Origin of the sequence: Streptococcus sp. SR4, from assembly GCF_000517725.1 — a bacterium.
GTDB lineage: Bacteria > Bacillota > Bacilli > Lactobacillales > Streptococcaceae > Streptococcus > Streptococcus salivarius_F.
On record NZ_AZYW01000068.1, the window covers coordinates 114,611 to 229,953 of the forward strand.

Here is a 115,343-nt window from a genome sequence, read left to right on the forward strand (position 1 = left end):
GAAAGAGAGCATAAGATTGGAAAACGGTGTGAACATCCCTTTTATTGATAGGAATATCATTGATACGTTTTCCATCCAAAAGGACGTCACCACTGGTCGCATCTAATAGACCTGCAATGATGTTCAAAATCGTTGATTTACCAGAACCAGAAGCCCCAAGTAGGGTATAAAACTTACCTTCTTCTAATTCAAAGTTGATGTCTTTTAAAACTTGTGTGCCACTGTCTTCAAACACTTTTGAGACGTTTCGAAAGGCAATAATCGGATTAGTCAATTGTCATAAATCCTCCATGGATAGCAAATATAGGGATAGGGTTTTATTAGTTTAATTTGTCGCCAATGATACGTACTTCAGGCTCTAGTGTAACACCTGAATTTTCCTTAACCTTGGCGATAACATCTGCAATAAGGTCTTCATAATCTTTAGCTGTTCCGTGATCAACATTGACCATGAAACCAGCATGCTTAGTTGACACCTCAACACCGCCGATACGATGTCCCTTGAGGTTAGCTTCCATAATCAGCTGACCTGCAAAGTGACCTGGTGGACGTTTAAAGACCGAACCACATGAAGGGTATTCAAGAGGTTGTTTAAGCTCTCGCAAGTGATTAAGACGGTTCATCTCATTCTTGATTTGCTCGTAGTCTCCTGGTTTGAGGTTGAATTTAGCTGAAATAACCACTTCTCCGGTTTCTTGGAGCACTGAACGACGATAACCAAAGCGCATATCTCTTGCGTCAATCGTACGAATATCACCGTCTTTTGTAAGAACCTGAGCAGAAACCAAGATATGGGCAATCTCGCCACCATAGGCACCAGCATTCATAAAGACGGCACCACCAACACTACCTGGAATCCCCGCTGCAAATTCAAAACCAGTCAAACTTTGGAAACGGGCTACCTTGGTTGTCGCAATCAAGTTAGCTCCCGCTTCAGCTTCAATTTGATAACCATTAACTGCGATACCATTGAGCCTGTCAAACATAATCACAAAACCTCTGATACCACCGTCACGGACAATCAAATTGCTGGCATTACCAAGCACCATCCAAGGAATGTCATGCTTATTAGCAAATTTGACAATACGAGAGAGTTCATAGCGGTTACGTGGAAAGGCCAAATAATCAGCTGGACCACCAACCTTGGTATATGTATAACGTTTTAAGGGTTCATCGAAACGAATATCAATCCCCACTAAATCTTCTTTAAGTTCATCTAACATGTTATTTTCCATACTTTTTCTATACATTGTTTTCTTTGTAGGTATCGTGATAGACTTCCCCATATTACTATCACTACCTAAAAATGAGTTAGTATTTTTCCCTAAAAATTAGAAGAAAAATACAGCAAAAAGCCAAGTTCAATTATAGCAAAAATTCCCCATCTTGACGACAAGGAATTTCACGCAAAGCTAGTCCATAAGCTCCAATTTACGGACATCACTAGTGTTTAATTGACTCAAATAATTTTTGTAGGCTTGGCCAGTTTTAGGATCAACCAAATCATCTGCTATTTCTACTAAGGGCACCAGAACAAAAGCTCTCTGACTCATATATGGGTGAGGCACTTTAAGGTGCTCAGTCTCCCAGATTTCCTGCCCATATAGAAGAATATCTATATCTACCGTCCGAGGCCCCCAATGTTCATGACGAACGCGATCAAGGTCTTTTTCAATTTGCTGACATGACCTTAGTAAGGTCTCTGCTGGCAACTTCGTCTCTAAAGCCAAGGCAAGATTCAAAAAATCAGCCTGATCTGTCAGTCCCCAAGCAGCCGTTTCATAATAAGAGGATACCGCTTTAACCTCCGTCTCAGGTAAGTCATTCAAGGCCTTCACAGCTTTTTGAAGATAGCCTTGACGGTCTCCCATATTAGATCCCAAACTCAAATAAACTCTTGTCATCGGCTACGCTCCAATTCGATACCAACACTCTTATAATGCCCATTAATTGGTGGATTTTCCTTGGTAATTCGAACTTTAATAGATTGAATTGGTGGAAATTGTGCAAATAAATCCTCACAAATCACACCAGCCAAACGCTCAATCAAAATATACTTTTTATCTTCCACTTGTTTTTGCACGGCTTCAAAAACCAAACCATAGTGAACCGTATCTTCTAGATTGTCACTTTGTGATGCCTTGGTCAAATCGACAGCCAATTCCAAATCTACCACAAAAATTTGCCCTAGGGTCTGTTCCTCAGCAAAAGCCCCGTGATAGCCATAAAAACGGCAACCATTTAAAATAATTTTATCCATAATTTCTCCTTCAGACGACTAGACTCCTCTTTATTCTAGCACAAAACAGTTGAAAAGTTGGACTCTTATTAGTATGATATTTTAGACAGATCTGAAGTTATTGTGTTTACGCTTATGCAATCGGTTGCGTAATTCTTCTGATTTGGTAAAATATAGGCACAGGAGTTTAAAAAACTCCTAATTATAAGCAAGACTATCTCAACTAATAAGGAAAAAAACTATGACAAATCAAACCGCAATGCAGTACTTTGAGTGGTATCTCCCAAGCGACGGTCAACACTGGAACAATTTGGCTGAAGATGCCCAACATTTGGCAGACCTAGGCATCAGCCACGTTTGGATGCCACCTGCTTTTAAGGCTACAAACAAAGATGACGTTGGTTACGGTGTCTACGACCTCTTTGACCTTGGGGAGTTCGACCAAAAAGGAACTGTTCGCACCAAATATGGCCTCAAAGAAGAGTATCTCAATGCTATCAGCCAACTCAAAGAAGTTGGTATCGTACCTATGGCCGACGTTGTGCTTAACCACAAGGCAGCAGCTGATAAACTCGAGACCTTCGAAGTGGTCGAAGTTGACCCAGAGGACCGTACCCAAGAGATCAGCGAACCATTTGAGATCGAAGGTTGGACACACTTCACCTTTGACGGACGCAATAAGGCCTACAACGATTTTGAATGGCACTGGTACCACTTTAACGGAACTGACTTCGATGCCAAACGTAATAAAAGTGGCATCTATCTTATCCAAGGTGACAACAAAGGTTGGGCAGACAACGACTTGGTTGACAATGAGAATGGTAACTTTGACTACCTTATGTATGCTAACCTAGACTATAAACACCCTGAAGTTATTGAAAACATTTACGAATGGGCAGATTGGTTCGTTGAAACAACAGGTGTTCAAGGATTCCGCATGGATGCAATCAAGCACATCGATTCATTCTTCATGCGTAACTTTATCCGTGATGTCAAAGAAAAACAAGGGCAGGATTTCTATGTCTTTGGTGAATTTTGGAATGGTAACGAAGAGGATAACAATACCTATCTTGAAAAGATTGAAAAACGTTTTGACCTCGTTGATGTTCCCCTTCACAACAATCTACACAACGCTAGCAAAGCTGGAGCTGATTATGATTTAACAACAATTTTCGATCATTCTTTGGTCAAAAATCATCCTGAACATGCCGTGACCTTCGTAGACAACCACGACACTCAACGCGGACAAGCTCTAGAATCTACTGTTGAAGAATGGTTTAAACCAGCTGCTTATGCTCTCATTCTTCTCCGTGAAGACGGTCTTCCTTGCCTATTTTATGGTGACTACTATGGCATTGAAGGTGAATTTGCCCAAGAAAATTTCCAAGAGATTCTAGATACCTTGCTCTACGCTCGTAAAGACCTAGCTTACGGAGAGCAAACAGACTACTTTGATGATCCAAACTGTATTGGATGGACACGCTCTGGCAACGAAGATGGCACTCCATTAGCTGTAACAATCTCTAATGATGCTGCTAACAGCAAGTCTATGGAAATTGGTAGTGATTGGGCTGGACAAACCTTCTATGACATTCTTGGAAACTGCTCTGATACTGTAACCATTGACGAAGACGGATGGGGAGACTTCCCAGTCTCTGAAAAATCTGTCAGCGTTTGGACAATTCAAGACTAAGAAAAAAAGCTCGATTGAGCTTTTTTTAGTATCATAAAATCCCTGAAATAGTCTTAACAATATCACGATTGGCATCAACATTATGCACACGGACAATCTGACAGCCCTTGCTAACAGCATAGCCAGATAGAGCAGCCGTTCCCTGATCACGGTCCTTAGCTTGGGTATTTCCACCTAGTAGGTAGTCCACAACACGCTTACGAGAAATCCCAAAAAGAACAGGATAGCCCAAGGCAACGACCTTGTCCAAACCTTTTAGCAGGTCAATATTGTGTTGGACATTTTTCGCAAAGCCAAAGCCTGGATCAATCCAGATATTGTCCTTGTCCACACCTGCTTCCAAGGCGGCCTGGGCACGTTGACTAAGGAATGTACAGACATCTTCTGTGACATCATTGTATACTTCTTCTTTTTGATTATGCATGAGGATAATCGGCACATTCTTTTCAGCTGCTAAAGCTAGCATCTGACCATCATAGAGTCCTGCCCAGACGTCATTTAGAATATCTGCCCCTGCTTCAAGAGCAGCTCTGGCAGTGGCTGTCTTATAGGTATCAATACTGATGAGCACATCATATTTTGCCTTGATAGCCTGAATAACTGGCACGATACGAGCAATCTCTTCTTCCTCAGTTACAAATTCTGCTCCTGGTCTTGTAGATTCGCCACCTACATCAATAATAGCAGCCCCCCGGGCAATCATACGCTCAACCTGAGCCAACGCATCCTCTACAGTGTCAAAATCGCCACCATCTGAGAAAGAATCAGGGGTGACATTCAAGATTCCCATAATACAGGCCTTACCTGCAATCTCATGTTTGCCAATAAACATCTTAACTCCTAAAAATCACGCATCAATGAAAGAATTTCCTTGCGTTCTTCACGGTCTTCTTTATAAAGGCCCTTAGCGACAGTTGTGATTGTCTTACTTCCTGGTTTCTTAATGCCTCGCATGGTCATGCACATGTGCTCTGCTTCAACCATGACAAAAACTCCTCGAGGATTCAGAGCTTCTTCAAGTGCTGTAGCAACTTGATCTGTAAGACGTTCTTGCAACTGCGGACGACGAGCAGCTACTTCAACCGCACGCGCTAATTTGGAAAGTCCTGTCACCTTGTCTCCACTTGGCAAATAAGCCACATGGGCCTTCCCATAAAATGGAACCAAATGGTGCTCACACATAGAGTAAAAAGGAATATCCTTGACAAGGACAACTTCGTCATGGACTTCTGAAAAGACAGCTGTAAATTGATCCTTAGGGTCTTCATTTAGACCTGAAAACATTTCAGCATACATCTTAGCCACACGTTTTGGTGTGTCCAAAAGTCCCTCACGCTCAGGATTTTCACCTAGAGCTTCCAATAGTTGATAGACTGCTTGTTCTACTTTTTCTTGATTTGCCATAATTTCCTCTTGCAACGTTATAATACTATCTATTATACCTTATTTTGCTGGATTTTTCTTGCAAAAAATAAGATTTCCTAGCTACCTAAATCTCAAAAAAAGCGAAGACCACCTTTCATATAGAGGTTATCTTCGCTTATATTTTTTAGTCTTTCAAGTGGTAAGAATAGGATGAAACCACAATATTCTCACGCCATTTGAGATAATATTTCAATCGTAAACTCATTTGGTTGTGAAGCATGGTTTGCCATGATTTTTTAGGTACAAACTGAGGAATCATGACTGTCAAAGTCGCATTATCCTTCTCAGCTTGAGTGGCGACCTCATCCACATACTGAATGGTCGACTGAGTGATTGAGCTGTACGGTGATTGGATATGAACAATCTCAATTTCAGGGAAATATTTTTTAAACTCTTGTTCAGTTTCCTTGTCCTTGTTCTCCGTATCCTTAGTAGATACATGCATGGCGATAACCTTGTCACCAATAGAACGTGCATAGGAAATAGCTCCGATATTAGCCTTGGTAACATTCCCAACGAGGATAAGAACAATATTTCCTTGATAATGGTGTTCTTCTACCGCCCCATCAATACGCAACTGTTGAGCAACACCATTATAGTGTTTTTTAATCTTAAGGAACATCCACATCAAGATTGCAATAATTGGGAAGAATGGCCAGATATCTCCTAAACGGAAAAGGAAGAGAATGAGAACAATAGCATAACAAATGAGGGCACCCAAGATATTAGCTAAAGAGTGTTTCCAGAATCCCTTACCATATTCACGAATCCAATGGATAACCATCCCCGTTTGAGAAAGAGCAAATGGAATGAATACACCGATGGTATAAAGTGGAATCAACCGTTCCGTATTTCCTCGGAAAATAAACAAAAGGGTAATGGCACCAATTGCAAGTGTCAAGATCCCATTAGAGTATCCCATACGTGCCCCTTTTTCAAGGTACATGTGAGGCATGTATTTATTTTTCGCCATATTAAAGGACAACATCGGAAAGGCTGAAAAACCTGTGTTAGCCGCTACTGCAAGAATCATGGCAGTAGAGAATTGGAAAACGTAAAATAGAATACTACCAATCCATGACTGACCGAGAATTTCTCTAGCCATTTGTGACAAGATGGTTACTCCTGCATGAGGTGTAATACCTGTCCACCAGTTGAGGAAGGTGATTCCCGCAAACATAGCCCCCAAAATGCTAGACATAATAAAGAGGGTTGAAGCTGCATTTTTGGCCTTAGGTTTCTTAAAGAAAGGCACCGCGTTAGAGATAGCTTCTACCCCTGTCAATGAGGCAGAACCTGAAGTAAAGGCCCTTAAAATAAGAATCAAAGACACACCTGTAATTGGTTGTCCTAAATGTGCTGTGGCTGCGTTAGGCATATGACCCGTTAGAATTTGAAAGAAACCAAATCCCAATAGGAAGAGCGTCGAAACAATGAAGAGATAAACTGGTATCATCAAAGATTTTGCCGATTCACGCATTCCCCTAAGGTTCATAACCATCAAAACAAGCACCAAAATCATTGATATTTCAAGATTGAAAGGATGCAGGAAGGGAAGGGCTGAAGTAATGGCATCTGCACCTGAGGCCACTGAAACAGCAACCGTCAACATGTAATCGACCAAAAGACTACCACCAGCTATCAAGCCAAACTTAGGAGACAGATTTTCCGTCGTTACCATATAGGCGCCACCACCTTGAGGATAGGCTTTGATAACCTGTCTATAAGAAATGGTAAGACTGGCCAAAAGGACGAGAACCAAAAGTCCAATAGGGATTGACCACCAAATAGCCGCACTAGATACAGCTGTCAGAACCAAGACGACCTGCTCTGGACCATAGGCGATAGATGAAAGTGCATCACTCGACAACATGGCCAAGGCCTGAATCTTGGACAATAAGTGTCCATCACCACTATCATCATGAGTTAAAGGTTCACCGATTAAAATGTTTTTCAGACGTTGAAACATTGTGATCTCCTTACTTTTAAAACATACGAGGGCTATTATACGCCCCTAAATGTCATCTTTCAAGTCTTAACCATCACTTGCCTGCTCTAAAACCCATTTTCTGACCTGAGAAATGAAGTATAGAGATCCCGTTACCACATAAAGTTTCTTATTGTCAGTCGTCACATGTTCTTTAATCCATGTTTTGAAGTCTGGTACCTGCTTATAAGCCTCTGGGTATTTATCTAATTTAACACTGTTTGGATAGTCAAAACTCGTTACAGTCAAGTCACCAACCGATTTTAGTTGGGCAAGCATACCGTCAATAGGCTTGGTATCAATCGCTGCAAAGAGAAGTTCAATCTCCTTATTGGCATACTCTGATTGCAACAAGTCAATCAAAACTTTAACACTCTCATTATTATGAGCACCATCAATCATGAGATTAGGTCTTAAAAATTCTGTTCGACCTCGCCAATGGGCATGAGCCAGGGCATTCTTTATGAGTTCAAGAGTTACTTTAGGATAATCTTTTTGAAGCAATAAAGAAGCCATGATAGCCAAGCTAGCATTTGCCACTTGGTGTTGACCGGCCATAGCCAAGGCTATATCATCTAACCTTTGCTCTCCATAGGTAAAATCAAAGGAATGGCTTGACCCTTCAGCTGTGAAATCTCTCCCCAGCTCATAGGTCTTAGAACCTTCTTCACGCGCCTTCTTCTCGAAAACATCTCGAACATCAGTACGGTCAGTCGCATAAATAAAGGGAGCCCCATTCTTCAAAACACCAGCTTTTTCTGCTGCAATTTCAGCATGGGTATTTCCCAAAATAGCCTGATGATCTAAACCAATCGATGGACACAGGACTGCCAAGGGCTTAAAGAGATTAGTCGAATCATGAAGACCACCCATTCCCGCTTCAATGAATGCGATATCCACAGGATGGATCTGACCAAAATAGAGGAACATCAAGACTGTGATAATTTCAAACTCTGTCGCATTTTCATGCTCTGTCTCTTTTGGTAGACGTTCAACCACAGGCTTCACACGATTAACCAGGTCAAGTAAGTCCTCTTCTGAAATCATCTGACCATTAAGAGAGATTCGTTCCTTGAAGTCAATAATATAGGGTGAAGTAAAGGTTCCAACTTCATAACCTGCTTGGGTGAAAATGGTTTGGAGGGCATTGACTGTAGACCCTTTGCCGTTTGTTCCCACGATATGCACAGCCTTGAGATTATCTTGTGGATCTCCCAACTCTTTAAGCATCCAAGCCATACGCTCCAACCCAGGCTTGATGCCAAATTTTAATTGTCCATGAATCCAATCCAACGCTTCCTGATAAGTCATAATTACTCCTTTTTTAGGCTAATGCTTCAACTTAGTCATTAAACCGACCTCTAAACTAGATTTCTAGTTTTTCCTGAGCTTAATGCTTTGACGCTCTTATTATACCAAAGACTCCTAGGTATAACCAAAATATGCAAAAAAGGCAACCCTAGGGTCACCTCTTAAGCTTTCTCTTTTTCGTCAATAACAAGACGAACTTTTTTACCTTGAGTAGGTACCGAATAGACAATCGCTCTTATCGCCGTAATAGTACGTCCTTTTTTCCCGATAACACGCCCAATATCGGCTGGGGCAAGATCAAGATGGTACTCCAAAAACTCAGGACCGTCAATAATTTTGATGGTCAACTGATCTGGTGAAGCAATTAAAGGTTTAACGATAGCGATAATAAGATTTTCAATGGTATCCATAGGCTAAAAAATTATTTTGAGAATTTTGATTCGTGGAATTTCTTCATAACGCCTTCTTTTGAAAGGATGTTACGAACTGTATCTGAAGGTTGTGCACCTTTAGACAACCACTCAAGAACACGTTCTTCTTTAAGTGTTACTTGGTTTTCTTCAACGAGTGGGTTGTAAGTACCAACTGTTTCGATGAAACGTCCATCACGTGGAGCACGTGAATCTGCAACGTTAATACGGTAGAAAGGTTTTTTCTTAGAACCCATACGAGTCAAACGGATTTTTACTGCCATTTTTAATATCTCTTTTCTTTAGTTTTTTATTATGGTGGGGGCACTTATCGCCCCTCGACCTTAACTAGTATACCATATCATTTTTATGTGTCAAGAAAAAAACTTGACAGACTTAAAATTTCTACAAAAAAAGTTAGAGTCAAACTCTAACTTCCTTTTCGACTATTTCTTAGTTGTAGTCTTGTGATTTTTTTCATAAGCTACCTTTGCTTCAGCATATTCAGCTTCTAAACCCTTAGCAGCTGCCTTCGACACTTTCTCGTAAGTATCACGACTGGTCAACTTGCCATCCTCGTTGTAGGTAGAAACAACCAAGGTATCTTTATTTACAGTATAAGACTTGGTGCGTTTCCCTTTACGGTAGAGTCGATAGTTATCTACATTATCCGAAATATAGTAATCTACTAGATTCTTATCTGCATTTGGATAAAGTTGCGAGACAACTTTAGTCAACTCACGCTTAAATTCTGAAACTTCTTTAGTATAGGTAATCGATTTATTCCACTGATCAACAACTTGATATTCCTTCAAATAATCTGAAGCTGTAAAAGTAGGCTGATCCTCCTCACCTTTTTTATAAAAGTAAGAATGTGTTTGTAAATTATTAGACTGATCAACTTTAAGGAAAGAGACGTAAATTTCATCTTTATCTTCATGTTCTTTCAGAGCATTGGTTAACTTTCCAGAATTTTCGTCCAATACCTTAGACGATTTTAATTCCCAAGTCCCCTCAATGTTCCCCGAAGCATTACGCCAAAAACCGTATACACCACCAACAAGCAACATCAAAACAACAGCAACAAGACTAGAAATCAAGGCTCCTTTGCCCCAATTTTTGGCCTTTTGCGATTTTTGATTAGCGTTTTGAATCGTTTCTAGAAGACGAACCTGACTTTCCAATCTCTTTTCTAGTCTGGCAACTGTCTGTTCTTCCTTAGATTTAGCTTTAGCAGCTAATTTTTCAGCCTTTTTCTTATCACGAGTAGCTTGACGAGCAAGCTTCTTAGCTGCTTTTTCTTCCTTATGATCAAGTTTTGTCAAATCCTCAGACAATCCAAGATGCTGTGCTTGGTTACTGAAAACTGGAATAGATTGATTAGGCTCACTCGAGGTATTAACAGAATGATTTTCTGCATCTGGACGGGTTGGCGCATAACTTGCCAAACGCTCCTTAGCCTCTGCGACGCGTTTGCGTTGTTCCTCTTCTTTTTGAATATCCTCAGCCTGGCGGCCCGACTGAATGGTTCTTACTTGACCAACAGTCTCTTGAGATAGGGCCTTTCTCTTTTCTTGAGCCACATTTGCCATAGCCTCTTGCGCGTTGTCACGCTCTTTCTGAGACTGGGCTAGTGCTCTGGCAGTTGCGGTTCCTTCTTCAAACTGTTGGTCAGCTGAAGACTCTCCTTGATCAGCTACTTGGTGAGCCTCTGCACCTTCAGAGAGAACAAACTCTCCTCGTTCCAAGGCTTCTTTAAAGTCGATTGGTCTTGGTTTTCGGCCATTCACGGCCTCAAAGTACTCTAACCATTCGTCTTTCAACATAATAAATCCCCCTGAATTAAAAAACACATGATTAACTTCCCTATTTTACCATACTTTTTAACATAAAAATAGGGATTAACAAGAATTCTAAAAATTCTTATTAAATCCCCATTAATCTTCTTTTGGTGTAATAGACAATAATTGGACAAAACGGTGTTGTGCTGATTCCGTTTCAAGCGTGACATTATCGTATCTAAAGAGAATCTCTTCGATATTTGCCAAGCCCAATCCTCGACCTGTTCCTTTTGTTGAAAATCCTCTTTGTTTCAAAGGAGCTACATCAATAGAAGCTTCCTTAGTTGAATTCTCAACAACAATAACGGATTGATTTTCCATCTTAAAGATAGCGATAGATAATTTTGGTTCATCTGCTAATACAGTAGCTTCTATAGCATTATCACAAAGAATGGATATGATTGTAATCAAGTCGAGTGGACGCATATCTGTGAAGAAGACGCCCTCTTCAACCTCAACATGACATTGAATACCTTTATCAAAAGCTTCGGCTACTTTAGATGACAACAGACTCTTAAGCGGCATGTTGGTCACACGAGTTAATTTTGCCAAATCAAACTTTTGCTGCTTCAAATCTGATGCCGAATCTTTCAAGACACTATCATAAATCATCTTGATTTGGTCGATGTCTTTCATCTGAATGGCTTCATTAAGCGAAATCATAACATTAGTATAGTCGTGACGGAAACTGCGTAACGTTTCGTAAAGACTTTCGACTTGTTCAGAATACTTCTCTAGGTCATCCAAGTGACGACGATTTTCTTTTCTTCGCTCATTTTCAAAGTACTCATCTGCGTATCTATTGACACTGTAAACAGCATAAAGAATCGCTATATAGCCAATCAAGGTTATAATATGGCCAGCATAGTACAAATCAAAGAAACGCGAAGCCACAACTACGGAATAGTTCATAATCACATAACTAATCAAAACAAAGTTAGTGAAAAACATTATCCGACCAAATTTGCGATCTCGCTCCAAAACCCTCAAATATTTAAAATCAATATTAAGAAGTTTGGAAAGAGCGACAAATGTTGGAATAATTAAAAGGTCAAAGAAAATGAAATAAAGATAACTTTTGTTAAGGAAATCCGATGTGATACCAAATCCCGGCATCAAAAAGTAGGCATAACCATTAAAAATCAAAAGATAAAGAACAAGAGGATAGAAAGCATAAAATGCCAACATATTGGTGGTTCTTTCCTTGCCATAGAAATAAGCATAGAAAAGAAGGTAGAACGGTGTCATAAAGGACAAACCGACATTATATGACATCCCCAGTATCCCCCCTATACATTCAACTAAGAACGCAATAGGAAGAATCATACGTGGTATCTTGACCAAGCTGGTCTTTTCGTAAATCCACTGTATGACGATGAAATGCAAAAGATATTCTAATGCAATTTGCAAATTGAGCATCATTTAATGGTTAGCCACCTCCTTCTAGTAATCTTAAATAAGCAGTAAAAAGCCACATTACTATTTTATCACACTTCCTGCTATTATATGAGATAAAATTAAATAATTATCTCGAATTTCAGAAAACTTTCAATAATGATTAGAGAAGAAGGGGAAAATCTGAGCCTTAACGATTTTTCAATCGTTCCAAAAGTTCCTTTTTACGTGTCCGCGAGAGGAGGCATGACTCGTCTCCCTCAAAGAAGACCATATTAGCCGTACGATCCACACTTGTCACATTACTCACATTGACAACAAAAGAGCGATGCGTTTGGAAGAAAATATCATCCAATTTCGCTACTTCTGCAATTTTTCCATAGAATTCTACTAGATTTGACTTGGTGTGAGCAATCAACTTATGTGGCACAGGGGCTGTTTCAATGTATAAAATGTCATCATAAGGAATATTAACATCATTTTTATCCGTTTTTACCGTCAGACTCTGTGCCTTGGTTTCTTGCTCAACCTGCGAATACGCAAAATCTAAAAGTTCTACCAAGGCTCTCTTAAGATCTGCATCTTCCATGGATTTATCAACAAAGTCCAGAGCTTGAATCTTATAACGGAAGGTCAAGGGCATAAACTCAGAGTAGGCTGTAACAAAAGCGATTTGTGCTTTCAAGTCTTCCTTACGGATTTCAAGCCCAATATCTAGTCCCTGCTTCGTTTGATTTTTAAGGTCAATATCCAAAAGATAAACCATGGATTTACCCGAACCTCTATCAGCATCTAACAATTCCTGACCTTGCTCATAAAAGGTAATCCCATCAACAACGGCCTTCGACTCCTCAACTGCTTCGTCCAATAAACGACTAACACGATGACGCTGCAAGGCATCATCTTCAAGGACGATAATAGAAAGCATCTTATTTCCCTCTTTCTTTCTAATATACTTTAATATACCTATTTAACATTTTATCATAATTAATCGGATAATATTCCTTTTTGTACAGCATAAAGTCTTTTTAACTTACCTCATTTCATTTATAAAACAATTGTTATCTCCCTGTCACTTTATCTTCATTTTTAGATGTTATCATGAGAACTGTTTTTGTTTTATATTAAAAAGGAGAAAGTTATGTTACGTTCTTTTAAAACGCAAGGGACTAAGACAAAGACCATCTTAACCCTTGCAACTGTTGGTATCATTAGTGCTTTTCTTGTGGGAAGTCCTCAGCATGCCTCTGCGGATCAAACCTATGTTTCAGATCCTAACCAGGCTATGACATTTTCTGAACTTGAAACAACTACAAATACCAATACCATCACTCAAACAGGTGTATCTAGTGAAACACCTACTACTGTGACTACTGTGTCACATACCTCTGTAGATGATCTTCATACACATGAAAATGACTATGAACAAACGCCCACAAATACTCCGACTTTTGAGGAATTGAAACAAGATAGTCAAACAGCTAGCAGTACTGTCGACAGCCAGACTGGTAGCAAAACCTATGGGACTAGAATTCCGACAAATACAGATAGCAATCATAAGGCTATAGAAAATCACTCTGAACCAAAGACCGAAACTGTCGCTCAAGCACAAACCTGGTCAAAAGATGGTGCTACATGGGTATCAACAGAAATTAATAATGGTAACGTTCATAAGATTCTATCTACTTATATTCCAAAACCATTAACACCTTCTACAAAGCCCACGACAACAGCTACAACAAAACCTAAACAATCAACTCCTGCTGTTAGTCAACCTAAAAAACCAGCCACAGTCGCTAACAAACCTACAACATCTACAACTCAACCTAAGAAACCAACAACTGTTGTAAACAAGCCAGCGCCTTCTACAACGACACAACCTAAGAAGCCAACAACGACTGTCACTAAACCTACAGCTCCTAAAGCTACTCCTATCCAACCTGCTAAACCAGTGGACCGAATTGCTCAAGTATGGCAAAAGAATAACGAACTGGTAAAAGAGAATTACGACACTCCTCACTGGTCAACTAAGGAAGCAACAGTCTTCATCAATGCTAAAAATCCTGAAATCGTGAATGCCTACAAACAAGCTATCACTTCTTGGAATAACACTGGTGCCTTTAATTTCTTGCTCACTAACGATAAACAAAAAGCTAACATCATTGCTGATGAACGTTATGAAGGTAATGTAGCAGCTCCTCTTGGGGTTACCTACTCTACTTACTACCTCCCAACTAAGCAATATAGTAATGCTACTGTTTACTTGAACACCTTCCATGTTCAAAACAATTATTATCAAAAGAATGGTGGAAAACTCCTTAACACTGCGCAACACGAATTAGGCCACTCAATTGGACTTGAGCACAACAGTGCTGTTGCCTCTGTAATGGAACCTAAAGGTGGTAAGACAAGTATCCAACCAGTTGATATTAACAATGTTAAGAAGCTCTATAGCAAGATTTAAGTTCTTACACCATCACTATAATTTATAAGCAGACCTATCAGGTTCTGTTTTTTTTATACAAGTGAGATGACCATTCAAGACCAGAAAATGACTGTTCATGATTTTTTCTTACATATTTTAAAAATATGTAAAGTTTTCTCCATTTTTTTTGGTAAAATAGAAAATGTAAAGAGAGACCGGATGAGTTAGAAAACTCAACTTTGTTAGTTTTTACTCATTATTCTCATAAACGGAATAAAAATAGTCTAGGAACCCTTCTTAACATTTATACCTATCTTCCCCAAACACTTTTCCCCCATTCCTAGATTTCCAGATCTCTCCTAATAAAGAACGTCTAGCAACAGCAGCTAGGCGTTTTTTATTGTATCTAAAGCACATAGGCCTTGATATTAACCTAGTAGATTAGTAATCGTTCAAAATAATTCTCACAAAATTACCATTCAAGATCAGAAAATGACTGTTCATGATTTTTTCTTACATATTTTAAAAATATGTAAATTTTCTCTGATTTTTTTTGGTACAATAGATAATGTAAAGAGAGACCTAATGAGTTATAGATAAATGCTTTATCACTTAAAACTTATTGTTCTCATAAACATTTTCTAAATAGTCTAGGAACCCTTCTTAACATTTATACCTATCTTCCCCAAACACTTTTCCCCATTCCTAGATTATCAGATCTCTCACAAGAAAAGCGTCTAGCTCACCTGGCTAGGCCTTTTTTCTTTTTCCATACTTTTGCTATAATAGAGCCATACCGTTTGAAAGGAACTCATAAAATGACTATAGATCAGCAACTTCTTTGCTACAAACGTTTACCAAACTGGACAGCTACAACACTTCCGGAAATGGTGACGCAAAAACACAATACTAAGGTGGGAACTTGGGCTAAATTGACCATTCTATCGGGATCTCTTCACTTCTACGAATTAGACGAAGAGGGAGAGGTTACTGCAGAGCATCTCTTTACCCCCGAGACAGAGATTCCTTTTGTTGAACCACAAGCTTGGCATCGCATCGCTGCTGCTTCAGATGATTTGGAATGCTATCTTTCTTTTTACTGTAAACCTGAAGACTACATGGCTAAAAAGTATGATACTAAGGCCCACTCCGAGGTTCTTGAAGCAGTCCAATCTGGCCATATCAAACCTGGTCGTACCCTTGACCTAGGCTGTGGTCACGGTCGTAACGCTCTTTATTTGGCATCTCTTGGGCATGATGTTACAGCCGTTGATGTTAATAACGAAGCTACACAACGCATCCAAATGATTGCAGATGAGGAAAATTACAATGTTAGAGCTGGCTACTACGATATCAATGCTGCTGCTCTTCCTGAATCTGAGACCTTTGATTTCATCCTCTCAACAGTAGTCTTCATGTTCCTTGATCCCGATCAAATTCCGGATATTATCAAGAATATACAAGAGCGTACTGTCGTAGGTGGTTACAATCTGATTGTTTGTGCCATGGATACTGAGGAACACCCTTGTACCATGCCTTTCCCATTTACGTTTGATGAGGGAGAGTTGAAAAATTATTATAGTGACTGGGAGTTAGTCAAGTATAATGAAAATCTTGGTCACCTTCACCGTTTGGATGAATATGGCAATCCCATCGCTCTTCAATTTGCAACCATGTTAGCTAAGAAGGTTAAATAAGAGCGAATAACTGTAGACGAGCTGAGCACAGCTTGACTTGTCTTCAAAGTAAAAACTAGGAACCCAGTCGGATTCCTAGTTTTTTAATTGTTTACAATGTCTGCATATCCTGATTTAAGGTCTGCATTTTCTGTTTCTTTGACATAATACACACCACCATTAGTAGTTGGTGAATAAAGAACAAAGGGAGTCCCATCTTTTTTAATGGTGAAGAAATAACGGTGAACAGATACATTTTCCCATCTCTCGTAAACGGAAACAATAGTATACTCAGAACTGCTATTACCATTTGCAGCATAAGTAGCATCCACAGTCTGGTTATGGTCCGACATCCAACGGATAGGCAAAGAGGAGGCCTCATTGGTGATTTCTTTGTATCCAGGCTGATTCATCTGATTGCCCCAAGAAACCATCAAACTAGCAAGTCGACTAGCTTTGTCATTGGTCCAACGTGGATTTTCAGTATAGGCTTCCTTAGCATGGTTAGCATCAGGTGTGTCAATACTTGCACTGCTAGATTCACTTGTCTTCGGATTTCCGGCCGATGAAGTACTTGATGAGGCACTAGCCTTCTCCGTCGATGAGAAGATTGAGCTAGCCACTGTGGCAGATGACTTGGTCTGTTTGACATTCTTCAGTGAACTAGAGACTAGAGTCAAGCCAATACCAACTACGATCGCTACTAGTGCCCCCAGAAGAATATAGATATAATTATAATTTTTCGAGATTCCGATAAGGCCAGACTGATAAGCTAATTGTAGTTCATCTGGTTTCGGTTTACGCCCCTGAACTTGCTCAAAACGACTTATCCATTCTGCTTCTGACAGCTTTCGCATAATTTTCCTCTTCTCTTTATCAATTATCTTCCATCCTATCATAGAACAGTGATGATGACAATAGTAGAGAGAACTTGAGGTCTACCTTCAACCAATTACCCTTTATTTTCAAAATAACGACGAACAATCGGCGCCACTTCTTCACCATAAAGTTTAATAGCCTTTAGAACATCTTCATGTGGCATAGAACCAATTGGGAGATGAAGCATGAAGCGATCTAGCTGTAAATCCTCAATAATACGAATGATTTTTTGAGCAACGTGAGCAGGGTCCCCAACGAACATGGCTCCGTTTGGTCCAACACTAGCATAGTACTGCTCTTTAGTCATTTCAGACCAGTGCGGGCGATCCTTAGCAATGTTATCCACTGTTTGTTTTGTTGGATAAAAATAATTCTCTATCGCTTGGAAATTATTTTCTTCAATCCAACCCCAAGAATGGGCAGCCACCTTAAGTTGTTCATCCGAATAACCATTTCGAGCACCGATTTCCTTATAAACCTCAACTAATTTTGCAAAGGCCTTTGGATTTCCTCCAATTGTAGCATAGGCAATTGGCAGACCTTTTTCCGCAATTTGAATGGTCGACTCAATGTGACCACCTGTCGCTACCCATAATGGAAAATCATCTTGGACTGCTCGCGGATACACAGGGCGATTGTCAACAGATTGAGTATGCTTACCTTGCCAAGTTAAATTCGTTTGCTTTTTCACTTCCAGAAGCATGTCTAGTTTTTCATTGAAAAGTTCATCATAGTCTGAAAGATCATAGCCAAAAAGTGGAAAACTCTCAACAAAAGAACCTCTACTCGCCATGATTTCTGCACGACCATTTGACAGAGCATCAATGGTTGCATACTGCTGATAGACACGAACCGGGTCAATAGACGACAAAATGGTTACTGCACTAGATAAACGAATCTTCTTGGTATTCACAGCACCTGCTGCAAGAACAATTTGCGGTGCCGATACCGCAAAGTCTTCACGGTGATGCTCTCCAATCGCATAAATGTCTAGTCCAACTTGATCCGCCAATTCAATTTCTTCAACGAGGTCTCTAATACGTTGGTCATGAGAGATAGCTTTTCCAGTTGATTCTAGGAGGGTTGTCTCTCCAAAAGTTGAAATGCCAAGTTCAATCGTCATAAATCTTTCCTCCAGTAATTCTTTTATTTGTTATGAGAATAACATTATCGCTAACTAGTGATAAATACAAATAAAAAAGCCTAAGACTCTATTTTCCAAGAAAGGCTAATAGGGTTAGGCAGAAAAGGAGAACTAAAACACCCATGACCACTAGGAGACTAAGCTTATAGCCTAGGGGATTTCTAGGATTTAAACTAGTTCCAAGACCACTCCTACGAAGGACAAATAAGGGTTCCGAGGGAGATTGCTTAAGGTTGTAGCCTAAGAGGTACCTTAAATAAAGCAGGAAGAAGAAACTCATCCCTGGAAAAATGGCAAGGGGAAGAATAAGTCCCTGTGACAGACTAGTCATGATGGTAAGAATAATTTGTATCAACAAGAGACCCCAAAACAAGTAATAAATGTACGATTGCTTTTTCATTATATGTACCTCTCAATCTAAGATTAGTATACTCCTCCTAGCTTCCCTTATCAAACCCATAACTCGCCTGACACCTTATTTTCTGCTACAATAGAAAGGAAAGATTCAAAAAAGGAAACTGTACACATGAAATTAATTTCTTGGAATATTGATTCCCTAAATGCCGCCCTTACTAGTGATTCTGCACGCGCTCAATTATCACGCGCTGTTATCGACACCTTGGTCGCTGAAAATGCAGACATCATTGCTATTCAAGAGACAAAACTGTCTGCTAAAGGTCCGACTAAAAAGCATTTGCAAATCTTGGAAGACTACTTCCCTGACTATGACAATACTTGGCGTTCATCTGTTGAACCTGCCCGTAAAGGTTATGCTGGAACCATGTTCTTGTATAAAAAAGAATTGACACCAGTCATTACCTATCCTGAAATTGGGGCACCTTCAACCATGGACTGTGAAGGGCGTATCATAACTCTCGAATTTGACAATTTCTTTGTAACACAGGTCTACACACCAAATGCTGGTGATGGCCTCAAACGTCTGCTTGAACGTCAAATATGGGATGAAAAATATGCGGATTACCTAGCTGAATTGGACGCTCAGAAACCCGTTCTTGCGACTGGTGACTATAATGTTGCCCACAAGGAAATCGACTTGGCCAACCCTTCAAGTAATCGTCGTTCACCTGGTTTTACAGATGAAGAACGTGCTGGCTTCACTAACCTCCTTGCCAAAGGATTCACAGATACCTACCGTCACCTCAATGGCGACGTTACAGGAGCCTACACTTGGTGGGCTCAACGTAGCAAAACATCTAAAATCAACAATACAGGCTGGAGAATCGACTACTGGTTGACTTCAAATCGTATTGCCGATAAGGTCACAAAATCAGACATGATTGACTCTGGTGATCGCCAAGACCACACACCTATCGTCTTAGAGATTGATTTATAAAATATCTCTAGACCTAAATCACAAAAAGAGTAGACCTGCTACTCTTTTACTATGCCTAATTAAGGAGAAATTATGAAAACCAAACTTAATACCACTCAAAAACTTGTTCTGTCAGCTATTATGATGGCTCTTTACATCGCTATCCTCTTTGTATCTCAAGCCATTTCCTTTGGTGCGGTTCAGATGCGTCTGGCCACTGCTTTATATGGATTAACCTACATCTTCCCATTTTTGGTATTCCCAATTAGTCTGGCTAATGCCATCGCAAACTCTTTTGGTGGATTGGGATTAATTGACGTGGTTGGTGGCTTCTTTGCTAGCTTTTTAACAACCGGTAGCATCTACCTCATCCGTAAAGCTAAGTTATCTAGCTGGTTTATCATTCTTCCAATCCTACTCATTCCTGCCTTAGTGGTACCAATCTGGCTTAGCGCCTTACTCAAACTTCCTTATTTTGCTCTCGTTATTAATCTCCTCTTAGGACAATTAGTACCTTCAATCTTGGGAGCTGTACTCGTACGAGAGTTAACTAAGCGAGGATACAAAGACTGACAGACAAAAGTATCCCTGCAATTTGCAGAGATACTTTTTTTAGTAATGATATGCTTTTTCGTAAGCTTCTTTTGGTGTCAGTTTGTCTCCAGAGATAAGTAAACGGTAGTCAACATTAGTAGGATCTTTTTGATAGTTATCAACCCACTCTTGAGTCATTTCAAGGTATAGATTATAGGTTCCCAACTCAGTCGTAACAGTACCTATCTTGTAAAAATCTTTATAACGCTTCTGATTATCCGTTTTTTTCAATTTTTCATATCGATAATAGGTTCTGGCAAAGTCAGTGAACTGGTATTCTTTCTTATCTTTTCCAGAGCCAGTTGTGACTTCAATGGTGCCCTTGTTATTTCTTAAATGCAAATCATAATCGTAATCATTGTGACTATTCACTTGGAAGACGCCTGAAGTAATATCACTGTCATCAGAGAATGTCTGAATGTCAGCAAACTTAGCAGCCTGCCAAGAAGCAGGGACTCCTTCATATTCACCATCACTCTGTAGACCTAGAAGTGACCAATAATGACCGAGATAGAAGGTATTAGACTTCTCACGATCTGTCACCAATTCACCTACCATCTTAAGGTTTTCAGCACCCAGACGGTATGGGTTAGAGAGATAACCAAAGACTGGGAAGAAATAAATGATGACTGTAAAGGTCAAGAGGGTCTTCATATTTATTTTATTGATAGCCCAGAAGAAATAAGCAGCTGAGAACAAGAGAGCGTAAGCTGCACCGTAGCTGAACTTATGCGCATGGGCAATCAAAAGCAAAATGAAGAAAATAGGTTGGATAGGACGGACCTTGTGATAGATGATAGAGAAAACATCCTCCTTGTCTTCCTCAGATTTGAAAATCAAGGACAAGACAATGGTCAAGAGTACAAAGAAGGCACCAAAGCCGAAGCCAACATCATTTGGACGGAAGAAATAAGCCAAGATGGACATATCCATCACCAAAAGCCAGACAGATGCAAATTTGATCATGTTGTTACCAAATTTTGCAGCCGTTTGACTAGGTGACTTTAAAGGTACCTCAAAGGCTTGTGCAAGTGCTCTTTCTTTGGCTTGGCGTTCAGCCTCTATTGCCGCTTTCATTTCCTTAGTACGGCGTTCCTTTTGGAACAAATGAGCAACCTTGGTCGGTTCATCTTCCCTTGACTTGGTAATACTCAAAAAGAGTAAATATTGCATGGCAAAGATGAGAGCTGTGTTCCCACCGTATTCTAGGAAGGAACCATTCCAAATACTAGAAACAACTGTAAAAACGATATAACCTCCAATTGAGATTAAAACCGTCAAGAGCAAATGAATCCAACGATAGCGGTAAGTGTATTTATCAGTTGTATCTCGCCTCAAAAACGTGTCACGTGGGTAAAGATACCAGATAACGAAGATAAGTTCAATGGCTTGAACTGCTGTTAGAAAACCAACGTAGTTGAAGCCAAAAACGGCTGCTACCACATTGATGAGATAGGAAATAATGGCCAAAACTCGCAGACTGGTGCGCTTAGACAAAAGTCCAATACTCATCAGGGTGATAGTTGAGAAGGCAGAAAAACCAGCGCCCATCTTATTATCAAAGATAAACACATTGACAAAAGCAAAAATCAAGATTCCTAAAAGACTTAAGACTTGTTTTTGCATTTCTTTTTTCTTTTCTTTCATATTTTCCCTCCTTATGGAAATGATAACGTTTCCGTACTCCTATTTTAACACAATTATACTATTTTTGTCAGATTTAAAAAGGCCTTCGGATAACCAAAGGCCTTTTTCATTAGTTATCTATTGCTTCAATCTTGAGGAAAACAAAATCCCCATCAAAGCGTTGAATATACTTTTGGAAACCTAGTAAACTAAAGGTTTCAATCTCATAACGAACCTGATCAACACCTTCACTAGTGCTTTCCTCTAGCAATTTCAGTTTTGGAATATCAGACTCCAAGACATCACGGTAGAGACCTTTATACTCGAAGGTAATTCGAGCCCATTCGTTACCAGAAAGCATTGAGAAAGCTTGGTAGCGCACCTGCTCATCTGTAATGAGACGGGCTTGTTGTTCTGGACTGAGCGTGAAAGCGACGTCATTTTCAGATTTATGAATGGTCTGGAAACGATCGACACGGAAATAACGAATTTCAGAGAACTTGTAATCACAAGTAAAGTTCTCATCCAATTTGTAAGAAATACAGTAGAAATAGTGGTTATCAAAAATGACTGAAATAGGAAAGACCTTATATTCCTCCACTTTTTCTCCTAGCTTACGGTAGCTAAATGACAATGGACGTTGGTCCACAATAGCATCGAAAATGGCTGAAATAGCTGGTAAGAGTGACTTATCTTGTTCCTGATAAATCTTTAGCTCTTGATAACTATCTAGTTCTAGCTCGGTCAATCGCTTGATACGTCTGCGTTCCTTATCATCTACCGCCCTCTCAACAAAAATGTTGATTATCTCTGCTACTTCATCCTTTCGAAGAGCACGGCTCTCTAAAAGAATCTTAGATAGGATAACTGCCTGATTGTATTTAAGGTTTCCATAACCTTGTTCATACTCGGCATGGTAGGAACCGTATTTTCTGGAATACTTAACTTTCATGTTAGGACGGAGCTCGGTCAAATTATACTTGAGCTCACTCACATCCTCTTTAAGGGTACGCTCACTTATGCCAAAGCGAGCAAGGTAGTCCGTTTTTGAAATCTCATTTCCCTTTTCCAATTCGGACATAAAATACAAGAGACGTTTGGTTTTTGATGCTGTCATTATAAAATCCCCCTTTATAATCAAACCTCTTATTACTAAAAAATTGCTGTCTAGTTATTAATTATCATAGATAGTCATCACCAGTGGCCACGATCCACAGAATTATAGCTCAAATAATAGTCCTTTTTCTTTTCGTTATACTCAAAAGAGAGTCTTAACAATTGTGCTTTCTCAATAGGACTATTCTGATCAGTGTAATCAAGATCAACTGACTTATGCATGATTCCTGATGAATGGACCTTTATACTTCTCCAGGCCCCTTTTGCCTGAGGATGTTCCCTCACTACCTCAGACAAGGATGTTGTTGGTCCAAAATAAGCTTGGTCTTTGGTACGTAAGCTATTTATCTGTTCTTCAGTCCAATTACTGCTATAGTTAGCAACTTCAGTGACGCCATCAAGTGGATAAGTCGCTGTTCCACCATCATAAACAAAGCGTCCCTTTTCGTCCTTCACAAAAGAGAGATCAATATACTCATTGCCATCTCCACGTTCGTATCTCACCTTCAGACCACTGGATTCCATCTCGACATAATTGCCCTTACCATGACTTTTAATAATCGAACGTAAGGTATCAACCTTGGGTTTCAGATTTTCAAAATCTTCTTCCGTCCAGTTATAAATCGCAGACTTATCTTCGTAGTCTTTTGGATCATCACTATCGGGTTTCTCCTCATCAAGTTCTGACTGGGATACTTGTTGGATCAGCCTGTATTTTTTCATAGCACCTCGATAGACAGAACCACCTAAAGTTGCAAAGAAGGATAATCCAATTAGGGCAAGCACGATTGCGGTAAAGAGAAATCTACCTCGCTTCTGTCCCATTCTAAAGAGAATGATAGAAAGGACAAAACAACTCACAATCACAGCCAAATACAGTATTATCGGCTTATACCTCCAAGATAAGAAGACCGAAATCCAACTCACACTTAAAAGTATCAGTGGCAAAACAAGAGTCAAAAAGAAATACTGCTTTTCAGCTTTTTCCTCCTGAAAAGCAGATCCAAACTCTGGCCCTTGATTACTAAAAGCCGACTCGAAAACCTGATCACCATTCTTTAGATGATCATCACTTAAATAACGTTCACTTTCTTTATTAAACATCTACTCCTCTAAATATTCTATATAACAATTTCCCAGTTTTTTCTATTGTAACAAATGAAAACGTCATTTTCTACAGATATACTTAAAAAGCAACCTGTCTTAGGTTGCTTAAAGGTTTTACATTAGTCATTCTCGATTTTTTCAGCTTCTGTACTGAATTTTTGTGCAATGGCTTCGAGGGCCAATTCATCTGTATCTGGAAGAGTGATGGCATCATCTGAAATCTCATCAATATTAGCATAGAATTCAATGTGATTTTTAAGGTTTTGAAGCTGGATAGGTGCATCACCACCGTATTCACCATCTAGGTTAATCATCATACGATCTTTCCCCTGAGGCTCAATATACAGCGAACTCGTTTTGATATAGGAAATTCTCTTGTCGTAGATGTGTTTACCACCTTGGAGAACCTGACGAATAAGGTCTACCAATTCAAAGAGGTTGGCTGTCTTAACCATGATTAGTGTAAATTTACCATCATCCAGTTTAGCATCTGGGGCAATCGTTTCAAAGCCACCAACTGAATTGGTCAAGGCAACGAAAATCATGGAAAGGCCACCTTCAAAGACACCCTCATCATGCGTAATGCGGACAGGAACCTTCTTAACTTGTGGCAGCAACTCCGCCCCCTTAACAAGGTAAGCCAAATAACCAAGCACTGTCTTTAAGCGGCTAGGCACACTATAAGTTAGTTCCGTAAAGGAACCCGCAGCTGCAATATTGATGAAGTATTTATCAGCATAGGCACGACCAATATCCATTTGAAGGGTTTGATTTTTAGCAATAACCTTGGCTGCTTCAACAGGATTTCCTCTTGGAATCTTTAAAGCGCGTGCAAAGTCATTTGTTGTCCCCGTTGGAATAACCGCCATTTGTGGGCGATTTTTGAGTGGGGCAATCCCAGAAACAACCTCATTGATTGTTCCATCGCCACCTGCAGCAATGACTAAGTCAAAGCCTGCTTTAGCCGCACGAGTGGCCTCATTTTTTGCTGAGTTCTCATCTGGTGTTGTTTGAAAGGCTGATGCTTCAAAGCCAGCGCCTTCCAGAATATCTAAGACCTCAGCAACATTTTTTTTCATAATTTCTTGTCCAGATGTTGGATTATAAATTAAGCGGGCACGTTTTTGTTTCATATTGAACTCCTATAAATCCAGCAACCAAGCCTCATCTTTTACGTCAATTCCTAGGCTTTGTGCTTTTTCCAACTTACTTCCGGCATCACTACCAGCAACTACTAAATCTGTTTTCTTAGAGACAGAACCTGTCACCTTAGCACCCAGAGCTTCTAGTTTTTCCTTTGCTTCACTACGTTTAAGATGCTCCATTTTTCCTGTCAAAACAACTGTCTTACCAGATAGGATGGCATCATCTGCTACCTTTTGCCCAAGATAGGCCAAATTAACCCCGTAGGTTTCCAGTTCTTTAAGAAGAACCTGAGCTTCTTCCTTGGCAAAATAGCGCTGGATGGACTTGGCAATAACCTCTCCTAAACCATCTACAGCAGCAATTGCCTCGACATCTGCACTTGCTAACTCTTGTATACTTCCAAATGCTTCTAGCAACTGCTTACTAACTTTGGCACCGACATGACGAATACCCAAACCATAGAGCAATTTCTCTGCAGAATTTTCTTTTGAGGCTTGAATGGCTGCATAAAGTTTTTCAGCAGACTTTTCCTTAAAACCTTCCAATTGGAGGAAATCTTGACTGTTCAAGCCATAAATATCAGCCACATCTTTAACCAACTCAGCTTTAAAGAGCTTTTCAACCACTGAAGGTCCCATACCTGCAATGTTCATGGCATCACGAGAGGCAAAATGGATGAGGCCTTCCTTAATCTGAGCAGGACAAGAAGGATTAATACAACGTAGGGCAACTTCATCTTCAAAATGTAAGAGGCCACTACCACAAGATGGACATTGCGTCGGTACTTCCATTGGTTCTTGCGTTGTACGCTTACTTTCTACTACTCGAAGTACTGCAGGGATAATATCACCAGCTTTGTAGACAATAACGGTATCCCCGATACGAATGTCTTTTTCAGCAATATAATCCACATTATGAAGGGTAGCACGACTAACCGTTGTCCCTGCTAATTGCACTGGAGTTAAATTAGCAGTCGGCGTTACTACACCCGTACGACCTACCTGCCAGTCCACTGAGAGAAGTTCTGCTTCCTTTTCCTCAGCAGGGAATTTATAAGCAATGGCCCAACGTGGTGCCTTAACTGTAAAACCTAGCTCTTCTTGCATAGCCAAACTATTGACTTTGATAACAACACCATCAATATCATAAGCCAAGTCATCGCGATCCTGTCCAACAGCTTGAATAAAGTCCCAAATCTCATCCATCGATGATGTGACAATACGTCGTGGATTAACAGAGAAACCTAGTTCTGCCACTTCATTCAGGACATCATTTTGTGTAAGACGCTCCGTTGGACTCGCTTCCTGATAAAGGAAAGTCGCCAAACGACGCTCGGCAACCACCTTGGTATCCAACTGACGAAGGGTTCCCGCTGCAGCATTACGTGGATTGGCAAATTCGGCTTCACCATTCTCCTGACGCTGGATATTGATGCGTTCAAACTCAGCCCGTGGCAGGTAACACTCTCCACGAACGGTAATATTAAGCGGTTGGTCCAACTTGAGAGGAATGTCAGAGATACGCTTGACATTTTCAGTGATATTTTCACCGACAGAACCATCACCACGTGTCGCACCTACCTGGAGAACACCATCCACATAGGTTAGCGAGATAGAGAGACCATCAATTTTGAGTTCAGCCATATAATCAGCATTAGGAAATTCAGCCTTCACTCTCTGATCAAAGGCATCTAGTTCTTCTCGTGAAAAAGCATCCTGCAAACTATAAAGCGGATACTCATGTTGATATTTTTCAAAACCATCAAGGACCAGACCTCCCACACGATGCGTAGGACTATCTGCTTGAACATATTCAGGGTACTCAGCCTCCAAAGCTACAAGCTCACGATAGAGCTTATCGTAGTCCGCGTCTGACACCGATGGATTATCTTCCGTATAATACTCTTTTGCATACTGGTTAAGTTTAGCAACCAGCTCTTTCATTCGTTTTTCCATAGGAACATTTTAACATAAAAGCAGAAAAAAACGCCTTTACAGACGTTAATTTAGGAAACAAAATCAATGACTTTGGCCAATTTCTTAATAAGAATTGCACCAACCAAGAGTGATGCCAATTCTCCCATAGCAACAGTGAACCAAGTTGCCCAAAATGGTGCTTGAGTAACTAGAGTCAACTCAGCCGCAATCGTCACCATGAAGAATGAAAAGTAAAAGGCAAAGAAAACATGAGCCTTGTCAAAAAGGCCACCCAAAATGTCTTGGTTTTTAAAACGGTCAAAGAAATAAACACCTGAACCGACAAAGACCAATGTTGATAGGCTTCCAACAACCACATCAATCATGTTAAAGCTAAAGAAATTAGCAATCACACAGCCCAAAGTAACGGCAATGATATACTTGCGATTATAAAATCCTAAAAGATTGAACATTTCTGCAATTCGGAACTGGTAGGGACCGTAGGAAATTAAGTTAAAAGGTGGCACAACAGTCAAGACTACATAAAGGGCCGCCACAATAGCAATATGTGTTAAATCACGAACAGTTTGTTTTTTCATTTTTCCTCCATAATCAATGTTTTTTATTAGCTACGAAAAATCAATAATCCCGTCAAAAGAGCCTGGATCTCACCAAGCTCTTTTTATCATCTAGGAATCATCCTCATCTTTTTTATGTTTTTTGCTGTCACTACCATCTCCAGAAAAGCTCTGAATAATAGTAATCACATCTCCTCTTCTACTTTTTAGTTCACCTTGTCTAAGTTCTTGATAGGTCGCATTAAAGACGGCACCCAAAATCAAAATCCTGGCCAAAAAGATGAACCAAAGCATGAAGACGAAAATCATAATGGATCCAAATAACTTGATGTCAACCAATCGACTCAAGGTACGAATCACGTAGGTTCCAAACAAGTTACTTAAATAGCCAATCACTAAAGTCGTAAATATTGTTCCTGGCATAACATAGCGGATTTTTCGAATCTTCACATTTGGAAGCACGAAATAAAGCACCATCATTCCCAGGAAGACAACTGCAATACTTAGAGGCTGAATACTATTTAAAATAAGCTGGGTCATCTTGGAACCAATAGGATAGGTCTGATTGATAACTCGAAGGACCGACTGAATAATTGTGGACAGCATTAGTGCAAAGGTGAGCAGGAATAAGATTACCAGACTCATGAAACCACCGATAATGTGACTAATAAAGACATCACGGTGTTCTGAAGCACCATATACCTTGTTAATCGCCTTTTGAAGTGAAGACAAGGACTTAATCATAGTCCAGAATCCCGTCAAAGAGGCAACTCCTAGCAACTGTCCAGAAGGTGTCGAGAAGATATCCTGAACAACGTTGGCTGCAGGTGCATAAAACTGCTTAGGAAGGTGCTCATTCATAAACTTCAAGAGATCTGTCGTATCAATATTCAAATAGGGAAAGACATTGGCCGCAATGACAATGAGCGGAAAAATCGTCAAAATGAGATAGTAAGCCACTGCGATAGTTGAAATGTCTATCTCTGCACTACGATAATGCCTAAGATAAACCTGCAAAGGGCGCCACTGGAGTTTATCCAAGAGACGGGCCATTAAGCCTTGTCGTTTCATATTAGTAAGTTCTTTCTTCGCCTTGAGAAGTCAAAATGACTGGACCATCCTTAGTAATAACAAATTGGTGTTCATATTGACAAGAAAGTCCACCGTCAAGAGTTTTGTGAGCCCAACCCGTTTCAAGGTCCGTATCAATTTCCCAAGTACCAGTGTTAATCATTGGCTCGATAGTCAAAACCATTCCTTCTTTGAGACGGAGACCTCGTCCAGCCACCCCATAGTTTGGCACCATTGGTTCTTCGTGCATTGTTGGCCCAACTCCGTGTCCAACCAAATCACGAACAACACCGTAACCACGACTTTCAGCGTATTCTTGGATAGCTGCCCCGATATCACCGATACGGTTACCGACAACCGCTTGTTCAATACCAAGGTACATAGCCTCACGTGTTACTTCCATAAGTTTTTTCACTTCGTCAGATGGCGTTCCAATCGCATAAGCCCAACATGAGTCAGCCAAACCGCCAGAATATGATTCCGTGTATTTTTTAACCTGAGCAACATTGTCAAAGTTCAATTTTGACACATCAAGGACTGACTTATCGATAGGTTCTGACAAGACCATATCAACTTTCAAGAGGTCACCATCTTTCAAAATATAGTGACGTGGAAAGGCATGTGCCACTTCGTCATTAAGGCCACAGCATGTTGCATAAGGGTAATCCATAATGCTTCCCTCAACTCCAATCTGAAGGGGAAGAACATTTTCTTCTTTACAACGACGACGCACATACTCTTCTACTTCCCACATATCCACTCCTGGTTTCAAGAGGTCACGTAGACCAATGTGAATGCTAGCAAGAAAATCCCCTGCCCTATCCATTGCTTCAATTTCACGTGCTGATTTTAATGTAATCATTATTTTCTCCGTTTTCTTTATATCTTTTATTTTTAGTTACTAAGTTTTCTTAACCACAACGACTGATTTGCAGACGGTATGATTTCCGTGAGTAACCATAAGGTCCAGATGGGCTCTACGTCTGGTTTCAGCAATAATACTTGGTGTAATCGTCACCTTGTCATCGATCTGAGCTGCCTGAAGAAAGTAAAACATCATCTCTTCAATCACAAGACCATTTTGTTCCTGCTTTTCCATGATACGATAGACAACCTCTTTAACCATCTCTGCAAGAACACCCTGAGTGAGGTTTCCAGAATTGTCAATCATAGTGGGCTCTACCTCAAAGCTGAAAGCATGCTTGTCCTGGTTTAGGTTAGCTATCATTTGATCACTAAAGGTGTGCAAGTTGCCACGATTATTGTCCTGAAGTTCTTCCAAAACCTGACGACGGGTGATAACACCTAGATAGTGTTTTTCTTCATCCACAACAGGAATGATATCAAAGTCTTCAAAAATCATCTTTTGGGCAACAGTTGCCAGACTAGTCTCAAGTCGTGTCACCGTCGGCTTGGTCATGATTGCCTTAAGCATGGTCGTTGGTTGCTGATTAGACACATCCCGCATGGTCACAATACCAATCACTTTTTCAGACTCAGATAGAATTGGAAAACGTACCAAGTTGGTCCGTTTAACCAAATTCTGAAAATCTCTGACCGTCATTTCTGGAGTCATGTAATTGTAGTCTTCTCGTCTGGTATAGACTTGAGCTACAGTCTTGATATCTGTTTTGATACGGACATTCGAAAGCGCCTGGTTAATCATGGTTGCCACGGTAAAGGTATCGTAAGTTGTTACCATAACTGGAAATTGCTTCAAACGAGAAAGCTCTTTTACCCTATCGGAAACCTGAAAGCCCCCCGTCACTAGAATAGCATTATTGTGTTCTAGGGCAAGCAATTGAATATCCTCACGGTCCCCAACAATAAGAAGATCTCCTTTGGTTAGATAACGGGTGATATTCTCAATAGTCATGGCTCCGATATAGAACTTACTGAAGACACGTTCCAGACCTTCGTGACCAGAGATAACTTCAGACTCTGTAATCTCCGCAATCTCCGCAAAGGTCAGCTTATCAAGGCGAACCTGGACTTTCTTTTCAATTCGAACTGTCCCACTCCGAGGACGTGTCTCAACCAACCCTCGATTTTCAGCTTCTTTAATTGCTCGATAGGCAGTTCCATCAGAAACCTGTAAGTGATTCGAAATACTACGCACACTAACACGCTTACCGATAGGTAAGGCCTCTAGATAATCTAGAATTTCTTGATGTTTACTCACAGTTCTCCTCCTTCTCAAAGCGGAGATAATCACGCATGGTACGGGTGTATCGGTCTGCTCCCTTAAAGCGAGACATAAGTTTAAAGCCAGACTTCTCCGCTACACGAATCGATGCCTTATTTTCCAAGTGGGCAATAAGAATAATACGATCCATTCCCATAGCTGTTAAAGCCAAATTTGACAGACAAGTAACTGCCTCTGTCATTAAGCCTCTACCCCAGTATGAGGCATTCAAAAAATAGCCAAGCTCTGCAGTCCGTTTCTGGACATCTATCTTTTCAAAACGAACGACGCCAATCATCTTTTCTAACTCTTTATCTACAATAGCCCATACACCTAGAGGCTCCTTCATGAAGTAATGAACCAAAAGGCAATCCGTTTCATGCTGTGTTTGAGTGGCAGGAAAGAAAAATTGTAGATTCTTAGGATTTGATACAATTTCGTGTAAATCAAAACGATCCAAAAAGATGAGTGGTCTAAAAGAAAGGCGCTCCGACTCAAAGAAGGCAAAAGCACCCAGACTAGTCCAAATATCCATGATAGTATTATAACACAGTTTTAGAAATGGAAAAAGGCTCAACCACTAGGGGTTGAACCTTAGACTTAATCTTCAATCAAACGAATATCTGCACCAAGGTCAGAAAGTTTCTCAATGATATTTGAATACCCACGAAGGATAAACTCAATATTGGTAATTTCAGTTTGACCTTCTGCCATAAGACCTGCCGTAACAAGTGCAGCACCTGCACGCAAATCACTAGCTTTTACTGGCGCACCTGAGAGTTGCGTTGGACCATTGTAAACAATTTGTCCACCGAGTACCTGAATATCAGCACCCATACGAGCCAATTCAGGAACGTGGTTCACACGCTTCTCATAAATCGTATCAATAATTTTTCCTCGACCACTTGCTTTCAGTAACAAAGGTGTCATCGGTTGTTGTAAATCCGTCGCAAAACCTGGATAAGGCGATGTCTTAATGTCAACAGGTTTTAAATCATCTTGCTCTTCAACAAAGATGGCATCTTCTTCAACTGTCATACGAACACCCATTGCTTCAAGTTTAGCGATAAAACTTTCAAGGTGTTCATAAAGAACATTTTTAACCTTAATTCCCTTACCGATAGCCGCGGCCATAGCAATGTAGGAACCCGCTTCAATACGGTCTGGAATAACCTGATGACGAGTGCCATGTAAGCTCTCTACACCTTCAATCGTGATGACTTCTGTACCAGCGCCACGAACACGTGCGCCCATATTGTTAAGAAGAGTTGCTACATCAATAATCTCAGGTTCACGCGCCGCATTCTCAATGACCGTACGACCGTCAGCCTTAGCCGCTGCCAACATGGTATTAATCGTCGCTCCAACACTGACCGTATCCATGTAGATATGAGCACCCTTAATGCGTTGACCAGCATCAGTCGCAATACGCATAGATTCGTCTTCATAGGAAATGCTAGCACCCATTGCTTCAAAAGCCTTAAGGTGAAGGTCAATAGGACGTGGTCCCAAATCACAACCACCTGGCAAACCTACTGTTGCTTGACCGTAACGTCCAAGCAAGCTACCGTAAAAATAGTAAGAAGCACGAAGACTGTTAATCTTACCAAATGGCATTGGCATATCCTTAACACCTCGTGGATCAATTTCGAGTGTTTCGCCATCACGCTTAACAGAACCACCCATCACTTCTATAATTTCAATTAGGTTATCGACGTCGCTGATTGCTGGTACCCCGTCAAGAGTAACCACTCCATCAGATAAAATGATGGCCGGAATCAATGCAACAACTGAATTTTTAGCCCCTGATACTGTAACTTCTCCCTGAAGTTCCTTACCACCATTGATGATAATTTTACGCATACTGTTCAATCTTTCTTATACTGGAATATTAGCTTTTACATTCTACCATAGATTGAGGTGCATGACAAATTAAGAACTCTAACAATTATCGGACTGTTTCACTTGACCATTTAAACCAGCCCTTAAAACGGATGGCTCCGTCTTTATCTGTTCGTAAAATTTTAATGTGACGTTGCTTAAAACGTTCTATTGTTTCATCATTTGGATGTTTATAACGATTGTTCTCACCAGCTGAAACAAGTGCAAGGGAGGGGTGCAGCTGGTCCAAAAAAGCTTCAGACGAAGAACCTTTTGAACCGTGGTGTCCAGCTTTGAGGACGCTTGCCCTTAAAGTTGGATAGCTGGCCATCAGTTCCTCCTCTCCTTCTTTTTCCAAATCACCGGTAAACAGAAAACTGCTTCCTAATAGCTTTCCGTAAAGAACTATCGAATCATTGTTACCACCATCACCAACTTTATTTGGATAAAGAACCTGTAGATTGCTTCCCATCATGGGTAATTTGTCGCCAGCCTTTAGAGTGTGAACTGGGCATTTTATAGTCCGAAGTCTTTTAACAAAGCTCGGCTTAGTCAAAGCCCCCTGACTGACACAGATTTCCTTAATCTTAAAACACTTGGCCACTTCTTCCAAATCACCAATATGGTCTGTGTCCGTATGCGTCAGGACCAGATAATCAATTTGAGACACTCCTCTAGCCTGTAGATAGGGAATCAAGGTTTTCTCCGCATTGCTCGTCTGGCTAGACTCTTGCCATTTTTCCTTAGTTCCAAACGTCACCTTGCCACCCACATCAATTAGGATGGTATCACCTTTCATACTCCTCAGAAAAATACTATCTCCCTGACCAACGTCAACCACAGTCACCTCATTGGTTAAAGGATGTTTGACCCAGACCATCAAAAGTCCAAAAATCATCAAAAGGCAAATCCTAAACTGAGGCTTTTTCCAAAAATCAAAGAGCATAACCAATACTGCTATCATCAAGCCAAACTGAAACAAACTAGGTTTCCCTAAAATCAAAGGTTGACCTATCCAGGATTGTATCCAAGTCAAAAAGGACTCCATCCATTCAAAAAGTGGATTGATTTGAGAAAAGATTACCAGTCCTGAAAGGGCAAAGAAGACCGTCAAGACAGGCAAAAGAAAGCTATCAAATACAATTGAAAAGATTGTAGTGAGAATCAAACTAACTGGTTGAAAAGTCCCATAATAGTAGGTTAAAAAGGGCAAAATCCCAAGACTCAATACCAAGCTCGTATAGATTGATTTCTTTAAAGATGACAAGTCATCAAAATCAAACAAACACAACAAGAAGGCATAGGAACAACTTAATACACCTCCCACTGTTAAAAGAAAATGAGGTAACAAGAGAAACAATAGAAGCAAGGTTATTCCCATATTGTCCAGTTTTTTAATACCAAACTCAGCCAGCAAACTTTGAACCAAGGAACGTAGGACTGAAGCTGTCCATCCTGTCATTAAGCCATAACATAAGGAAAAAGGCAGCAAGACGATAAATAGATAATCTTTAGGAAGACCTAAACGCAGGAGTCCGTAACGAAACCATCCCAGAAAAAAGCCGACTTGCATCCCCGAAAGTGCGAATAGATGAATAATCCCTAAACTCGTGTAAAGCTGACTTTGCTCATCAAACTCCTTATCCAAATACCCAAAGAGCAGGCCTGTCATATAGTGTCTCATAGGATTAGGAAAGTGCGTCTGGATATGAACCAATGCCCTCCTCCTCAGTTGATGGAAAAAAGCTAGGGGAGATAGAGATTTTTGAGGCACCACATGGTCCAAGCGTTCAATCTGAGCCATTCGATAAATGCCTTGACTGGCTAGATAAGACTGATAATTAAACCCTTGAAAATTACGTTGACCAATTGCTAGGGATAACTTTATTTTCCCTTTTAATACCAACGTTTGGCTAGTAGTCTTAAAAAAATGCTGCTCCTTCTCAGATTTGAGTCGGTAAAAGACCTGATAAGTTTGTCCCTTTGCCTTTCCAATAGCTGATAATTGCTCACCATTAACCGACAGCGTATCAGCAACCAGAGTCACCTGATTGATTTCAGTAGGAGCTTGTTTATCTTGTATGGTAGCTCTGTGGTGCAAGAATAAAAAGTAGACCAAAAAGAAACTACCTACAAGTCCCACCAACTTTAGGGCTACCTTATTCTTCCAATGATGCTTCAAAAAACATCCTAAAAGAAAAGACAAAACCCCAATAGCATAAACATTTGTGTTAAAAATCGTAAAATAAAGGGCAGCTATTAACAGAGCCAAGGAAAAAAGATTGATTGGAGCTTTTTTAAGCCACATAGAGGGACTCTCTGATTTTTTCTAAAGTTTTATCACCAATTCCTGAGACATTTTTCAAGTCATCTACGGATTGAAAACCTCCATGACTTTCACGATAGGCAATGATATCCTCAGCACGCTTAGCTCCAATCCCAGAAATAGTTTGCAACTCCTCTGAAGTCGCTGTGTTTAAGTTAATTTTGCCATCCTTAGCACTAGTTTGCCCTCCTTTGTCAGAAACCTGACCAGTTCCTGATTGACCAAGAACAGAAAGGTTTTCATCCTTAGTTGCCACATAGACAACCTCTTCGTCCGACAGGCTTGCAGCTAAGTTAACACTCTTAGCATCCGCATCCTCAGTCATTCCCCCAGCGGCTTTGATGGCATCAGTTACCCTAGCGCTTGCTTTTAAGGTATAAACACCCGGATTAGCCACAGCCCCCTTAACATCTACTGTTACTTTTGACTTATCCTTTTCACTTCCTTCAGTCTTTGACTGGGAAGACGCCTCAGAAAGAGACTGTGAGCTTTGTTTGGATGAGGAGGTTGACAAAGCTGTCACATCTGTATAAGACGTCTCCGCCTCCATACTGTTGCCCGCACCACAAGTCATCCATAGAAAGAAGCAAAAAATCACCATCAGTAAAGCGATGACACTCACAAACAGACGATTATCTTTGACATAGGCTATAATCTTTTCCTTCACGCTATTCTCCTTAATTGATATATTTTCTTTCTTATTCGTAAAAAATTTGAAAAATATATCAAAAAGTAAAAAAACTCCATCAGATTTATGTCTGACAGAGTTATTTGCTTATTTCTGCGTTTCTTTAGCACGGTGTTTTTCAGGGTTCCAAACAAAGCTAGCTACATATGAGAAAGCCATGGTAAAAAGCACTGCAATGATAGCTACAAGACCGAGAGGTACACGGTAAATATATGTCAATGGGTTTGGTTTTTTGCCTGTTTGATAGCTCAAAGCTTCTTCATCGAGACGATCAAATTCAGACTGGATACGACGAGCAACCTCTTGAATATTTTCATCATTCAAACGCTTCAAATCTGAAATATCAATAGGATTACCATAGTTCATATCCACACGTTCACCCGTCAAGAGCCCCTTGAGCTCACGAGGTCCTTGATAGACAACTGGCATAATCTTAACCTTGGCCATCTTAGCGATAACCGCAACCCCACCCTTAACATCAGAAGAATGACGACTACCACTTGGGAACATAATCAAACTACGATTACTCTTCTTAAGCATGTTAACAGGGTACTTGATAGCTTCTTGGCCAGGATTTTCACGGTCAATTGGGAAGGCGCCACACATGCGGATCCACCAACCAAAGATACGGCTCTTGAAGAGTTCTTTCTTAGCCATGAAAATAAACTGCTTAGGACGAGCTGAAAAAGCCATATAAACAGGGTCCCACCAAGTTCGGTGCGGAGCAACCAAGATATAATTTTCATCCTTATTCAATAATTTATCACGATTGTGGTAATGGGCATTACCATTGATAATCCAAAGAAGGAAGACAACAAGCCCACGTAAATAAGCGTAAAACACGTTTTTACCTCTTTTTCTACAAGTTTTTTACTATTATACCAAAAAAGGAGCTCTTTTTTCACCGAATTTCTTTGTAAAAGTCTTGAAAATGGTGTGGCACTTTCTAATAGTTTGAGCTATAATGTAACTATGAAAAAAAGTATTGAGATTATAGGGAAAAATCGAAAGGCACTTAATCTTTGCCTCATTATTGCAAACTTGGTTGTTCTGGCTATCCTAGGCTTTGTCCTATTCCAACGCCATAACACGAAATCTGAACAAGTAGCCAAGGCTGAAAAGACTGAACAAGTCGCTAATAGCACAAGCTCATCTTCAGAAAAAGCTAAAGAAGATGATGAAACACAACTCAAGAAAGGTAGTAACCACAGCATTGCAGCTTCTGACTATGCTTACGATGTTACTGCTGTGAATAACACTATTCGAGGCCAGTCTCAGGATATCGACGACAAGGTAGTCTTTTTAACATTTGACGATGGGATTGATCCAACACTGACCCCACAAGTTATGAGTATTTTGAAAGAATACGGTGTTCACGCCACATTCTTCCACATTGGTTACACCATTACACAAGAAAATGCGGACATCCTCAAACGCCAAATTACAGAAGGACATGCGATTGCCAACCATAGCCTCAGCCATAACTTTAATCTCCTTTATCCAGGACGTGTTCCTAATCAAAGTCAGATTGTTTCTGAGGTTAACCAAACCATGGCTAATTTCCAAGCCATCCTAGGTAAAGACTTCAAGACAAGAATCTTCCGTTATCCTGGTGGTCATATGTCATGGCAAGGTCTAGAAAGTACTGACCAAGCTCTCGCCAAGGAAGGTGTCCAGTGGATTGACTGGAATATGCTTTGTGGTGATGCAGAACCAGCCTCTGTTCGCCCAACAACATCTGAAACCATGATGGCCTACTTGGATGGTTCACAAAAATATTTCCCTGAGAGTCATGTTAAGGTTGTCCTTATGCACGACACTGCTGGTAAGGAGCTCACAGTTCAGACCCTTCCACAAATCATCGAATACTTCAAAGACCAAGGCTACACCTTTGGTGTCCTAGAGTAATCACTCACAACAGTTCCTTTGGGAGCTGTTTTTTGTTACAATAAAAGCTATGACAAATCCAATTTTAAAAGATGGAGAACGCATTGACCAACTCTTCTCCACAGATGTAAAAATCATACAAAATAAGGAGGTCTTCAGCTATTCTATCGACAGTGTCCTCCTCTCTCGATTTCCAAAAATTCCCAAGAAGGGGTTAATCGTCGACCTCTGTTCGGGAAATGGTGCCGTTGGCCTCTTTGCTAGTACACGCACCGAGGCACCAATTACCTTGGTTGAGCTACAAGAACGTCTGGCTGACATGGCAAAGCGTTCCGTCACTCTCAACCAGCTAGAGGACCAGGTGACCGTTGTCAATGACGACCTAAAAAATTTGCTTGACCATGCCCCACGATCTCAAGTGGACCTTATTCTCTGTAACCCTCCCTACTTTAAGGCGACAGAAACATCCAAGAAGAATTTGTCAGAGCACTACCTCTTGGCCCGTCACGAAATCACGACTAATCTAGAGGAAATTTGCCAGGTCGCTCGTCATGCCCTCAAATCTAACGGACGTATTGCCATGGTGCATCGTCCCGACCGCTTTTTGGATATCATCGACACCATGCGCCAGTATAATCTAGCGCCTAAACGCATCCAGTTTATTTATCCTAAGATGGGACGTGAGGCAAATATGCTCCTGATTGAAGCCATTAAAGACGGCTCAACAGATGGCTTGAAAATCCTTCCGCCTCTCTTTGTGCATAAGGAAAATGGCGACTATACCGACGAAATCTTTGAGATTTACTTTGGAAAAAAGACTGAGGGTAAGTCCTAGACGATGATAGAAAAGGATAGCAAGGCCTACATGTATGTGGTTGAGTGTGCCGATGGCACCCTCTATACAGGCTATACCACAGACGTCGAACGCCGCCTCAAAACCCATAACGCAGGCAAAGGCGCCAAGTATACCAGAGCCCGCCTACCAGTTAAACTCCTCTACTCAGAAGCCTTCGCCAGTAAACCAGAGGCCATGAGCGCCGAAGCACTCTTTAAGAGAAAAAGCCGAGAGAAAAAACTAGCCTATATCAAAGAACACACGGAAAAATAACCGTGTGCTTTTTGATATAGGAAAACGCTCTATTTTCATAGAGCGTTTTTATTGTTTATTTATCACCCTTGTTACGGATAACAAAGCCGTTTTTCTTTTCACTTGAGGTACGGTGTGGGCGTTTGTTGCCACGGTTTTCGAAGTCACGGCTATTCTTCTTAGACTTGCGTTTGAAGTCACGACGGCCACCGTCTCGGTCATCGCGGTTACGGTCGCCACGGTATCCACCACGACGGTTGTTATCGCGACCACGGTTGCCACGGCCACCTTTGCCGCCTTTACCACCAAAGCCACCACCTGATGGTTTGAATGGCAATGGTTTTTCACGTGCAATTTCCACTTCTGGCATTGTCTCTGGGTCTTGAACGGTCAAGCTCAAGATGTAAAGTGCCAATTCTTCAGGAGTGAATTCTTGAGCCAATTTAACCGCATCACCCTTGAACTTGTCAAAGTTAGAACGGATAGCTTCATCCGCAAAGTCGCGTTCGATCTTCTTAAGGGCAACTTTCTTCTTAGCTTGGAAGGCTTCTTGAGCTGTTGGTGGCTTAAGGCCTTTCATGCGTTTCTTGGTCAAGTTTTCGATGATTCCCAAGTAACCCATTTCGTTTGGAGCTACGAAAGTAATAGATTGACCTGATTGGCCTGCACGTCCTGTACGTCCAATACGGTGAACGTAGCTTTCTGGATCTTGTGGAATATCATAGTTGTAGACGTGAGTGACACCTGAAATATCAAGACCACGCGCCGCAACGTCTGTCGCAACCAAGATATCGATTTGGTCATTCTTGAAGTCACGGATAACACGAAGACGCTTATTTTGATCAAGGTCACCGTGGATACCCTCTGCACGGAAACCACGAAGTTTCAAACCACGTGTCAACTCATCCACACGACGTTTGGTACGTCCAAAGACGATTGACAATTCTGGTTGGTCAACGTCCATAAGGCGAGTCATGGTATCAAACTTCTCTTGTTCCTTCACTCGGATAAAGTATTGGTCAACGTTAACATTGGTCAATTCTTTAGCCTTGATTTTCACATGCTCAGGATCTTTCATGAACTGCACACCAATACGTTTGATGGCATCAGGCATAGTTGCTGAGAAAAGAAGGGTTTGACGTTCTTCTGGTACTCGGCTAATGATAGCTTCAATGTCTTCAAGGAAGCCCATGTTAAGCATTTCATCCGCTTCATCCAAAATCAAAGTCTCGATGTTATTGAGTTTAAGAGCCTTACGTTTGATAAGGTCAAGGAGACGACCTGGTGTCCCTACAACGATGTGGGCACCTGAACGGAGGGCCTTGATTTGTTTTTCAATGCTAGAACCACCGTAGACTGAGCGAACTTTAACGCCTTTGTCACGACCAAAACGGAAAAGCTCTTCTTGAGATTGCACTGCCAACTCACGTGTTGGGGCAATAACAAGAGCTTGGATTGTATTTTCTTCTGTACGAATTTTATCTAGGGTCGGCAAACCAAAGGCAGCTGTTTTACCAGTACCAGTTTGGGCCTGACCGATAACATCCTTACCTTCAAGAGCGAGTGGAATTGTCAACTCTTGGATAGGTGATGGTTTTTCAAAACCGGCAGCTACAACAGCTGATTGGATGTCTTCTGATAGGTTTAAATCTGTAAATTTCAAAGTATTCTTCTTTCTATTTGAAGGCGGTGCGAAGCCACCTTATGAGACTTGGTTGTGTAGTAGATTAACTACCTGTATTTAATAGTCGTTTATTTTAACAACTCATCTAGTCTATCATATTTAGAAATAAAAAGACAGAAAATAACGTTTTAAAACCGCCTTCAATTTGAGAAGACGGTTTCACTCACTAATTATTATTTATGGACCAACCAACGCAGGTAGCGGGCCAAGACCAAACAAAGAATTACACTACCGATAATGATGAAAATCCAGGCTGGACTGACAGTCATAAACGGTAAAGGAACATTCATCCCAAAGAAACCGGTAATGACAGCGAGCACTCCCAAGAGTACCTCAATAATAGTCAAATTACTCAAGTTGTTGTTCAGGTTGTTGTTTAGGATATTATTATAAGAACCTGATAAATGCTGTAAGACCTTAGAAATGAGGTCCGTCATGGCTACTAACTGTCTAGCTTCAATCATGGCATCATCAAACTGTTCTTTTTCAACCTCGTTGAGACGACGATAAATGGCGTGCCCCTTGATGTGCTCCAAAAGGAGGCGGTTTTGTGTAGCGGCAGCCACCAAATAGACCATGCCTGTTTCCAAATCTGAAAGGTCGTAAAGATTCTTACTTGTCGTAGTCTGCCTTAGACGTCGACTAACCTCATCTTTTTGCTGATCCAAACGTTCAATGACGGGATAGTAGGCATTTGAAATCATCTCAAGGCCTGCAAAGAGCAATTTATAAATGGACAAATCCTCATGGTTATCCACATAGTCTTGCATTTTGCTGATCACATAAGCATTATCCTCGTTACTAATGGTCACCAAACGCGTATCTTGTACAATAAAGGTCAGAGGAATGGTTTCATAGTATTCCTTGTCCTTCTCAAGAGCCAGAACATTATAAATAAAGGTAATTGTTCCATTCTCACGGTTGTAGTCCATGTGAGCTCGTTCATTTTTATCCAAGGCATACTCTATGGTTTCCTGGTCAATATCATACTTGGTATAAAGGTAGGATTGCTCAGAAATAATATCTGAGTCAATATTAATCCAGTGACGCTTATAACCCAGTTCTTTTTCAATAAACATTTTTCTTCCTCATTACTTTAGCACTGCTGCTGCCAAAGCTTGTTGAATTTCAAAGACGTTATTATCACTCTTAAATTGAAGGACCTCTGCGGGCTCCAATGCTGATGAAATCCAAATCTTAAGTTCAGCATCTAGGTCAAAGTGCCCTGAACTTTCTACAGTAAAACGAGAAATCGAGTGATAAGGGATAGACTTGTAGGAAGTCTTCTTCCCTGTAACACCTTGCTTATCGACTAAAATCAAGCGCTTCTCTGTAAAGACAATCAAGTCACGAACAAGGACATAGGCTAACTCCACCTGTTCACCTGGAATTAAGATGCCCTCCAATTGGCGCTCAACCTTATCATTATCTTTTTTAGATGCGTTGCCAAGCAGTCCTGAAAAAAGTCCCATAGTTGTTTCTCCTTTTTTATTGTAAAGATAATCCTTGCTTTAACTATACCACAATTTTAGGATTTCAGACACTTGCAGAAATGGGTTTCTAGTAGTACAATTAAAGAGTCACAAGAGGAGCAATTGCTGAGAATGGCTAGCTTGATTTTTTCTTCAAGACCTGCCTAAACTCTTACCACCTGATCAGGTTAGGACCTGCGTAGGGATGTGTCTCAAAATAGATTGAAATAGAGGAACTTCTATGACGTCGTTTTGATGTGGCAAAAAACAGCCAATCAAGACGATTGGTATAGGAGGTTTTTTTATGTCGAAAACAAATATTCGACCAATGATTGAGGTTGCCCTTTTTGCAACCATTGCTTATATTCTGGACTTAGTTACTCAGCCCATGTCACTAGGCCCTTGGATTTCCCTTTCCTTTAAGATGGTACCTATCTTTCTCCTCAGTTTTCGCTGGGGCTTAAAAGCTGGTGCTATGGGCGGTCTTATCTGGGGGCTACTTCAAGTGGTGACAGGACAGGCAGCCGGTGGTTGGCTGACCTTGACACAAGGGTTTCTGGAGTACTTTGTCGCCTTTAGTCTGATTGGTATCAGTGGTGTGGTCAAACCAGCCCTTGATAAAGCCATTAAACAAGGCAATAAAGTCAAGTCTCTGATGGTGATTACTGAGGGGATTCTTCTTGGTAGCTTCGCTCGTTACCTCATTCACTTTATAGCCGGTGTCATCTTTTGGGGAAGCTATGCCCCTAAAGGACAAAGCCCTTATCTCTATTCATTTATTGTCAATAGCTCATCCTTCCTTGGAGAAACATTGGCCAGCCTCATCGTTTTCTTCGCCCTACAACGATTCCTAGGCAGGTTACTAAATACGGAAAAATAAAAGAAACCATAGGACAGTCTTAATTGACAGTCCTATGGTTTTTCTTGTTTTCATAACATATTACGACACGAAATCAGACGAATCGATATTATTCGGCTGACGTAGTTAGTGAGACGGCTAGCTAGCCACAAGATAGTGGCTAGCGTCAAAAGATGAACGATTTAAAATCGTCATCTTTTGTGCCGTATTACATCTTCTCTTCCAATGTTACATCTGGATATTTATCCGCAAACCAACGGAGGGCAAAGTCATTTTCAAAGAGAAATACTGGTTGGTCAAAGCGGTCTTTAGCCAAGATATTTCGGCTTGATGACATGCGTTCATCAAGGTCCTCAGGTTGGATCCAACGCACAGTCTTTTTACCCATTGGTGTCATAACAACTTCAGCATTGTATTCATTTTCCATACGATGTTTGAAGACTTCAAACTGAAGTTGACCAACGGCACCAAGCATATATTCGCCTGTTTGGTAGTTGGTGTAGAGCTGGATAGCTCCTTCTTGCACCAATTGTTCAATTCCTTTGTGGAAGGACTTCTGTTTCATGACGTTTTTAGCAGAAACTTTCATGAACAACTCTGGCGTAAAGGTTGGTAGTGGCTCAAATTCAAATTTGTTTTTACCTACAGTAAGGGTATCACCAACCTGGTAAGTTCCTGTATCGTAAACCCCGATAATATCTCCAGCCACGGCATTTTCGACATTTTCACGAGATTCGGCCATGAACTGAGTGACGTTAGAGAGCTTAGCTCCTTTACCAGTACGGGTTAGGTTAACACTCATACCACGCTCGAATTCACCAGACACGATACGAACAAAGGCAATACGGTCACGGTGACGTGGGTCCATGTTGGCTTGGATTTTGAAAACAAAACCAGAGAAATCCTTGTTAAGAGGATCAATCTCATCACCATCAACTGTCTTGTGGCCATGTGGTTCTGGCGCAAATTTAAGGAAGGTATCGAGGAAGGTTTGAACCCCAAAGTTAGTAAGGGCAGAACCGAAGAAGACCGGTGTCAGTTCACCAGCTAAAATCGCTTCCTCAGAGAATTCATTACCCGCTTCTGTCAAGAGTTCAATATCTTCTTTAGCTTGCTCATAGAATGGGTTGTTGGCAAAAAGAGTATCACCATCTTCAATCTTGGCAAAGCGCTCGTCACCTTTATAGAGCTCCAAGCGTTCATTATAGAGGTCATAAAGTCCTTCGAAGGCTTTACCCATACCGATAGGCCAGTTCATTGGGTAGCTAGCAATACCAAGCACTTCTTCCAACTCTTCCAAGAGGTCAAGTGGCTCACGTCCATCACGGTCCAATTTATTCATGAAGGTGAAGACAGGAATCCCACGGTGTTTGACAACTTCGAAAAGTTTTTTGGTTTGGGCCTCAATACCTTTGGCTGAGTCAACGACCATGACGGCAGCGTCAACCGCCATAAGGGTACGGTAGGTATCTTCTGAGAAGTCCTCGTGCCCTGGGGTATCTAGGATATTGACACGTTTGCCGGCATAGTCAAACTGCATCACAGATGAGGTTACTGAGATACCACGTTGTTTCTCAATATCCATCCAGTCTGATTTAGCAAAGTTTCCAGTTTTCTTACCTTTTACAGTACCAGCTTCACGGATTTCACCCCCAAAGTAAAGCAATTGTTCAGTGATTGTTGTTTTACCAGCATCGGGGTGAGAGATGATGGCAAAAGTACGGCGTTTTTTGATTTCGTCTTGGATACTCATAGTTTTCTTTCTTCTTTGAAAATAATCTTTTTGTTACTTTTCCTTAGTGGTATGGATGTCAGCAGCTTCTTTGTAAATCTCAGAAACTCCATGTCCCAGAGCTACTAATAGCAATAGGTTTTTTACCAGAACGAAAAGCAAGATCGTTGTAGCACTTCTTTCAGAAAATTTCTGTCTTTTGAAAGCTACATTTGTTGTCGAGGCTTGCGATAATTCTCGCAGGCACAGCTCCTTTATTATATCCAAATTACAGTGTGAAAGCAATTCTGAAAGCGTTTTGTGTTAGAATAAAACAAATAAATGAAAAAACACGCTATCAACTTTCTGATAGCGTGTTTCTTCATTTATTTAATATTTGTCTTCAAAATGCTCCAGACCTTTTTTCATGATTATCATGAGAATAATCAGAGCTCCTGAAACAGCAAGGTATTTGACAAATAAGGGAGTTCCCATAATAAATGGCGTGTGTTTAAGCATGCCATAGTTTCCACCGATAGTCTGATTAACGATTACCAAAGCTAAATTCAGTAATAAGGTGGCCACGACAATCAGCCGCTGGCTGATGGGATGAGTTTTATAACTATTAAAAATTACATTCAGGCTATTGACCAGTAGGGCATAGTGGCCAATTAGGAAAGAAAAGCCTGTGATATGAGGAAACTCATAGGGATCAAATACTGGATAAATCAATGCACAGTAGGTCCCAACAACTCCCATAATAGCGAAATAGCTCTTTATCCTGCTATTTTTCAAGAGGAGAACAGTAAACATGGCCATACGACAATGGTACAGGGGCAGACTAATATAAAGTGGGAAGCCCTGCCAGAGGTACCAAGTGTATAGGGCAAAGAGTTGAATGGCTTGGATAATGAGAAAGGTCCAACGCCATATCTTATTCTTATACCAACGCCAACTCAAGTAACTCAGAAGTACCATTGCCAAAAGCATAAGCAAATAATAGGGCAAAGGTATCTGGGGTGGATGAGTTTGGGTGGTTGTCAAAAATTCCTTCATTCTCTTCTCCTGCTGAAATTACTATGCCTGCTATTATATCAAATTTCAGGGTAAAGCAAAAACCTGCTTGGAGAGCAGGTTAGAGAACTTAATTCTTAGCTTGGAGTTCTTCTACAACCTTGGCTAGGTTCATAGAGTTAGAGCCTTTGAGCAAGATTTGATCGTGCTCGCCCAGGCTTTCTTTGATTTGCTTGACCATAGCGTCAAATTGGTCTTCGTTAGCTGTTTTCTTGAAATAATAAACATGACCAAGTGGGAACATTTGACTAGCAAGTTGTGACAATTCTGCAATGTCTTCACCGTAGAAAATCACCGTATCAATAGCATCTGGTGTCAGGCTGAGAATCATCTGTGTGTGAAGTTGAACAGACTGTTCACCGAGTTCTTTCATATCAGCTAGGACAGCGATCTTCTTGCCTCCTTCATTCTTAGGAATGGCTGAGAAGGTCTCCAAAATGAGCTTCATGGCTGTTGGATTGGCATTGTAAACGTCTGAAAGGATATCGGCACCGTTGGCTGCTTTTTTCCATTCGGTACGGTTTTTTGTAAGCTGCAAGTTGGCAAGAGCTGAGAGGATATTTTCCTCAGTTACACCCAAGTGTTTAGCCACATAGGCAGCAACCATGGCATTTGTGGCATTGTATTTTCCAGTGACTGGCAAGGTAACTTGTCCGTCTAGGAAGTTTGTTGAAAAGGTGAGATGGTCCTTGAATTCTGTCAACTCAGAGACTGTAAGCTCCGCACCATCCCCAAAGCGTACCACTTCAAGATTGCTTGGCAAGAAAGGATCTACGATAGGATCACTTGGCACAAGCAAGAGGCTACCATCAGGCATACCGTCTTGCATTTGCATTTTACCTTGGGCAATCTTGTCACGGCTACCGAAGAATTCCAAATGAGCCTCTCCGATTAAGGTAACAACGGCTGTTTTTGGCTTAGCCAGGGTTGACAAGAGGTGAATGTCTCCCATGTGGTCTTGCCCCATCTCAAGGACGATTTTCTCAGTATCATCAGGCATGTGGAGGGCTGTATAAGGAAGACCAATCTCATTGTTGTAATTGCCTTGGGTTTTGTAAGTACGATAGGTTGTTGCCAAGATATCATGAATCATGTCCTTGGTTGTTGTCTTACCATTAGAACCAGTCACAGCAATAACATCAACCTCAGTCTTTTCAAGATAGTAGGCAGCTAGTTTTTGAAAGGCTTCAAGAGCGTCATCAACTAGGATGTGGACTTGATCAGCTGGTAATTCTTTTTCTGTGAATGTCGCTAGGGCACCATTGTCAAAGGCTGTTTGGATAAAATCATGCCCATCACGCGCACCTTTTAGTGGTAAAAAGAGGTCACCCGCTGTAATCTTACGGCTATCAAACTCAATCTGGTTAATGGCAACATCTTCATAGGCTGTGACATCATTTTTAGCGCCAACAACCTTGGCAATTTCATGGAGTGTCAGTTTCATCTTAAAATCCTCTGTTTTATTTTTACAAGTCTGGCAAGAAATAAGATTTCCTTGTCTACAATCACTCCCAATTATATCACAAATCAGGCTAGCTTTTGCTTGGGAGATGAATTTGTTACAATGGTTGATGAAAGGATTAGGCATGACAAAGAAAAAATTAGTCAACCTCTCTAAGGGAGAGGAAACCATAAAAAGCGACTGTCAAAGTATCGAAGAACCTAAAGGATGGCGTTTTAATTGGAGAAAGTTCATCCTACTAGAGCCAACAGCTGAATTGATTATCTTAGTGCTACTGGCACTGCTGTATGGTGGTTTTTATTATTATGATCATTATACAGTCAATGAAGATAACATATATGGTCTCTGGCAGTCTGATCATCATAAGTTAGCGATTTCCTATAAGCATATTCGGAAACGAGGAAATATCGACTGGCAAGTCGTACAGGATGGTAAGTATATTATCTATGCTGCTAGAACTCGCCCGGTCAAACGGCTTAATGACGGAACTCTTCACATGGAGCTCTACACTGTGGAAGGCTACCTGACAGACCTACCCACCAAGGACGGCTTCAGCTATATGGATTTCTATCTTCGCAAAAACAATTATCTTACCTATGACGGTGAGTCCTACAAGCGTATCAATTCTGGAAACAAGTCCATCACTTGGAAAGATGGTTCCACCAGCCCTTATGGTGAACGGAAAACCAAGCTCTCTACAATTGTTCAAACTATCTATCGTGGAATTCTGGGACTGGGCTTCTTTATTGTTATTTTAGAGGCTCGGCAAAAGAGGAGAGAAAAACTAAGTGAGACACCAATCAAAAAGAAAATACGCTGACCGAAAGAAACTCAATCGAAAGTATCAGTCACAAAAAGCATATCGAAAAGAACAAAAACGCAAAACCGGATGGCGAGCACGCTTGGATAAATTTACAGACCGTCTAGTCAATGTGTTTATGATATGTTTCTTACTCACGATACCGATTTTCATCGTCTATATGATTTTCTTTGATCATAATGTTTATAAAGACAGTATCTATGGTCTGTGGAAATCTGAAAATCATCAGCTTGCCATATCCTACGAAAGAGGGCGCAAAGGAAGTAAGCGTGATTGGGATATTGTTCAAGATGGAAATGTCCTCATTAAAAATGCACGCAAATGCACGCATCGATGATATTAAACGCTTCGAGGATGGTACCCTCTACATTGAAGTTTACGCTGAGGAACGCCTGCTTTCAGACCTCCCCGCTAAAAACGGCCTTAACTATTTGAATATGTACGTTCGTAAAGACAATTACCTGACCTATAATGGTGAATCTTACAAACTGATTGATGATGAAAACAAGAGCATTACCTGGAAAGATGGTTCAAAATCCCCTTACGGTCAACGAATAACCTTGTTTGATCGTCTGGAACCTTATATCGTATTTGGAATGTTTGGAAGCTTGCTTTTATATGTCCTTTTCGTTGAATGGAAAATCAAAAGAAAATATAAAAAGGAAAAATAGGTTAAATGAGGCATCAAATAAAGAAAAAATATAGTGATCAACAGGAAATTGATAGAAAAGATCATTCACAAAATGAATATCGAAGAACACAAAAGTACAAAACTGGATGGCGAGCACGTTGGGGTAAATTCAAAGACCGTTTAGTCAAGATTTTGAGGATTTGTTTTCTATTCATGGTACCTATAGTCACCATCTATCTTAGATGCTTTTATGATGGTATCAGTGAAAATAGTATCTACGGGCTATGGCAGTCTGAAAATCACAAGCTTGCTATTTCCTATAACGAAGGAGGAAAAAGTCGTAAGTACGATTGGGAAATTATACAAGATGGAAAACTCCTTATCAAAAATGCTCGAACTCAGAAAATTAAAGGTCTTAAAGATGGAACCATCTACATTGAAGTTTACGCCAAGGAAAGTCTGTTCTCAGACCTTCCCACAAAGAACGGCCATAACTATTTGAATATGTATGTACGGAAGGATCATTATTTGACTTATAATGGTGAGTCCTACAAAAGGATTGATGATAGGGACAAAACCATTACTTGGAAAGATGGCTCTACCTCGGTCTATGGTGAACGCAAAACTTTTTTTGATTATATTGAACCATTTCTTTTTTGGGGAATGATGGGAGCCCTTTTCTTGTCATGTATTGTCATTTGTTGGAGAAACATAAAAAGCAAAAAGTGAGAAAAAAATCACCCTAAAACAAGAAAAACCATCCCTGCTTCTAGCTAAGCTAAATAGCCACGGGGTGGGTTTTTATTCTTATTAAGCAAGACTCGCCTCTTACGAAGGCTGTCAGTCTTATTTCACTTCGCCACCTTCAACCACGAGGTCATCAGCTTTAGCTGCATCACCGTAAGTTGGACGAAGTGTTTTTTCATAATCTTTGTGGAAGAAATTCTCTTTACCAAGTTTCTTAATGTCTTTATTGATAAAGTCAAGGAGTTCTTTGTTACCTTTTTGAACGGCTGGGGCAATGGTATCTGGGTTACCAAGTGATGTGATTCCTACTTCATAACCTTTATTTTCTAGAGCCCAAGCAAGAACTTCTGTATTATCAGTTGAGAAGGCATCGCCACGACCATCAAGGAGGGCTTGGTAAGCATCGCTATATTGGTCATACTTTTGCAATTTGATATTTGGGTAGTTCTTTTCAAAGTAAGTTTCAGCAGTTGTTCCCTTAGTAACAATCAAAGTCTTACCTTCAAGCTCTTTAACGTCCTTAATGACCTTGTCTTTAGGTGACACCACACCGATTGAGACTTTCATGTAAGGAAGGGCGAAGTCCACTTGTTTCTTACGTTCATCAGTTACTGTAAAGTTGGCAAGGGTAATATCTACCTTATTTGAAATCAAGAATTCTGCACGGTTGGCCGCATCTACTGAGACGTATTTAGGTTTAACACCCAAATCTTTGGCCAAACGGTTCCCAAGTTCAATATCGTAACCTTGGTAAGCACCCTTGTTATCTACATAACCGAAAGGTTTCTTGTCCGCAAAGACGGCGATACGGAGTTCACCACTCTTCTTAATTTCTTCGATGGTACGTGCTTTGGCTGTTGATTTACCAGAGCTACTGTTACTTGAGCAAGCAGTCACTGCCACCAAGGCAAAGACGAGGGCTAATAGGGCAAAAATTTTCTTTGTTAATTTCATAAATATCTCCTAAAATATTATATTTTCACTAAAAACAATGGGTTACAAATAGGCACCAAACTTACTGAAGTCAAAGACATTGAGGAACTCTTGAGCTCGCTGTGTCTTTGGATGATTGAAGAATTCTTCAGCAGTACCTTCCTCAGCGATGACTCCCTTATCCATAAAGATAATACGGTCAGCGATAGCACGCGCAAACTGAAGCTCATGGGTCACGATCAACATGGTCCGTCCTTCTTGAGCGAGGTCGTTAATCAATTCCAGAACCTCACGAACCATCTCAGGGTCAAGCGAAGCCGTCACCTCGTCAAAGAGGATAACTTCAGGATGCATGAGCAGGGAACGAACAATGGCCACACGCTGCTTTTGACCACCTGACAGTTGTCGTGCGAAGCTATGCTTCTTGTCCAGAAGTCCCACACGATTCAAAAGTTTCTCAGCCTCCGCAATGACTTCTTCCTTATTACGCCCTTGAGCTTTGACCGGCCCCAAAATCAGATTTTGCAGGATGTCCAAGTGTGGAAAGAGGTCATAACTTTGAAAGACCATTCCGATTTTCTGGCGAATCAAGTGGAAATCCTTCTTACTGCCAGTGATAGACTTGCCATCAAGGAGAATGTCGCCTCCTTGAATCGTCTCCAAGCCATTGATGCAACGTAGCAAGGTCGATTTCCCACAACCTGAGGAACCCAGGATAACAACGACTTCACCTTGTTTAACATCCAAGGAGATGCCTTTGAGAATCTCATTGTCCCCAAAGGACTTTTTCAAATCCTTGATTTGTAAAATGCTTTCTGTCATCTTAATTCCTCCAACGATTTTCAAGATAAGTAGACAGCTTAGATACTGGGTAACAAATGGCAAAATAAAGAATCAAAATCGTGCCATAAATCCAGAAAGAAGCTGTTGGAATAGTCAGGCGGTTACTGTCGATAATCTGCTGACCAACCTTGGTCACCTCAACCACGCCAATCAAAACCACCAAGGACGTCGTCTTAATCATCCGTGTCACCAGGTTAATAGCCTGAGGCAACAAGCGACGCAAGACTTGTGGAATAATCACATAGGTATAGAGTTGCCCATTGGTCAAGCCAAGGGCCCTTCCGCTCTCAAACTGGTGTCTAGGTAGCGACGTGATTGACCCACGCACCAAATCACCCATCTCAGCCGTTCCCCAAAGGGTAAAGACGATAATAGCCGATAGCTCGCCTGAGATATTGATGTTAAAGTTCCTAGCCAGACCAAAATAAACAATAAAGAGCAAGACCAACTGGGGCATGATACGAATAAATTCCAGATAAATACGTGACAAGAAACGAATAATCTTAGACTTCGAAGTCATGACAATCCCAAAAAGTGTTCCTAGTAAAAGGGACAGAAGAACCGAGACGATGGAAATTCCAATAGTTACGCCTAAACCTTGTAAGATACGTAGGAAATTATTCCCCTGAAGAAGAACCTGAAAGCCCGAATCCTGCATAGCGTAACCTCCTTTCAATCCAACTAAAGACTAGAGAAATCGGCAGCAACATCAAGAGATAAGCCACCACCAACATACCTAGAGCTACATCGGTTTCGTAGTAAAGACCAATCAAATCCTTGGCCACATACATCAAATCCGCCAAGGCTACCGCTGAGAATACTGACGTTTCCTTGATAAGGAAGATGACGTTAGCACTAAATGACGGAAGCGCCACAGCCACTGCCTGAGGAAGGACCACATAGCGAAAGACTTGGAATGGCGTCAAACCAATAGACAACCCCACTTCATGCTGGGTCTCACTAACAGCCTCTAGGCCACTTCGGAAGGACTCCGCCATATAGGAACCACCCAAGAAAATCAAACCTACCACAGCACAAGCCTCTGACGATAGAACCAAACCTATACGAGGCAAGCCAAAGTAGAGAAAGAAAAGCTGAATCAAGAGCGGCGTATTACGAGATAACTCAATATAAGCCGTCGAAAGCTGACTCAAAATCGGCACTCGGTAATGACGAATAACACTCACCACCAAGCCCAAAAGGAAGGAACCAAGAATCCCCAGAACGGCAATATGTAAAGTTAAAAAGAATGCCTTCTGATAAAAGGGCAAATACTGTTGAACAATGGACCAGTCCAAAACTTACCTCCTCATTTAAGATACAAAAGGCGTGTAAAATTCCGTAAAACAAATAGGAAACTGACGACGTGTGCTGGCACAATAGGAAGTCTATCTTTTGTTCTAGGAATTTAGCCTATGTTCAATTCTACAAGATACAAAGGGCGTGTAAAATTTCGTCAACACTTGCTGACTGCCATCTACTTCTAGCCCTTTGACCTTCACTCGCCTCTGATAATCATCGCGATACGCAAATCTTCATCAAACACGAACGAATTGCTTTATTTCATTTGAAACGTTAGATTTATTCTACCACCTGTTAGATTATTTGGATAATATGTATTTTTTATCGAGGTGATAAAGAAAAGATATAAATAAAATCTAGATTTCTGTAAAGAAAAAACACCTCAGTCTCAGAAATTTCTCCGAGACTAAGATGTCTGTGTTCTAAATCATATTTCTTAAATCAAATGGCTTTCACGTTTATCAAACATTTCTTGTCCCAAGGTTACCAATTCCTTGATAAGGTCTGAGTAAGAAAGTCCCATATTTTCCCAAAGAAGTGGATACATAGACCATTGAGTGAAACCTGGCATAGTGTTGAGCTCGTTAAGGTAGATGGCTCCATCCTCTGTCAGGAAGAAATCACAGCGGGCAAGACCACAACCACCGAGGGCACGGAAGGCCTTAGCCGCATAGGAACGCATTTGCGTCATGACTTCTGCAGGCACGTGAGCTGGGATGTCCATGGTAATCTTATTGTCAATGTACTTGGCTTGATAGTCATAGAAAGCCACATCTTTGACTACTTCACCTGGATCAGTCGTTTTGACATTTGTATTGCCAAGGATACCAACCTCGATTTCTCGGGCAACCACACCTTGCTCAATCAAGATACGACTATCATATTTGAGAGCCAGATCAATCGCTGCACGAAGCTCTGCTTCATTTTCAGCTTTAGAAATCCCAACAGATGACCCCATGTTAGCAGGTTTGACAAACACTGGGAAGGTTAATTTTTCAAGCGTCTCTGCTACTGCTGCTTCCAAATCTTCACCCTCGATGAAGACTGTGTAGGCAACCTGAGGCACACCAGCAACTTCAAGAATATGCTTGGTCATAATCTTGTCCATAGCCACACTTGATGAAAGAACATTGGTACCCACATATGGCAATTTGAGGGTTTCGAGGAAACCTTGGATAGAACCATCCTCACCCATAGGACCATGAAGAACTGGGAATATCACAGCGCCTTCTTCATAAATATCGCTTGGTTTGATAGCCTGACTAGCCACAACTGTGTCATTAGTCATGAGCTTCTCGTCATCACCTGGTGTTTCTGTAAATTCTTGTGTTTTGATAAAATCACCAGACTGAGTGATAAAGTAGGTTTTAACCTCAAATGCGCTGTAATCCACCGCACGCATAACACTCTCAGCTGAGAGCACAGACACTTCACGTTCTGCTGAACGTCCACCGTAGAGAAGGATAAGGGTTTGTTTAGACATAGGTATACCGTTTTCTTTTCTTGATTTTCTAGTCTCAATTTTGAGAACATAATTACTTTAATCATATCACAAAAGGAAGGGATTTTCAAAAAGATTATGGGTAGAAAAAAACAGCCTGATAGCTGTTTTTTCTTGTCTTAAATTTCGTCACCAAGTTCGAACTTAGTGCCTTTGAGGGCACGCTTGAGAGACCACTTCCATGGTTTACCTTCGATAGTGACTTGTTTGTTTTCGAGGTCAACTTTAACATTCTCAACGCCTTTGACAGCAGAGAGTTTTTCGGTAACGGTGTTGACACAACCTTGGCATTTCATTCCTGTAATATTATATGTTTTTGTCATTTTTCTTTCTTCCTTTTCTTTAATTGTTTTTTGATATACGTCTTAAGTGATGGGGGGCAAAAGCAATCGACACTTAGACTTTGCGACGTTTGAGGCGCAGAGCATTGAGGACAACTGAGACAGAGCTAAAGCTCATGGCCAGTCCTGCTATCATTGGGTCAAGCAGGGGACCTCCAAAGAGGTGGAGGACACCCATGGCCACTGGGATAGACAAGATATTGTAGATAAAGGCCCAAAAGAGGTTCTCTTTAATCGTTGTGATTGTCGCCTGACTAATTTTCAGAGCCTTAACGACATCCATGAGGCTTGGTTTCATAAGGACCATATCGGCACTTTCCATGGCAATATCTGTCCCTGAACCCATGGCAATACCGATATCAGCAGTCGCAAGGGCTGGGGCATCATTGATACCATCACCAACCATGATGACTGATTTTCCTTCTGCTTGAAGGTCGCTAATCACCCTAGATTTTTCTTGCGGAAGCACTTGACTGATAACACGCTTGATACCAACCTTTTGAGCGATGGCTTGGGCTGTTTGGTCATTATCACCAGTCAACATGATCACTTCCTTGCCCATTTGATGAAGGGCCGCCACCATATCGGCGCTATCCGCTTTAACCTGATCAGCTACACCAAAGAGTCCGATTAACTTACCATCTTCAGACAAGAAAATCGGTGTCTGACCATCAGCTGTCAAGTTTTGGAAATCAGCTTGTGCTGAAGTCAAGTCGACTTTTTCCTCTGCCATAAGGGTTTGATTCCCAGCTAGATAAGTTTTTCCTGCATAGCTAGCAGTTAGTCCTCGTCCAGTCAAACTTGAGAAATTATCCATTTCTAACAAGTCCAAGTTAGCATTCTCTGCCGCCACAAGGATAGCTTGACCCAAAGGGTGTTCAGACTTGGCTTCCAAGGATGCCAAAAGTTGCAAGGCTGCTCCGCTATTGCCATAAGTATAGCTAGAAACTAGCTGAGGTTTGCCCTGAGTAATGGTTCCTGTCTTGTCAAAGACGAGGACATCAGCCTTGTGAGCTAACTCGAGCACATCCCCACGCTTGTAGAGAATACCGTGTTCTGCACCAAGCCCTGTACCAACCATGATAGCCGTCGGTGTCGCAAGTCCCAATGCACATGGACAAGCAATAACCAAGACGCTAACTGCTACTGTCATAGCGAAGGTAAAGGTTTGTCCCATGACAAAGTACCAGAAGAGACCTGAAACAAGGGCGATAGCCATGACAACAGGAACAAAGACCGCTGACAACTGATCGGCAATCTTGGCAATCGGTGCCTTGGTTTGTTGGGCATCCTCAACCAATTTGATGATTTGGGAAAGCAAGGTGTCCTCACCAATCTTTTCCGCCTCATAAATCAGACTACCTTGACCATTAATAGAACCTGCAAAAACTGGTTTACCAGCTGATTTTTCAATAGGGAGTGACTCACCTGTAAGCATACTCTCATCAATAGCAGAGCTACCAGAAATCACTCGACCATCCACGGCTATCTTTTCCCCAGGTTTGACCACAATATGGTCACCAAGAACAACCTTATCCACAGGAAGCTTGACTTCCTTACCATCACGAAGGACAGTTGCTTCCTTGGCTGACAAGTGCATGAGTTTCTTAATAGCTTCTGAAGTTCGACCCTTAGAGAGGGTTTCAAAGTACTTACCAAGAGTAATCAGGGTCAAGATAACGGCCACTGACTCGAAATAAAGTTGGTGGGCGTGATGGACATGCCCCAATGAAATATGGTAAGTACCATAGAGACTATAAAGAAAGGCTGCCGATGTTGCCAAGGCTACCAAGGCATCCATGTTCGGGTGGCCCTTGGCCAAGGTACGAAAACCATTACTATAGAAGGAACGGCCCAACCACATGACGGGCACTGTCAAAACTAGCAGCACCAAGGCATAAGTCAAGGCTGCATGATGAGGAGACAAGAAGTTTGGCACAGGTAGACCGACCATTGGCCCCATAGCTAGATAAAAGAGAGGAATGGTGAAGACTGATGACCAAATGAGACGCTCACGCACCTTGTGAATCTTGTCTTCTTCACGTTCTTCCTGACTTTTAGCTGTCTCTGGATTGTAGACTTCGGCCTCATAACCAGCGTCAGCCACAGCTTTTTCAATAACTGCTGGACTAACCTTATCCCCAGCATAGTCCACAGACATTTTTTCGGTGGTTAGGTTAACCACAGCCTTGTCCACACCATCCAACTTATTAACAGCATTTTCAACGTTGGCTACACAGGATGCACAGGTCATCCCATTAACCACAAAGGTTTCTTTTGCCATTTCCTATATCACCTCCATATGATGCCCACAGGCACATTGGCCTGGCACACAGTCACAAACCACCTGATCCACAGGTTCTTTTGCTAAAAGCAAGGCCTGTAACTTGTCCACATCAGCTTGCGTCATGGGTGTCTTCTCGATAAGTTGCCCCAACAAATCGCTGTGTTTGGTCAAGCAAATCTTGTCAAAAACAGCCTCTAAAGCTTGAAAATTTGCTTCATCTTCACCCAAGCTAGCTTGATAGATAAACCCTCGTCCTTGACGCTGACTGGTTAGGTAACCCTTGTCCGCTAAACGTCCAAGCAAGGTCTTAACTGTCGAAGCCGACCAGTCTAGCTTCTTAGCTAGAATCGCTATAATCTCTGAAGAAGTCGCTTGCCCCTTAGCCCAGAGCACTCGCATGACTTCCCATTCTGCAGATGAAATTGTCAGCATGATAGCTCCTTTCTGAATCTTGTTATTCGTTTACGTTTGTAGATTTATTTTAACGCTATCTTAGAAACGTGTCAAGAGTTTTGTCTACATTTGTAGATTTATTTTTTAAAAAATTTCCAAGATCACTTCAAGGACCTTGGAAGACTTTCATTATCTTAGGCAAAAAATTATGCCTTTGGATTTTTCTGATACAGTTTAGTCATAAGCATTATTCCCAAAACGAGTATAATGACTGGAAGACTGTATCCTAAATAAATCGTAGTGACCTGCAGACCTCTCTTGATAAGCATACCACTAACAAATACAACAATCCCTGTCAAAACCTGATTCAAGACTTCGATTTTCAAATAAAGATTGTTGAGCTGTAGAGGATTCAACTTCTCCTGCAGGTAAACATTTTGCGAGATTCCAGATATCGTTTGGCCAACTGCTAAAAAGATATAGCTAAGCAAAACAGTCGGTAGATTAGGTACGAATGGAAAGACGACAACATAACCCAAATAGACAAGAGAGCCTAACAAGTAAACGGTCATAGGGGAGTATTTAGTGAGACTTTTGAAAGATAGAATTGAACTCGTTGCTAGAAAGGCAATGGCCAAGAAGGACAGAGAGAAAGAATAGGCCTGACTAGAAATACCGACATCTTTGGTCAGGAAGATAACTTCATAAGCATCATATAAGACACCCACTGACTGTAAGAGTATAGTCATCATAACCATCTTAAGGACGACACTCTGCCTTCCAAAAATAGAAATACCTTGACTGGAAGAAACCTCCTCTTCTGATTCATTCTCACGGTCAAAAATGATTGGTCCCAGTTTAAACAATAAGAGGGTTGCAAGTAGAGTTAGCACACTATAGACCAAAAATAAGCTTCCTAAATCAAGGCTACCCCAGAAACCAACTATCATAGGTGCTAAGAAATAGGAAGCTGACCCAATCATGGTATAGGTACTGTTAAATTTTTGTAAGTTGGCTTTTTTAACAAGCACAGGCACCGCTGAAGACAACAAACTGTTAAAGTAAGTCGTCAGCACTTCAGTCAAAACCACCAAAGCAAACACAAAAACACTCCCCATGGCAAGATAGATCAAAGCCAGACAGACTGCCTTAAGCAATTCAATACCAATCAAAACATATTTTTTATTTGTGATTTTTCCTACAAATTGATGTCCCACATTGGCAAGAATCCCTCCTAAGAATTTGGCAATCCATAGCCCTAAGACATAGTCCACCGAAATTTTAGAGAAGATAATACTCAGAGCTATCGCATAGCCGTACTCGATAATCAGCGACAAAAACCTATTAAGGAAAATAATTCTGGAATTGTTGGTAAACATTAACGATTTCTAAACCTTTTCTTTTTCATTGCCATTATTGTAACACTGAGCATACTAGCCTTCAATAGTTCAACGCATTAGAAAAACACCTCCTAAGAGGTGCTAAACTTTACTAAGATAAGATTGAGTTGACGAGGCTACGTCCAAAATCCCTGCCTTCACCATACAAAAATGTAAACATGCCAGGATAAATAACAGCCAAGCAAATTATCATAAAGAGTATTGCTAGAGCTTTTTTATTTGATACAAAGAATGAAAAAATATAATCAATCATCTTTAGTGATACCTTCTCTTCTTTTTTTAGCTATAAAATCAGTCTATAGCTTTCGAAAAGAAAAAAATAGTGACATTCATGTCACTAAAAAGGCTTATTCATTCGATACGAGATATACAAAAGTTGATTACGAGATTTAACCCTCAGCTCAAGCCCTTGTAGAGATAGAGGGCACCAACTAAAAGGAAAATCAGTGCATAGTGATTTTCTCCTCGATAGAAAAATAGTAAGGCTCCTATTAAGAAACAGATTCCTAGTATTACCCTCAATGATACTTTCATTTGTCTACCTTCTTTCTATAAGTAAGATGAAAATAAAAACAAGAGATAAATTTAATTCGCTACAATCCACCCATATTATAAGCTTGATAACTAGGAAAATCAAATGTCCCAAAGAATGATTTGATAAAAAATACTCCCCATTTCTGGAGAATATCATCTGCTATTTTTCAAAGTGTGAACCGAATGTAACAAATTCAGCGACTTCTTCTTCCTTACCGTCGTGGAGGTCACGGACAATTTTTGATCCCACGATAACACCGTCTGACACAACGTTAAAACGTTTGATGTCTTCCTCTGTTGACACACCGAAACCTGTGAGAACTGGAATGTCAGCATGCGCAGTCAAGTTAGCCAAGTGTTTATCAAGGTCATCACGGTAATTACCAGTCTTACCAGTAACGCCATTGATGGCAACGGCGTAGATAAAGCCTTCTGCACCATCAATCAACTGTTTCTGACGGTCAATACCTGTAGTCAAGCTTACCAAAGGCACGAGAGCAATATCACTGTCTTTCAAATATGGGGTAATAAAGTCAGCATGCTCGTCTGGCAAATCAGGAATAATGAGCCCCTTGACAGATGTCTCTGCAAGATCCTTAACAAAGGCTTCGATACCATATTGATAAACTGGGTTGATGTAGGTCATGATAACCAAGGGTACCTGTGTTTTTTGTTCTTGAAGCTTCTTGATAATAGCTGTCAAAGTCACATCTTTAGCCAAACTACGTTGTCCTGCTAGTTCAATAACGGGACCATCGGCCACAGGGTCTGACCATGGAATACCCACCTCAATAGCTGAGACACCACTATTTTCTAAGAGAGCGATAGTCTCAAAGAGCCCGTCTAGACCTTTAGCGTGGTCACCAGCCATGATATAAGGTACGAAAATACCGCGTTTACTGTCTTTGATAGCTTGTAGGTGTTTTGTTAGTGTTTTTGTCATGGTTTATTTCCCTTCTGCTTCAGCTTCGAAACGTTCTTTAACCTGCATAACGTCCTTGTCCCCACGACCTGAGAGGCAGACAATGAGGCTTTGGTCTGGCGACATCTTAGCTGCCACTTTTTGCGCAAGCGCAATGGCATGGCTAGACTCAAGGGCAGGGATAATACCTTCTAAACGTGACAGAAGTTTGAAGCCTTCGAGAGCTTCTTCATCTGTGATAGAGTCGTAAGTCGCACGTCCAATTTCGTTGAAATAAGAGTGCTCAGGACCAACCCCTGGGTAGTCCAGACCAGCTGAGATAGAGAAGGCTTCCATGATTTGACCATGAGCATCTTGGAGAACATCCATAAGCGCTCCGTGAAGAATACCTGGACGGCCTTTGGCAAAGGTTGCGGCATGTTTTTCAGTATCAAGCCCCAAACCAGAAGCCTCAGCACCATACATGGCTACTGATTTATCATTAACAAATGGGTAGAACATACCGATAGCATTTGAACCACCACCGATACAAGCCATTACAGCATCAGGCAATTTACCGCCAGAAATCTCTGCATATTGGCGCTTGGCCTCACGACCGATGACAGATTGGAAGTCACGAACAATTTCTGGGAATGGTGCAGGACCAAGGGCTGATCCCATGATGTAGTGCGTATCCTCGATACCTGCAACCCAAGCACGAAGAGCAGCATTTACAGCGTCCTTAAGCACGCGCGAACCATCTGTCACACTAAATACCTTGGCACCAAGCAATTCCATACGGAAAACGTTAAGCGCCTGACGTTTAACATCTTCCTCACCCATATAGATTGTACAATCCATGTCGAAAAGGGCTGCGGCTGTCGCTGTTGCAACACCGTGTTGACCTGCACCCGTTTCAGCGATGATTTTCTTCTTGCCCATACGTTTGGCAAGCAAAACTTGACCAAGGGCATTATTAATCTTGTGGGCACCTGTGTGGTTAAGGTCCTCACGTTTAAGATAAATTTGCGCTCCACCAATATAATCGGTCAAACGTTTGGCGTGGTAAAGAGGTGTTTCACGTCCCACATAGTTTTTGAGGAGGTCATCCAATTCCGCTTGGAAACTTGGATCTTCCTTGGCTTCACGATAGGCCTTGTCCAATTCAATAACGGCTGTCATCAGCGTTTCTGGAACGAACTGACCACCGAATTTTCCGTAAAATCCTTTTGCATCAGGTTGTTGATATGTCATGCTTTCACTCTTTCTATAAATGCTTTAATCTTGTCTAAATCTTTGTGACCATCTGTCTCGACACCTGAGGACACATCTAAGGCATAGGGGTGGAAAGTCTCCTTGGCCTCTGCCACATTGTCCACAGTTAAGCCACCAGCGATGAAATAATCCTGCTCAATCTGCTTATCAGCCAAAAGCTGCCAGTCAAAAGTCTGACCGCTACCAGCAATGGGAGCATCAAAGAGAAGATAATCCGCCTGGCTCTTGACTTGAGAATCACTATCTGAAATCTGAATAGCTCGAATAACTGGTACTGAAATCTTTGGAATCAGGTCTTCATCAAAAGTTCCATGAATCTGAACGATATCTAAGGGAACCTGACCAATTGCTTCTTCCAGTTCCTCAAGACTTGGTGAAACAAAGACACCAACGATTTTTGTCTGACCAGTCACCCCTTTAGCCAGCTCGCGAGCTTGTTCAAGACTCACTTGACGCTTGCTCTTGGCGAACACAAAGCCAATGTAGTCAGCACCTGCTTCAACTGCAGTTGCCACTGCTTCTGGTGTCGATAGTCCACAAATTTTAACCTTTGTCAATTTGCAACTCCTTGACCTTTTCAGCCACATTTTCAGCTGTCATAAGGGCAGTTCCTACTAGAATCCCATTAAAATATGGGGCAATTAAGGCAGCATCCTGACCTGTAAAAATAGCCGACTCAGAAATATAAACAGGCTTGTCCTTGAAATGCGTTGATAACTCAAGACTGGTGTTGATATCTGTCTCAAAAGTGACCAAATTACGGTTGTTAACGCCGATAATCTCAGCACCAATACGATGAGCAACTTCCAATTCTGGCAGATTATGCGTTTCAACCAAGACTTCCAAGCCAAGGCTTGTCGCAAAATCGTAGAGCTCCTTGAGGCGAGCCTCTGGCAAGGCGGCTACAATCAAGAGAATGACTGTCGCACCCGCATTACGACTACGCACAATCTGTTTCTCATCAATAATGAAGTCCTTAGCCAAGGTTGGAATAGCCACCTGTGACGAAATTTCTTTCAAATAGGAAATATCACCCTTGAAGAAAACCTCATCTGTCAAAACAGAAATCATGGCTGCACCATTTTCTTCATAGGTCTTGGCCTGAGCCACAATATCCACATCTAGGTTAATATCACCCATACTTGGACTAGCTTTTTTCACTTCAGAAATAATTTGCAGCTTGTTTTGATTTGACTTGAGAAAATCATAAAGACGATAGGTCTGACGTAAGGGCTGCAAGTCTTCCATGACCAACTGGGCCACTTCTTTTTCTTTTTGTTCTAAGATTGTTGGGAGAAAGGCTTTACTCATACTTGTACCTCTTGGAGTTGGCGAAGTTTCTCTAGGGCTGAGCCGTCCGCAATCAATTGACGAGCAAGCTCAACACCTTCCTTAATAGTCTCAACCTTACCATTGGCAAAGAAGCCTAGACCTGCATTAAGCACTGTTGTTTCAAGATAAGGACTAGCTTCATTTTTCAAGACACTAAGGAGAATCTCTGCATTTTCCTTGGCATCGCCACCTGTGATGTCAGACAACTCAACCTTTTCCATACCCAAATCTTCATAAGTGAAAGTGTGCTGGCTGATGTGACCATCTTCCAAAAGGGTGTAGGTGTTAGTGCCATAGAGGGCAGCTTCGTCCATATTGTCAGGACCTGTGATAATAACCGCACGTTTACGTCCCAACTGTTGAATAGCATTAGCAACAATCTCCTGCAATTCCACACGATAGAGCCCCATGAGTTGTGTCTCAAGGTCAAGTGGATTAGCCAGTGGCCCAACCAAGTTCATAATCGTTGGAATCCCAAGAGCTTGGCGAGCTGGACCGATAAAACGCATAGCTGGGTGCATGGTTTGGGCAAAGATAAAGGCCAAACCAACCTCGTCAAGTGCTTTAGATAGGGTTTCTGGTGATGCCGCAACGTTGATTCCAAGGGCTTCAAGGACGTCTGCCGAACCAGATTTAGAGGAAATCGAACGGTTACCAGCCTTGGCCATACGGATACCACCCGCTGCTAGGACAAAGCAAACAGTAGTCGAAATGTTAAAGCTATAAGACTGGTCCCCACCAGTTCCACAGTTACACATAGCATCTGTGAAGGTCTCAGGCAAGACAGTCGCATGTGATTTGAGGGCACGCACAATACCTGTGATTTCGTCTGCTGTTTCCCCCTTAGTCTTAAGCCCCATAAGGAAGGCAGCAATTTGGCTTTCTGAGACTTCATTTTTGAGAATGCGGTCAAAGACTGCTTGGACTTGGTCTTGAGACAAGTCTTGGCGGTTTGAGATTTGTAGAAATATTTCTTTCATATCTGTTTTCCTTTTAAAAACTGTTCAATATTTTCTGATGCACGATGAGAGTTTTTGAGCGTAGACAAATCTAGTCCAAAGACTGTCCAACTAGCCTGCAACGATTTTTACGAAATTTTCAACCATCTTAAGCCCATCTGGACTTCCAATGCTTTCTGGGTGATATTGCAAACCGTAAATAGGTAGCTCCTTATGTTGAATGGCCATGATTTCTTGATCATCAGTTGTGATAGCTGTCACATCAAAGCCCTCTGGCATTTGGTCAACAACGATGGAATGGTAACGCATGATTGGGACATCATTGTCGATATCCTTGAAAATAGGTGATGGCGTTTCAAAAGTGATGTTACTTTGTTTCCCATGCATGACATTCTTAGCCAAGCCGAGTTGACCACCAAAAGTTTCTGCAATAGCCTGATGCCCCAAGCAAATTCCCATCATCGGTTTTTTACCAGCGAAATCCTTAATCAAGGCTTCCATTTTACCCGCATCAGCTGGCCAACCCGGACCCGGTGAAAAGACAAGCCCGTCAGCTTTTTCCGCCTCTTCATAGAGGTTCTCATCATCGTTACGCAAGACCTTTACCTCTGTAAATGTCCCTAGGTATTGTGCCAAATTATAGGTAAAAGAGTCATAGTTATCAACTAATAAAATCATTGGGCATCTCCTATTCTTGTCATAGCTTTCGCCTTGTTAATCGTTTCGTAAAATTCATTTTCAGGAACACTGTCGTAAACAACACCTGCACCTGCTTGAACATAGGCTTTTTGATTTTTGAGAATCATGGTACGGATAGCAATGGCAAAGTCCATATCTCCTGTCGCAGACAGATAACCAATAGCTCCCGCATAAATACCACGTTTTTCCTGCTCAAGCTCATAGATACGACGCATGGCACGAATCTTAGGTGCTCCAGATACGGTTCCAGCTGGTAGAGTTGATTTAAGCGCATCAAGTGCTGTCAATTCCGGCAAGAGTTGCCCCTTAACCACACTGGTAAGGTGCATCACATAGCGGAAATACTCAACCTCCATATACTTGGTCACCTTGACCGTACCATTTTTAGCAATCTTACCAATATCATTACGTCCCAAGTCAACCAACATACGGTGTTCCGCAGTTTCTTTGACATCATGTGAGAGTTCATCTGCCAAAGCAGCATCTTCTGCATCATTGGCACCACGAGGGCGAGTTCCAGCAATCGGATTGGTTACCACCTCTCCATTTTTCACTGAAACCAAGCTCTCTGGGCTGGCACCAATTACCTGATAATCTCCAAAATCGTAGAAATAAAGATAGTTTGATGGGTTGGTCACACGCAAGTTACGGTAGTAATCCAAAGGATCTCCCTCAAAGTCCGCCGAAAAGCGTTGGCTAAGCACACATTGGAACATATCTCCCTCACGAATAAGTTTCTTGGCCTTAGCCACCATATCCATGAAGACTTCTTTTTCGATATGATTTGAAAATTGCAAGGCTTGCAAGGCCTGAGGTGTAAACTCGTTTGGCGCCTGAGTCTGGAGATTGGTTACCACCTGACCAAGAGCTTGACGCACCGCATCGTTGTCACGACCAGAGTAGATATTGTCCTCAACCACATAAACCTTTTCTTTTTTGTGGTCAAAAATCAAATAAGACTCATAAATGAAGAAATGCATATCAGGTGTCCCAATCGTATCTTCTGGAATTTCACCGATATTTTCATAGAGACCAATCATGTCATAGCCTGCAAACCCTATGGCACCACCTGCAAAAGGTAGGTCAGACTTGATGCCCTTGACTGTTACTTGGTCCAAGTATTCGAAAGGATCTTGATCAATAGCCTTACCATTTTCATAAAGAACACCATCCTTGAAGGTTACTTCAAAGACTGGATTGTAGGCAACAATAGAAAAACGTGCATTTTCCTTCTCACGAGGAATAGATTCAAGGATAACCTTGTGTTCCCCCTGAACACGCATATAAGCCAAGATTGGTGTTAAGGTATCGGCTGGTAAAATTTTTCTCATAATATTTCCTTTCAAACTGGTTTATCGAGAGTAAGAAGACTGATGCAAGGCCCCTTTTATAGGATGTATTGGCACCATATTATTCTTTGTTCACTTTCTCTTCCAAAGCAATAAATGCTTTAATCATGCTTCTCCAAACACTTTCAGCCACATCTGGTGATAAGCCAAGCTCTAGTGCCTCCTTACGACGGTTTGCTATCACTTGGGCAACACGATCACTAGCCTGGACAGCAACCTTGTCTCCCTTGGGCTTAAGTCGCCCTGCCTTTTCCACAAGTATTTGACGTTGGGCCAGTAGTCGAAGCAACTGTCTATCAATATTATCAATATCACTTCGAATATCGCTTAATGCATCCATAAATACCCAACCTTTCATTGAATAATGACATAACACTTCTTTAAAGATAAAAGTAAACAAAAAACCTCACAGAGAAAAACTCTGTGAGGGCATTAAATCTAGTTTAACACGGTACCACCTCAGTTAATGGTCTCCAAAAAAACGACCATCATCTCTATCTCCTCTAACAAGGAGTTGCACGGTAAGGGGTGCCAACCGAGAAGAATATGTATTACCTTCTCATTATCATCCAATCAGCCCAATGTTCGCTCATCTCGATTACCTACTCACAATCACCGCAGGCTCCCTGAAAATCTAAGACCAGTTACTTTCTGATTTACTAACTATTGTACTCCTTTTTAGAGAGATGTCAAGAATTTTCTGTTAATTTTGACAATTCCTCCCTTATAAGATTCGTCTATACCTAATTCAGAGAGTGAGATAGTCTTGCCATCACACTTTACAAAATAAAAAAGCCCCCAAAAGGGACTTCTCGGTATGATAAACAACGGCAGGGTGACAGTCCTGCATCTCTTTCAGACCCGAAGGTGCGGCGGCTGCCTCTTCCGCCCTCGTTGTTATTTCTTACTTATATTATATCACATTTTCTTAGCTCTACCAGCATTTAGATAATTTTTCAGCTTAGAATCTTTAATCACAAACATGGTACGGACATTAAGTTTATCACATAATCTGACCGCTACCAGAACATTGCCATCAATACGTTTTATATATTCCAAGGACTGGCCATTAGGATGGCGACCGATATAGTCCGGATGAGCAATAATCTCTGGAATACGTTCATAGGTGGCATCAAAATCACTGAATTCCTGGCGATGTTTTTCCATATGCTTCTTACGTTGTGCAGACAGCGTGATTTCTTCACCAGGCTTGTAGTCCAAATCAAAAGCTTTAATGACTTTTGGCGTCAAGTGCCCTACTGTTTTCATGCCTCTATTGTACCATACCTCATACACATCAAGGCCTTTCCTACTGTTGAGGTATCAAAAAACTCAAGCCTGTTACCAAGCTCGAGTTTTGACTTATGCTTTTTGGAAAGCTCCTTGTTTGTAGCTAATCCAGAAGAAAAGCGGTGTACAGATAGCCATTGCTACCAGATAGATTGGTAAGGTGTAGCTATTAAGTGTCGAAATTTCAATCACATCTCGAAGATAGTAAGAGCTGATTAAGAAACCAAAGACTGAGTAAATAATCAAGGCCACACGTCCCTTATTCAAGGGGATACAAGCACGAATAACGGCAAGGACACCCGTTGATCCCATCATATAGTAAGACAGCGTCAGCATGTCCGTATTGCTCATGCCAAGATAGACCTGAGATAGATGGAAAATAAGAACACTGATAACCAGCATCAAGGCATTAGGAATAGATAACTGGAGCGAACGTCTGAGGAAATGTTTCTCAACAGGTCGAATATTACGTTCGAAGGTCAAAATAAATGGTGGAAGACCCTCGATAAATTGCCCCGCTAAAGTCATCTGAACCTGAATGAATGGGAAGACCAAGAGGTACTCTGCCTTTCCAAAAACAATACTGGCAATACAGATAAGTCCCAAAAGGAAGGAATAAACCGTTTTGATGAGGAAAATAGGTGCAATGTGGGCAATATTATTAACCACACGACGTCCCTCAAATAGAATTTCAGGAATATCCTTAAACTCAGAATCCATAAGCACCAAGTTGGCAATCTGACGAGTAGCGGGATCCCCTTCAGCCATAACAATCGAACAGTCCGCTTCACGTAGTGCCAAGATATCGTTGACACCGTCACCAGTCATAGCTGTGGTATGCCCGTTGGCATTAAGCGTTTGGATTAACAACTTCTTCTGATGTGGAGATACGCGGCCAAAGATTGCCGTATCTTCAGCCAAAGCCTCCAACTCCTCATCACTGACCTTAGAACAGTCAATATAGCTTTGATAATCCGCAAAACCAGCCTGGTGTGCAATATGAGAAACCGTCACCGGATTGTCACCAGAAATAATCTTCAGCGACACATCTTCTGAACGTAGGTATTCCAGAGTTTCTGCAGCATCCTCACGAATCGGATCGGCAATTTCAAGTAAGGTCAAGCCTTCAACGTCATTCGGCAAACTCATAGTCTCTGTATCAACCGCTGACTGACTCCATGCCAAAATCAAAACACGAGAACCACGAGCCTGCGCCTGATCGACTGCTTTTGGATTTTCCTTAAGAAGCATCTCAGGTGCTCCCAAAAAGAGAGTTCCGATTCCATCAATGCTCATAGCACCCCATTTACGATCACTTGAAAATGGAATAATATCCCCTACCTGATAGTGATGCTCCAGACCTTCATAGGCATTTCGAATCGCCTGAGCCGTTGCATTGTTGTCCTTGCTATGCTGCATATAGGCCGCAAGCAAGCGCTCCAACTCCTCTTTAGTGAAACGCTCTGATAGTAGTTTCAGACCCTTGACGGTCATCTTTCCCTGCGTAATTGTACCTGTCTTATCTAAACAAAGCACATCGACACGCGCCAAGGTTTCGACAGAGTACATCTCCTGCACCAGGATATGTTTCATTCCAAGCTTAATAACGGCCGTTAAAAGAGAGGTGATTGTCAAAAGGGCGATCCCCTTAGGCAACATTCCCAGAAGGGCTGTCGAACTGGTAACTACCGACTCTTGAAGAGAGAGCTGTTTAATCAAGTAAGCCTCAAAAAAGAGCGCAAGCCCAAACGGTATCACAATCTTGCCCGTAAACTTAGCAATCTTATCCATATTATAGAGGATACGTGACACGATTGGCTTATGCGTCTTGGCCTCTAGCATGAGCTTATTGGCATAATTGTCCTCAGCTACGTTAATAACCTTAGCATAAACCTGACCACTCACAAGGTAAGAACCCGAAAGCAACTCCTTCCCATCCTTCTTGAGAATAAGGTCACTCTCACCCGTCAGCATAGCCTCATTGAGCTCAGCCATCCCATCAACAACCACGGCATCACTAGGCACCTGTTCACCCGCAGACAAGAGCATAATATCATCCAAGACAATATCCTGAGGATCAATAGAAGTCACCTCGCCATCACGCACCACACGGATCTGATCCTTATTCATGAGATTGAGCTTATCAATCATGCGACGGGCACGCAACTCTGTCATCATCCCCGTAAAGGCATTAAGCACAATGATTCCGAAGAAAAAGAGATTCGACCAAGCCTGAACAGCAATCAAGGCCACAAAAATAGCAAAATTGAGCATATTAAAGGAGTTAAAGACATTACGCCTAAAAATCTCCCAGTTGCTGGAGCCAGTTTTTGCTTTAAAATGATTTGTTTTACCGGCATCTATCCGCCGCTTGACCTCCACCTGCGTCAAGCCTTGTAACTGTTTTTTCATAACTTTCATAGTAGCATAAAAATGAGGTGTTTTCAAAGGTTAGCCGTCATGGATAGCCAGGAAATAGACCTATTATATCGAACCGCTCTCCCGACTATTTCACTCAACCTAAACTACTTTCAAATAGCAAAGGCAGGAGTCCCTACAAAACACTTCTATGCTATCCTTTTCTCTAGTTAAACCTACTTTGGTAAATTAAATTAAACAACCACTGAAGATTGATTAATGGTTTTGCTTGAGCATCAATCACTGGTTGGACGGTCTCTCTAATTTCTTTTAGGACTTTTCGTTGATTATATTTAATAGTATGATAACGTTTGTCAAAAGCATGTTGGATAGAAAAATGACGATTAAGAAGATACTTATCATCTGATTCCGAATGAAAAAATAGAACGCCATTTGTAAAACTTAATATAGATGTTTTCGTTCCTTTTTCTCTAGTTATTGCGTACGATCCGTCATCATCATAGCTAATACCATCTATTTCCGGTGTATAGGCCCAACCCATATTTTCCATCAGCATAATGATGTCCGGCTCTGTCCCCTCCTTATGAGGAATATGCTGAGCATAATAAACAGAGTTAAATTTTATATTAATAAAAGTAAATAGGCTCATTCCCAAGACTGTATACAGCCCTATAATTAGTCCCACAAAAATCGCTAAAATATTTCTTTTTTGCATCCTTATCTTCTCTTTCTTTTTTTCTCCAATCGAATTTTGATTGGATTAACAATAAACCATTGTACCGTATTTATCATAAGTCTTACAATTTAATGATTTGTAATTGCTCTAACATTTGTTATGAATAAGAAAAAATCAAGTCTTTATAAATTTCTCCAACGCCTCTCCCCACTTTGTCAATCAAGCTAAACATGATATAATAGTTAAGATTTTTATACTACTCATTTCTGGTCAGAAGTGGGCAGTAAAATTTAACAAACAAGGGCTAATCCCTTGATATGAAAGGAATCTAGAAAATATTATGATGAACATGCAGAACATGATGAAGCAAGCTCAAAAGCTTCAGAAACAAATGGAAAAAAGCCAAGCTGAGTTGGCTGCTACAACCTTCACTGGAAAATCAGCACAAGACTTGGTTGTTGCTGAATTAACTGGTGACAAAAAAGTGGTTAACATCACTTTCGCTGATGCTGTCGTGGATCCTGATGATGTGGAAACACTTCAAGATATGACTGTCCAAGCACTTAACGATGCTCTTGGACAAATTGATGAAGCGACTAAAAAATCAATGGGTGCCTTTGCCGGTAAATTGCCATTCTAAAAAAGGAAAAGGAATCTCGCGGTTCCTTTTTTCTATACACTCATTAAACAACTCAGTCATAACATACAAAAGACTTGGACAAGAAATCCAAGTCTTTTTGTGATAGTCATTTAAAAATTTTATTCTTCAACCAAAGCAAGACCTGACTGTGCGTCTTCTTCGTTGGCCAATTTATAGCGATTCTTTTGACCTAAGTAGATGCTCGCTGAATTTAATGAACTTTCTAAAGTAGGGTAATTCACATCTTCGTTCGCTGTTTGGGTAGGTACAGGTCCTGAAATTAATAGCTCATCATCATTCTTGACATAAATCTGGTATTCCCCAACTTCGCTAGTTTGAGCTAAAATCTCATTCAACAAGTCTGGGGCAAGCGTTTGAGCGACGCCATCAACCACTTGATTAGAGTCCTGCTTATGCTCCGACAAATCCACTACTTCAGTGATAACGATGTAATCAGGAGTTTCCTCATCTGAAGTCTTAGATTCTTCAGTTTCCTGTTTTTGTCCAGGTGTATCTTGTTTCTTCGTATCTTGAGCTTGCCCATCATGAGTCTTCAATTCCTCATCACTAACGGTTTGAACCTTAGTCTGATTGGCATCTAAATCAAGTTTTGGCGCTTCTTTAACGTCAGCTGAAGCTCCACTGGTACCCATGAATAGAGCTAGAGTCCCCAAAGTAGCAATCAAGCTGATTATTGCTTTGCCGATAAAACCATTATTTTTTTTCTTAATCATAAATCCCTCACTATTTGTTTGGTTAGCTCTAACTGGCTAACAACGAGTCCAATTTGCTGCTGTAGGAGGTAAAAGGTTGGTTGAGCTGTTTGACCAACCCTTCACCCAGATAACAATCTTAGCATGCAAAACCCTTGATTTCAAGCATTTCTTTAATTTTTAAGCATTTTAAATAAATGACAACTTCATGTCTTAAAATTGATGACAATCTATTATCAGATTAGCTTTTTTACGCTATGCAAATGGTAATTTCTTTAAGTAGTACTTAGGGAAACAATACTTGTTTTTTAGACAGATTCTTCAAAAACCACTTTTGCTGACTCATCTTCCCAAAAATTTTATCGGATAGCAAAATTCTGTCCAAACACTTTAAATGTAACTATAAAATAGAATTCTTGAGTAAGAATGTCGAACTCTCAATACCCTAAAATAAGATTAGAAACTAAAGTCCCTCGATTAGTTCAAAGAAAGTTACAACAAAAGGATTTATAAACAACTTTATAAACCACCTCCCAATAAACAACTCATTCTAAAAATGTACATCCCTCATTTAGATATCACATTTTAAGGTAATCGCAACTTCTTTAAAAATAACTAACACAAAAAAACGATTACCAAAAGGCCCCTATTTCCCAATGAATAAATTAACCCTTATAGAAAATGTATCCTCCAAATTCAAAAAAATGACGGTATTCTGGATAGATCCATGCTTGAAACTATGAAAAAATCTTTATCCATCATCAACTCTGACGCAAAAAGCAGATCCCCTATGACTACCCTATAATGAAACATTTACCGACCTAAACTCTCCGACAATGATGGAAATTTGGAAAAACAGTAAATCTACTCAGTAAAAGACTAAAAATAACCTAACTTTATAACTATTTCACCAAATTTTCACCTCACTCAAAGCTCATCTAGAATAGTTTTTTCTCATGTGTAAACGCTTCGCTCAAATTTCTGTCACATGTAAGAAAATCTTATCGTCTTTTAAACCTTTTTTTGCTTCAAAACCTAGATATTCCAAGGAAAATCCGTTACAATAGAGTACGGAAAGATAGGTAATTATCAGCATCATTATTTTCGTATGAAAGGGAAATTCATGGCTTATATTCAAATGAAGCATAGCTATAAACGCTATAAAACCGGTGATCTGGAAATTATCGCAAACAACGACGTAAGCTTTGATATTGAAAAAGGGGAGCTTGTCGTCATTCTCGGTGCCTCTGGTGCAGGGAAATCAACCGTTCTTAACATCTTGGGTGGTATGGACACCAATGACGAAGGCCGCGTCATTATTGATGGTAAGGATATCTCTGAATACACAGCTAAAGAACTGACAACATATCGTCGTGAGGACGTTGGCTTTGTGTTCCAATTTTACAACTTAGTTTCAAACCTTACGGCCAGGGAAAACGTCGAACTAGCATCCGAAATCGTTCCAAACGCTAAAGATGCTACTCAAACACTCGTCGAAGTCGGTTTGGGAGACCGTTTAGACAACTTCCCATCACAACTATCTGGTGGGGAGCAACAGCGTGTTGCCATTGCACGCGCCGTTGCCAAAAATCCAAAGATCCTTCTTTGTGATGAACCAACAGGGGCTCTGGATTATCAAACAGGGAAACAAATCCTGACCCTCCTTCAAGAAATGGCTCGCAAACAGGGAACAACTGTTATCATCGTGACCCATAATGCTTCTCTAGCTCCAATTGCCGATCGTGTCATTCGAATGCACGATGCCAAGATTAAGAGTGTGGAACTTAATCCTAATCCACAAAAAATCGAGGACTTGGAATACTAGAAAGGAGCACCGTCATGAAAAAAACAACTTATTGGAAAGATGTTTGGCGAACCTTTGTAGCTTCTAAAGGGCGTATGCTCTCTATTGCCTTGCTTATGGCACTGGGATCCTTTGCCTTGATTGGTCTTAAAGTAACTTCTCCTAATATGAAAAAAACTGGGGAGCACTTCTTCAAGACGCATCAAACAGCTGACTTGAGCTTAATCAGCACTTACAGTATCAACCAAACCGATCAGGACCTTCTCAATTCGATTAAGAAAAAGAATGTAGACATCGAGTATGGTTATTTCAAAGATGCTGTCATCAAGGGGAAGAATACGGCATTTCGTATTTTCTCTAAACCTAAGAAAATCTCTACTTACGACCTTATTGAGGGGAAACTTCCTACTAAGGACGGGGAAATCGCTCTTTCCTCAACCTATAAAGAAGAATATAGCGTCGGAGATAAGATTAACTTTTCTGAGCCAGTAGATAGCTCAGGGCAAAAACAATTAAAGGAACAAACATATACCATTACTGGTTTTGTTAATTCCTCTGAACTTCTCTCTAGGAACCGCCTTGGTAATGCCAGTGCTGGTACGGGGAAACTGGATGGCTATGCCATTGTTCCAGAGACGGACTTCACCTCTAATGATTACATGATTGCCCGCATCCGCTACAAGGATATAGAAAACGTTAGTCCTTTTAGTGTGGAATACGCAAATAAGATTTCTGAACGAAAGTCTGAACTCAAGGAACTCTTTAAAGACGAACCTGAGAAACGCCTCGCTGAAATCAAGTCACAGTCTAAAGCTCAAATTACTCAAGCTAAACAAGAACTTGAAACAGCACTCGCACAGACCCAGCAAATGGCTACAAGCAACCCAGCCGAAGCCGCTAGCGTCAAAGAAGCTACTACCAAAATTGAAGCCAAGCAAAAAGAACTCGAAGAAAGTCAAGCAATGGTTGATAATTTACCAGCGCCTAGCTATCAATTCTACTCTCGTCGAGAGATTCCGGGTTCTGAGGGATATGTTGCTTATGAAAGTAATATTAACATCATTCACGATGTGAGTAATATCTTCCCTGTCGCTCTCTACTTTATGGCAGCTTTGGTTACCTTTGTAACCATGGGACGCTTTGTTGAAGAGGAACGTGGTAAGGCTGGTATCTTCAACGCCCTAGGCTACAGTAATTCGCGAATTATCCATAAATTCGTCATTTATGGTTTAATAACGAGTATTACTGGTACAACCGCAGGTGTTATTACCGGTCATACACTACTACCGATTCTCATTCACAATACTTATAAGAGCGATTTGCAGCTTCCTGCTTTCGAATTGCACTTCTACCTAGGACTTACTCTTGTGGCCTTCCTTTTAGGTCTCTTGTCTGCTGTGCTACCTGCCTTTGCGGTTGCCAAGAAAGAGCTCTGGGAAAAACCTTCCCAACTCCTCCTTCCAAAACCACCTCGTGCAGGAGCTAAGATTGTCCTAGAGCGCATCACACCTCTTTGGAAACGTCTCAGCTTCACGGAAAAAGTTACCATGCGTAATATTTTCCGCTATAAGCAACGGATGTTTATGACCCTCTTTGGTGTCGCAGGTTCTATTGCACTGCTCTTCGCAGGTTTAGGAATTCGATCTTCTGTATCTAACCTTAACCAGCAACAGTTTGAAGATATCATTCACTATGATATGATTGTTGCCAAGCAACCAAATACGTCAAGTGCTTTGGATGAGGAACTCACTAAACTCCTCGATAGCAAAGACGTTAAAGAATACTTGAATGTCCATTTTGAAACCTTGCAAAAAATTGCCGGTAGCAACAAGGACACTCAAGAAATCTCAACCCTTGTCTTTAACGACCGTGACGATAAACTCGTTGATAGTTACGTTAGCTTGCATGACCGAGACCGTAATAAGACTCTCAAGCTATCTAATGACGGAGCTATTATCTCTGAAAAAATGGCAAAACTCCTAAACCTAAAGGTTGGAGATACCATTACTGTGCAAAACAGTCAGGATGAATCTGTCAAGATTAAGATAGCTGGTATCACTGAAATGTACATGGGGCATTTCCTCTTTATGAATGCTAGCTACTACCAAAAAGCTTTTGGGACACCTTCAGTGAATAATGCCAACCTTGTTACTCTCGCTGAACCAACAAAGCAAAATGTTGAAAATATGGCAGCCAAATTCATCAACTTACCAAATGTTTATGGTGTTGTTCAAAACAACAGCCTTAAACTGCAAATCAGCACTATGGTCAATTCCTTGACACAGGTTATTGGTATCTTGATTACGGTTTCCATTCTCCTTGCTGTGGTTGTTCTCCATAACCTCACTAACATCAACGTTTCAGAACGTATCCACGAACTTTCAACCGTTAAGGTTCTTGGTTTCTACAATAACGAAGTATCCCTCTACATCTATCGTGAAACCATTTACCTTTCAATCATCGGTATCTTCGTAGGGTTCGGTCTTGGACAGGCACTTCACCATTATATGGTAAGCATCATTCCGCCAGATCGTATCATGTTTGATCCATCTCTCGGATTGGCTACCTACCTTTTACCAGCTGTTCTTATCGGCATAATCCTTATTATCCTTGGCTTCGTCGTCAACAAACGTCTTGCCAAACTTAATATGCTTGAAGCCCTAAGCTCAGTTGAATAAGCTAAAAATGCCTGAGAAGTAATTCTCAAGCGTTTTTTGTGTTCGATAACTTATTTTGTTTTAGTCTTAGCCAACTCTAGACAGTAGGACTTCACATGACAATGAGGACAAGTCAGCTTACGAGTCCTAGGTGTATGACCTGCAAGAGCAAACTCTTTAGAACTAGGATCAAAGGTCCTATGACAATTAGGACAGAGATAGTCGAACTGCTTTCTATAGTGAAACACCACTAAATTCATTACTAAAATATAAGCAGGACAGACAATAAAGATACCTCTGGGATCCTTAAAATAATAAATGACAACCAGTAGGCTCATCAGATAAAGAAGGGAGATTAGAATGACACTCCCATATATTCTCAACTGCAAATGACGCCATGATTTTTGATTTTCCATAAGACGTGAAATGTCTGACAAATCTTCCAGCGAAAGTTGACGCCACTTAGCAGTTGCTTTTTGCAAGTGACGGGCACGTTTTAGTTTGACCTCTATTTCCTTCGAAGACTTTTCCAAGCTCTCGATTTGGTCTGTCAATAAAAGCTCTAAAACCTGCTCCCTATTCTCTTCTTGCAAGAGTTTTTGGATTTGTTTGATTGAGAAATCCAAATCTCTTAAGAAACAAATGACTTGTAGGCGTTCCAAGTCTGATTCGTGATAGATTCTCCGACCACCCTCTGTGACTTCAGATGGCGTCAAGATACCTCTTTGATCATAGTACTGGACAGTCCTAACAGACACTTCTGCTGCTTTAGCCAACTCTCCTGTTGAAAACTGCGACATCTCAGTCACCTCCTTTTAAGATTTTCTATCAAAGAAGGTCTTTCACCACCTTTGATACCTAGATTCTACCTTATAACGCAAGGTAATAAGCAAGCTATAACCCTAGAGGATTTTCTTTTCTTACAGAAAAAGTTAGCTATCATTCTTTACAACCTTTACAGCTCTTGTAAAGCTTTAGTCAAAAAGGCCACCCAAACCTAAAGCAGCAAAAGGATTGTTACTGACTTCTTCCTGTTGCTCCAAAAGTTTGGCATTCTCATCTAATTCGAGAAACTTCTCGTAAATCTGCGCGGTCATACGAGCATCCTCCAAGCTGTTGTGACCATGTCCTTTAATTCCAAAGAATTCTGCCACACTAGTCAACTTGAGGTTGACAATACCATTCAAATCAGAAGCACGTCGGTCAAAGGCTTCATCGAAAATATCTAAGGCATATTGATCTTCCAAGTCTAAACCATTTTCCGACAAAATAGGCAAGTCTGACTTAAGGGCATTGTAGCCGATAAGGGGTGTATCGCCAACAAAAGACTTGAAATCTGCTAGAACGGACTCTAACTTTGGTGCCTTGGCAATCTTATCCGCTGTAATTCCCGTCAAACCATTAATAAAGGACTGCAAAGGAACATCCGAATAGACAAAAGAATCAAACTGATCCACCTCCTCATGCTGCTCCATCTTAACGGCCGATACTTGGATAATATGGCTAAACCCATCCACTGTGTTGAACTCCAAATCAAAGGCAATATAAGTTTCTAAATTTTCCATTTTATCTCCTATAATAGTTAAAGCTGAGACTGAGTCCCAGCTTCTTTTTTATTTTCCAAATAGACGTCCAAAGAAACCTTTTTTAGAAGCTTCTTCTTGTTTGGTCTGGATTTCTTCCACTTGAGCCTTGGCTTCGTCAACCTCAACCTTAGCCTCATCGAGTTCTAGTTTAAGCTCTTCCTTGTCCTTCATAGCAGTCAAGGTCAATTGTTGCTGTTGATCGATTTGCTTGTCCTTTTCAGCGATTTGAACGTCTTTGACACGCAATTGATCATCCATGTTAGACAACTGCTCATCCTTAGCCTTCAACTGAGCATAAAGACGGGCAATCTCAGAGTTTTTCTCGTCTACAAGAATCTCTAACAACTCACGTTGCTTTGTTTCTTCATCGATTGGCTCATCGTCAAAGATGGTTTTCTTGTAGATTTCCTCCAACTTAATCAAGCCACTGCGTTTAACGACAGTAACCCCTTTAGCATTTTTTTCTAGATCTTCTTCTGGAAGTTGTTTGACACGATTATTGACTGCTTGACGACTAACGCCAAGGATTTCAGCAATCTCGCTGACTGTCTTTTCAATACTCATAATAGCCTCATTTTCTCTTGAAATGTCTTACTATGAGAATATCACAATCACTCCTTTCTGTCAATTTGACAAGTCATTTAGCCCCTCCTAAAGACCTCCTTCCTCGTCCATTTTTCCTTTCACTCTTCAAACAATTTACTTGATAGGAAGCAGAGCTTTTGGTAAACTATGAGTGGGTATAAATGTATATAGAAGGAAAGTCTTAGACTTAAACAATCAGTACTTCCAAATTGGATTTGGATGGTACCGGATCTGTCATCTTTAGGAATGGTGGGAACAATTCCACAAGGTTTGGGATTTTCATTCTTGCTCCAATTATTGATAACATTTGAGCAACTTTCATTGCTTAACTGCTTGATATTGAAGCATAAATCACATTATCTTCAACGGTTTAACTGTTGGAGTTTTTTTATTGTCAATCCACTCGCTCACTAAAGCCTCATATTGCCATCTGAGATTGAAAAAAGCCCTAAATTATGCCATAATAAACAAAAGCAAAATAGAAAGAATGAGTCCTATGAAAAACTTCCGTGATGATATTAAGGTCAATGATTTGGCCCAGCCCTTCTTAGAGGCAATCGTTGAACAAATGACCACTGTATTCGACCCTGAGATTGAGCTAGATATTTACAACCTTGGTTTGATTTATGAAATCACTGTCGATGAAAATGGCCACTGCTACTTCCTTATGACCTTTACTGATACTGGTTGTGGCTGTGAAGAGACAATGCCTTATGAAATCGCTGAAAAGCTAAAAGCCATCGACGGCATTAACTCTGTCAAGGTGGAGACCACTTATTCACCAGTCTGGAAGATGACACGTATCAGTCGTTATGGACGCATTGCTCTTGGTATCTCACCTCGAGGCGGAAAATAAAAGGAAAACCGATTGGACATCTCCAACCGGTTTTTTATCAGGCTAACAGCAGATAGACGATCACTTGTCATGATACTATAATCAACTGTCTTAGGATTTAACACCAAAAAATCACATCGAACAAATGGCCGGTGTGATTTTATTTTATATCATGTAATTAGGCTTTACCTGATTTATCCATGTTCCAGAAGTCGGTAACGGCACCACGAGATGCTGAAGAAACGATGTGAGCATACTTACCGAGGACACCACGGCTATAAAGTGGTGGCAACTCAGTCTCAGCTTTACGTTTCGCCAACTCTTCGTCTGAAACGTGCATAGTAATTTCTTTAGTATCTTGGTCAACTGTAACCATATCACCTGTACGGAGGTAAGCAATAGGTCCACCAACCTGAGCTTCAGGAGCAATGTGACCAACAACGAGTCCGTAAGTACCACCTGAGAAACGTCCGTCTGTCAAGAGGGCAACCTTGTCCCCTTGCCCCTTACCAACGATCATTGATGACAATGACAACATTTCTGGCATACCAGGACCACCCTTAGGACCTACAAAACGTACAACAACTACGTCGCCATCAACGATTTCATCAGAAAGAACGGCTTCGATGGCATCTTCTTCTGAGTCAAATACTTTAGCAGGACCAGTAATGTTACGAACTTTAACCCCTGATACTTTAGCAACCGCACCTTCTGGAGCCAAGTTACCTTTCAAGATAATCAATGGACCATCAGCACGTTTAGGATTTTCAAGCGGCATAATGACTTTTTGACCTGGTGTCAAATCATCGAAGGCCTCCAAGTTTTCTGCAACAGTCTTACCAGTACATGTGATACGATCACCGTGAAGGAAACCATTCTTAAGAAGGTATTTCATAACGGCTGGCACACCACCGACGTTGTAAAGGTCTTGGAAGACATATTGACCTGATGGTTTCAAGTCAGCCAAGTGAGGCACACGCTCTTGGAAATCGTTGAAATCTTCAAGTGTCAAATCAACATTAGCTGCGTGAGCAATAGCAAGCAAGTGAAGTGTCGCATTTGTTGAACCACCAAGTGCCATTGTGACGGTGATGGCATCTTCAAAGGCTTCACGTGTCAAGATATCTGATGGTTTAAGACCTAGTTCAAGCATCTTAACAACCGCACGACCTGCTTCTTCGATATCTGCTTTTTTCTCAGCCGATTCTGCAGGGTGAGATGATGATCCTGGAAGACTCATACCCATTACTTCGATTGCTGTCGCCATTGTGTTGGCAGTATACATACCACCACAACCACCAGGGCCAGGGCAGGCATTACATTCAAGTTCTTTAACCTCTTCGGCAGTCATATCACCGTGGTTCCATTTACCGATACCTTCGAAAACAGAAACCAAGTCGATATCCTTACCGTTAAGATTACCTGGCGCAATGGTACCACCATAGGCAAAAATCGCTGGGATATCCATGTTAGCAATGGCAATCATAGAACCAGGCATATTCTTATCACAACCACCAATAGCAACAAAGGCATCGACATTGTGACCACCCATAGCTGCTTCGATTGAGTCGGCAATGATATCACGAGATGTCAATGAGAAACGCATCCCTGGTGTCCCCATGGCAATACCATCGGCAACGGTAATCGTACCAAATTGAACTGGCCAAGCACCCGCGTCTTTAACACCTTCTTTGGCAATTTGACCAAAACCGTGCAAGTGGATATTACATGGTGTGTTCTCAGCCCAAGTTGAGATAACCCCAACAATAGGCTTTTCAAAACTATCATCCGTCATCCCAGTCGCACGAAGCATGGCACGGTTAGGTGATTTAACCATGCTATCGTAAACAGATGAACGGTGTTTCATGTTATTTTCAGACACGATATTTTCCTCCATAGTTAATAACTATTCTAATTTAAACTTCTACTCCTATTCTAACATAAATTGTCTAAAAAAACTGACCATTTACCAACTATTCTCCCTTTTTAAATTATGCTAAAATAAAGGCATGAAACATTTTGATACTATCGTTATTGGTGGGGGGCCTGCTGGCATGATGGCGACCATTGCCTCAGCCTTCTATGGCCAACAAACTCTCCTAATTGAAAAAAATAAACGTCTCGGAAAGAAGCTGGCTGGTACTGGTGGTGGACGTTGTAATGTTACTAACAACGGGACTTTAGACGATCTTCTAGCAGGCATTCCTGGTAATGGACGTTTCCTCTATAGCGTCTTTTCACAATTTGATAACCACGATATCATTGCTTTTTTCGAGGACAATGGTGTCAAACTCAAGGTTGAGGATCACGGACGTGTTTTCCCTAAGACAGATAAATCACGGACCATCATCCAAGCTCTGGAAAATAAAATTCAAGAACTAGGTGCTAGTATCCTTACCAATACAGAAGTTGTCTCCGTCAAAAAGGTTGATGAGCAATTCCAAGTTAAGTCTTCAGACCAGACTTTTACCAGTGATAAACTCATCATTACAACTGGAGGAAAATCTTACCCATCGACTGGTTCAACTGGTTTTGGACATGATATTGCCCGCCATTTTAAACTCCATGTCACTAATCTTGAAGCTGCGGAAAGTCCACTCCTAACGGACTTTCCCCACAAGGCTTTACAGGGAATTTCTCTTGACGATGTCACTCTGTCCTATGGCAAACACAAGATTACCCACGACCTTCTTTTCACCCATTTTGGCCTATCTGGACCAGCTGCCCTACGTCTTTCCAGCTTTGTCAAGGGTGGTGAGATTGCTCATCTTGACTTTCTTCCCAACCAAAGCCAAGAGAATCTCAAGACTTACTTTGAGGAAAACCGTGAGAAATCTGTCAAAAACACCCTCAAAGCTCTTGTGCCTGAGCGAGTCGCTGAATTCCTAGCAGAAGACAAGGCTGATAACAAGGTTAAACAACTGCACCCCAAAGACTTGGAAAACATTATCAGTCAGCTTAAGGATATGGAAATCCCAATCACAGGTAAAATGTCACTTGCCAAATCCTTTGTGACTAAAGGTGGCGTTGACCTTAAGGAAATTAATCCCAAGACCCTAGAAAGTAAAAAAGTCCCTCACCTACACTTTGCAGGAGAGGTCCTAGACATCAATGCCCATACCGGCGGTTTTAATATCACTAGCGCCCTCTGTACTGGTTGGGTTGCAGGCATTCAAAGTCCTTGGGATTAAGGAGATTTTTCGATTAACGACAACAAAAAGGTCCCTTCTGTCATAGAAGGGACCTTTTGTCTATTACTCAAAGGAGAGGAGGGGATTCGAACCCCCGAGCCCCGTTAAGGACTACACGCTTTCCAAGCGTGCGCACTCGGCCTCTATGCGACCTCTCCACAACAAACGATTAGCCATAATAGGCTAACCGTTATTTTTAATCAAGTTTTCAAGAATTAATCTTTAAACTGGGCCTCTACTCGGTAGATGACCTGACCTTTTTCTGAGAACTTACGCTCGTATTCAGTCATAACGTTTCCTTCATAATCACTGGCATGAAGGTCCAACCAAACTTTGTTGAGAACCATTCCATACTGTGAAAAGCTCGCCAAACTGTATTCGAAAAGTCCACGGTTGTCTGTCTTAAAGTGAATCTCTCCATTTTTAGGCAAAATTTGCTTATAAGTATCTAGGAAAGTCTTGTAAGTCAAACGACGTTTCTCGTGGCGACTCTTAGGCCATGGATCTGAGAAATTCAGATACATCATATCCACTTCGCCATCTTCAAAATAATTGGTCAAGGCTGAACCATCCACGCGCAAGAGTTTGACATTTTCAGCACCCGAAGCCAAAACCTTATCCAAGGCATAGCTCAATACAGACAGCTGAATATCAATACCAATGTAGTTGATGTCAGGGTTTTGTTGGGCCATACCAGTAATGAAGGCCCCTTTACCAGATCCTACCTCGATATGGATAGGATTGTCATTACCAAAAAGCTCATGCCACTTACCTTTAGCAGCCTCCGGCTCAAGGATAACGTACTGAGGATGGTTAGCTAGGTGTTCCTCTGCACCTTTACGTTTTCTAACTCGCATGTCTACTTTCTAATATCTGTGCAAGGTCTCTCTGAATTTACGAAGTTCATAAATTTCTCGGTTGGCATGTTCCATATCACGACTATCAAAGAATTTTGAAATCTGTGTCAAATATGAAAACTGCCCATACCAATAAATCTTGTCCATCACAAGGTCGTTGTTCTTATAGCCATAGTATGACAACCACTGTGGCCAATGTGCCAATGGAATGTAATGGCTGAGGATCTGCGCCACATCATACATACGATCTGTTAGACGTACAGAATCCCAATCAACCAAATAAATCAATCCTGAGGTTGTGATGACAAAGTTACTATGACGAGCATCTCCGTGAACAATTGTTGCAATTTCCGCACGAAACTCTGGAAGATGACGTTTCAAATCTCTAACAACGTCTTGAAGGAAGCCATTTTCACGCAATTGGTAAGCGGCATTTTCCTCCCACTCGTGTAGAAGATCGAAAGGATTTTCAATATGATAATCCAACTGCAAGAGTTGATTAACCAAGTGTTTAGAGCGGTGCAAATTACCAAGAATTTGGATAATCTGTTTACTGTTCATGTCATGTTTGGTCAAAATACGACCATCAAGCCACTCCTGTGCACTCATCATGTCACCATTTCCCAGACGCTTAGCCCACAAGAGCTGTGGTGCAATCTGTTCCTTGGCAAGAGCTGCCAAGATTGGTGTTGTATTCATCTTCACAAAGACGCGATCTCCGTTTGGGTAAGTTCCCATATAGGCCTTACCACTATTTCCTTTGAGAGGAGTCAGGCTCAAATCTTTATCTGTTGATGTCACCTAGGCATCTCCTTTTTCTTTAGTCATTCGTTTCTATTTTAACTTATTTAATAGGTGTTAGTCAATCATCTTCTTAAGCTTGGCTGGTAGGTAAACAAGGCTCAGAACTAGCATCATTCCAACCAAAATCAGGCTAAACTTAAGGTCGAAGAGACAAATAGCCTGTACCAGAGTCATCCCAAGTACAATCTGGCTAATCAAGCGCTTAAGATTGCTTACCTGCATGTCTTTTCCAACTGGCATAAGGTTAGCCATTCTCTGATAAGCAAAGTGCGATTTAAGTGCCGTGAGCTGAAAGAGCAAGAGGTAATCAAAAACAACCACAAGCACCATAGCCAACCATTTTTCAGGAACCAAAAAGATAACTAAAAGTGTTAGGGCAAACAGGCGTAAACTAAGGGCAAAGTAATCTCCAGAACGCAAGAAGGCTCTTAGGTAAAGATTGTACCAGGTATGTTCCTTGTCTTTCTTTGTACGTTTGAGAATAGCATCCAAATAAGAACGGCGTTTAACACTCGACGTAATCCCTTTAACATTGGTAAAGAGTGAAAAGAACTTCAGAATCGATTGTTGACGCTTATTTTCAGCTGCAATAGCCTCAGTCCAATTCAGTCCAGACTGTCTATAAAAAGGTTGGGCCTTTTTCTGGAAAATAAAATACTTAAGAATAGCCATAGCCACAGCTACAAGGATAACTCCCCAAACTGGAAGACCCAAGGCCAAAAAAAGTGGGACAACCAAGATAAAAATCAAGGTCTGGATAAAGGCCCAAAATCTAAAAGCACGCCCTGTTGCCTTCTTAACATGGTCTAACACCTCTTCTTCCTTCACCAAAAGGTAATGCTTATCAGCAGGCTCTAAATAAGTCGCAATATTCCCCCAGAAAGGCAATAGAAGACAAAGCACAAGCAAACCAAGAATGATTGCCCACGGATTCTTTGGAAAATGTCGAAGCAACTGGCTATACTGAACCAAGACAAAACCTAGAAGAAAGAGAAGAACCAAGATAAAGTGATCATTAAAGACGTAGCGACTATACTTAGCACAGCGGGCATTGAATCGCTTGCTACGCTCCATAAATAGCTTAGCTATCATGACAATTCTCCCTTAGTTAACTGCATGTAGATATCGTTAAGACTAGCACTATCGTCACCAAAAGTCTGACGGAGCTCCTCGAGAGTTCCCTGGGCCAAGACCTGTCCATGGTGCAAAATCACAAAGCGGTCGCACATCTTCTCAGCTGAATCCAAAACGTGTGTAGACATGAGAATTGCCTTACCCTTAGCTTTTTCCTCAGCCAAAAGCTCAATTAAGTCTGAGATTGCCAAGGGGTCCAAGCCCAAGAAGGGTTCATCAACAATGAAAAGACTTGGGTTCACAATAAAAGCACAGATAATCATGACCTTCTGCTTCATCCCCTTTGAAAACTGAGTCGGGAACCAGTCTAACTTTTCATCTAAGCGAAAGAGTTTGAGGTACTTGTCCGCACGTGCCATCCCCTCAGTCACATCAAGACCATAGGCCATCAACACCGTTTCCAAATGTTCACGAAGCGTCAACTCTTCATAGAGACTTGGCGTTTCAGGAATATAGCCAATCTTCTGACGATAACTAGCTGGATCTTGTTGAATAGTTAACCCATCAATGGCAATCTGTCCCCCATAAGGTGTTAAGAGACCAATAATTTCGTTAATTGTTGTTGATTTCCCAGCACCATTAAGACCAATGAGACCAACCAATTCACCATCAGCCACCTCAAAAGTCACATCTTTTAGGACGGGAATATTAGCGTAACCACCCGTCACCTTTTCTAATTTAAGCATTATCTTTTCTCTCTTTGGTATGATATAATCTATTATAACAAAAACTCATGGAAAGGTCGTTATTATGGATAATTGTATTTTCTGTAAAATTATATCTGGGGAAATCCCATCATCAAAAGTCTACGAGGACGACAAGGTCTTAGCCTTCCTCGACATTTCACAAGCTACAAAAGGACATACCTTGGTCATCCCTAAAGAACACGTTCGCAACATTTTAGAAATGTCTGCTGAGACTGCTGAGACTGTCTTTAGCCGTGTTCCAAAAATTGCTCGTGCCGTCCAAAAAGCAACAAAAGCTATCGGCATGAATATCCTTAATAACAACGAAGAAGTTGCTGGACAAACCGTCTTCCACGCTCATATTCATCTCGTTCCTCGTTACGGTGCAGACGATGGTATCCACATGGGATTTGACGAACACGAACCAGACTTCGCTGCCCTGGCCGACCTTGCTGACAGCATCGCTAAAGAGGTAACAGAATGAAAATCGGACGCTTTCTAGCTCTTGGAACTCTTGCCTACGGTGCCTACTACGCCTATAAACGACGTGAAGACATCAAAGAGGAAATCCTGGACCTCAACCAATCACGAGAAAATATCTCTCACGATCTGGACAATATCAAACGCAACCTTGACATCATCAAGGAACAAAACCTTGTTCTCGCTGACATCAAACAAGACCTCAACTATAAAACACGCGTCTTCAAAAAAGACCTCGAACCCCGACTCAACATCATCCAAGAACGCTTGCAAAAATATCAAAGTGAGGATAAAGAATAAAGGTAAGTAGCCTGTGCTACTTACCTTTTTGTGTTAATGAAAAATCGACAACTACTTGTATTCTGTAAAAATCAATTTAGCGTCGTCAGTTTTAACTACCACTTTCAACATTTTTAATGTCAAAAATGAGCCATAAGATTTTCACACTACCCAAAGCAAGACTTTCCGCTGTGCTAAAAGTGAGAGAAGCCATATTGCTTCTCTCACTCGGAAGATTTGAGACTCAGACTCAACTCTTAGGAATGGAATTCCGTTAGGAAGTCGCTTCCGTCCCTAGCACCCAAGGAAAGTCTAAAAAATTTATAAAAAAGAAAAAGCAGAGACGTCTAACATCTCTGCTTCATAAATAGGATTAGGAGGTTTTATGCTATTTATTTAACATCTTTTTCTTTGATAACCAAGACACCATCTTCCATATCAGCTTCTAGGTGTTTAGCATCAAGGTTATCCAAGTGGAAGTCTGTGACTTTGTCACGGATTTGTTGTTCAACCACACGACGGAGTGGACGAACACCCATGACTTCATCGTAGCCTTCTTCAGTCATGTATTCTTTAGCAGCTTCGCTAACTGCCAAGTCAATGTCTTTCTTAGAAAGAGTCTTGTTAACTTCAACCAACATAAGGTCTACAATCTTAGAAAGATCTTCTTTGCTCAAGTGTGAGAATTCGATGACAGCATTGAAACGGTTAAGGAATTCTGGACGGAAGTAAGGTTTCAAACGATCCATAAGTTCTGGTTTATCAGCATCTTCTGTCAAGTTAGCTTCATAGCCAAATCCTGCGTTTGAAGTTGCGATAATCACAGTATTCTTGAAGTTTACAGTGTTACCTTGACCATCAGTCAAACGACCATCATCCAAAACTTGGAGAAGAAGTGTGATAACTTGAGGGTCAGCCTTTTCAATTTCGTCGAGAAGGACGATTGAGTATGGGTTACGGCGAACACGTTCTGTCAAAGTATTGCTATTGTCATCATAACCAACATAACCAGCTGTTGTACCAATCAATTTAGAAACGGCTGTGCGGTCGCTGTATTCTGACATGTCCAAACGAATGATAGCATCTTTAGTTCCGAACATATCAAGAGCCAATTGTTTAGCCAACTCAGTTTTACCAACACCAGTAGGTCCTACAAAGAGGAAACTACCAATTGGACGGTTACCTTCGTCAAATCCTGCACGGTTACGACGGATGGCACGTGCCACTGCTTCAACGGCTTTATCTTGACCGATAACCTTAGTTTGCAAACGGTGACCCATATCTTTCAAACGTTCGATATCAGTTGCACCCATTTGTGACACTGGAATACCAGTCATACGTTCTACAGATTCAGCCACATCGTTGACAGTTGCTGTGACTTTAAGGTCTGCTGTGTGGTTAGCAATTTTCTTTTCAAGTTCTTCAATGCGAACTTTAGCATTTAGAGCTGCTTCGTAATCTTCTTTAGCAGCTGCAGCTTCTTGTTTAGCTTTTTCTTCTTCGATTTCATGTTCAACAGCATTCACATCAGTCACTGGATGTTGAGCAGCCAAGTGAGCAGCTGTTACATCGACAAGGTCGATAGCCTTATCTGGCAAGCTACGTTGTGGAATGTATTGGACAGAGAAATCTACTGCTGCTTTCAAAACATCATCTGGCAAGATAACATTGTGGTGTTTTTCATAAAGATCACGAATACCTTGGAGAATCTTGAAGGTATCTTCAGCAGAAGGAGCATTAACCTTAACTTCATTGAAACGACGAGCAAGAGCTGCGTTCTTCAAGATAGTGTTACGGTATTCATCTTGAGTTGTTGCACCAATCACTGTCAATTCACCACGTGAAAGAGCAGGTTTCAAGATATCAGCAAGACCTTTAGAGCCTTGGCCATCGCCAGTGCTTCCGGCACCAAGAATTTGGTGGATTTCATCGAAGAAGAGGATAATATTTCCAGCTTCTTTGACTTCATTTACCAAGTTTTGAATGTTTTCTTCAAAGCTACCACGGTATTGAGTACCAGCTTCAAGTCCAGAAATATCAATTGAGATGATTTCTTTGTTCTTGATAGCAGCTGGGACATCACCATTTACGATGGCTTGTGCCAAACCTTCAACTACGGCTGTTTTACCAACACCGGCGTCCCCGACAAGGACTGGGTTATTCTTGGTACGACGAGCCAAGATTTCGCAAGCTTCTTGGATTTCTTTGTTACGTCCGATAACTGGATCCAATTTACCTTCGCGAGCTTCTTCAGTCAAGTTACGACCAAGTTTAGCAAGAATACCGTCTTGTTTAGGTCCTTTACCTTGATGTTGAGTTGGGTTCACTGCTTCACCTTCATTACCAGGCAATTGACCTGTTTGACGGTAGATAGCAAATTCTTCAGGTGTCACTTCACGACCGTTAATCATGTAGCGACGGTTTTCTGAACGGTAACCACCCATGTTACCCATCAATTGATTGAAAAGATCATCCATATTGTTAAAGTTGTTGTTCATATAATTACCTCGTTTTGTGTTTTCTTGTGAAATTTTTTAAGTGTTATTTTTTATGTTAATGTGTAAGTTTTGACTTTTACTGACCAAAACCCTAAAAATTTTTAGTAGCTTCAACTACTCTTCTAATAATTTCAGGTTTTGCTCTTGGTAGGAGACTGAGAACTTTCTCAGTCTTAAATAAATTGTCATTTAGCATAAGAGCCACCTTCTTTCTGTGAATCTCTCAATATAGCTAACTTCCAAGCCCCTTTCAAAAACATAAATAGTTTTTTCAGAAAGAAACTTGAATATTAAGGAATCCTTTCTCCTTACAGTTTTATCATATACCTTTCATTTGATCAGGTCAAGAACTTGGTTTTGACTTTTACTGACCTTTCAGATGAAAATTTTTGCAGACTAGCTGCAATCCTTTTTTATTGGTATATGGGCTATTTACATAACCTTCATAAGGATTTCATTTCCTTATGTTTATATTGTACAACATTGGTCAGTAATAGTCAATAGTTTTTTTGACCTTTGTTATCATTTTTTTGTAGCCAAGCTATAATTACCTTTTTACAATAATCTAGCCAATGCTACAAAACTTATAAGGAAGATAAATCCTTATGTAACTATCATACACTATTAGTCAGTAAAGGTCAATAGTTTTGTTTGATCTTTTTTGACCTTTTTGAGAATATTTCCCGAAAAGTAAAAAAGCCTACCAAGGGTAGACCTAATAATGATCTTTAAAAGATAGAAAAGCGACGCTCTTACCATCAATCATATAAATCAAACGATTTTCAGCATCAATTCGTCGAGACCAAGCTCCTTGAAAGTCATACTTTAAGGGTTCTGGCTTACCAATACCTGAAAAAGGATCCCGCTGAATATCTTTAATCAGCTTATTGATTCGCTTAAGTGTCTTCCTATCCTGATTTTGCCAATAACAATAATCTGTCCATGCATCTTCAGTAAAAGTGAGTAACATTTTCTACTCCTTTATTGCATGTTCTTGAGTCTCTCCAGCACGTACCTGAGCCATTCCTCTTAAAACCTTGTCTGATAGTTCTTTATTTTGAACAATACGCAATGTTTCTTGAATGCTATCCCATTCACTCTTTGAGACCACTACAATATCTTCATCAGGATTTTTATTGACTACAGCTAGAGGTTCAAACTCATCATTAACCTTCTTCATATAATCCTTTAAATGATTTCGAAACGTTGAATAGACGACTGCTTCCATTAGCATACCTCATTTTCCTCTTTTCTTTTATTATATACCAAAAGAATAAACTTGTCAGGAACTTGTACAAGTTTATCCTTTCTATTACATTTATTCGCAAAAGAAGTAAAAAAGCCTACCAGAGGTAGACCTTCTATAAAACTATTTTACTCTAATTGGTATGCGTCCGAAGTTTTGTTGAGAAAGGGCGGGGTTGCCTAATTGATAAACATTATCTGCTTGTTGTGTAAGCATATCCCAAGGCTCCCTTCCAATCCGAGCCACTATATCCACAGACTTTTTCACAGTTTTGAGATGAGACTGCCCTTTTTGAGAAAATCCAAGCACATGAATGGATTCAGGCAAAGGATTTTCCACAGTTCCAACCAGGATATAGGTCAAAATACGACGTACCCGTGCTTTTGTATAGCGTTTGGTCGCCACCTTATCCACTAGTTCCTCCACAGAAGAAACCTCACGAATAGCAGCTTTTAAACGACTGGCAAGCTCTTCATTCACCTGGAAAACACTGGTCAAATCAGGATTTGTAAGAATCTGATAAACCAACAATTGGAAATAATTATCCCAAGTGACCTGTGGAGAAGTTTGAAAAAGTTTGCTATTTGGCATGAACTTATCCACAAAATCACTATCTTGCTTGTGGAGACGTAGACTGGTCGCTGAGGCGAAAGATACTTCCTTGTCTGAGGAATGATAGCCAGCTCCTTGTCTCTGAATAGGAGTCAACTTAATACCCTTACCAGCACAAGCTTTGGCATAGGCTAAGCCTAGGATATGATTGGGGGTATTGCCAGTAAAGTCCACACCAGCAAACTTTTCCCACATTTTTTGAGTCTTCTGTGGATAAGACAAATCACTAGCCAAACTTTCCACAAAGTCTTCCATTTCCTCTGACTTTTCAGCATAGACATCTGCTATAGCCTGGTAGTCTAGGACTTCTTCCGTACCAAAAGTAAGGCTATCAATTCCCAGTCGGGACAAGATATCGACGGCTCCAGCAGCAAAATAATCAGCAGACTGAACTGCCGTAAAGAAAGGCAACTCAACCACGAGGTCAGCTCCATTTTCCAAAGCCATCTGAGCTCTAGTCCACTTATCCACAATAGCTGGCTCGCCTCGCTGAACAAAGTTCCCAGACATGGCAACAATCTTGATACCTTCAGCATGATCCAAGAGATACTTGTGGCCGTTATGAAAAGGATTGAACTCAGCAATAATACCTGTAACTGTCATAGGCTCTTATTTTTGGGCCACAAAGAACCAACGTGCACTAGTTTCGGTCGGTTCCTTGTCCTCGAAATCGGCGTAAAGTTTGAAGGATTTGAAGCCAGCCTGCTCCAACAAGATATCATAAGTCAAGACCTCATAGGTACGCTCCTCATGAACCTCATCATGGCGGCTAAAGCTACCATCTTCCTCTCGGACAAAGAAGGTCAATTCATGGACAATAGAATGCGGTGCCTCATCCTCATAAGTATCCCAGAGCATAGCAAAATCTTCTGCATTTTCATGGTAGGAATAACCAGGGAAAACCTCATCCGTCTGATAGGTTGAGTGCACATCAAAGATAAAGACACCATCTTCATTCAGGGCATTGTAAACCTCTTTGAAGACGTCTCCGACTTCTACTTCGTCCTGCATATAGCAGATTGAATCTGAGTAGCAGGTCACAAAGTCATACTTGCCCGCTTGCGATAAATCCAACATGTTGCCTTCAATAAAGTCAATTTTCTGTTTGGCAGAAGACGCTCGCTTCTCCGCAATCTTCAACATATCAGCACTCAAATCGAGTCCAGTTACATCGAAACCAGCTTGAGAAAAGCGTACAGACTGAATTCCAGTTCCACAAGCCAATTCAAGTAATTTCTTTTTATCCTTAGTCTTTGGCAAATGACGGAGGGAAAAATCCGTCCACAAATCGTAAAGACTATCATCCATAACAGCGTCGTATACCGCCGCGAAAGTTTCATAAGTAGCCATAAATCAAGATACAAAGAGCGTCAAAAGCACAGAGAAAATAGGAAACTTTCTGCCGTATCGCCGGATACAAGGAAAGTTTATCTTTTTCTCACTGCTTTTAGCTCGTGTTCAGTTAACAAACCAACTAAACACAAGGCTCTATCCTTCCTATTAAATCTTTAGTTTAAGCAACAAAACCCAGTTGTCGCCAACTGAGTTCAATTTTTATGCCAAATAAGCTGACACATCCACCATTGGTGCTTCGTGCCAGAGTTTTTCAAGGTTATAGTGAGCACGTTCATCTTCTGTAAAGATGTGAACAACGACGTCGTTAAGATCCAAAAGAATCCAACCACCTTTGTTGTCACCTTCCATGTGGCTAGCATCAAGGCCAGCTTCTTTCACTTTCTCACGGATGTTGTCAGCAATAGCTTCCAACTGACGGCTATTCATTGCACTCAAAATAACAAAGTAATCAGTTAGGCTTGTAAGGCCGTACAAATCAAGGGCAACAATGTCTTCAGCTCGCTTTTCATCAGCAGCTTTGACAACCAATTCAAGTAATTCTTCTTTAGTCAATGATATTCTCCAGTAATTGTTATTAATCTTTTAAGTAATGCACAAAAGCATTATAGGTTTCCAAGGTTTGCGGGAAAATCGGCAAGGCCTGATGAGCCAAGTGTTCCACGGTATGAACTGTCTCAAAAGCAACGGCCTTATCTAAGGATTGCTCTGCTACTTGTCTAGCTTCCTCTACCAAAGGGAAATTACGGTTATGCTCAATATAATCAGCCACATAGACTATCTTATCTAGGGTTGACATTTCATGGCTTCCGACGGTATGGATTTCAATACTGCGTAGAATTTCGGAATCAGTCAATCCCAAATCTTCTTGGATTTTATAAATCCCAACCATGCCATGCCAGACATTGTTTCCCCATTGTTTCAATTCAGGATCAAGCTTATATTTATCAATAAGCCCCAAGAATTCCTGATCTGGGAGTTCCTTGGCATAATCATGAAGCAAACCAGCCAATCCGGCTTTCTCAGTATCATATCCGTACTTTTCAGCAAGAGCAATAGCAGCTCGCTCAACACCCAGGACATGATTAAAGCGTTTAGGGCTCATGACCGCTCGAATCTTTTCAAGAAGTTCTTCACGAGAATAGTCTAGATATTTTTCATAGGTCATTTATAGAGCCCCGCTTTCTTGATGTAGGCAAGTACAGACTGTGGCACCATAAAGTTAGGTGTGCGATCCTTCTTAATGTAAGCTCTGACTGCACTCGAACTAATATCCATAAGGGGCACATCCACCCAAATAACTGGGTAAGACGTTCCAGCCTTATACTTAGGACGCTGAACACCAACAAATTGTACCATCTCGATAAGTTCATCAATACGATGCCACTTAGGTAGGTATTCGACCATATCCGCTCCAATAATAAAGTAATAATCCGTATCAGGATTAGCCTCTGTCAAGAGCTTCATGGTGTCATAGGTATAGCTGATTCCCTTACGTTCCAACTCAATAGTTTCGATGTCCAACCCTTCAATACCGTTAATAGCCAACATAAGCATATTAAGGCGGTGTTTTTCATCAATGGTCTCTTTTTTGTCGACATGAGGTGGCTCATATTCAGGCATGAGAAGAACTTCATCAAGACCTAACTGCTGACGCACCTGGTCAGCAACAACCAAGTGGGCATTATGAACAGGATTGAAATTTCCACCTAATATTCCCACTTGCTTACGGCCTGTATCTTTGATTTCTTCCTCTAGTTGAACCTTTGTAAATGGGGTTACGAGATCTAGTGCCATGTACGCCTCCTCTTTCTCAAGCATTATACAACTGACTTAAGGCTAGCTTTAATGCTTCAAAAGTGTTCCTATACCTTAGTTTGTCCTTCACCAAGCAAAGTCAGCAACTATTTTGGGATTGCTTTGACCTTTGGTGACAACTTACGATTTTCTTTTTTAGCTGATTCTTTATAGAGAATCAAGATACGTCCAATCTTAAGGACTGTATCACAGCCAATTTCTTCTTCCAAAATTTCAGCAACTTCATGGATATCTTCCATAGTATTTTGGAGTAGGGTTACTTTGATCAATTCACGGGCATCAAGGGCGTTGCGAACGCTAGTTTTGATGTGGTCGTTAAGACCATTTTTCCCGATTTGTACAATAGGTTTAAGGGTGTGTGCTTCCGATTTGAGGAAGGCACGTTGTTTTGATGTTAATGACATGTTTATTCCTTTTAATTTTTTTGCTGTTTTTCTTAGGTGATACGGACGCTAGCAAACCTTCGGTTTCATAGCTAATTTTTGAACCTAGGGTCTCAAAAATTCCGAATCCAAGTCACATTTTATGTTACTTGGACTATCACTGCGAAAAACACATCGTTTGCTCATGACGTAAATCTAGGCAAACCTCATGTTCATTGAAAAGACTCTTTTATGCTTTTAACTACTTTATTAAGTTTAAATAATCGCTTTTCGTACGACGACGCCAACGCCTTCTGGTGCCCAGGCGGCAACGATGGTTGGTTGGTCAGCTTTTCCTTGGACACGAATCCAACCTAATCCCGAGAAGACAATGTCTGTCTTATCTTTGACAGTAAATTCGTGACGAACAAGTTTTGGAAAATCAGCCAGATTCTTTGGTCCAGGAGGCATGAGAAGACTTCCAACATGCTTATCATAGAAGGCATCTGCACCTTCAAGTTTGGTACGATGAAGCTTCAAGTTATTATCAAAGAAGGCTGTAAAACCTTGCTTATTCCCATCAATAAAGTCAAATCGTCCAAGACCGCCTAGAAATAGTGTTTGGCCTGCATTTAACTGGTAAGTTTTTGGCTTAATTTCCTTCTTAGGACTAACGTACTTGAGATCCTTCGCTGACAGATAGTGTGCCATCTGGTGGCGGTGGATGATTCCTGGTGTATCAAAAATGTAAGTACCATCATCCAAAGGAATTTCAATCTTATCAAGGGTTGTTCCAGGGAAACGAGAAGTCGTGATAATATCTTTATCACCTGTAATTTCCTTGATAATCGCATTAATTAAGGTTGATTTACCAACATTCGTCACACCGACAACATAAACATCACGACCCTTACGGAGTTTTTCAATACGTTGAATTAGCTCTTTAATGGCGTGATGATTTTGGGCAGACGTCAACATGACATCCACAGGACGCATACCTTCTTCATGGGCACGCTCTGTCAACCATTGGGTTACCTTACCATCTTTAACGGATTTAGGTAGGATATCCTTTTTATTTCCGACCAAGAGCACATCATTCCCAGAAACAAAGCGTGACAAGCCTGGAATGATTGACCCATTAAAATCGAAAATATCAACAACATTGACAACGAGGGCGTCACTGTCTCCAACTTCATGAAGCAATTTTAAAAACTCGTCATCTGTAATGTGGACATCCACAATTTCATTGTAATGACGAAGGCGGAAACAACGTTGACAGTACAACTCACCTGTTTCTTCAGCTTTTTTTATAGAGCTAGCGGGTGTGTAACCAGCCTTTTCTTTATCTTCTGTTTGAATTTGGGCTCCACACCCAATACAAAATAATTCTTCCATTAAATTCCTTTGTTGAAGGTCATTGGACCATATGCTTTTTCAATCTTTTTCCACATGCGACGTTCACGCCAACGGTTAAACTTGGTTACCCAAGCATCTGATTTCACCAAAGGCTTGACCAAAATCGATCGAATTCCGGCTCTGTGGCTAGCTCTGATGTCAGTCATTAGCTGGTCTCCCACCATAACGACCTCGTCTCGATTAAAGTGGTAACGTTCAATCGCTTCATTAATCCCTTTAGTAAAAGGTTTCATGGCACGACTCACGAAATCCACATGGAAATTGGCAACCGCACGTTCAACACGTTCATGTTTGTTGTTAGAGACCACAACCACCGGAATGTCAGCCTCTGTCATTTCATCTAACCAAGCACGTAGCTCAGGAGTCCCATCAGGGTTGTTCCAAGCAATCAAGGTATTATCCAAATCGACCAAGACAGCACGAATACCGTGTTCACGTAGCTGGTCAGGTTTCAAATCATAAACAGCCTCCACCATAAAATGGGGCCTGTAATCGTCTATACTCATTTTCTCTCCAAAATGTTAGTTTACCTCTTATTTTACCATATTTTTAAGGTTTATGTGTGGGACTTAAGTCCTATTTTTTAAGAACATCCTTTACAGAACAATAAAGAAAAGAGCCACAATCACTCAGGCTCCATTCTTATCTTTGAATTTTTTCTTGTTTTTTAAGGGCTACTAAATCCTTAAGTGAAATGAGGATGACAGCAAGAACAATTAAAATCATTCCAAGCACATCAATGGCAAAGAAGTGGTCACCCATGATTAAGACCGTTAAAATGACCGATGCCACTGGTTCTACCGATGCCAGAAGACTTCCTTTTACAGCGCCAACCATGGTTGTTCCCTTGAGGAAAACTGTATAAGCAAAAACTGTCCCGATGAAGACCAACCCAAAGAGTGCTAAAAGATTGCCACCAGTCAAGGGGAACTCATACTTCCAGGCTTGGATAGCAATTGGAAAGATCAGACCACCGAGTAACATTCCTAGACCGATGACAATCAGACTGCCCCACTTTTCAATAGCTTTAGCAGGCAGTAAGATATAGAGTGCATAGGTTACTGCCGAGAAGAGGCCCCAGAACAAGCCAATAGGTGTGATAGCCAACTCTGTCACCTGACCATGCGTGGCGATAATAAAGGTTCCCGCAATAGCCATGATAATCGCCACTAACTCTGAGACCGTTGGAAATCTGCGGTTCTTTGCACACACAAAAGCCAGAATAAGGACTGGCGTGACATACTGTAAGACTGTCGCAGTTCCAGCGTTGGTGTACTGAATAGCACTGAGATAGGCATACTGATTCAAGACCAGACCAAAGAGAGCAAATAAGGCGATACTTACTAAGGTTTTCCTATCTTTAATGGCTTGTACTAATTTGTCTCGCTGCCTAAAAAAGACCGAAGCCGTTAGTAAAGTACCAGCCAGAATCAAACGTAAACTCGTCAAAAGATTGACATTAACCCCATGAGCCATCAGGTATTGACCAGAAACTCCTGAAATTCCCCAGGCAATCCCAGCAGTTATGACCATCAGACTACCTTTTAATTGTTTAGACATGTGTTTTCCTCGATTATGATAATGCCTATTTATTATAACACAGGGAGTTGCCAGCCAAGCGATAACTTCAGAAAAATTAAACTGTTTTTCTTGAAGAATTTTCTAGCCACCAACCGACAATCCAGCCAAGAACTAAAAGATAATTCTCAAAAGCTCCAACAGCATTAACAGAGTGATGGTATTGAAGATAGCTAAGGAAATGATTGGTTCCAATACCTAGGCCTCCCAGAATCAAAGCAATCAGAACTGCTCTCAGATAAAACCAATCGTACTTTAGGTTAACGGCAAGGAGGATGACCAGAACCGCCACATTCCAAATACCAATCTCCCTCTGCCATCCAACTGAAATACCGTAACCCGAATGACTTCCCATATAGGTGGGAAAGAATAGCTGAAAAATAATGGCACCAGTCATGGCGATGATGACTAGGATAAATAAGACTCTTAAGAATTTGTTCATTGCTTTGCTCCTGAAATCTTCTATAAAAATATTCCCAACTAGTCTAACACAAATATTGCAAAGAAAAAACCAACCTTTCGGCTGGTTCTTTATCTATTAATCTTCTTTCAACTTAGCCAATTCTTGAGCAAGTAGCTTGAGGGCTACTTGTGGGTTGGCTTGGCCTTTGGTTGCTTTCATGAGGAAGCCTGTGAAGGCTTTGTCAGCGTTACGTTTACCTGACTTGAAGTCGGCTACGGCTGCTTCATTGTCTGCGAAGACTTGGTGGATGATTGGAATCAAGACTTCAGGGTCCGAAATCTGTACCAAACCAGCTTTTTCGACGTATTCACGCGCACCGCCACCGTTTTTCGCCAAGTGAACGAAGACTTTCTTGGCAATCTTAGATGAAATGGTTCCATCTTCGATGATGGCAATCATTTCGACCAAGTTTTCTGGTGTCAACTTGATTTCTTCAAGCGTTTTGCCTTCTGCGTTCAAGAATTGCGCGACTTCACCTTGGAGCCAGTTAGACACTTGTTTGGCATCGCCACCAAGGGCTACGGCTGCTTCAAAGAAGTCTGAAGTAACCTTCGTAGCTGTCAATTGGTTGGCATCATAGTCAGACAAACCAAGCTCTGCCACGTAGCGAGCACGACGGTCTTTTGGAAACTCTGGCAACTCAGTACGCATTTCCTCGATCCACTCATCTGAGATTTCAAACAATGGAAGGTCTGGTTCTGGGAAGTAACGGTAATCCGCTGCTCCTTCTTTGACACGCATAAGGATAGTACTCTTATTAGCTTCATCATAACGGCGTGTTTCTTGACGAATGACACCACCTGAACGCAAGATTTTCGCTTGGCGTTGCACTTCGTATTCAAGACCTTTACGGACGTTTGAGAAAGAGTTCAAGTTTTTCAACTCAGTCTTGGTACCAAATTCCTCTTGACCGTATGGGCGAAGGGAAATGTTAGCATCCACACGCATAGATCCTTCTTCCATCTTGACGTCTGAAATACCAGTGTACTGGATGACTTCTTTCAAAGCTGTCAAATAAGCGTAGGCTTCTTCAGGAGAACGCATATCTGCTTCAGATACGATTTCAATCAATGGAACCCCTTGACGGTTGAGGTCTACGTAAGAGAATCCATCTGTTCCATGGGTGTTCTTACCAGCATCTTCTTCCAAGTGGGCACGTTCAATCCCGATTTTCTTGGTTGAGCCATCTTCCAATTGCACTTCAATCCAACCGTTATATCCGATTGGCTCGTCAAATTGCGAAATTTGGTAAGCCTTTGGATTATCAGGATAGAAATAGTTCTTACGGTCAAAGTGCATGTGCTGATGGATATCCATATTCAGCGCCAAAGCAGCCTTGATACCAGCATCTACAACACCCTTGTTCAAGACAGGAAGCACCCCTGGGAAAGACCAGTCAATCACATTGGTATTGGCATTTTGCTCATTTCCAAAGTGAGCAGAGGTTGGTGAGAAAATTTTTGAGTTTGTATTCAATTCAACGTGGACTTCAAGTCCGATGACTGTTTCAAAGTTCATTAATTGTCACCTCCGAAAATAAGGGGTTGTTGCTTGTGGTAATCCGTTGTTGCTTCAAATGCTGCTGCAGCTTGGTAAATAGTTTCTTCAGAATACTTAGGACCGATCAACTGCAAACCAACTGGAAGACCTTGCGCAAAACCTGCAGGAATCGAAATCCCTGGAAGACCTGCCAAGTTGACTGGAATAGTCAAGAGGTCAGCCAAGTACATGGCAACCGGATCATGGTTGAGCGAATCCAAATCAAAGGCCACGCTTGGAGCTGTTGGACCAAGGATGAGGTCGTAATCTGCAAAGACTTTTTCGAAGTCTCGGATAATGAGGGTACGGACTTGACCAGCTTTCTTGTAGTAAGCATCGTAGTAACCAGATGACAAACTAAAGGTACCAAGCATGATCCGACGTTTAACCTCATCACCAAAGCCTTGACTACGAGTGTTCACGTAGATATCATCCAAGTTTTTAGCATCTTCCGCACGGAAACCATAGCGAATCCCATCGAAACGTTGCAAGTTTGAAGAAGCTTCAGATGAAGCGATGATGTAGTAAACGGCAACCCCGTATTTAGAGTGAGGCAAGCTGACTTCTTCGACAGTTGCTCCCAATTTTTCAAAGTGTTTAGCCGCATTGAGGATGGTTTCTTTGACTTCTGGGTCAATACCTTCACCGAGGTATTCCTTAGGAAGGGCAATCTTCATGCCTTTAATGTCTTGACCAATCTTAGAAGTAAAGTCTGCTACACGAACAGGTGCAGAAGTTGAATCCTTGGCATCTTCACTGGCAATGACATTAAGCAATTGGGCATTTTCCTTAACCGTTGGTGAGAAAGTACCGATTTGGTCAAGTGAGCTACCAAAGGCAATGAGACCAAAACGTGAAACTGTTCCATAAGTAGGTTTGAGACCAACAATCCCGTTAAATGCAGCTGGTTGGCGGATAGAACCACCTGTATCTGAACCAAGGGACAAACGGACTTGCCCTGAAGCTACAGAAGCTGCTGAACCACTAGAAGATCCACCAGGCACCTTGCTGTGGTCCCAAGCGTTTTTAGTCGCGCCATAGTAAGATGTTTCACCAGATCCACCCATGGCAAATTCATCCATGTTGGTCTTCCCGATGACAATCATATCTTTGGCTTTGGCATTGGCAACAGCTGTCGCATCAAAGATTGGCTCGTAGTTGTAGAGCATTTTTGAAGCCGCAGTTGTCAAGATGCCATCTGTTGAGATATTGTCTTTGACGGCGAGTGGAATCCCTGACAGAAGGTTATCTGCATCGATTCCTTTTTCATCAATGGCCTTAGCTTGCGCAAGGGCCGCTTCTTCGGCCACCGTTACAAAGGCATTGACGGCTTCTTCACGCGCCTTGATATCATCAAGCGTCGCTTGTGTCAATTCCGTTGCTGAAATTTCCTTAGAGACAAGGAGGTCGTGCAACTCTTCAATGGTTTTATTGTTGAATGACATTAGGCATCTCCTCCATCTTCTAGGATAGCTGGTACCTTGATGTAGTAGTTATCTTTTTCAGGTACATTTTTAAACAAGCGGTCACGGTCAGTCCCTTTTTCAGCAACATCCGGACGCAATACGGTCTTGCGGTCAGCCATGGTCGTTGTTGGGGCAACACTTGTTGTGTCCACTTCTTCCAACAATTCCACCATGTCGACAATTTTAGACAAGGTTGTCGCAAACTCAGCTGTCTCTTCTGGAGAGAATTTCAATTTTGAAAGATTGGCAACGTGGGTTACCTCTTCTTGCGTAATTTTCATCTTGCTTCCTTTCGTGAAATGATGATTTTTCAATACCTTCTATTTTACCATAATTTAGCCTATTTTGCTTGGAGGATAAAAAAACTGTAGTAACTTTTTTGTCACTACAGTTTACAGAGATAGAGCTTTTTCAAAACACTTATCGTATGGCTATCAAGAGCTTTCTCCAAGCCTCTAGAATTTCAAGTTTCAAATACTGTTTGGCCAACTCATATGAGGCTTGGTGCATAGACTCAAGATCACTCTCTAAGGCAAATACAATTTTGTCCGCCATCTGAGAAACAAGCAGGTCCTCACCCATAGTCTCGCTATAAGGGACCAGATAGCCATTCTCACCATCTTTAATGAAGGTTGGATTGCCATAACGAGCGTCAAAACCAACCAGAGCCAGACCTGCGCCTACGGCCTCCATCAGGGTCAACCCAAAGGTCTCCCACTGAGAGGTGGTCACGTAAAGTTCATACTGTGGGTAGACGTCTCGTAAATCCGCATGTCCTCTAAGTTGGATGTAATCATTCGCCCCTAAAGTATCAATTAGATCTTGTAGATTCTCTTGCTCCCCACCTTTACCGTAGATGTCAAAGCGAAGGTTAGGCTCTTTTTGATGGGCAAGGGCAACGGCTCTTATAGCCAAATCCAAGCGTTTACGTGGGTCCAATCGCGAAGCCGTCATCAAACTAAGAGGCTTCCTCTGCTCCTCTGGAAAACTAAGCTTATCCAAATGTCCCACTGCTAGGTCATGAATACTAGCATCTGTTACACCTTGCTTTTTCAGGGTATTCTCTAAAACAGCCTTTTGTGCCTCCGTAGCTGTAATGAAGAAATCAAAACGTTGGGCGTACTTAAAGATGTAATAATACTCATAGTAGAGGTCGCCATTTTCAAACTCATGCTCTGAATGAAAAACGAAGCCTAACTTTGCAGGTGTATCCAATTCATAAATCGGTCGCATAAACTCCATCAAGGAGGCCCTATCCAGCAACAAGGTATCCGCAGTTGTCAGCGGAAGTCTTGCTAGAAAACGACGCATGACCTCTGTTTTTGTTACTAAAATCTCAGTTCCCAACCTATATAACCAGCTGGTCCCTTGCTTGAGTTCTTCAAAGGCGATGCGACCATCTTTATTGTGATAACTTCTCCTGATGATAATGCCTTTTTCAAAGTATTCTGTGACTAATTTACTTGTTCCATACCACTCACGCTTTAAAAGCATACCATTGACGTGGTAATCCACATACCGCACACAACCTTTTTGGTAGGAATCCATCTTGAAGACTAAAGAAGTGCCATCAGAACAGACATAAACAGAGTCTGTTTCGCTTTGACTCTTCAAATCTAGACGTGTCAACTTAAATTTTTGCTGCAAGGCCCCTACTGTCAAGGATGGGATATGATTGTCTTGATCTGTAAAGCTAAGATAGGCATGGAGGAGTTCCTCGTAGCGATGCCCTAAAGAAAGATAATAGTCTAATTTATAGGGTTGTGGCCAGGTCGTAAAGATAAACTTAGCAGGCTCATTTAATTCACGTAGCATCAAAGCTCTAGACGCCTGAGCCACATCGACACCATTAGGTTCATAGCCCACCAATAGGTTAAAGGTGTAAATCGTCATCTTTTTCCCCCTCCAATCTAGTAAAGAAAGCTAAGATTTCTTCCCTCTCAGCGAGTTTCAAAACCTCTTTCTGACTTTCAAGAGCCTTAGGGTAAAACTCTGCTTGCTGTATAAGTTGTCGGAACCCCTGCTCTAGTTCCTCTAAGGAAGTATAGACCGTTGGTAAGTCCTTATAGTAGTGACGATGAACCGTTGATTCTAAGCCAAAAAGCAACTGCCTATTTTCAATCGCATCCAAAGTTACATCAGACACTTCGCTTCCATAATTCAAGTCTAAATAAATGAAACAATTCCTTAGTAGCTCTTGATATTTCTCCTGACGAATTCCTGGATAAAGATGGACATTTCTCTTTTCTTCGAGACAAGTCAACTTTGGTCCCATACTAGTTTGAGCTCCGATATGAAAGTCAATATCCGGAAAAGCATCAACCAAGTCAGCTAGCCCCTCAATATTTTCAGAAGCAGTCATCACCATGGCTTGAGGCACAAAAGTCTGAGAACCGTCTTGTTCTACACCAGCTAAATAAATCATGCCTGACTCACGTTCCTCTTGGGGATAATAATTAGTAACCAAAACATGATTCACTTGACTTTGAATAAACTCAAGACCATCATGACTGTCGGAGCAATAGACCAGACGATTAGCATTCAAGGTCTGCAAAATCGGGATTAGATTGGAATCCATACAGATGATAGCTTCGTCTGACTTTAGGACTTGATTCAAAACAACCTTAGTTAATTCTTCCCTACCCAAGAAAATCCTATCTCTTCCTTCAGATCCCTGATCAATCAAGTACCCATCTTGAATATAGTGAAGCAAGACCTCTTCTTGGTTACGATTAAAGTAAATATCCATAATGCCTTGTCCCTGATTATCCAGAAGACGCTGTTTGGTACGCCAGCCATAGCGATTATAGTCGTCTATCGCAACAACTTTTTCCCCTTGTCCAAACCATTGGACTTGTTTGACCGTACGTTCCTTTAGATTGTCACGAAAAATGACACTAGCACGACGGTCTTGACCATCAAAAATATAGGTCGTAATCCCCAAAGTCCACAATTCCCAATATAGAGGAACTGACAAATCGTTAAAAAAGAGTGGTTTCCCTTGATAATCTTCCTCAGAGGAGTAAATAAATGATGATGCTAAACTAATAGTGTCCTTATCAATATCCGTTTCAAAATTCGTGTAAAACACACGCGACTGAATACCAAAGGAGTCTAGTGATCTTCTCAGTTTTTCCGTTGCCTGACTAGGTTCTTGTGCAATAATAAGCATAGTTATCCTTTCTGACTAATCCAAGCAATAAATAGCTTAACCCTCGACCTTTATTGCTCCAAAAATCTCAAGTTAACCTGCGCCGTCTTATAGGTCTCAGTATCTTGAAGATTAGCTTCTTCCATTTTTTCAATGGCCCGCTTCAGACGTGTCTTATAAATATAACGGTGCCAGGTCAAATCATAGCCCAACATACCTAGTAAAGCTAGTTTTTCATTCTTGGCTTCCATCTCATCTAAGACACGTTTCTCCGTCCAGACCTGTGACAGCGTATCCTTACGACCCACTCGGTACCAGTAGATACATTTCTCAGTATGAACCACACGATTGGCCTTTAACAAGAGTTTGTACATAAGGAAATTATCTTCGACATTCTTCCCGACAGGAAAACGAAGGTCCTCAAATAAGGAGATTTTGTAGAGTTTCATCATAGCACACGCCCAGGCCATATCTCTTGTCTCTTGGATGGCATCCTGGTCTATAATCTCTCTCCCCTCATAGAGAGTCTCAGAGTAATCATTCTCAGTTACCTTAATCAAAAACTTACTGGTACTCTCGTTGAACAAGTTGTAGTTGGCAATAGAAACATCTGCCTCATACTTCTTAAGTTGAGTGTACAAGGTCTCCACATAATCCTCTGTTACCCAATCATCTGGGTCTACAAAAGTGATGTAATCACCTGTGGCTAGGTCAATTCCTGTATTTCGGGCTGCAGACAGGCCACCATTAACTTGTCGCACATAGCGAATACGCGAATCTCGCTTGAAAAACTCCTTGCAAATCTCCTCTGACTTATCCGGGGAACCATCATTGACAAGAATGATTTCAAGGTTTGGATAAGTCTGATTCACTATCGTTTCCAAACACTGCTTTAAATAAGCTTCCACATTATAAATGGGAATAACAATACTAACTACTTCTTTATTTTCCATGGTCTATCTCTCAATCGTATCTATATAATCTCGAACAGCTTTTACCATTTGGTCTACTTGGTCATTCTTGAACACTTGATTTTGCCCAGTTTGGTCGTGATTTGTTCCTTCAAAAGAGAAAATCGGAAGCCCCAACTGATGAATCGTTTCTGTGATATGATCAACCTCGTCAAATGGGTTGATATCCAAATAGAAATCTATTTTTTCCAAGACCTTTCGACTGGTCAATGGATCAAAGGATGGATAGAGAATAAGGTTTGGATACTGCTCCAACTTCACCAAATTAAACCCGAAATGAGAATGAGCCAAAACATGAAAAGCTACATCTGGAAGAGCCTGCAGCAAATGTTCCAATTCAAAGATGTCTGCAGTATTAGTATAAATCGCCGTATGGTAAGGAAAATCACCTACCATGTCACTAAAGCTAAGCTTTAAGGATGGCTTTCTTAATAAGATTTCTTCCCAAGATAGGGCATAATAAAACCACCAAATATCCCTGAAACGATTGAAACGTTTGGACGTCCAAGGCTTATTGTGGGAAGTATAATGAATAACCGCTGGTACCCCTTTAAAAGCATCATACCATTCCAAATCTCCATAACCATACTGGTCCTTATCAGAACCCACTTGGAGATTATAGGTCCATGGGAGTTGATACCAAGCATCCTTGAAATAAAGATTCAAGATTCCTTGATCCCCATAAACATTTTGATGACGCTCTTTTGTCAAGTCAAAAAGAGACTCTGTCACCTTGTGTTGTCGCCACCAATCGGTATCAATAACCATCAAGCCAGCGTTAAAACCATCTGTCGTCGTCGGACGGTCCACCACCGCTCCAATACCAAATCCGCCAAGATCCACTTCAAAAAGTGGTGACAAATCCTGCGTAAAAATCATATCGCAATCCAAATAGAGAACGCGATCTTCTTGAACAAACTCAGGAATTGTATAACGGAAAAAAGTCGCATAATGAATATGCGTACTTGGAAGCGAAAATTGTTTAAAGCTTTCGGCAGACACACGACAATTGAGAATTTCAGAATCAATAGCCTCTAGACGACGATTCATCAGCGTAAACCATTCTGTTGGTAAATTCTCATTTAGCACATAAATTTTCCACTGCCCTTTATGTGCACAAAAAGATTTTAGAGCCACCTCTAACTTTTCCATATAGGATAGCTCTGCTACAAATACAACTGATTTTTTCCCCATGTTTTCTTCCTCTCAAACTCTAATAAGAATATCATTTTTTAGAAAACATTACAATTTCTATCCCTTACAAAAAAAGCCAACCCTAAGGCTGACTTTAATTGGAGATCAATTTTCTTTTAGTGTTCGTTAAACGCGTAAAATAGAATTCAGACTAGCACGTGGCTTAAAACAGCGAACATCTCTCAACTCATAGACTATTCTACAGAGGCACCGTTACTTGCGATAACTTCTTTGTACCAGTTAAATGATTTCTTCTTAGAGCGTTTAAGGCTACCATTACCATCGTTGTCACGATCCACATAGATGAAACCATAACGTTTCTTCATTTCACCAGTTCCAGCAGAAACAAGGTCGATACAACCCCATGTTGTGTAGCCCCAAAGCTCTACACCATCTTCATTGATAGCATCACGCATGGCCTTGATGTGGGCTGCCAAGTAGTCGATACGATAATCATCTTCGACATAACCATTTTCATCTGGTGTATCCACAGCACCGAGACCATTTTCAACAATAAACATCGGTTTTTGGTAACGATCCCAAATGGCGTTAAGGGTAATACGAAGACCTAGTGGGTCAATTTGCCAACCCCATTCTGAAGCTTCCAAATATGGATTTTTAATAGAGGCAAAGATATTTCCAGCGGTCTTTTCATTAACTTCTGGATCACCTGAAGCCACACGACTTGCATAGTAAGAGAAAGAAATAAAATCAACAGTATGCTCTTTAAGAAGGGCCAAATCTTCTTCAGTCATCTCAATCTCAATGCCATCACGTTCCCACTGCTTCTTAGCATAATTTGGATACTCTCCACGAGCCTGAACATCAATAAAGAAATAGCTACTACGATCTTCTTGCATGGCTGCCCAGTAATCACGTGGGTGGGCTGTATTTGGATAATATTGACCTGCTGCCAACATACAACCAACCTTATTTTCAGGATCAATCTCATGGGCCAACTTCGTCGCCATAGCTGAAGCTACCAACTCATGGTGAGCTGCTTGGTATTTAACCTGTTCCTCATTCTCACCCTCTTCAAAGCAGAGTCCTGCTCCCATAAATGGTGCATGGAGAATCATATTGATTTCATTGAATGTGAGCCAGTACTTAACCAAACCTTTATAACGTGTGAAAAGGGTACGGCAAAGATTTTCATAGAAACCAAGCATCTTACGATTACGCCATCCCCCATACTCGGTAATCAAGTGCATGGGACAATCAAAGTGTGTAATCGTTACCAAAGGTTCAATACCATACTTGTGACATTCTTTGAAGAGGTCCTCGTAAAAGGCAAGCCCAGCTTCATTTGGCTCAGCTTCATCACCCTTAGGAAAAATACGTGACCAAGCAATGGAAAGACGATAGGTCTTAAAGCCCATTTCACCAAAAAGAGCAATATCTTCCTTGTAACGATGATACATGTCGATACTTTCCTTAGCTGGATAAAAATAGCCATCCTCAAAATCAAACATCTTACGACGTCCAGTGATAATTGAAAGGCGATCCTCACCAATTGGCACCACGTCAACATTGGCTAAACCACGTCCATCAGCATCATAGGCCCCCTCACATTGGTTGGCTGCTGTCGCTCCACCCCATAAAAATCCATCAGGAAAAGTCATTTTTTTAGTCATTGTTCCACCTCTTTATGATTCAAGAATATTTCAGTAATAGTATATACTAATCTGGAATCGTTTTCTTATAGTAAACTACGAAAAACTAATACTATCCTATGATTTTAGACAAGAAACGAGAGTAGGACAGATTCCCACTCTCGATTATAATTCTTATTACTCCACAATTGTTGCTCCAAGTACATTCTTAAAATGCCCGATAGCAAAGTCATGAGCTTCAGGCGTCAAGGAAGCTGTTGCACTCGCTACAACCTCGATATCATAGCCCAAATTATAGGCATCAATGGCTGTATGTAGGACACAAATATCCGTTAAAACTCCTGTCAAAACAACTGTCGTCACACGACGCTCACGCAAACGAATATCTAAATCCGTTCCCGAAAAGGCTGAATAGTGTCGCTTATCCATCCAAAAGACACGATTATCATCCTTGATAGCATCATATACACTAGCTAACTTACCATAAAGTTCTCGCCCAGACGTCCCTGCAATATTGTGCGGTGGAAAAAGCTTGGTTTCAGGATGGAAGGTATCTCCTTCATCATGTCGGTCCATAGCAACGAAGATATAGTCCCCATTGTCATAGGCTTCTTGAGTTACCTGGGCAATGCGGTCTTCAATGGTTTGGGCAGGCTTTCCAGCCGTCAACTTCCCATCATCTGCCACAAAATCATAAGAGTAATCAATTGATATCAATGCCTTTGTCATATTACTTTCTCCTTTTAAAAAAGTGGGGCAGTTTCCTCCTACCTCACTTTCTTTCAGTATTCTTCTTATTCGTATTCTTTCAATTTATCGTAGATACCTTCGTTAAGGACTTTAAGATAAGTCCCTTTCATACCGAGTGAACGGCTCTCAATAATACCAGCTGATTCCAACTTACGAAGGGCATTAACGATAACTGAACGTGTAATTCCGATACGGTCAGCGATAACAGACGCTGTCAAGCGACCTTCCAAACCGTCCAACTCATTCAAGATAGCTGAAACTGCCTTGATTTCTGAGTAAGACAAGGTATTAATTGCCATGTTGATAGCTGTTTGTTTACGAATTGTTTCTTCCAAGTTCTCTGTTTGAAGGTTCAACAACTGCAAACCAACAACCGTAGAGGCAATCTCAACCAAGATAAGATCTTCATCCACAAAATCATGGTCGTTACGCCAAATAATGAAAGAACCGAGACGCATACCACCACCATAGATAGGTGCAATTGTAGTCAAACCGTCTGGGAAATCATCTTTTGATTCCACTGGGAAAATGGTCAAGTCACTGTCAATACCAATGTTTTCTTGAGTATCATAAACACGACTAATACCACGAGTATATTCCTCTGGAAGTTGTTTAGCTTCAAAAAACTCTTCTACACGGTCATTGTTGGTTTTGTATTTCATGGCAAAACCAAGGAGAGCACCACCACCATTGACGATAGCAGCATTACAATCAATGATATCTGCTAACTGAGCAGCCATGTTGTTATATGGAAGATCGCCTTCCAAGCTATCCACTGAGCGTTGCAAGATAGATGTAATTTTACGTGTTTTAGCCAGCAAATTTGCCATATTTATTGTCTTCACTTTCTATTGTAATCATAATAATATCAAGCCTTGCACTAATCTTCTGCGTCAAGACCTACTAGCCCTACTATTATAGCACACTTAACCCAGAAATTGCAAACAATTGTCTGAAAATTATTTATTATTCTACTATTCATTATATTAAGTATATTATGGCATTTTTAGGAAAAACGTCCGGATTTTGCTCAAATACATCCCCTTTTTAGAAACAATAAAAACCGGACAAATCTTTTTGTCCAGTTTTAAAAAATTAGCGCTTGTAGTATGACAAGACTCGTTCGATTTTATTACCGAGATCAGCCAACTCTTCCACACTAGGAAGGTAGACAATACGGAAGTGATCTGGTTCATTCCAGTTAAATCCTTTACCTGGAACTAGGAGAACCTTCTCCTTCTTCAAGAGACGAAGACAGAATTCTTCATCATCTTCAATATCATACATGTTACGGTCAATTTTAGGGAAGATATAAAGACCTGCATCTGGCTTAACAGCTGAAAGCCCTGGAATAGCGTTTACGGTATTCGTGATAAACTCACGTTGTTCATAGATACGCCCACCAGGGATCAAGAGTTCATCCACAGATTGGTAACCACCAAGTGAAGTCTGAATAACGTGCTGAGAGAGCACATTAGCACAAAGACGCATGTTGGCCAACATATTAAGCCCTTCAATATAGCCTTTGACATTCTTTTTAGGTCCAGAGAGAACCATCCAACCTACACGGAAACCACAGATACGGTGAGACTTAGAAAGACCATTCATAGACACACAGAAAACATCTGGTGCAAGACTAGCAATCGCAGTATGCTTTTTACCATCCATAACCAAGCGGTCATAAATCTCATCCGCAAAGATAATCAAATCATTTTGTCGAGCAATATCCACAATCTGTTCAAGGACATCCTTAGGATAGAGTGAACCTGTAGGATTATTGGGATTGATGACTACAATTGCCTTAGTATTTGACGTAATCTTTGATTTGATATCATCAATATCTGGATACCAGTTAGATTTTTCATCACAGACATAGTGTACGGCATTACCGCCAGCTAGACTGACACAAGCTGTCCAAAGAGGATAGTCTGGCATTGGGACCAAGACCTCATCTCCATCATCAAGCAAAGCCTGCATAGACATGGAAATCATCTCTGAAACACCATTACCAATATAAATATCATCAATATCTACATTTGGGAATCCCTTTAGCTGGCAGTACTGCATAATCGCCTTACGAGCTGAGAAAATCCCCTTACTATCCGAATACCCTTCACTGTTACGAACATTCATAATTAAATCACGAATGACTTCATCCGGTGCTGTAAAGCCAAATTCCGCAGGATTTCCTGTATTAAGACGAAGAATCTTTTCACCATTGGCAATCATACGGTTGGCTTCATCCAAAACTGGTCCACGAATATCATAGGCAACGTGATCCAACTTTGATGATTTATCAAATGTTTTCATAAGTTAATCCTTTCAAAAGATACTAAAAGTAGATACATCTAGCAGAAAATAAGAAAATTCAACACCTGATGGGGATTTCCACTTTTATTGACACCAACTTTAGGCTTGGCCATTTGGTATCATTTCTGAAGACTTGTCTTCCTCTTTTTTAATTATCATGTTTCTTACGAAGCTAATAACAGATTGTATTATACCTCTTTTTCAAGCAATCTTCAATTTTTAGATAATACTGAAATCTTCACATTACTAAGAGCATCCTAAAGTAAGCAGTCAAAAAAAGATTTCAGAAAATCTATAACAACGCTTTCATTTTTTAGATTAAAGGAGTATAATAAAGCTAAAGATAGGAGGTAGAGCTTATGTCTCAACAATATGAACGTATTATGGTAGCTATCGACGGTTCTTACGAATCAGAACTGGCCTTTATTAAAGGTGTGCACGTTGCAAAACGTAATAATGCTCAGTTACTATTGGTACACGTTATCGATACACGCGCCCTTCAAAGCGTTGCGACTTTCGACTCTTACATCTATGAAAAACTAGAAGACGAAGCTAAAGCTGTTTTGGCTGACTTTGAACGCCAAGCCAGAGAAGCTGGTTTAACCAAGATTCGCAAAGTTATTGAGTTCGGTAATCCTAAGAGCCTCTTGGCTGTTGATATCCCTGATAAGGAAAATGTTGACCTTATTATGGTTGGTGCCACAGGTCTCAATACTTTTGAACGCTTGCTTATTGGTTCATCTTCTGAATACATTCTCCGTCACGCAAAAGTTGACTTGCTCATTGTTCGTGACTCTGAAAAAACACTTTAGTCACCTCTCACAAGCACCTCTGGTGCTTTTCTCATATGAAAAAGAACCGAGATCTAAATCTCAGTTCTTTTTTCTGTTCTATTTTTCAGACATTGCTGATTCAGACATCACTTCTGACTCTGAAGTTGACTGGCTTTCTTCGACCAAGTCTTCACTAGCAGATTGACTTGAGGCACCTGCTTGCTCCAAAGCAAGGCTAGTTGAAAGGCTCTCACGTTCTGCTTCCTGACTAAGGCTAGCTTCAACAATCATGAGTTCCTTTTGACGTTCTGTTTCACGAAGATATTCACGTTCTTCAAGTTCTTCCTGACGACGTCTTTCCTGCTCACGTCTTTGAGCTTTTTGACGCTCACGCTTAGCATGACGTTTTTGCGTCTCATCAATCAAGACCTTAGTGTTGTCTTTAATATGCATCCACTTAATAAGACGAACCAAGAGTCTCCATAGGAAGACAATAATTGACTCTGCAAAGAGAAGAATCTCAACCAGAATAACTCCCAACAAGCTCCAAGCCATGAAGAGTGTAATCAATAACTGTGTGAAAATCTTCTTCAAGTCACCCAAATGATTATTGTGAATATTAAGGGTTTCAAGGAAAAGATCTAAAATCCCTTGCAAGAGGTGTGATTTAACAGATTTGTCTCCCTCTAGGCTCAAGTCCGTTTGGACTTCTGCCGGAGTAACAACTGTCAAGTCCCCATCCTGGTAGACATCTATACGGTCTCCTAATTTTATATCAAAATCAAAAAGCGTGCGATCTATTTTCTTAAGTCGCCCGTCAGGATGACTGAGATAAACAAAGTCATCATCAAATTTTAAAATACGAAACATAATTTACCTGCTCTTTATTACTCTCTAAATAATAGCAAAGTTAAAAAGCCCTTGTCAAGAGCTTCTTTTTCAATCCAAGGTTTTGACACCGATACGATTTTTATACTCTTGATACGTTTCAGTGTGCATGAGAGCTTTGGCATTTTTAACCCGATCTGCAGTTGGTGGTTTGACCCCTTCCAAAGGATATGGAATACCGAGCTCACGCCATTTGAACTCACCCATTGTATGATAGGGAAGAATTTCAAATTTATCGACATTTTTCAAGGTCTTTACAAACTCACCAAGCTTAACCAAGTGTTCGTCAAAGTCTGTCAAGCCAGGTACCAAGACATGGCGAATCCAGACTGGAACTTGTTTATCAGACAGATATTGAGCAAATTCCAAGATATTTTTATTAGGTTGACGGGTCACAAACTTGTGTTGTTCGGGATCAATCTCTTTGATGTCAAGTAGGACCAAGTCAGTAACAGCCAAAAGTTTGTCAACAACTTCATGATACTCAGGAGTATTGCGGTAAGCAAACCCACAAGTATCAAGCGTACAGTGAATTCCTAGCTTCTTAGCCTCTGTAAAGAGGGCAGTGACAAAATCAATCTGAAGCATGGCCTCACCACCTGATACAGTGATACCTCCATGCTCACCCCAGAAATGACGGAAACGAAGAGCCTCATCTAAGACATCTTCAACCGTACGTTCAACAGCCTTATTTGACTCCATAGCCCAAGTATCTGGATTATGACAATATTGGCAACGCATCTTACAGCCTTGCATGAAAACAATAAAACGGATACCCGGACCATCTACGGATCCAAAACTTTCGGTTGAATGAACAAGTCCAGTCACCTGACTGTAATCAATTTCTGCCATGGCAGCCTCCTTGTAAACGCTTTTTACATGTTTTTATTATACCTCTTTTATCAGAAACATGCTCCATATCTGCCTGAATTCAAGCAAAGGTTATACTATAATACATCTAAAATTAAATGATATCTATACTATACCAGAAGAAAAACAAAAAAACTGGAAAAATCCAGTCTTTTATCATCTATATTATTAGGCACGTTTCTTAAGACCCAAAAAGGCTGCAGCAGCAAGGAAGAATGTTCCTGCCAATGTCAAGATTACTGTTGATGCTTCACCAGTCTTAGGAAGTGTAACTTCCTTACCTTTAGCATCTTTACCAGTCAATGTACCGTCAGCATTCACTTTGAATCCTACCGTTTCAGGAGCGACAACACTTGTTGTACCGTCAGTGTTAGCGATGACAATTTGGCTATTTTGTGTAGACACAATTGTTTGGCCAGCTGCAGTGATAACTGGAGCTGTTGGTGTTACAGTAACAACAGGTTGTCCATTAACATTCACTGCTGGAGTTTCAGGGTTTTGAGGTGCTTCGCTTGTCCCTTTATCAGTTGCTGAAGCTGGGTCTTCTGGTTTCTCAGTTGGTTTATCAGCTGGTTTTGTTGATGAATCAGCTGTTGGAGCCGGTGTCGCAGGTGTTTCTGGAGTTGCTGGTGTTGTTGGCTCAGCTGGTACTTCAGGAACTGTAGGTGTTGGTGTTGTTGGCGTTGCCGCACCTGTGTTTGAATCATTGCTACGAGCCAAGTCACCATCACTTGGGGCTGTTGAAGGACCAGTTGCTGCATGATCTGTCGTTGGTTGTGTAAGAACAGCATCATTTGTCGCAATACCATCGTCCGCAAAAGAAGTTACTGGTACAAAAGCTCCTAGGGTAAGGGTGAGTAAAAGCAAGCCACTATATATAGATTTTTTAGAAGCCATTAAGATTCTCCTTTTTTCATTTATCAGTTAATTTATATTCTACCATAAAAAAGTAATAAAAGACTGTTTTAATTAAAATCTTATTTATTTTTATTCTAAATCTATCAATACACTAAAATATGTTAGAACATCTCCAAAATTATAGTTCTTTTTCTGACAAAGTCTGGCAGTTTTGATAGGTGAAAGAGGCTTTATGACGTACTTTATAGGCATTTTCTAATCTTATTATTTTGATAAGCTGATATTCCAAGATAGATAAGAAAAAGCACTTTCACTCATAATGAGAGAAAGTGCCTAATTAGTAAATAGTCGCTTTTAAGTTCCAATATTTTCTAATAAAAACATGTAGAAAACTATTCTTCTGCCTCTTCTGGAGCTGCCGTGATGATTACCTTAAGTTTGGTTACACGACCATCCTTAACCTTATCATTGATAAATTCGAGGTGTTTGTCCTTGTTGATAACTGAATAGTGTTCCTTGACTTCTTGAGTTGGAATGGCTCCCACACCTGTCAAATAATAACCTGCAATAGTATCAACATCATCACTCTCAAGTTCTGTATCAAAATGTTCATTGAAGTCGTTAAGAGTCATAGCTCCCTCGACAATATAGGTATTCTCACCAATTTCACGAACTTCCACACTAGATTTATCTGTTTCGTCGTCAATCTCACCAACGATTTCTTCCAAAAGGTCCTCGAAGGTAACAAGACCAGCAACGCCACCGTATTCATCAAGCAAGATAGCCATCTGATTATTGGTGTTACGAAAGGCTGCCAAGAGATCATCTACGAAGATAGTCTCAGGAACAAAGAGTGGTTCATTCATGATTCGACGAAGTTTGATATTTTCGAAACCAAGTTCGAAACCTGCTTTAAGAAGGTTTTTGGTATGAATGACACCGATGATCTTATCCTTGTCATCTTCGTAAACAGGAATACGAGAGAAACTTTCCTTGAGAATAGCTTGGATATTTTCTTGAGTATTGTCTTCAATATCAATCATGAAGGCATCTGTACGAGGGACCATAACCTCACGCGCCATCAATTCATCAAGAGAGAATACCCCTTGGAGCATTTCAATTTCTTCAGCCTCAAGTGTATCCTCACTCTTGGTCAACATGTACTCAATCTCATCACGTGTCATCTGCTCATCTGCATCATCAAAGGTCATAGGTGTCAAACGAGACAAAAGATTGGTTGAGGCCGAAAGAATCCAAACAAAGGGACTGACAATCTTACCTGTAACAATAATGACAGGTGCCGAGTAGATGGCTAGATTTTCCTTGAGATTCATAGCGATACGTTTTGGATAAAGTTCCCCAAAAACGATAGAGATATAGGTCAAGACAACCAAAGAAATCATGCTACCCGCTGTCTTAGCCCAAGCCGCATGACCAAACCAAGTCGCTATCACTGCACCTAGTGACGCAGAGAGACTGGCCCCCTGTAAGAGGCTAATAAAGGTAATACCAACCTGGATAGTTGATAGGAAGTTGTTTGGAT

The 115,343-nt window shown here is 41.0% G+C and carries 111 protein-coding genes, 1 tRNA gene, 1 pseudogene and 1 riboswitch (2 of these 114 running past the window's edge); of the genes and pseudogenes, 20 read left to right on the forward strand and 93 right to left on the reverse strand.

Features of this window, described 5'->3' with window-relative positions; all coding sequences use genetic code 11:
* From HMPREF1519_RS08290 to folB, 4 genes are all read right to left on the reverse strand, one after another.
* Window positions 1-274 carry the 5' portion of an ABC transporter ATP-binding protein gene (locus tag HMPREF1519_RS08290; protein ID WP_002884517.1) on the reverse strand. The gene continues 881 nt to the left of window position 1, outside the view, so 274 of the gene's 1,155 nt are visible here — the first part of the coding sequence; the start codon lies at window positions 272-274; its stop codon lies beyond the left edge, outside the window.
* A 46-nt stretch (window positions 275-320) separates the two neighbouring features.
* On the reverse strand, window positions 321-1,223 hold the full coding sequence (gene murB, locus HMPREF1519_RS08295; protein ID WP_022496810.1) for a UDP-N-acetylmuramate dehydrogenase: 903 nt from the start codon (window positions 1,221-1,223) through the stop codon (window positions 321-323).
* Window positions 1,224-1,412: 189 nt separating this feature from the next.
* On the reverse strand, window positions 1,413-1,904 hold the full coding sequence (gene folK, locus HMPREF1519_RS08300) for a 2-amino-4-hydroxy-6-hydroxymethyldihydropteridine diphosphokinase (RefSeq protein ID WP_002884240.1): 492 nt from the start codon (window positions 1,902-1,904) through the stop codon (window positions 1,413-1,415).
* Complete coding sequence (folB, locus tag HMPREF1519_RS08305; RefSeq protein ID WP_002884716.1) at window positions 1,901-2,260, reverse strand: dihydroneopterin aldolase; 360 nt, start codon at window positions 2,258-2,260, stop codon at window positions 1,901-1,903. Before folB ends, folK begins: the two co-directional genes overlap by 4 nt.
* A gap of 220 nt (window positions 2,261-2,480) precedes the next feature.
* On the opposite strand from folB, the gene HMPREF1519_RS08310 reads away from it, so the two are divergent.
* On the forward strand, window positions 2,481-3,932 hold the full coding sequence (locus HMPREF1519_RS08310; RefSeq protein WP_022496809.1) for an alpha-amylase: 1,452 nt from the start codon (window positions 2,481-2,483) through the stop codon (window positions 3,930-3,932).
* A gap of 31 nt (window positions 3,933-3,963) precedes the next feature.
* Here HMPREF1519_RS08310 and folP read toward each other — a convergent pair whose 3' ends face one another.
* The 9 genes from folP to HMPREF1519_RS08355 all read right to left on the reverse strand — a co-directional run bounded on the left by folP (window position 3,964) and on the right by HMPREF1519_RS08355 (window position 13,229).
* On the reverse strand, window positions 3,964-4,764 hold the full coding sequence (gene folP / locus HMPREF1519_RS08315) for a dihydropteroate synthase (protein ID WP_022496808.1): 801 nt from the start codon (window positions 4,762-4,764) through the stop codon (window positions 3,964-3,966).
* Between the two features lie 8 nt (window positions 4,765-4,772).
* Entirely contained in the window at window positions 4,773-5,336 is a 564-nt protein-coding gene (gene folE, locus HMPREF1519_RS08320) for a GTP cyclohydrolase I FolE (protein WP_002884345.1), read from the reverse strand.
* A gap of 145 nt (window positions 5,337-5,481) precedes the next feature.
* Window positions 5,482-7,326 carry an APC family permease gene (locus HMPREF1519_RS08325; RefSeq protein ID WP_037611869.1) on the reverse strand — a complete coding sequence of 615 codons (1,845 nt, stop codon included), beginning with the start codon at window positions 7,324-7,326 and terminating at the stop codon, window positions 5,482-5,484.
* Window positions 7,327-7,392: 66 nt separating this feature from the next.
* Window positions 7,393-8,655, reverse strand: a complete 1,263-nt coding sequence (locus tag HMPREF1519_RS08330) for a bifunctional folylpolyglutamate synthase/dihydrofolate synthase (protein ID WP_022496806.1) — start codon at window positions 8,653-8,655, stop codon at window positions 7,393-7,395.
* A gap of 161 nt (window positions 8,656-8,816) precedes the next feature.
* A complete protein-coding gene (locus HMPREF1519_RS08335) occupies window positions 8,817-9,065 on the reverse strand; it encodes a KH domain-containing protein (protein WP_002884680.1) in 249 nt (82 codons plus the stop codon).
* An 11-nt stretch (window positions 9,066-9,076) separates the two neighbouring features.
* The gene (rpsP, locus tag HMPREF1519_RS08340; RefSeq protein WP_002884675.1) at window positions 9,077-9,349 is read right to left on the reverse strand and encodes a 30S ribosomal protein S16; all 273 of its coding nucleotides are present in this window, start codon (window positions 9,347-9,349) and stop codon (window positions 9,077-9,079) included.
* A 162-nt stretch (window positions 9,350-9,511) separates the two neighbouring features.
* Window positions 9,512-10,891 carry a hypothetical protein gene (locus tag HMPREF1519_RS08345; protein ID WP_022496805.1) on the reverse strand — a complete coding sequence of 460 codons (1,380 nt, stop codon included), beginning with the start codon at window positions 10,889-10,891 and terminating at the stop codon, window positions 9,512-9,514.
* A 111-nt stretch (window positions 10,892-11,002) separates the two neighbouring features.
* Window positions 11,003-12,181 (reverse strand): sensor histidine kinase, encoded by a 1,179-nt coding sequence (locus HMPREF1519_RS08350; protein ID WP_002884300.1) that lies wholly within the window; start codon window positions 12,179-12,181, stop codon window positions 11,003-11,005.
* A 310-nt stretch (window positions 12,182-12,491) separates the two neighbouring features.
* Complete coding sequence (locus HMPREF1519_RS08355) at window positions 12,492-13,229, reverse strand: LytR/AlgR family response regulator transcription factor (protein ID WP_022496803.1); 738 nt, start codon at window positions 13,227-13,229, stop codon at window positions 12,492-12,494.
* Between the two features lie 213 nt (window positions 13,230-13,442).
* On the opposite strand from HMPREF1519_RS08355, the gene HMPREF1519_RS08360 reads away from it, so the two are divergent.
* Both HMPREF1519_RS08360 and tehB read left to right on the forward strand, forming a co-directional pair.
* Window positions 13,443-14,765 carry a matrixin family metalloprotease gene (locus HMPREF1519_RS08360; protein ID WP_022496802.1) on the forward strand — a complete coding sequence of 441 codons (1,323 nt, stop codon included), beginning with the start codon at window positions 13,443-13,445 and terminating at the stop codon, window positions 14,763-14,765.
* Between the two features lie 779 nt (window positions 14,766-15,544).
* Window positions 15,545-16,423, forward strand: coding sequence for an SAM-dependent methyltransferase TehB (gene tehB / locus HMPREF1519_RS08365; protein WP_022496801.1), 879 nt, complete (start codon window positions 15,545-15,547; stop codon window positions 16,421-16,423).
* A gap of 83 nt (window positions 16,424-16,506) precedes the next feature.
* Here the strand turns inward: tehB and HMPREF1519_RS08370 are convergent, their stop codons facing one another.
* Both HMPREF1519_RS08370 and HMPREF1519_RS08375 read right to left on the reverse strand, forming a co-directional pair.
* Entirely contained in the window at window positions 16,507-17,259 is a 753-nt protein-coding gene (locus HMPREF1519_RS08370; protein WP_022496800.1) for a DUF4767 domain-containing protein, read from the reverse strand.
* A 95-nt stretch (window positions 17,260-17,354) separates the two neighbouring features.
* Window positions 17,355-18,404, reverse strand: a complete 1,050-nt coding sequence (locus tag HMPREF1519_RS08375; RefSeq protein WP_022496799.1) for an LLM class flavin-dependent oxidoreductase — start codon at window positions 18,402-18,404, stop codon at window positions 17,355-17,357.
* Window positions 18,405-18,951: 547 nt separating this feature from the next.
* On the opposite strand from HMPREF1519_RS08375, the gene HMPREF1519_RS08385 reads away from it, so the two are divergent.
* Both HMPREF1519_RS08385 and HMPREF1519_RS08390 read left to right on the forward strand, forming a co-directional pair.
* The gene (locus HMPREF1519_RS08385; protein ID WP_002891542.1) at window positions 18,952-19,779 is read left to right on the forward strand and encodes an exodeoxyribonuclease III; all 828 of its coding nucleotides are present in this window, start codon (window positions 18,952-18,954) and stop codon (window positions 19,777-19,779) included.
* A 72-nt stretch (window positions 19,780-19,851) separates the two neighbouring features.
* Window positions 19,852-20,331, forward strand: a complete 480-nt coding sequence (locus HMPREF1519_RS08390; RefSeq protein WP_037611871.1) for a QueT transporter family protein — start codon at window positions 19,852-19,854, stop codon at window positions 20,329-20,331.
* A 39-nt stretch (window positions 20,332-20,370) separates the two neighbouring features.
* On the opposite strand, the gene HMPREF1519_RS08395 is transcribed toward HMPREF1519_RS08390, so the two are convergent.
* The 14 genes from HMPREF1519_RS08395 to HMPREF1519_RS08460 all read right to left on the reverse strand — a co-directional run bounded on the left by HMPREF1519_RS08395 (window position 20,371) and on the right by HMPREF1519_RS08460 (window position 36,835).
* Complete coding sequence (locus HMPREF1519_RS08395; RefSeq protein ID WP_037611873.1) at window positions 20,371-21,999, reverse strand: hypothetical protein; 1,629 nt, start codon at window positions 21,997-21,999, stop codon at window positions 20,371-20,373.
* A gap of 109 nt (window positions 22,000-22,108) precedes the next feature.
* Window positions 22,109-23,095 (reverse strand): helix-turn-helix transcriptional regulator, encoded by a 987-nt coding sequence (locus HMPREF1519_RS08400; protein ID WP_037611875.1) that lies wholly within the window; start codon window positions 23,093-23,095, stop codon window positions 22,109-22,111.
* A gap of 77 nt (window positions 23,096-23,172) precedes the next feature.
* Window positions 23,173-24,198 (reverse strand): hypothetical protein, encoded by a 1,026-nt coding sequence (locus tag HMPREF1519_RS08405; RefSeq protein WP_037611876.1) that lies wholly within the window; start codon window positions 24,196-24,198, stop codon window positions 23,173-23,175.
* A 122-nt stretch (window positions 24,199-24,320) separates the two neighbouring features.
* Window positions 24,321-25,334 carry a diacylglycerol kinase gene (locus HMPREF1519_RS08410; protein ID WP_004183144.1) on the reverse strand — a complete coding sequence of 338 codons (1,014 nt, stop codon included), beginning with the start codon at window positions 25,332-25,334 and terminating at the stop codon, window positions 24,321-24,323.
* Window positions 25,335-25,343: 9 nt separating this feature from the next.
* Entirely contained in the window at window positions 25,344-27,302 is a 1,959-nt protein-coding gene (ligA, locus tag HMPREF1519_RS08415; RefSeq protein WP_037611878.1) for an NAD-dependent DNA ligase LigA, read from the reverse strand.
* 50 nt (window positions 27,303-27,352) lie between these two features.
* Window positions 27,353-27,862: a QueT transporter family protein gene (locus HMPREF1519_RS08420; RefSeq protein ID WP_002891556.1), complete on the reverse strand. Its 510-nt coding sequence runs from the start codon at window positions 27,860-27,862 to the stop codon at window positions 27,353-27,355.
* A 90-nt stretch (window positions 27,863-27,952) separates the two neighbouring features.
* Window positions 27,953-28,912 (reverse strand): YihY/virulence factor BrkB family protein, encoded by a 960-nt coding sequence (locus HMPREF1519_RS08425; RefSeq protein WP_037611879.1) that lies wholly within the window; start codon window positions 28,910-28,912, stop codon window positions 27,953-27,955.
* Between the two features lies 1 nt (window position 28,913).
* Window positions 28,914-29,774 (reverse strand): methionyl aminopeptidase, encoded by an 861-nt coding sequence (locus tag HMPREF1519_RS08430; protein WP_002884335.1) that lies wholly within the window; start codon window positions 29,772-29,774, stop codon window positions 28,914-28,916.
* 39 nt (window positions 29,775-29,813) lie between these two features.
* Complete coding sequence (spxR, locus tag HMPREF1519_RS08435) at window positions 29,814-31,094, reverse strand: CBS-HotDog domain-containing transcription factor SpxR (RefSeq protein WP_022496137.1); 1,281 nt, start codon at window positions 31,092-31,094, stop codon at window positions 29,814-29,816.
* Window positions 31,087-31,632 carry a GNAT family N-acetyltransferase gene (locus HMPREF1519_RS08440; protein ID WP_022496136.1) on the reverse strand — a complete coding sequence of 182 codons (546 nt, stop codon included), beginning with the start codon at window positions 31,630-31,632 and terminating at the stop codon, window positions 31,087-31,089. Before HMPREF1519_RS08440 ends, spxR begins: the two co-directional genes overlap by 8 nt.
* 65 nt (window positions 31,633-31,697) lie before the next feature.
* Entirely contained in the window at window positions 31,698-32,960 is a 1,263-nt protein-coding gene (locus tag HMPREF1519_RS08445) for a UDP-N-acetylglucosamine 1-carboxyvinyltransferase (RefSeq protein ID WP_022496135.1), read from the reverse strand.
* A gap of 85 nt (window positions 32,961-33,045) precedes the next feature.
* Window positions 33,046-35,286 carry a DNA internalization-related competence protein ComEC/Rec2 gene (locus HMPREF1519_RS08450; protein ID WP_022496134.1) on the reverse strand — a complete coding sequence of 747 codons (2,241 nt, stop codon included), beginning with the start codon at window positions 35,284-35,286 and terminating at the stop codon, window positions 33,046-33,048.
* On the reverse strand, window positions 35,276-35,971 hold the full coding sequence (locus tag HMPREF1519_RS08455; protein WP_022496133.1) for a helix-hairpin-helix domain-containing protein: 696 nt from the start codon (window positions 35,969-35,971) through the stop codon (window positions 35,276-35,278). The genes HMPREF1519_RS08450 and HMPREF1519_RS08455 overlap by 11 nt, the downstream gene beginning before the upstream one ends.
* Before the next feature lie 108 nt (window positions 35,972-36,079).
* Window positions 36,080-36,835 (reverse strand): lysophospholipid acyltransferase family protein, encoded by a 756-nt coding sequence (locus tag HMPREF1519_RS08460; protein WP_022496132.1) that lies wholly within the window; start codon window positions 36,833-36,835, stop codon window positions 36,080-36,082.
* Window positions 36,836-36,964: 129 nt separating this feature from the next.
* Here HMPREF1519_RS08460 and HMPREF1519_RS08465 point away from each other — a divergent pair, with 129 nt between their 5' ends.
* Genes HMPREF1519_RS08465 through HMPREF1519_RS08475 form a run of 3 tightly spaced genes read left to right on the forward strand, consistent with a single transcriptional unit; the run spans window position 36,965 to window position 38,987 of the window.
* The gene (locus HMPREF1519_RS08465; protein WP_022496131.1) at window positions 36,965-37,900 is read left to right on the forward strand and encodes a polysaccharide deacetylase family protein; all 936 of its coding nucleotides are present in this window, start codon (window positions 36,965-36,967) and stop codon (window positions 37,898-37,900) included.
* A 49-nt stretch (window positions 37,901-37,949) separates the two neighbouring features.
* The gene (locus HMPREF1519_RS08470) at window positions 37,950-38,714 is read left to right on the forward strand and encodes a tRNA1(Val) (adenine(37)-N6)-methyltransferase (protein ID WP_022496130.1); all 765 of its coding nucleotides are present in this window, start codon (window positions 37,950-37,952) and stop codon (window positions 38,712-38,714) included.
* 3 nt (window positions 38,715-38,717) lie between these two features.
* A complete protein-coding gene (locus tag HMPREF1519_RS08475) occupies window positions 38,718-38,987 on the forward strand; it encodes a GIY-YIG nuclease family protein (RefSeq protein WP_022496129.1) in 270 nt (89 codons plus the stop codon).
* Window positions 38,988-39,042: 55 nt separating this feature from the next.
* Here the strand turns inward: HMPREF1519_RS08475 and HMPREF1519_RS08480 are convergent, their stop codons facing one another.
* The 3 genes from HMPREF1519_RS08480 to HMPREF1519_RS08490 all read right to left on the reverse strand — a co-directional run bounded on the left by HMPREF1519_RS08480 (window position 39,043) and on the right by HMPREF1519_RS08490 (window position 42,122).
* Window positions 39,043-40,629, reverse strand: coding sequence for a DEAD/DEAH box helicase (locus HMPREF1519_RS08480; protein WP_004183188.1), 1,587 nt, complete (start codon window positions 40,627-40,629; stop codon window positions 39,043-39,045).
* A gap of 194 nt (window positions 40,630-40,823) precedes the next feature.
* A complete protein-coding gene (locus HMPREF1519_RS08485) occupies window positions 40,824-41,729 on the reverse strand; it encodes a magnesium transporter CorA family protein (protein WP_022496128.1) in 906 nt (301 codons plus the stop codon).
* 12 nt (window positions 41,730-41,741) lie between these two features.
* On the reverse strand, window positions 41,742-42,122 hold the full coding sequence (locus tag HMPREF1519_RS08490; RefSeq protein ID WP_013991039.1) for a PH domain-containing protein: 381 nt from the start codon (window positions 42,120-42,122) through the stop codon (window positions 41,742-41,744).
* Window positions 42,123-42,225: 103 nt separating this feature from the next.
* Window positions 42,226-42,345: riboswitch (TPP riboswitch) on the forward strand.
* 81 nt (window positions 42,346-42,426) lie between these two features.
* Here HMPREF1519_RS08490 and thiT point away from each other — a divergent pair.
* Complete coding sequence (gene thiT / locus HMPREF1519_RS08495; protein ID WP_002884661.1) at window positions 42,427-43,002, forward strand: energy-coupled thiamine transporter ThiT; 576 nt, start codon at window positions 42,427-42,429, stop codon at window positions 43,000-43,002.
* A gap of 187 nt (window positions 43,003-43,189) precedes the next feature.
* Here thiT and HMPREF1519_RS08500 read toward each other — a convergent pair whose 3' ends face one another.
* From HMPREF1519_RS08500 to HMPREF1519_RS08510, 3 genes are all read right to left on the reverse strand, one after another.
* A complete protein-coding gene (locus HMPREF1519_RS08500; RefSeq protein ID WP_002884210.1) occupies window positions 43,190-44,734 on the reverse strand; it encodes a peptide chain release factor 3 in 1,545 nt (514 codons plus the stop codon).
* 348 nt (window positions 44,735-45,082) lie between these two features.
* Window positions 45,083-45,748: a YwaF family protein gene (locus tag HMPREF1519_RS08505; protein ID WP_014634906.1), complete on the reverse strand. Its 666-nt coding sequence runs from the start codon at window positions 45,746-45,748 to the stop codon at window positions 45,083-45,085.
* Between the two features lie 88 nt (window positions 45,749-45,836).
* A complete protein-coding gene (locus HMPREF1519_RS08510) occupies window positions 45,837-47,210 on the reverse strand; it encodes a UDP-N-acetylmuramoyl-tripeptide--D-alanyl-D-alanine ligase (protein ID WP_022496127.1) in 1,374 nt (457 codons plus the stop codon).
* A 142-nt stretch (window positions 47,211-47,352) separates the two neighbouring features.
* Here HMPREF1519_RS08510 and HMPREF1519_RS08515 point away from each other — a divergent pair, with 142 nt between their 5' ends.
* The 3 genes and pseudogenes from HMPREF1519_RS08515 (at window position 47,353) to HMPREF1519_RS08525 (ending at window position 49,408) form a co-directional block, all read left to right on the forward strand.
* Window positions 47,353-48,048, forward strand: coding sequence for a hypothetical protein (locus HMPREF1519_RS08515; RefSeq protein ID WP_014634908.1), 696 nt, complete (start codon window positions 47,353-47,355; stop codon window positions 48,046-48,048).
* Window positions 48,017-48,719, forward strand: a pseudogene (locus HMPREF1519_RS08520) (hypothetical protein). Before HMPREF1519_RS08515 ends, HMPREF1519_RS08520 begins: the two are co-directional and overlap by 32 nt.
* A gap of 173 nt (window positions 48,720-48,892) precedes the next feature.
* Window positions 48,893-49,408, forward strand: a complete 516-nt coding sequence (locus HMPREF1519_RS08525; RefSeq protein ID WP_371212473.1) for a hypothetical protein — start codon at window positions 48,893-48,895, stop codon at window positions 49,406-49,408.
* Between the two features lie 117 nt (window positions 49,409-49,525).
* Here the strand turns inward: HMPREF1519_RS08525 and HMPREF1519_RS08530 are convergent, their stop codons facing one another.
* The 20 genes from HMPREF1519_RS08530 to HMPREF1519_RS08625 form a co-directional block, all read right to left on the reverse strand.
* Window positions 49,526-50,380, reverse strand: a complete 855-nt coding sequence (locus HMPREF1519_RS08530; protein ID WP_002884332.1) for a cysteine ABC transporter substrate-binding protein — start codon at window positions 50,378-50,380, stop codon at window positions 49,526-49,528.
* A gap of 42 nt (window positions 50,381-50,422) precedes the next feature.
* Window positions 50,423-51,181 carry an amino acid ABC transporter ATP-binding protein gene (locus HMPREF1519_RS08535; protein WP_022496122.1) on the reverse strand — a complete coding sequence of 253 codons (759 nt, stop codon included), beginning with the start codon at window positions 51,179-51,181 and terminating at the stop codon, window positions 50,423-50,425.
* A 1-nt stretch (window position 51,182) separates the two neighbouring features.
* Window positions 51,183-51,860: an amino acid ABC transporter permease gene (locus HMPREF1519_RS08540; protein WP_022496121.1), complete on the reverse strand. Its 678-nt coding sequence runs from the start codon at window positions 51,858-51,860 to the stop codon at window positions 51,183-51,185.
* The gene (locus tag HMPREF1519_RS08545) at window positions 51,820-52,500 is read right to left on the reverse strand and encodes an amino acid ABC transporter permease (RefSeq protein ID WP_022496120.1); all 681 of its coding nucleotides are present in this window, start codon (window positions 52,498-52,500) and stop codon (window positions 51,820-51,822) included. The genes HMPREF1519_RS08540 and HMPREF1519_RS08545 overlap by 41 nt, the downstream gene beginning before the upstream one ends.
* A gap of 440 nt (window positions 52,501-52,940) precedes the next feature.
* The gene (locus tag HMPREF1519_RS08550; RefSeq protein WP_022496119.1) at window positions 52,941-53,987 is read right to left on the reverse strand and encodes a D-alanine--D-alanine ligase; all 1,047 of its coding nucleotides are present in this window, start codon (window positions 53,985-53,987) and stop codon (window positions 52,941-52,943) included.
* 137 nt (window positions 53,988-54,124) lie between these two features.
* Window positions 54,125-54,328, reverse strand: coding sequence for a copper chaperone CopZ (copZ, locus tag HMPREF1519_RS08555; RefSeq protein WP_004183213.1), 204 nt, complete (start codon window positions 54,326-54,328; stop codon window positions 54,125-54,127).
* A gap of 73 nt (window positions 54,329-54,401) precedes the next feature.
* Window positions 54,402-56,630 (reverse strand): heavy metal translocating P-type ATPase, encoded by a 2,229-nt coding sequence (locus HMPREF1519_RS08560; protein WP_022496118.1) that lies wholly within the window; start codon window positions 56,628-56,630, stop codon window positions 54,402-54,404.
* Window positions 56,631-56,633: 3 nt separating this feature from the next.
* Entirely contained in the window at window positions 56,634-57,065 is a 432-nt protein-coding gene (locus HMPREF1519_RS08565; protein ID WP_004183215.1) for a CopY/TcrY family copper transport repressor, read from the reverse strand.
* A 167-nt stretch (window positions 57,066-57,232) separates the two neighbouring features.
* On the reverse strand, window positions 57,233-58,363 hold the full coding sequence (locus HMPREF1519_RS08570) for an MFS transporter (protein WP_223896446.1): 1,131 nt from the start codon (window positions 58,361-58,363) through the stop codon (window positions 57,233-57,235).
* A 757-nt stretch (window positions 58,364-59,120) separates the two neighbouring features.
* A complete protein-coding gene (gene trpA, locus HMPREF1519_RS08575) occupies window positions 59,121-59,903 on the reverse strand; it encodes a tryptophan synthase subunit alpha (protein WP_022496115.1) in 783 nt (260 codons plus the stop codon).
* A 3-nt stretch (window positions 59,904-59,906) separates the two neighbouring features.
* Window positions 59,907-61,115 (reverse strand): tryptophan synthase subunit beta, encoded by a 1,209-nt coding sequence (gene trpB, locus HMPREF1519_RS08580; protein ID WP_022496114.1) that lies wholly within the window; start codon window positions 61,113-61,115, stop codon window positions 59,907-59,909.
* Window positions 61,112-61,693, reverse strand: a complete 582-nt coding sequence (locus HMPREF1519_RS08585) for a phosphoribosylanthranilate isomerase (RefSeq protein WP_037611884.1) — start codon at window positions 61,691-61,693, stop codon at window positions 61,112-61,114. Before HMPREF1519_RS08585 ends, trpB begins: the two co-directional genes overlap by 4 nt.
* Window positions 61,680-62,447, reverse strand: coding sequence for an indole-3-glycerol phosphate synthase TrpC (gene trpC, locus HMPREF1519_RS08590; RefSeq protein ID WP_022496113.1), 768 nt, complete (start codon window positions 62,445-62,447; stop codon window positions 61,680-61,682). The genes HMPREF1519_RS08585 and trpC overlap by 14 nt, the downstream gene beginning before the upstream one ends.
* Window positions 62,444-63,448, reverse strand: a complete 1,005-nt coding sequence (gene trpD / locus HMPREF1519_RS08595) for an anthranilate phosphoribosyltransferase (protein ID WP_014634922.1) — start codon at window positions 63,446-63,448, stop codon at window positions 62,444-62,446. Before trpD ends, trpC begins: the two co-directional genes overlap by 4 nt.
* 90 nt (window positions 63,449-63,538) lie before the next feature.
* The gene (locus HMPREF1519_RS08600; RefSeq protein WP_022496112.1) at window positions 63,539-64,105 is read right to left on the reverse strand and encodes an aminodeoxychorismate/anthranilate synthase component II; all 567 of its coding nucleotides are present in this window, start codon (window positions 64,103-64,105) and stop codon (window positions 63,539-63,541) included.
* Complete coding sequence (gene trpE, locus HMPREF1519_RS08605) at window positions 64,102-65,457, reverse strand: anthranilate synthase component I (protein WP_022496111.1); 1,356 nt, start codon at window positions 65,455-65,457, stop codon at window positions 64,102-64,104. Before trpE ends, HMPREF1519_RS08600 begins: the two co-directional genes overlap by 4 nt.
* Window positions 65,458-65,536: 79 nt before the next feature.
* Window positions 65,537-65,815, reverse strand: a complete 279-nt coding sequence (locus HMPREF1519_RS08610; protein ID WP_022496110.1) for a chorismate mutase — start codon at window positions 65,813-65,815, stop codon at window positions 65,537-65,539.
* A gap of 578 nt (window positions 65,816-66,393) precedes the next feature.
* Complete coding sequence (locus HMPREF1519_RS08615; protein ID WP_014634923.1) at window positions 66,394-66,744, reverse strand: PBECR3 domain-containing polyvalent protein; 351 nt, start codon at window positions 66,742-66,744, stop codon at window positions 66,394-66,396.
* Between the two features lie 93 nt (window positions 66,745-66,837).
* The gene (locus HMPREF1519_RS08620) at window positions 66,838-69,186 is read right to left on the reverse strand and encodes a cation-translocating P-type ATPase (protein ID WP_037611886.1); all 2,349 of its coding nucleotides are present in this window, start codon (window positions 69,184-69,186) and stop codon (window positions 66,838-66,840) included.
* Between the two features lie 163 nt (window positions 69,187-69,349).
* Complete coding sequence (locus tag HMPREF1519_RS08625) at window positions 69,350-69,859, reverse strand: hypothetical protein (RefSeq protein WP_037611888.1); 510 nt, start codon at window positions 69,857-69,859, stop codon at window positions 69,350-69,352.
* A gap of 301 nt (window positions 69,860-70,160) precedes the next feature.
* Between HMPREF1519_RS08625 and HMPREF1519_RS08630 the strand changes: the two genes are divergently transcribed.
* Window positions 70,161-70,460, forward strand: a complete 300-nt coding sequence (locus tag HMPREF1519_RS08630; RefSeq protein ID WP_002884818.1) for a YbaB/EbfC family nucleoid-associated protein — start codon at window positions 70,161-70,163, stop codon at window positions 70,458-70,460.
* Window positions 70,461-70,579: 119 nt separating this feature from the next.
* Here the strand turns inward: HMPREF1519_RS08630 and HMPREF1519_RS08635 are convergent, their stop codons facing one another.
* Complete coding sequence (locus HMPREF1519_RS08635) at window positions 70,580-71,194, reverse strand: hypothetical protein (RefSeq protein WP_022496073.1); 615 nt, start codon at window positions 71,192-71,194, stop codon at window positions 70,580-70,582.
* 1,102 nt (window positions 71,195-72,296) lie between these two features.
* Here HMPREF1519_RS08635 and HMPREF1519_RS08640 point away from each other — a divergent pair.
* Together HMPREF1519_RS08640 and HMPREF1519_RS08645 are read left to right on the forward strand one after the other, a co-directional pair.
* A complete protein-coding gene (locus HMPREF1519_RS08640; protein ID WP_002884692.1) occupies window positions 72,297-72,998 on the forward strand; it encodes an ABC transporter ATP-binding protein in 702 nt (233 codons plus the stop codon).
* Between the two features lie 14 nt (window positions 72,999-73,012).
* Entirely contained in the window at window positions 73,013-75,655 is a 2,643-nt protein-coding gene (locus tag HMPREF1519_RS08645; protein WP_037611890.1) for an FtsX-like permease family protein, read from the forward strand.
* A gap of 50 nt (window positions 75,656-75,705) precedes the next feature.
* Here HMPREF1519_RS08645 and HMPREF1519_RS08650 read toward each other — a convergent pair whose 3' ends face one another.
* The 3 genes from HMPREF1519_RS08650 to HMPREF1519_RS08660 form a co-directional block, all read right to left on the reverse strand.
* Window positions 75,706-76,434, reverse strand: coding sequence for a MerR family transcriptional regulator (locus tag HMPREF1519_RS08650; protein WP_022496071.1), 729 nt, complete (start codon window positions 76,432-76,434; stop codon window positions 75,706-75,708).
* Window positions 76,435-76,608: 174 nt separating this feature from the next.
* Window positions 76,609-77,199, reverse strand: coding sequence for a 3'-5' exonuclease (locus HMPREF1519_RS08655; RefSeq protein ID WP_002884242.1), 591 nt, complete (start codon window positions 77,197-77,199; stop codon window positions 76,609-76,611).
* Between the two features lie 48 nt (window positions 77,200-77,247).
* The gene (locus HMPREF1519_RS08660; RefSeq protein ID WP_002884601.1) at window positions 77,248-77,784 is read right to left on the reverse strand and encodes a DUF536 domain-containing protein; all 537 of its coding nucleotides are present in this window, start codon (window positions 77,782-77,784) and stop codon (window positions 77,248-77,250) included.
* A gap of 517 nt (window positions 77,785-78,301) precedes the next feature.
* On the opposite strand from HMPREF1519_RS08660, the gene HMPREF1519_RS08665 reads away from it, so the two are divergent.
* The gene (locus HMPREF1519_RS08665; RefSeq protein WP_022495745.1) at window positions 78,302-78,661 is read left to right on the forward strand and encodes a metal-sulfur cluster assembly factor; all 360 of its coding nucleotides are present in this window, start codon (window positions 78,302-78,304) and stop codon (window positions 78,659-78,661) included.
* Window positions 78,662-78,818: 157 nt separating this feature from the next.
* On the opposite strand, the gene ilvD is transcribed toward HMPREF1519_RS08665, so the two are convergent.
* Window positions 78,819-80,537, reverse strand: a complete 1,719-nt coding sequence (gene ilvD / locus HMPREF1519_RS08670) for a dihydroxy-acid dehydratase (protein ID WP_014632703.1) — start codon at window positions 80,535-80,537, stop codon at window positions 78,819-78,821.
* 112 nt (window positions 80,538-80,649) lie between these two features.
* On the opposite strand from ilvD, the gene HMPREF1519_RS08675 reads away from it, so the two are divergent.
* Window positions 80,650-81,831 carry an NAD(P)/FAD-dependent oxidoreductase gene (locus HMPREF1519_RS08675; RefSeq protein WP_022495744.1) on the forward strand — a complete coding sequence of 394 codons (1,182 nt, stop codon included), beginning with the start codon at window positions 80,650-80,652 and terminating at the stop codon, window positions 81,829-81,831.
* A 71-nt stretch (window positions 81,832-81,902) separates the two neighbouring features.
* Here HMPREF1519_RS08675 and HMPREF1519_RS08680 read toward each other — a convergent pair.
* The 5 genes from HMPREF1519_RS08680 to HMPREF1519_RS08700 form a co-directional block, all read right to left on the reverse strand.
* Window positions 81,903-81,989 (reverse strand) — tRNA-Ser (locus HMPREF1519_RS08680).
* Window positions 81,990-82,046: 57 nt separating this feature from the next.
* The gene (trmB, locus tag HMPREF1519_RS08685; RefSeq protein ID WP_022496185.1) at window positions 82,047-82,688 is read right to left on the reverse strand and encodes a tRNA (guanosine(46)-N7)-methyltransferase TrmB; all 642 of its coding nucleotides are present in this window, start codon (window positions 82,686-82,688) and stop codon (window positions 82,047-82,049) included.
* A gap of 9 nt (window positions 82,689-82,697) precedes the next feature.
* Window positions 82,698-83,489, reverse strand: a complete 792-nt coding sequence (gene ccrZ, locus HMPREF1519_RS08690) for a cell cycle regulator CcrZ (protein ID WP_002884270.1) — start codon at window positions 83,487-83,489, stop codon at window positions 82,698-82,700.
* Window positions 83,490-83,546: 57 nt separating this feature from the next.
* Window positions 83,547-84,584: an ABC transporter permease gene (locus HMPREF1519_RS08695; RefSeq protein WP_037611891.1), complete on the reverse strand. Its 1,038-nt coding sequence runs from the start codon at window positions 84,582-84,584 to the stop codon at window positions 83,547-83,549.
* A complete protein-coding gene (locus HMPREF1519_RS08700; protein ID WP_037611893.1) occupies window positions 84,581-85,312 on the reverse strand; it encodes an ABC transporter ATP-binding protein in 732 nt (243 codons plus the stop codon). The genes HMPREF1519_RS08695 and HMPREF1519_RS08700 overlap by 4 nt, the downstream gene beginning before the upstream one ends.
* A 64-nt stretch (window positions 85,313-85,376) precedes the next feature.
* Here HMPREF1519_RS08700 and HMPREF1519_RS08705 point away from each other — a divergent pair, with 64 nt between their 5' ends.
* A complete protein-coding gene (locus tag HMPREF1519_RS08705) occupies window positions 85,377-85,796 on the forward strand; it encodes an HIT family protein (RefSeq protein ID WP_004183267.1) in 420 nt (139 codons plus the stop codon).
* The gene (locus tag HMPREF1519_RS08710; protein ID WP_037611895.1) at window positions 85,793-86,092 is read left to right on the forward strand and encodes a hypothetical protein; all 300 of its coding nucleotides are present in this window, start codon (window positions 85,793-85,795) and stop codon (window positions 86,090-86,092) included. The genes HMPREF1519_RS08705 and HMPREF1519_RS08710 overlap by 4 nt, the downstream gene beginning before the upstream one ends.
* 371 nt (window positions 86,093-86,463) lie before the next feature.
* Here HMPREF1519_RS08710 and HMPREF1519_RS08715 read toward each other — a convergent pair whose 3' ends face one another.
* The 24 genes from HMPREF1519_RS08715 to HMPREF1519_RS08830 all read right to left on the reverse strand — a co-directional run bounded on the left by HMPREF1519_RS08715 (window position 86,464) and on the right by HMPREF1519_RS08830 (window position 110,411).
* A complete protein-coding gene (locus HMPREF1519_RS08715) occupies window positions 86,464-88,569 on the reverse strand; it encodes an AAA family ATPase (protein WP_037611896.1) in 2,106 nt (701 codons plus the stop codon).
* 715 nt (window positions 88,570-89,284) lie between these two features.
* Window positions 89,285-89,539, reverse strand: coding sequence for a Txe/YoeB family addiction module toxin (locus tag HMPREF1519_RS08720; protein ID WP_014634942.1), 255 nt, complete (start codon window positions 89,537-89,539; stop codon window positions 89,285-89,287).
* A gap of 3 nt (window positions 89,540-89,542) precedes the next feature.
* The gene (locus HMPREF1519_RS08725) at window positions 89,543-89,797 is read right to left on the reverse strand and encodes a type II toxin-antitoxin system Phd/YefM family antitoxin (RefSeq protein WP_013991075.1); all 255 of its coding nucleotides are present in this window, start codon (window positions 89,795-89,797) and stop codon (window positions 89,543-89,545) included.
* 141 nt (window positions 89,798-89,938) lie between these two features.
* Entirely contained in the window at window positions 89,939-91,030 is a 1,092-nt protein-coding gene (locus HMPREF1519_RS08730) for a nucleotidyltransferase (RefSeq protein WP_037611898.1), read from the reverse strand.
* A 6-nt stretch (window positions 91,031-91,036) separates the two neighbouring features.
* A complete protein-coding gene (locus HMPREF1519_RS08735; protein WP_022496427.1) occupies window positions 91,037-91,777 on the reverse strand; it encodes a class I SAM-dependent DNA methyltransferase in 741 nt (246 codons plus the stop codon).
* Between the two features lie 204 nt (window positions 91,778-91,981).
* Window positions 91,982-92,335: a ribosome silencing factor gene (gene rsfS / locus HMPREF1519_RS08740; RefSeq protein WP_014632696.1), complete on the reverse strand. Its 354-nt coding sequence runs from the start codon at window positions 92,333-92,335 to the stop codon at window positions 91,982-91,984.
* A 22-nt stretch (window positions 92,336-92,357) separates the two neighbouring features.
* Window positions 92,358-92,948: a bis(5'-nucleosyl)-tetraphosphatase (symmetrical) YqeK gene (gene yqeK / locus HMPREF1519_RS08745; RefSeq protein WP_037611900.1), complete on the reverse strand. Its 591-nt coding sequence runs from the start codon at window positions 92,946-92,948 to the stop codon at window positions 92,358-92,360.
* Window positions 92,945-93,577 (reverse strand): nicotinate-nucleotide adenylyltransferase, encoded by a 633-nt coding sequence (locus tag HMPREF1519_RS08750; RefSeq protein WP_002884372.1) that lies wholly within the window; start codon window positions 93,575-93,577, stop codon window positions 92,945-92,947. The genes yqeK and HMPREF1519_RS08750 overlap by 4 nt, the downstream gene beginning before the upstream one ends.
* 107 nt (window positions 93,578-93,684) lie before the next feature.
* The gene (gene yhbY / locus HMPREF1519_RS08755; protein ID WP_037611902.1) at window positions 93,685-94,002 is read right to left on the reverse strand and encodes a ribosome assembly RNA-binding protein YhbY; all 318 of its coding nucleotides are present in this window, start codon (window positions 94,000-94,002) and stop codon (window positions 93,685-93,687) included.
* A 234-nt stretch (window positions 94,003-94,236) separates the two neighbouring features.
* On the reverse strand, window positions 94,237-95,355 hold the full coding sequence (gene yqeH / locus HMPREF1519_RS08760) for a ribosome biogenesis GTPase YqeH (RefSeq protein ID WP_037611903.1): 1,119 nt from the start codon (window positions 95,353-95,355) through the stop codon (window positions 94,237-94,239).
* The gene (locus HMPREF1519_RS08765; RefSeq protein ID WP_003094053.1) at window positions 95,355-95,882 is read right to left on the reverse strand and encodes a YqeG family HAD IIIA-type phosphatase; all 528 of its coding nucleotides are present in this window, start codon (window positions 95,880-95,882) and stop codon (window positions 95,355-95,357) included. The genes yqeH and HMPREF1519_RS08765 overlap by 1 nt, the downstream gene beginning before the upstream one ends.
* A gap of 136 nt (window positions 95,883-96,018) precedes the next feature.
* Window positions 96,019-96,936, reverse strand: coding sequence for a DMT family transporter (locus tag HMPREF1519_RS08770; RefSeq protein ID WP_037611905.1), 918 nt, complete (start codon window positions 96,934-96,936; stop codon window positions 96,019-96,021).
* 76 nt (window positions 96,937-97,012) lie between these two features.
* The gene (locus tag HMPREF1519_RS08775) at window positions 97,013-97,396 is read right to left on the reverse strand and encodes a hypothetical protein (protein ID WP_037611907.1); all 384 of its coding nucleotides are present in this window, start codon (window positions 97,394-97,396) and stop codon (window positions 97,013-97,015) included.
* Window positions 97,397-97,492: 96 nt separating this feature from the next.
* The gene (gene gatB, locus HMPREF1519_RS08780) at window positions 97,493-98,935 is read right to left on the reverse strand and encodes an Asp-tRNA(Asn)/Glu-tRNA(Gln) amidotransferase subunit GatB (RefSeq protein ID WP_037611909.1); all 1,443 of its coding nucleotides are present in this window, start codon (window positions 98,933-98,935) and stop codon (window positions 97,493-97,495) included.
* Window positions 98,935-100,401, reverse strand: a complete 1,467-nt coding sequence (gene gatA, locus HMPREF1519_RS08785; RefSeq protein ID WP_037611910.1) for an Asp-tRNA(Asn)/Glu-tRNA(Gln) amidotransferase subunit GatA — start codon at window positions 100,399-100,401, stop codon at window positions 98,935-98,937. Before gatA ends, gatB begins: the two co-directional genes overlap by 1 nt.
* Complete coding sequence (gene gatC / locus HMPREF1519_RS08790) at window positions 100,401-100,703, reverse strand: Asp-tRNA(Asn)/Glu-tRNA(Gln) amidotransferase subunit GatC (RefSeq protein WP_037611912.1); 303 nt, start codon at window positions 100,701-100,703, stop codon at window positions 100,401-100,403. The genes gatA and gatC overlap by 1 nt, the downstream gene beginning before the upstream one ends.
* 139 nt (window positions 100,704-100,842) lie before the next feature.
* On the reverse strand, window positions 100,843-102,315 hold the full coding sequence (locus HMPREF1519_RS08795) for a glycosyltransferase (RefSeq protein WP_037611914.1): 1,473 nt from the start codon (window positions 102,313-102,315) through the stop codon (window positions 100,843-100,845).
* Window positions 102,296-103,594, reverse strand: a complete 1,299-nt coding sequence (locus HMPREF1519_RS08800) for an accessory Sec system glycosyltransferase GtfB (protein WP_037611915.1) — start codon at window positions 103,592-103,594, stop codon at window positions 102,296-102,298. The genes HMPREF1519_RS08795 and HMPREF1519_RS08800 overlap by 20 nt, the downstream gene beginning before the upstream one ends.
* A 50-nt stretch (window positions 103,595-103,644) precedes the next feature.
* Window positions 103,645-104,526, reverse strand: a complete 882-nt coding sequence (locus HMPREF1519_RS08805; RefSeq protein WP_037611917.1) for a glycosyltransferase family 2 protein — start codon at window positions 104,524-104,526, stop codon at window positions 103,645-103,647.
* Between the two features lie 3 nt (window positions 104,527-104,529).
* Complete coding sequence (locus HMPREF1519_RS08810; protein WP_037611918.1) at window positions 104,530-105,738, reverse strand: glycosyltransferase; 1,209 nt, start codon at window positions 105,736-105,738, stop codon at window positions 104,530-104,532.
* A 194-nt stretch (window positions 105,739-105,932) separates the two neighbouring features.
* Window positions 105,933-107,372 (reverse strand): 6-phospho-beta-glucosidase, encoded by a 1,440-nt coding sequence (locus HMPREF1519_RS08815; RefSeq protein WP_022496408.1) that lies wholly within the window; start codon window positions 107,370-107,372, stop codon window positions 105,933-105,935.
* Window positions 107,373-107,528: 156 nt separating this feature from the next.
* The gene (locus HMPREF1519_RS08820; RefSeq protein WP_037611919.1) at window positions 107,529-108,080 is read right to left on the reverse strand and encodes a cysteine hydrolase family protein; all 552 of its coding nucleotides are present in this window, start codon (window positions 108,078-108,080) and stop codon (window positions 107,529-107,531) included.
* 65 nt (window positions 108,081-108,145) lie between these two features.
* Entirely contained in the window at window positions 108,146-108,931 is a 786-nt protein-coding gene (gene codY / locus HMPREF1519_RS08825) for a GTP-sensing pleiotropic transcriptional regulator CodY (RefSeq protein ID WP_002884784.1), read from the reverse strand.
* A 265-nt stretch (window positions 108,932-109,196) separates the two neighbouring features.
* Entirely contained in the window at window positions 109,197-110,411 is a 1,215-nt protein-coding gene (locus tag HMPREF1519_RS08830) for a pyridoxal phosphate-dependent aminotransferase (RefSeq protein ID WP_022496405.1), read from the reverse strand.
* A 359-nt stretch (window positions 110,412-110,770) separates the two neighbouring features.
* On the opposite strand from HMPREF1519_RS08830, the gene HMPREF1519_RS08835 reads away from it, so the two are divergent.
* Entirely contained in the window at window positions 110,771-111,223 is a 453-nt protein-coding gene (locus HMPREF1519_RS08835) for a universal stress protein (RefSeq protein ID WP_002891687.1), read from the forward strand.
* 78 nt (window positions 111,224-111,301) lie between these two features.
* Here HMPREF1519_RS08835 and HMPREF1519_RS08840 read toward each other — a convergent pair whose 3' ends face one another.
* The 4 genes from HMPREF1519_RS08840 to HMPREF1519_RS08855 form a co-directional block, all read right to left on the reverse strand.
* Complete coding sequence (locus HMPREF1519_RS08840) at window positions 111,302-112,054, reverse strand: hypothetical protein (protein ID WP_022496404.1); 753 nt, start codon at window positions 112,052-112,054, stop codon at window positions 111,302-111,304.
* Between the two features lie 69 nt (window positions 112,055-112,123).
* Complete coding sequence (pflA, locus tag HMPREF1519_RS08845) at window positions 112,124-112,924, reverse strand: pyruvate formate-lyase-activating protein (protein ID WP_021143691.1); 801 nt, start codon at window positions 112,922-112,924, stop codon at window positions 112,124-112,126.
* A gap of 186 nt (window positions 112,925-113,110) precedes the next feature.
* Window positions 113,111-113,839, reverse strand: a complete 729-nt coding sequence (locus HMPREF1519_RS08850) for an LPXTG cell wall anchor domain-containing protein (protein ID WP_022495913.1) — start codon at window positions 113,837-113,839, stop codon at window positions 113,111-113,113.
* A gap of 353 nt (window positions 113,840-114,192) precedes the next feature.
* Window positions 114,193-115,343, reverse strand: the 3' portion of a protein-coding gene (locus HMPREF1519_RS08855) for a hemolysin family protein (protein WP_014632682.1). It continues 181 nt past the right edge of the window; 1,151 of the gene's 1,332 nt are visible here — the last part of the coding sequence; the start codon falls outside the window, past its right edge; the stop codon is at window positions 114,193-114,195.

What these genes read in the sequence shown, in the direction of transcription:
- folB (WP_002884716.1), bottom strand. Translation starts at nt 2,260, where the DNA reads ATGGATAAAATTATTTTAAATGGTTGCCGTTTTTATGGCTATCACGGG.
- trpA (WP_022496115.1), bottom strand. Translation starts at nt 59,903, where the DNA reads ATGACAAAAACACTAACAAAACACCTACAAGCTATCAAAGACAGTAAA.
- HMPREF1519_RS08830 (WP_022496405.1), bottom strand. Translation starts at nt 110,411, where the DNA reads ATGAAAACATTTGATAAATCATCAAAGTTGGATCACGTTGCCTATGAT.
- HMPREF1519_RS08335 (WP_002884680.1), bottom strand. Translation starts at nt 9,065, where the DNA reads ATGGATACCATTGAAAATCTTATTATCGCTATCGTTAAACCTTTAATT.
- HMPREF1519_RS08810 (WP_037611918.1), bottom strand. Translation starts at nt 105,738, where the DNA reads ATGGGGAAAAAATCAGTTGTATTTGTAGCAGAGCTATCCTATATGGAA.
- gatB (WP_037611909.1), bottom strand. Translation starts at nt 98,935, where the DNA reads ATGAACTTTGAAACAGTCATCGGACTTGAAGTCCACGTTGAATTGAAT.
- HMPREF1519_RS08665 (WP_022495745.1), top strand. Translation starts at nt 78,302, where the DNA reads ATGAAAAACTTCCGTGATGATATTAAGGTCAATGATTTGGCCCAGCCC.
- HMPREF1519_RS08660 (WP_002884601.1), bottom strand. Translation starts at nt 77,784, where the DNA reads ATGAGTATTGAAAAGACAGTCAGCGAGATTGCTGAAATCCTTGGCGTT.
- folP (WP_022496808.1), bottom strand. Translation starts at nt 4,764, where the DNA reads ATGTTTATTGGCAAACATGAGATTGCAGGTAAGGCCTGTATTATGGGA.
- HMPREF1519_RS08765 (WP_003094053.1), bottom strand. Translation starts at nt 95,882, where the DNA reads ATGAGTATAGACGATTACAGGCCCCATTTTATGGTGGAGGCTGTTTAT.
- HMPREF1519_RS08835 (WP_002891687.1), top strand. Translation starts at nt 110,771, where the DNA reads ATGTCTCAACAATATGAACGTATTATGGTAGCTATCGACGGTTCTTAC.
- HMPREF1519_RS08375 (WP_022496799.1), bottom strand. Translation starts at nt 18,404, where the DNA reads ATGACGATTGAACTTGGCATTTCAACTTTTGGAGAGACAACCCTCCTA.
- HMPREF1519_RS08815 (WP_022496408.1), bottom strand. Translation starts at nt 107,372, where the DNA reads ATGACTAAAAAAATGACTTTTCCTGATGGATTTTTATGGGGTGGAGCG.
- HMPREF1519_RS08345 (WP_022496805.1), bottom strand. Translation starts at nt 10,891, where the DNA reads ATGTTGAAAGACGAATGGTTAGAGTACTTTGAGGCCGTGAATGGCCGA.
- HMPREF1519_RS08515 (WP_014634908.1), top strand. Translation starts at nt 47,353, where the DNA reads ATGACAAAGAAAAAATTAGTCAACCTCTCTAAGGGAGAGGAAACCATA.
- codY (WP_002884784.1), bottom strand. Translation starts at nt 108,931, where the DNA reads ATGGCAAATTTGCTGGCTAAAACACGTAAAATTACATCTATCTTGCAA.
- trmB (WP_022496185.1), bottom strand. Translation starts at nt 82,688, where the DNA reads ATGCGAGTTAGAAAACGTAAAGGTGCAGAGGAACACCTAGCTAACCAT.
- HMPREF1519_RS08620 (WP_037611886.1), bottom strand. Translation starts at nt 69,186, where the DNA reads ATGAAAGTTATGAAAAAACAGTTACAAGGCTTGACGCAGGTGGAGGTC.
- HMPREF1519_RS08405 (WP_037611876.1), bottom strand. Translation starts at nt 24,198, where the DNA reads ATGTTTAATAAAGAAAGTGAACGTTATTTAAGTGATGATCATCTAAAG.
- HMPREF1519_RS08725 (WP_013991075.1), bottom strand. Translation starts at nt 89,797, where the DNA reads ATGGAAGCAGTCGTCTATTCAACGTTTCGAAATCATTTAAAGGATTAT.
- HMPREF1519_RS08705 (WP_004183267.1), top strand. Translation starts at nt 85,377, where the DNA reads ATGGATAATTGTATTTTCTGTAAAATTATATCTGGGGAAATCCCATCA.
- HMPREF1519_RS08820 (WP_037611919.1), bottom strand. Translation starts at nt 108,080, where the DNA reads ATGACAAAGGCATTGATATCAATTGATTACTCTTATGATTTTGTGGCA.
- murB (WP_022496810.1), bottom strand. Translation starts at nt 1,223, where the DNA reads ATGTTAGATGAACTTAAAGAAGATTTAGTGGGGATTGATATTCGTTTC.
- HMPREF1519_RS08390 (WP_037611871.1), top strand. Translation starts at nt 19,852, where the DNA reads ATGAAAACCAAACTTAATACCACTCAAAAACTTGTTCTGTCAGCTATT.
- HMPREF1519_RS08410 (WP_004183144.1), bottom strand. Translation starts at nt 25,334, where the DNA reads ATGAAACAAAAACGTGCCCGCTTAATTTATAATCCAACATCTGGACAA.
- HMPREF1519_RS08565 (WP_004183215.1), bottom strand. Translation starts at nt 57,065, where the DNA reads ATGCTGACAATTTCATCTGCAGAATGGGAAGTCATGCGAGTGCTCTGG.
- HMPREF1519_RS08720 (WP_014634942.1), bottom strand. Translation starts at nt 89,539, where the DNA reads ATGTTACTCACTTTTACTGAAGATGCATGGACAGATTATTGTTATTGG.
- folE (WP_002884345.1), bottom strand. Translation starts at nt 5,336, where the DNA reads ATGGCAAATCAAGAAAAAGTAGAACAAGCAGTCTATCAACTATTGGAA.
- HMPREF1519_RS08350 (WP_002884300.1), bottom strand. Translation starts at nt 12,181, where the DNA reads ATGTCATATAATGTCGGTTTGTCCTTTATGACACCGTTCTACCTTCTT.
- HMPREF1519_RS08730 (WP_037611898.1), bottom strand. Translation starts at nt 91,030, where the DNA reads ATGACAGTTACAGGTATTATTGCTGAGTTCAATCCTTTTCATAACGGC.
- HMPREF1519_RS08715 (WP_037611896.1), bottom strand. Translation starts at nt 88,569, where the DNA reads ATGAACAACAACTTTAACAATATGGATGATCTTTTCAATCAATTGATG.
- HMPREF1519_RS08795 (WP_037611914.1), bottom strand. Translation starts at nt 102,315, where the DNA reads ATGACGATTTACACCTTTAACCTATTGGTGGGCTATGAACCTAATGGT.
- HMPREF1519_RS08610 (WP_022496110.1), bottom strand. Translation starts at nt 65,815, where the DNA reads ATGGATGCATTAAGCGATATTCGAAGTGATATTGATAATATTGATAGA.
- HMPREF1519_RS08310 (WP_022496809.1), top strand. Translation starts at nt 2,481, where the DNA reads ATGACAAATCAAACCGCAATGCAGTACTTTGAGTGGTATCTCCCAAGC.
- HMPREF1519_RS08615 (WP_014634923.1), bottom strand. Translation starts at nt 66,744, where the DNA reads ATGAAAACAGTAGGGCACTTGACGCCAAAAGTCATTAAAGCTTTTGAT.
- gatA (WP_037611910.1), bottom strand. Translation starts at nt 100,401, where the DNA reads ATGTCATTCAACAATAAAACCATTGAAGAGTTGCACGACCTCCTTGTC.
- tehB (WP_022496801.1), top strand. Translation starts at nt 15,545, where the DNA reads ATGACTATAGATCAGCAACTTCTTTGCTACAAACGTTTACCAAACTGG.
- yqeK (WP_037611900.1), bottom strand. Translation starts at nt 92,948, where the DNA reads ATGACCTATGAAAAATATCTAGACTATTCTCGTGAAGAACTTCTTGAA.
- HMPREF1519_RS08695 (WP_037611891.1), bottom strand. Translation starts at nt 84,584, where the DNA reads ATGATAGCTAAGCTATTTATGGAGCGTAGCAAGCGATTCAATGCCCGC.
- HMPREF1519_RS08395 (WP_037611873.1), bottom strand. Translation starts at nt 21,999, where the DNA reads ATGAAAGAAAAGAAAAAAGAAATGCAAAAACAAGTCTTAAGTCTTTTA.
- HMPREF1519_RS08470 (WP_022496130.1), top strand. Translation starts at nt 37,950, where the DNA reads ATGACAAATCCAATTTTAAAAGATGGAGAACGCATTGACCAACTCTTC.
- HMPREF1519_RS08850 (WP_022495913.1), bottom strand. Translation starts at nt 113,839, where the DNA reads ATGGCTTCTAAAAAATCTATATATAGTGGCTTGCTTTTACTCACCCTT.
- HMPREF1519_RS08535 (WP_022496122.1), bottom strand. Translation starts at nt 51,181, where the DNA reads ATGACAGAAAGCATTTTACAAATCAAGGATTTGAAAAAGTCCTTTGGG.
- folK (WP_002884240.1), bottom strand. Translation starts at nt 1,904, where the DNA reads ATGACAAGAGTTTATTTGAGTTTGGGATCTAATATGGGAGACCGTCAA.
- rpsP (WP_002884675.1), bottom strand. Translation starts at nt 9,349, where the DNA reads ATGGCAGTAAAAATCCGTTTGACTCGTATGGGTTCTAAGAAAAAACCT.
- HMPREF1519_RS08655 (WP_002884242.1), bottom strand. Translation starts at nt 77,199, where the DNA reads ATGGAAAATTTAGAAACTTATATTGCCTTTGATTTGGAGTTCAACACA.
- HMPREF1519_RS08770 (WP_037611905.1), bottom strand. Translation starts at nt 96,936, where the DNA reads ATGTCTAAACAATTAAAAGGTAGTCTGATGGTCATAACTGCTGGGATT.
- HMPREF1519_RS08430 (WP_002884335.1), bottom strand. Translation starts at nt 29,774, where the DNA reads ATGATTACATTAAAATCAGCACGTGAAATTGAAGCAATGGATAGGGCA.
- HMPREF1519_RS08805 (WP_037611917.1), bottom strand. Translation starts at nt 104,526, where the DNA reads ATGGAAAATAAAGAAGTAGTTAGTATTGTTATTCCCATTTATAATGTG.
- HMPREF1519_RS08645 (WP_037611890.1), top strand. Translation starts at nt 73,013, where the DNA reads ATGAAAAAAACAACTTATTGGAAAGATGTTTGGCGAACCTTTGTAGCT.
- HMPREF1519_RS08385 (WP_002891542.1), top strand. Translation starts at nt 18,952, where the DNA reads ATGAAATTAATTTCTTGGAATATTGATTCCCTAAATGCCGCCCTTACT.
- copZ (WP_004183213.1), bottom strand. Translation starts at nt 54,328, where the DNA reads ATGACAAAAACATATAATATTACAGGAATGAAATGCCAAGGTTGTGTC.
- HMPREF1519_RS08540 (WP_022496121.1), bottom strand. Translation starts at nt 51,860, where the DNA reads ATGCAGGATTCGGGCTTTCAGGTTCTTCTTCAGGGGAATAATTTCCTA.
- HMPREF1519_RS08485 (WP_022496128.1), bottom strand. Translation starts at nt 41,729, where the DNA reads ATGTTTATTGAAAAAGAACTGGGTTATAAGCGTCACTGGATTAATATT.
- HMPREF1519_RS08600 (WP_022496112.1), bottom strand. Translation starts at nt 64,105, where the DNA reads ATGATTTTATTAGTTGATAACTATGACTCTTTTACCTATAATTTGGCA.
- HMPREF1519_RS08735 (WP_022496427.1), bottom strand. Translation starts at nt 91,777, where the DNA reads ATGGCTACTTATGAAACTTTCGCGGCGGTATACGACGCTGTTATGGAT.
- HMPREF1519_RS08635 (WP_022496073.1), bottom strand. Translation starts at nt 71,194, where the DNA reads ATGATTAAGAAAAAAAATAATGGTTTTATCGGCAAAGCAATAATCAGC.
- HMPREF1519_RS08630 (WP_002884818.1), top strand. Translation starts at nt 70,161, where the DNA reads ATGATGAACATGCAGAACATGATGAAGCAAGCTCAAAAGCTTCAGAAA.
- HMPREF1519_RS08465 (WP_022496131.1), top strand. Translation starts at nt 36,965, where the DNA reads ATGAAAAAAAGTATTGAGATTATAGGGAAAAATCGAAAGGCACTTAAT.
- ilvD (WP_014632703.1), bottom strand. Translation starts at nt 80,537, where the DNA reads ATGGAGGAAAATATCGTGTCTGAAAATAACATGAAACACCGTTCATCT.
- HMPREF1519_RS08420 (WP_002891556.1), bottom strand. Translation starts at nt 27,862, where the DNA reads ATGAAAAAACAAACTGTTCGTGATTTAACACATATTGCTATTGTGGCG.
- HMPREF1519_RS08550 (WP_022496119.1), bottom strand. Translation starts at nt 53,987, where the DNA reads ATGTCTAAACAAACCCTTATCCTTCTCTACGGTGGACGTTCAGCAGAA.
- trpE (WP_022496111.1), bottom strand. Translation starts at nt 65,457, where the DNA reads ATGAGAAAAATTTTACCAGCCGATACCTTAACACCAATCTTGGCTTAT.
- HMPREF1519_RS08445 (WP_022496135.1), bottom strand. Translation starts at nt 32,960, where the DNA reads ATGCGTAAAATTATCATCAATGGTGGTAAGGAACTTCAGGGAGAAGTT.
- HMPREF1519_RS08700 (WP_037611893.1), bottom strand. Translation starts at nt 85,312, where the DNA reads ATGCTTAAATTAGAAAAGGTGACGGGTGGTTACGCTAATATTCCCGTC.
- HMPREF1519_RS08840 (WP_022496404.1), bottom strand. Translation starts at nt 112,054, where the DNA reads ATGTTTCGTATTTTAAAATTTGATGATGACTTTGTTTATCTCAGTCAT.
- HMPREF1519_RS08370 (WP_022496800.1), bottom strand. Translation starts at nt 17,259, where the DNA reads ATGCGAAAGCTGTCAGAAGCAGAATGGATAAGTCGTTTTGAGCAAGTT.
- HMPREF1519_RS08500 (WP_002884210.1), bottom strand. Translation starts at nt 44,734, where the DNA reads ATGAGTATCCAAGACGAAATCAAAAAACGCCGTACTTTTGCCATCATC.
- yqeH (WP_037611903.1), bottom strand. Translation starts at nt 95,355, where the DNA reads ATGGAAGAATTATTTTGTATTGGGTGTGGAGCCCAAATTCAAACAGAA.
- pflA (WP_021143691.1), bottom strand. Translation starts at nt 112,924, where the DNA reads ATGGCAGAAATTGATTACAGTCAGGTGACTGGACTTGTTCATTCAACC.
- trpC (WP_022496113.1), bottom strand. Translation starts at nt 62,447, where the DNA reads ATGAGTAAAGCCTTTCTCCCAACAATCTTAGAACAAAAAGAAAAAGAA.
- HMPREF1519_RS08560 (WP_022496118.1), bottom strand. Translation starts at nt 56,630, where the DNA reads ATGGCAAAAGAAACCTTTGTGGTTAATGGGATGACCTGTGCATCCTGT.
- HMPREF1519_RS08675 (WP_022495744.1), top strand. Translation starts at nt 80,650, where the DNA reads ATGAAACATTTTGATACTATCGTTATTGGTGGGGGGCCTGCTGGCATG.
- HMPREF1519_RS08330 (WP_022496806.1), bottom strand. Translation starts at nt 8,655, where the DNA reads ATGACTTATCAGGAAGCGTTGGATTGGATTCATGGACAATTAAAATTT.
- HMPREF1519_RS08750 (WP_002884372.1), bottom strand. Translation starts at nt 93,577, where the DNA reads ATGGCACTAGATCTCGTAACCCCATTTACAAAGGTTCAACTAGAGGAA.
- gatC (WP_037611912.1), bottom strand. Translation starts at nt 100,703, where the DNA reads ATGAAAATTACGCAAGAAGAGGTAACCCACGTTGCCAATCTTTCAAAA.
- HMPREF1519_RS08775 (WP_037611907.1), bottom strand. Translation starts at nt 97,396, where the DNA reads ATGAACAAATTCTTAAGAGTCTTATTTATCCTAGTCATCATCGCCATG.
- trpB (WP_022496114.1), bottom strand. Translation starts at nt 61,115, where the DNA reads ATGACATATCAACAACCTGATGCAAAAGGATTTTACGGAAAATTCGGT.
- HMPREF1519_RS08710 (WP_037611895.1), top strand. Translation starts at nt 85,793, where the DNA reads ATGAAAATCGGACGCTTTCTAGCTCTTGGAACTCTTGCCTACGGTGCC.
- HMPREF1519_RS08325 (WP_037611869.1), bottom strand. Translation starts at nt 7,326, where the DNA reads ATGTTTCAACGTCTGAAAAACATTTTAATCGGTGAACCTTTAACTCAT.
- HMPREF1519_RS08450 (WP_022496134.1), bottom strand. Translation starts at nt 35,286, where the DNA reads ATGTGGCTTAAAAAAGCTCCAATCAATCTTTTTTCCTTGGCTCTGTTA.
- HMPREF1519_RS08625 (WP_037611888.1), bottom strand. Translation starts at nt 69,859, where the DNA reads ATGCAAAAAAGAAATATTTTAGCGATTTTTGTGGGACTAATTATAGGG.
- thiT (WP_002884661.1), top strand. Translation starts at nt 42,427, where the DNA reads ATGTCGAAAACAAATATTCGACCAATGATTGAGGTTGCCCTTTTTGCA.
- HMPREF1519_RS08475 (WP_022496129.1), top strand. Translation starts at nt 38,718, where the DNA reads ATGATAGAAAAGGATAGCAAGGCCTACATGTATGTGGTTGAGTGTGCC.
- ligA (WP_037611878.1), bottom strand. Translation starts at nt 27,302, where the DNA reads ATGGAAAAACGAATGAAAGAGCTGGTTGCTAAACTTAACCAGTATGCA.
- HMPREF1519_RS08490 (WP_013991039.1), bottom strand. Translation starts at nt 42,122, where the DNA reads ATGGGACTTTTTTCAGGACTGCTTGGCAACGCATCTAAAAAAGATAAT.
- HMPREF1519_RS08530 (WP_002884332.1), bottom strand. Translation starts at nt 50,380, where the DNA reads ATGAAATTAACAAAGAAAATTTTTGCCCTATTAGCCCTCGTCTTTGCC.
- trpD (WP_014634922.1), bottom strand. Translation starts at nt 63,448, where the DNA reads ATGAAAGAAATATTTCTACAAATCTCAAACCGCCAAGACTTGTCTCAA.
- HMPREF1519_RS08800 (WP_037611915.1), bottom strand. Translation starts at nt 103,594, where the DNA reads ATGCTTATTATTGCACAAGAACCTAGTCAGGCAACGGAAAAACTGAGA.
- HMPREF1519_RS08525 (WP_371212473.1), top strand. Translation starts at nt 48,893, where the DNA reads ATGGTACCTATAGTCACCATCTATCTTAGATGCTTTTATGATGGTATC.
- HMPREF1519_RS08440 (WP_022496136.1), bottom strand. Translation starts at nt 31,632, where the DNA reads ATGGATATTTGGACTAGTCTGGGTGCTTTTGCCTTCTTTGAGTCGGAG.
- HMPREF1519_RS08640 (WP_002884692.1), top strand. Translation starts at nt 72,297, where the DNA reads ATGGCTTATATTCAAATGAAGCATAGCTATAAACGCTATAAAACCGGT.
- HMPREF1519_RS08425 (WP_037611879.1), bottom strand. Translation starts at nt 28,912, where the DNA reads ATGAAACGACAAGGCTTAATGGCCCGTCTCTTGGATAAACTCCAGTGG.
- HMPREF1519_RS08355 (WP_022496803.1), bottom strand. Translation starts at nt 13,229, where the DNA reads ATGCTTTCTATTATCGTCCTTGAAGATGATGCCTTGCAGCGTCATCGT.
- HMPREF1519_RS08400 (WP_037611875.1), bottom strand. Translation starts at nt 23,095, where the DNA reads ATGACAGCATCAAAAACCAAACGTCTCTTGTATTTTATGTCCGAATTG.
- HMPREF1519_RS08510 (WP_022496127.1), bottom strand. Translation starts at nt 47,210, where the DNA reads ATGAAACTGACACTCCATGAAATTGCCAAGGTTGTTGGCGCTAAAAAT.
- HMPREF1519_RS08505 (WP_014634906.1), bottom strand. Translation starts at nt 45,748, where the DNA reads ATGAAGGAATTTTTGACAACCACCCAAACTCATCCACCCCAGATACCT.
- yhbY (WP_037611902.1), bottom strand. Translation starts at nt 94,002, where the DNA reads ATGTCATTAACATCAAAACAACGTGCCTTCCTCAAATCGGAAGCACAC.
- HMPREF1519_RS08650 (WP_022496071.1), bottom strand. Translation starts at nt 76,434, where the DNA reads ATGTCGCAGTTTTCAACAGGAGAGTTGGCTAAAGCAGCAGAAGTGTCT.
- HMPREF1519_RS08360 (WP_022496802.1), top strand. Translation starts at nt 13,443, where the DNA reads ATGTTACGTTCTTTTAAAACGCAAGGGACTAAGACAAAGACCATCTTA.